This window comes from Archangium lansingense (assembly GCF_026626635.1).
GTDB classification, from domain to species: domain Bacteria; phylum Myxococcota; class Myxococcia; order Myxococcales; family Myxococcaceae; genus Archangium; species Archangium lansingense.
In genome coordinates this window covers 11,202,218-11,314,960 of record NZ_JAPNKA010000001.1, presented here as the reverse complement: position 1 = coordinate 11,314,960, position 112,743 = coordinate 11,202,218, and the positions used below count along the sequence as shown (strand labels likewise).

The following is a 112,743-nucleotide window of genomic DNA, read 5'->3' as shown; positions in this document are numbered from 1 at the left end:
GCGCAGCATGCGCCAGCACACCTCACCCAACTCCCTGGGCACCCGAGGGTTGAGCTCGTGCGGCACCGGCGGCTCCTCGTGGAGGATGGCGTGCACCAGCTCGCCCTCGCCGCCCAGGAAGGGCAGCCGGCCCGTGAGCTGCGCGTACAGCTCCACCCCGAGTGCCCAGAGGTCATCCGCCGGGCAGGGGCGGGAGGACTCCTCACCGCGCCAGGCGCGCCACACGCGAGGGCTGAGGTAGGGCCAGGCGCCCGGGGGAAAGGCTCCCGTCACCGGAGGAGCGCCCTCATAGGTGGCCACCCCGAAGTCCACCAGCACCAGCCGCTCCTCGCCATACACCAGCAGATTGGCCCCCTTCACGTCGCGGTGGATGATTCCGGCCGCGTGTACCGCCGAGAGCTGGCGCGCGCCCTGGCGGAAGAGAAGCGCCGTCTGGAGCGAGTCGGGGTTGTGCACGCGAGTCCACACGTCCAGCGGCAGTCCTCGCACGTAGGGCATGACGAGGAAGAGGTAGAGGGGCTGGTGCTCGGGCCACAGGCCATGGGCCTCCAGGGGCAGGCCGCCCGCCTCGCTCAGCTTCCGCATGACGTCGCGCTCGCGCAGGGCCCAGTGCCGGCCGCGTGGCAGGGAGAGGAACTTCACCGCATAGGTGCGGCCCTGGCGCACGGCGCGGAACACGGTGCCCTGGCCGCCGCTGCCCAGCTTCGCCTGTAACTCGTAGCCGGCCACCTCCAGGCCTGGCCGGGGCTGGTAGTGCTCCGGCGAGTCCCGCTGAAGGTGCGGCGGTGCTTCCAACCCTTGCGGCCCGTCTCCAGCGCTGTGCGTCCCGGCCTCGCTCATGAGCGCCTCACCTCCGAGGTGGGTCAGCCTAACATGACCGCTGAAAGCCGGTGCGCGCGGACGGACGCGGGCAGACGCCTCCGTCCCGCCTCTACCCCAGGGGGCGACCGGGCCGAGGCAGGGAGGTGCTCGTCGGGAAGGTCAGCCAGGGCGGGTACGGGTGGGGCTACGCTCTGCCCGAGAGGCCCTCATGTCCCTGCGTGCTGCTGACAGCCACCCCAACGGGTGGGGGAGCTGTACCTCGGTGTTGCTCACCCTGGCCTTGCTGGTGCTGGGCGGGTGCGCCTCGGGCGTGCCGCGGGCCGGGTACTTCGCCAGTCCACGCTCCCACCGCCATACCGAAACGCACCAGCAACGGTCGCTCGACTCCGCGCAGGCCTTCGCACCACCCGCCTCCTCTCCCGCGCTCGACGAGGATGACGACGCGGAGGACGACTTCGACGAGGAGCACGGTGCCGCGCTCGCCCTGACGGACGGGCTGCCAGAGAACGGGGGCGGGGCCGGTGACGCGCCAGGAGTTGCACGCGCGCATGGACCGCTTCCACCGGCTGAGGGTGGTGAGGCCAGACGGCTACCTGGTGCGGGTGGTGACGGGCGAGGCGGTGCAGCGCGCAGGCGAGGTGTGGCTGGGCAAGGATGGCACGCTGCGCGCAGGCGGCTACGAGGTGGGTCCCTTCTACGCGGTGGCGGAGGGGCAACTATGGCCGGTGGACACGGGGCTGGAGGTGCCCCGAGGCGCGAAGCCGCTGGGCCCCTACGTGCCGGATGATGGGGTAGTGCTGCCGGCGCTGGAGGGGGCGGGGCTGGCGCTGGGGGAGACGCTCGAGGGCCTTGCGCGGCTCGTCTTGCACCCCGTCGAATCGCTGGAGGGCCTGGCGCAACTGCCGGGAGCGGTGAGGGTGCTCTTCCAGAATGCCCCCGAGTACTGGGAGGACTTCCGCCAGAAGCCGAGAGGCGAGCGGGTGCGCACGATGTCGCGGCTGATGGCGCACGTGATGCTGACGGTGGGCACGGCTGGGGCGGGAGCGGTGAAGGCGGTGACGTGGGGGGAGAAGCTCGGCCGGCTGTCAGTGCCCCTGCTGACGCTAACGAAGAGGGGAGAGTTGGTGCTGCGGCTGGTGGCGGTGCCGGGGAGGGCCGTCGCCGTGGCGGGCCAGGGGCTGAGCGTTACCTGGGGCATGCACCTGGCGAAGGTGGGGGCGGGAGGAGGTGGCAACTGGGTGCCGCCGGTGGGAGGGCCCGGCCAGTGGGTACCCAAGAACGAGCGGATGTCGCCGCGCTCGCGAGCCTTCCAGCACAAGGTGACGAAGGCACCCGCAGGCTGGGTGTACCGCGTGTGGCGCGACGGCGAGAAGGCGGACTTCGACGGCTTCGACCTCGACAAAGGCCTCCTGCAGGAGACCAAGGGCCTGGGCTACGACAAGCACTTCGATGCGGACCTCGAGCCCAAGGAATACTTCAAAGGCGCGGAGAGACTCGTCAAGCAGGCTGCGCGGCAATGGCGAGTGGCCCATGGCATTCCCATTCGTTGGCACGTGGCAGAGCCCCGCATGGTGGCCATCCTCAAGAAGCTGTTCCGGGAGAGAGGCATCACGGGTATTGATGTGGTTTTCACTCCACCGTCGCCATGAGGCGAGGCCTGCATGAGAGAGACCTACTACGGGGGGATCTACTGGGCAGAACGCAAGGAGCCTGCCGAGGCGTGTGCCCAACGTGCGGAGACGTTCTTCCGCCTTCTGTCTCGGTGCGATCCCATCTACGCCCGTTGGTTCGAGCAGGCGGACTCGCGCAAGAAAGCGCTCCAGCTCCAGTTCGAGCCCACCGCCGAAACCTTCACACGCTTCTTCAAGAGGAGGGCGTACCAGGAGGGAAGGGATGGATTCATGATCGGAGTCTGGACGGGGCATGAGCAGGGACACGGTGGTCAGGTCTCGTTGCGCTGTGGTTCTGCGGCGGAATTTGTCCCGAACAGCGGCCTCCTCTACCTGCCGAAGGAGGAGCCGGAAATGGAGCGCGTGCTCACTGCGACCGTGCTCGCCGAGGTGTTGCGCACCATGGTGTTGGCCTGGGAACCGGACTGGGGGGTCATCACCTCCGGTGACTTCCGGGACAGCCTGTCGGAGCAAGGCCTTACCGGAACCTTCGTGGGTTGGTTGACGTACGTGTCTCGCAACCGGGGGGAGGTACCGCCCCTGCCGGAGCCGGTGCGAGTGCAACCGGTGGAGGACAAGGGGACTCTCATCATCCTCACTCCCGAGCGCCTCACCGCATCAAATTCCGAGCACGTTTCCCTGGGCCGGCGTGTCCAGGATGTGCTGCGTGCGAAGGGCCTGCTCGAGCCTGTTGTTTCCAGACGGCCGACAACCTGAGCCGGTTTCCAATCCCCTGGCGCCATCCGTCCATCAGGCAACGCTCTGGGACGCACAGGCGCCCTTCAGCCAGTTGCCAACCTTGACCCCGTGGCCATCTTGCGGGACTGCGGTCACATCATGCGACACCGGGGACCGCGGGCTCCATCCGTTCATGCTGTGCGGGTGGAAAGGGAGACGGGTGTGTCCGAGCAGTCAGGACTGGAGCGTGTCCTCGACTTCCTCGCTGTGCCTGTGCTGCGGGTGGAGGAGGAGACAGGACGGGTGTTGTCCGCCAACGCGGCGGCACGGGCGCTGCCTTTCTGCCTCGAGGACCCGGGCCAGGGTGTCATCCTGGACGAGGCCGGAGAGCCGCTGCCCCCTGAGCTGTACCCGGTGCGGCGGGCCGCGCGGGGCGAGCCCCTGGAGGGAGAGCTCTTCCGCTGGAAGTCACCCGACGGAGAGCGATCGTTCGTGGTGCATGCGCGCCTGGACCGTTCGTGCTCGCCGGGCGTGGTGACGGTGTCCTTCCAGGACGTGACGCAATGGCGGCAGACGGAGGCGGATCTGCTGCGGGCGCTCGGGGCGCGCGACACCTTCCTGTCCGTTGCCTCCCACGAGCTCAAAACCCCCATCACCGCGCTCCAGCTCGTGCTGGAGCGGCTGCAACGAAGCACCCGCCGCGAGGCGAATTTCTCCGGCGCCCAGGTGGCCGAGCGGCTGGAGCCTGCCTTGCGCCAGGTTCGCCGGCTGGGGGTGCTGGTGCAGAACCTGCTCGACGTGAGCCGGGCCCGCAACAACCACTTCGAGGGTGGAGAGCCTGGGGCTCGGCCTGCACATCGTTCGGGAGATTGCCCGTGCCCATGGGGGCTCGGTGGGGTTGACGGGGCGCGATGGCGGAGGCTCCTGCTTCACGCCGTGCCTGCCCCTGGAGGCGGCGGAGGAGGGGTATGAGTGAGTCCGAGGTAGGCGGCACGGAGAACAAGGCGAAGGATTTGCGCATCCAGAGCGGCATTCCGCGTCTGGACTTCATCCTCAAGGGAGGGCTCAAGCACGGCGGCATCTACGCCTTGACGGGTCCACCTGGCAGCGGAAAAACAATCCTCGCCAACCAGCTGTGCAGCAACCACATTCAGATGCAGGAGGGGCGCTGCGTCTACATGACGCTGCTCATCGAGTCGCACGCGAAGATGATCTCGCACCTCTCCACGCTGAGCTTCTTCAGGCCGGAGCTCATCCCCGAGCGGCTCTATTACATCAGCGGCTACCAGCAAGTGCGCGAGGGGGGCTTCTCCGGGTTGATGGAGCTCATCCGCCACACGCTGCGCGAGCGCCGAGCGACCTTCTTCGTCATCGATGGCATGGAGAGCGCCGAGCAGTTCTCCACCTCGCCCCAGTCCTATCGGGAGTTCGTGCACGGACTCCAGGCCTTCACCAACCTGCTGGGCTGCACCACGCTGCTGGTCTCCAACGTGCGTGAGCGCACGCACGTGGAGAACGCCGTGGTGGACGGTGTCATCGAGCTGTCCGACAAGCTCGTGGGCCCGCGGGCATTGCGAGAGCTGACGGTGCACAAGTTCCGCGGCAGCGACTACCTCCGGGGCCGCCACGAGGTGGAGATCACCGGAGACGGCCTGGTCATCCACCCGCGCACGGAGATCCAGTTCTCCAAACCGCCCGAGCAGGCGCGTGAGCAGCGCATCCGCATGGGGTTCGGCCTGAAGCGGCTGGACGAGATGCTCGACGGAGGGCTGCCCTCGGGCTCCACCACCGCGCTGATCGGCGCGCCGGGCACGGGCAAGACGTTGCTGGGGCTCTCCTTCCTGGTGGAGGGGGCCCGCCAGGGCCAGCATGGTATCTACTTCGGGTTCTACGAGCCGCCCCCTCGCCTCATCGAGAAGGCCGAGGACGTGGGCCTTCCCCTGGAGCGGTACGTGAAGGACGGCAGCATCCAGCTGGTCTGGCAGCCGCCGCTGGAGCACTTCATGGACTCGCTGGCCGAGCAGCTCCTGGAGAAGCTGTGGGCCGAGGAGAATGAGCAGAAGCGGGAGCGGCGGCGCCTGTTCATCGATGGGGCCGAGGGTTTCCGCGCGGCGGCCGTGTACCCGGACCGGGTTCCCCGCTTCCTCTCGGCCCTCACCAACCAGCTGCGCACGCAGGACGTGACCACCGTCATGACGGACGAGCTGGAGCTCTTCCAGTCCGAGCTGAACCTGCCCACCCCGGAGCTCGCCAACGTGGTGGAGTCGGTCCTGCTGCTGCGCTACGTGGAGCTGCGTTCTCAAATCTACAGGCTGCTCTCCATCATGAAGATGCGCGAGAGCCGCTACGACACCTCGCTGCGCGAGTTCCGCATCTCCCGCGACGGCATCGACGTGTCCGACTCCTTCGAGAGCGCAGAGGCCATCCTCAGCGGGCACGGGCGCATCCGGAACGGGAACAACGGGAAGAAGAAGTCGGAGCGGCCCAAGAAGAAGAGGGGAGTGCTCAAGAAGGTGCTCGGGCGCGGCGGTCGGGGCGGCGGGAGGGGACGATGAGGACCATCCTGGTCGTCGAGGACGAGTTCGACGTGCAGCAGGTCGTGGCGGACGTGCTGCGGGACGAGGGCTATGAGGTGTCCGTTTGTGGCAATGGTCGGGAGGCCCTGCAGAGCCTGCGCGCTCACCGCCCGGACGTTGTCGTGATGGACGTGATGATGCCCATCCTCTCCGGTACGCAGGCGCTCGAGGAGATGCGAAAGACGCCCGGCCTGGACGGGGTGCCTGTCATCCTCATGAGCGAGACCGCGCTGCGTGCCGGGGCACCGCGCCACTGGCAGGCCTTCCTGAAGAAGCCCTTCCGGCTGGAGCAGCTCCTGGAGGCGGTGGCCCAGGTCTCCGGTGTGGCGGGTCAGGCTTGAGCGTCAGCCCCGGCGGCGCATGCGCCGCGAGCCGATGAAGGTGGCGACGCGCTCGGCGAAGCGCGCCACCGCCAGCCCCACCACGTCCAGCAGCCAGCGCTGTAGGCCCGAGCGCGCGCAGTCCTCCAGGACCACGGGCTTCGCGCCGCCCAGGTGCCGCCGCACCCAGCGGGTGGCTTGTCCGGCCACTTCCGCGTCCTCCACCTCCACCAGCGTCTCCAGGTTCACCAGCGAGAGGGGATCCAGGTTGAAGCTGCCCACCAGCAACCGCTGGCCGTCCACCACCGCCGCCTTGGCATGCAGGGTGGTGGCCGTCCACTCGTGGATGCGCACCCCCCCGCGCAGCAGGGTGCGGTACAGGCGCATGGTGGCCGCGCGGGCGAAGGGCACGTCGCTGCGGCCGGCCAGCAGCAGGTGCACTTCCACGCCTCGTCGTGCTGCGCGGGTGAGGGCTCGCACGAAGCCCCGGTCCGGCAGAAAGTACGCATGGGCCAGCACCACCTCGCGCCGGGCCTGCTTCAGCGCCGCCAGGTAGCGCGCCCTCAATCGCCACCCACCGCCGAAGCCCGACAGGAGGATGCGCACCGGACCTGCCGTCAGCGCGGACGCTCCCGCGTTGAGCCTCGCGCCCAGCTGCGCGCAGATGTCGCCCCGCAACTCCAGCGCCAGGTCCGCCCACCCCGGCCTGCCTTCCTCCGCCGCGTAGTGGTCTCCGATGTTGATGCCGCCGAGGAAGGCCACCGAGTCGTCCACGAGCAGGATCTTCCGGTGGTTGCGCCAGAAGCGGCCCATCAGGAGGACGGAGGTGAGGGGATTGTGGATGCGGAGCTCGATGCCGGCCATGCGCAGGGTGTCCGCCAGCGCGCGGCTCTCGCCGATGGAGCCCCAGCCGTCGACGATGACCTTCACCTTCACGCCCCGCTGGGCCGCGTCGGTGAGGGCCTTGAGGAAGTGCGTCCCTACGCCCTCGCGCTCGAAGGCATATACCTCCAGGTGCACGTGCCGGGTGGCCGAGGCGATGGCCGCGAGCATGCGGGGGTAGGCCTCCGCGCCCCCGTCGAGCAGCGTGATGTGCTGAACCCCCTCCCTCTCCCGCCGGGAGAGGGTCGGGGTGCGGGTAACTCGGGCCTGTGAGCTCATCCGTTCAGCCGCGCGTCAGTCGTCGTGCTTGCGCGCGCCCTTGCCCTTGCCCTTGTGACGGCACTGCTCTCCATCCCAGTACTGGCTGGGGTGGCAGTCGGGGCGGGACTTCATCTCGCTCTTCTTGGTCTTGGGCACGTACCGGGTGTCGCGGAGGACGAGGCAGCCCGGCAGGACGAGGAGGACAGCGGGAAGGAGGAAGAGGGTCTTCTTCATGGCTCGCGCAGCGTAGCGGGAGCACGAGGTGGGAGGCTCTGCTTTCTCGTGAACGATGATTTCTACCGTCTGGCTGTCTGCACTCCGGGCGGGTCGACGCCTCGTGGGCAAATCGGTAGCCTCCCGTTCGTGCCGCCCAGTGAGAAGCCCGTTGTCAGACATCGGAAGATAGGCGCCTACCGCGTGCTCGGAGAGCTGGGGCGCGGAGGCATGGCCCAGGTGTACCGGGGGCTGCACGAGATGTTGCAGCGCGAGGTCGCCATCAAGGAGATGCTCGCCGACCCCATCCGCGACAAGGAGGCCGTGTCTCGCTTCCGCCGTGAGGCGCTCGCGCTCGCCGCCTTCCGCCACCAGAACATCGTCACCCTGTACGACCTGGTGGAGAAGAACGACGTCCTTTTCATGGTGATGGAGTTCGTGGACGGGCCCACCCTGCACGAGCTCATCAAGGAAGGGCCGCTGCCCCCCGAGGTGGGTGCCGCCATCGGGGCGCGCATCGCCGGCGCGCTCGAGCACGCTCACTTCCGTCACATCATCCACCGTGACCTCAAGCCGGCCAACGTGATGCTCTCCAAGGCCGGCGATGTGAAGCTGATGGACTTCGGCGTGGCCAAGGACGCGGGCCTGGAGGCCCTCACCGCGCAGGGCATGGCGGTGGGCACCCCCTCGTACATGTCTCCCGAGCAGGTGACGGGTGCTCCGGTGGACGGGCGCACGGACCTGTTCGCGCTCGGGGTGCTCCTCTACGAGGCACTCTCCGGAGCCCGCCCCTTCCTGGGCCGCAACACCGGCGAGGTCTTCGCCCGCATTCGCGATGGCGACTACACCCCGCTGCAGAAGGTGGCTCCCCACATCCCCAAGCCGCTGGCGGACATCGTCAAGCGCGCCCTCGAGGTGCGACCCGCTGATCGCTTCGCCAACGCCGCCGCCATGCGCCGCGAGCTGGAGATCTTCCTCTCCCAGCGCGTGGGCATGTCCTACGAGGCCCTCCACGTCGGCTTCCTCCGCCACCGCAACAAGCTCACCGAGACCGAGGCGCTCGCCCATCTCACGCAGAAGGAGCTGGACGTCGTCGACGTCTTCGACGCGCAGGCGAAGAAGCTCCTGGCCCGGCCGTGGACCCGGTGGCTCCTCGCCTTTGTCGCCGTCGCTGGAGCCCTCGGCACCGGCCTGGCTCTTACCCACTCGTATTGGATGGGACTGGTGCGCCAGCTCACCATCCGCTGACGCACACAGCCCCGGGAGCACTCGTCATGGGCAAGCTGATCACCGTCGTCCTCGCCATCGCCGCCATCTCGGGCGCCGCTTATTACGCGCTCAACCACGCCTCGAGCCGCTCTTCCGACAGTGGTGCCAGCGCTCCGAAGCGGCAGCTCGACAACGTTCGCGGCGCCGCTGATCGCATCGAGTCCGATGCCGAGCAGCGCGCGCGTGACCTGGAGTCGAAGATGGGGGACGGACAGTAGCCCGTCCCACGGGGGCAACCCGGGGCGCGGGTACCCTCACCCCGTCCCTCTCCCGGGGGGAGAGGGGAGATTGGGCCTACTTGCGGCGGGCGGGGGCGCTCTTCTTCGCCTTCGCTCCCCGGCCCTTCTTCTCGTGCGTCACCGTGACCAGCGTCCCGATGCCTCCTCGCACGAAGAAGTCGCCTTCCACCGTCAGCTTCCTCGGCTGGATGGCTTTCACGATGTCGTCGGCGATGGTGTTGGTCACCTTCTCGTGGAAGGCCCCCTCGTCCCGGTACGACCACATGTAGAGCTTCAGACTCTTCAGCTCCACGCACAGCTCGTCCGGCACGTAGCGAATCTTGAACTTCGCGAAGTCCGGCTGCCCCGTCAGCGGGCAGAGGCAGGTGAACTCCGGCACGTCGAAGGCGATCTCGTAGTCGCGATCCTGCGCGGGGTTGGGAAAGGTCTTCAGTTCCTTGGTCGGCTGGGAAGGCATGGCGGGGTGTCGTCTAACACACAGACGGCGGATTGCAGCCTCTCTGTGTTGAACGCTCCCCCCCCGGCCGGGCGGCCCTCCTGTCCTCCCCCCAACGCCCCCTCTGTCCAGGCGGGTGCAGGCGGGCCGGGGTCACCTTGTGTCTCCAGTATCATGGGCGTAACTCAGATCCTCGCCCCGCATGCTGCCCTCTGATTTCCAGGACATCCTCGCGTGCGTCCCCCAGGCCGCGGTTCGGCTTGGACCGGACCTGCGCGTGGAGTGGCTGGAGCCGGACTTCAGTGCCAAGACGGGCATGGTCCTCCAGGTGGGAGACCCCGTGCTCTCGGCCCTCGAGGGCGGTTGGGGCCGGGATGCCCTGGAGCGCGCCCTGCGCGAGGGCCGCGGCCACTCGGGCCATGCCATCACCTCGGGCCTCAAGCAGGTTCGTATCCGGGTACGTCCCTCGGGTCCCGACGCGGCCCCCGGCTTCTGGCTCCTCTTCGAGCCCTCCGGCGCCGACGATGACGTCGCCTTCGCCCAGGCCCTTCAGGAGATTGCTCGCGAGGTGGGGGAGACACTGGACGTGGACAGCGTGTGCAAGGCCGCGGTGCTGGCCGTGGTGCGCTGCGCGCAGGTGCGCCGCGCCGAGGTGTACCTGGCCGAGGAGGGCCAGTCCCTGCGCCGCGTGGCAGTGTCCGACCTGGCCAGCGCCGACTCGCCCGAGGACGCGCTCGAGGACCATGCCGACTCCTTCGAGGCGGCGCTCGCCACCCGCCAGCCCCAGATTGGCGTCCAGCGCGGCTACGGAGACTCGGTGGGCTCCATCTTCGCCGCGGTGCCGCTGCTGTCCCAGAAGCGCGCCCTGGGGCTGCTCGTCCTCTACAAGGAGCAGGGCACCTCCTTCTCCCTGCGCGAGCTGGACCTGTGGAGCGCGGCGGCCGGGCAGGTGGCGGTGACGGTGGAGAACGCGCGCTTGTTGCGCGAGACCCAGGCGGCCCTTCGTGTGCGCGAGGAGTTCATGTCCATCGCCTCGCACGAGCTGAAGACGCCCCTGACTCCGCTCAAGCTCACGTTGCGCGCCATGGAGCGCAGCCTCGCCCAGGGACAGCGGGTGGAGCTCTCCAGCGTCATCAAGTCCAAGCGGCAGGTGGATCGACTGGAGCGGCTGGTGAACGAGTTGTTGGATGTGTCGCGGCTGGAGGAGCGCCAGCTCTCCTTGCAGCTTGCACCGTTGGAGCTGGGCCACCTGGTGGCGGAGGTGGTGGACCAGTTCCGCCACACCCTCGAGCGCCCCTTCAGCCTGACGGTGCCGCGCGAGCACCTCTGGTTGCAGGCGGACCGGGAGCGGCTGGAGCAGGTGCTCGTCAACCTGCTGGAGAACGCGGACAAGTACAGCCCCAAGGGCGAGCCCATCTCCGTGGAGGTGGAGGCGCTGCCCAGCGAGGCGCGCTTGCACGTGAGGGACCGGGGCATCGGCATTCCGACGCAGGATCAATCGCGCCTCTTCCAGCGCTTCTACCGGGCGGGCAACTCCCCGTACCGCCACTTTGGTGGGCTGGGGCTGGGACTTTTCATCAGCCACTCCATCGCCCAGCTGCACCAGGGCGAGCTGTCCATGTCGAGCGCCGAGGGCCAGGGCTCCACCTTCACCCTGGGCCTGCCGCGCATGTCCCCGAGCGAGGTGCGCCGCCTGCCGCGCCGGGTGCTGCTGCTGGATGAGGACCCGGTGCAGGAGCTGACCGCCGAGCGCGTGTTGCGTGCCGAGGGCTTCGAGGTGCTCACCGCACATGGGGGCGTGGACTCGCTGCGCCGCGCCTCGGCCCTGCCGGTGGACCTGGTGCTGTTGTCGGAAGGCGCCCCGCCCACGCAATTGGGCCTCTTCCTGTCCGCCTTCGCCGAGCTGCCGCGCGCCCGGCCCATCCCCATCGTCCTGGCCGGGGCCTCTCGGCCTGCCTGGGCCCACCCGGACCACTCGATGTGTTCCCGGCCCTACCGGGAGCAGGAGCTGCTCGCCGCCGTGCGCGCCACGCTGGGCCTGATCGGCGAGCGCGGACGCGCCGGGGAGCCCACCTCCTGTCCGGAGCGCGTTCCCCTGGAAGCCCTCATGCTGCCGTGAGGCCCTCACCGGGCCCCCGCTCCCCCGGGCGCCCCAGGCGCTTACGGGCGCTCATTTCTTCTTGCCTGCTTACACGGGTTGACGCGGTGCAATAGACTCTCCGCGTCAATCGGGATTCTTCCGCCAAGAGGGAGCGCTGATGCCGCAGCACCAAGGCCCGGGCCGCTATGGACTGTACGAACCGGACACCGAGCACGACGCCTGTGGCGTGGGGTTCGTGGCCCACATCCAGGGTGAAAAGTCGCGCGGCATCGTCGAGGACGCGCTGGAGCTGCTCAACCGGCTGAGCCACCGGGCCGCGGCAGGGAGGGACCCCGAGACGGGGGATGGTGCCGGCATCCTGATGCAGCTCCCCCATCGCCTCTTCGAGCGCGAGCGGCTGGGCTTCGCGCTGCCGCCTCGCCGCCAGTACGGCGTGGCCATGGTGTTCCTCCCCTCGGACGCGGAGGCTCGCATTGCCTGCGAGGCCGCCCTGGAGCAGGTGGCCGCCGACGAGGGCCAGCGCGTGCTCGGCTGGAGGGACGTGCCGGTGGAGCCCTCGCACCTGGGCCGGCTGGCCCGCGAGGGGGCCCCCGTCATCCGCCAGCTCTTCGTCGCTCGGCGCCGGGTGGTGCCCAGCGCCTTCGAGCGCAAGCTGTTCCGCATCCGCAAGCTGGCCGAGCGCCGTATCCGCGAGCGCGCGTTGGACCCGGACGGCCAGTTCCACGTGGCCAGCTTCTCGGCGGAGACGCTCATCTACAAGGGCCTGCTCCTGCCCCGGCAGCTCCCGCGCTTCTACGTGGACCTGCAACACCCCGAGTGCGTGAGCGCGCTGGGCCTGGTGCACTCGCGCTTCTCCACCAACACCTTCCCCACCTGGGAGCTGGCGCAGCCGTTCCGCTACATCGCGCACAACGGTGAAATCAACACGCTGCACGGCAACCGCAACTGGATGAACGCTCGGCGCGGGCTGCTGCAGTCGGCCAAGTTCGGCGGCAGCCTGGAGCCCCTCTTCCCCATCATCGTCCCCGGGAAGAGCGACTCGGCGCAGTTCGACAACATGGTGGAGCTGCTGTGCCTGGGCGGGCGCCCGCTGCCCCACGCCATGATGATGATGATTCCCGAGGCGTGGGAGGGCCACGCGCTCATGAGCGACGAGCGGCGCGCCTTCTACGAGTACTCCAGCGCCCTGCTGGAGCCGTGGGACGGGCCGGCCGCCATCGCCTTCACCGACGGGCAGCTCATCGGCGCCACGCTGGACCGCAACGGCCTGCGCCCCGCGCGCTACCTCGTCACGGAGGACAACCGCATCATCCTCGCCTCGGAGACGGGCGTCATCGACGTGCCCGCCTCGCAGGTGCGCCGCAAGGGCCGCCTCACCCCGGGCCGCATGCTGCTGGTGGACACGCTCGAGGGCCGCATCCTCGAGGACGAGGAGGTCAAGCGCGACATCACCACGCGCTGGCCCTACCGGCGCTGGCTGCAGAACAACGTCTTCACCTTCGATGACCTGCCTACGGTGCCCGCGCCGCAGCGGCTGAGCGGCGAGGAGCTGTGGCGGCTCCAGCGCGCCTTCGGCTACACGGACGAGGACGTGCGGCTGCTGCTGCGGCCCATGGCCGAGGGCGGCAAGGAGCCGGTGGGCTCCATGGGCACCGACACACCTTTGGCGGTGCTCAGCGAGCAGTCGCCCTCGCTCTTCAACTACTTCCATCAGCTCTTCGCGCAGGTGACCAACCCGCCCATCGACCCCATTCGCGAGTCGCTGGTGATGACGCTGGCCACCGGGCTGGGGCCGGAGGGCAACACCTTCGAGGAGACGCCGGAGCAGTGCCACCGCCTGTCTCTGCCGGGCCCCATCCTCACCAACGGGCAGCTGGCGAAGCTGGCGGCCATCCGCAACGAGGGCATCTTCGAGACGCAGCCGCTGAGCCTCCTGTACCCGGTGGATGGGGGCGAGGGCGCGCTGGAGGCGGCGGTGGAGCGGCTGTGCAACGCGGCCGTGGAGGCGGTGGACGCGGGCTCCAACATCCTCGTGCTGAGCGACCGGGACGTGGACGCGGCCCGGGCCGCCATTCCCGCGCTGCTGGCCGTGTCCGCCGTGCACCAGCGGCTCGTGCGCGATGGCATCCGCATGTACACGGGCCTCGTGCTGGAGACGGCCGAGGCGCGCGAGGTGCACCACTTCGCGTGTCTCTTCGCCTATGGCGTCTCCGCGGTGAATCCCTACCTCGCGTTGGACACGCTGCGCGCTCTGGCGGACGCGGGCGAGCTGCCGGTGGACCAGGAGAAGGCGCAGGAGAACTTCATCCACGCCATCGAGGAGGGGCTGCTCAAGGTGATGTCCAAGATGGGCATCTCCACGCTCCAGTCCTACCGCGGCTCGCAGCTCTTCGAGGCCGTGGGCCTGGAGAGGCGGCTGGTGGAGCGGCACTTCACCGGGACGCCCTCGCGGGTGGAGGGCGTGGGCCTGCCAGAGCTGGGGCGCGAGGTGAGCGAGCGGCACGCGCTCGGCTTCGGCCCGGCGGCGGAGCATGAGGCGGAGCTGCTCCCCGTGGGTGGTCAGTACCAGTGGCGTCGCCGGGGCGAGACGCACAAGTGGAACCCCGCCACCATCGCGAAGCTGCAGCAGGCGGCGCGCACGAATGACGCCGCGCTCTTCGCCGAGTACTCGAAGCTGGCGGACGACGAGTCACGTGCGTTCTGCAACCTGCGCGGGCTCCTGGAGGTGGCGGCCGAGGGCCGTACCCCCGTGCCCCTGGAGGAGGTGGAGCCGGCGTCGGAGATCGTCAAGCGCTTCGTCACCGGTGCCATGTCCTTCGGCTCCATCAGTGCCGAGGCCCACGAGACGCTGGCCATCGCGATGAACCGGCTGGGCGGACGCTCCAACAGCGGCGAGGGTGGCGAGGAGTCGCGCCGCTACACACGCGATGAGAACGGGGACCTGCGGCGCAGCGCCATCAAGCAGGTGGCCAGCGCGCGCTTCGGTGTCACCACCGAGTACCTGGTCAACGCGGCCGAGCTTCAAATCAAGATGGCTCAGGGTGCCAAGCCCGGCGAGGGCGGACAGCTCCCGGGCCACAAGGTGGACGAGCGGATTGCCCGGGTGCGCTGGTCCACGCCGGGCGTGACGCTCATTTCTCCGCCGCCGCACCACGACATCTACTCCATCGAGGACCTGGCGCAGCTCATCTATGACCTGCAGTCGGTGAACCCGGCGGCACGGGTGAGCGTGAAGCTGGTCAGCGAGGTGGGCGTAGGCACCATCGCCGCGGGCGTAGCCAAGGCCGGAGCGGGAGGCGTGGTCATCTCTGGCTACGAGGGCGGCACGGGCGCCTCGCCGCTCTCCAGCATCAAGCACGCGGGCCTGCCGTGGGAGCTGGGGCTGGCCGAGACGCAGCAGGTGCTGGTGCACAACGGCCTGCGCGGGCGCATCCGCGTCCAGGTGGACGGCGGCCTGCGCACCGCTCGGGATGTGCTCGTCGCCACGCTGCTGGGCGCCGAGGAGTTCGGCATGGCCACCGCGAGCCTCATCGCGCTCGGGTGCATCATGCTGCGCAAGTGCCACCTCAACACCTGCTCGGTGGGCATCGCCACCCAGGACGCGGGCCTGCGCGAGCGCTTCCACGGCAAGCCTGAGCATGTGGTGAACTTCTTCCATCTGGTTGCCGAGGACCTGCGGCAGCAGATGGCTGCCCTCGGCGTGCGCCGTCTGGACGAGCTGGTGGGCCGGGTGGACCTGCTGCGGCAGCGGCCTGCCTCGGACCACTGGAAGGTGAAGCGGGTGGACCTCTCTGGGTTGCTCGCGCTTCCCAGTGCTCCCGCCGACGAGCCCCGACGCTGCGACTCGCCGTGGAGCAAGGACGTGTCGGACCACCTGGACCATGAGCTGCTCCGGGACGCCAAGGCGACACTGGAGGGTGGAGCACCCACGCTGCTGGTTCGGCCGGTGAGCAACACGCACCGCGCGGTGGGGGCGATGCTCTCGGGCGAGATCGCCAAGCGCTACGGCTCGCGCGGGCTTCCGGATGGGCAGCTGCGCATTCGCCTGCAGGGCTCGGCGGGGCAGAGCTTCGGGGCCTTCCTCGCCAGCGGCGTGACGCTGGAGCTGGAGGGCGATGCCAACGACTACCTCGGCAAGGGGCTCTCCGGCGGACGCGTCATCGTCTACCCGCCCGGAGGCAGTCGCTTCGTCCCCGAGGACAACGTGCTCGTGGGCAACACCGTCCTCTACGGCGCCACGGCCGGCGAGGTGTACCTGCGCGGGCTCGCGGGCGAGCGCTTCGCGGTGCGCAACAGCGGCGCCCAGGCCGTCGTCGAAGGCGTGGGCGACCACGGTTGTGAGTACATGACGGGTGGCGTGGTGGTGGTGCTCGGGCACACCGGGCGCAACTTCGCCGCCGGCATGAGCGGAGGCATGGCCTTCGTGCTCGACCGCGAGCGCTCCTTCCGCGACCGGTGCAACCTGGAGATGGTGGAGCTGGAGTCGCTCGTGGACGAGTCGGAAATCTGGCTCGTGCACGGGATGATCGAACGGCACCTGCACCATACGAACAGCAAGCTGGCGCAACGAGTGCTCGACAACTGGGAGCGGATGGTCCCGCAGTTCGTGAAGGTGATGCCCACCGACTACAAGCGCGTGCTCCAGGCTCGCCGGGCGGCCCGTAAGCCGCCTCCGGCCTCCCCGCCGCGTCTCCAGGTCGTGGGAGGGGAGGGCTGAGCCATGGGAAAGACGACTGGCTTCATGGAGTGGCAGCGCGTGCACGCCCCCAAGCGGGAGAAGTCCGAGCGGGTAGGGGACTCGCGCGAGTTCGTCCTGCCGCTGTCCGCCGAGGAGGCGAAGCGGCAGGCGGGGCGCTGTATGGACTGTGGTGTGCCCTTCTGTCAGCAGGGCTGTCCGCTGGGCAATCCCATCCCGGACTTCAACGACGCGGTGTTCCGGGGGAAGTGGAAGGAGGCCTTCCTCGCGCTGAGCGGCACCAACAACTTCCCCGAGTTCACCGGACGGCTGTGCCCGGCCCCGTGCGAGGCCGCCTGCGTCCTCGGTATCAACCAGGACCCGGTCACCATCGAGCAGATGGAGAAGGAGATCATCGAGCGGGCCTTCGCTGAGGGCTGGGTGCGTGCCCGGCCTCCGGTGAGCCGCACGGGCAAGCGCGTGGCGGTGGTGGGCTCGGGGCCCGCGGGACTGGCGGCGGCGGCCCAGCTCAATCAGGCGGGGCACAGCGTCACCGTGTACGAGCGGGACGACCGGCCCGGAGGTCTGCTTCGCTACGGCATTCCCGACTTCAAGATGGAGAAGTCCGTGCTGGACCGGCGGCTGAAGCTGCTGGAAGCCGAGGGCGTGGAGTTCCGCTGTGGCGTGGACGTGGGCCGCGAGCCGGGCTTCCAGGCGCTGCGTGCGCAGTACGACGCCGTGGTGCTGGCCATGGGCGCGACGAAGGCGAGGGAGCTCGAGGTGCCCGGGCGCGAGCTGTCCGGTGTGGTGCAGGCCATGGAGTACCTGAAGCACCAGAACCGGGTGGTGGCGGGGCTGGCCACGCGCGAGCCTCGGCTGGACGCGGCGGGCAGGCGGGTGCTCATCCTGGGCGGAGGCGACACGGGCTCGGACTGTCTGGGCACGGCGTTGCGCCAGGGCGCGGCGAGCGTGACGCAGGTGGAGCTGATGCCGGCTCCTCCCAAGGTGCGTGCCGACGGCAATCCGTGGCCGCGCTGGCCGCTCATCTTCCGCACCTCGTCGAGTCAGGAGGAGGGCGGGGCGCGCGAGTTCGGGCTGATGACGAAGCAGCTCGTTGGCGTGGACGGGCGGCTCCAGGCGCTGCACGCCGTGCGGGTGGAGCTCCAGCGCGAGGCCAGTGGAGCACCTCGGTTGGTGGAGGTGCCCGGCTCCGAGACGGTCTACGAGGTGGACCTGCTGGTGCTGGCCATGGGCTTCACGGGGCCGGATACCGGGCTGCTCGCGGAGCAGCTGGGTGTGAAGCTCTCGCCGCGAGGCAACGTGCAGGTGGACGCGCACTTCGCCACGTCGGTGGACGGCGTGTATTGCGCGGGTGATGCGAGCCGCGGGGCGAGCCTCATCGTCTGGGCTCTCGCGGACGGGCGCGAGGCGGCAAAGGCCGTCGACACGTACCTGACCCGGGAGTCCTCGGCGCTGCCGACGAAGGGCAAGGACTGCGCCTTCGGCTGAGCCCCGGGGGCTTGAAGGCAGGAGGCCCTCCGGGCCCGGTCGCGAGCAACTGGTCCGACCATCGGACCAGTTCGTGAAGAGCGCGGCCGGACTCGGAGGTTGTGCGTTACTCCATTTCTTCCGGCAGGGGCGTGCGAAGGAACATCAAGCCCGTTCCCTTCCGCGCAGTAGTGATGACGCGAAATCCCTGGCCAGCAATTCGGACGAGCTCCTCTTCGCTGGCTTTTCCACTGGCCAGCCATGTGTCGGCTTCTTCTCTTGTGGCGAAGGTCTGGGAGACGACGACTGACTCGATGGCTGGGATGTAGAACTTGCGAAAGTACTCGCGGTACTCGTCCAGCTTTTGGATGTCGCGCACGTAGAGCAGCGCCACTGCGGCGATCCGGAGCGCTTCGTCTTCTGGGGAGCCCTCCTGGTACTTCTCGTTCACAGTCCCCAGTGCTTGCAGGACGGGATCCACATCGAAGTTGAGTTGTTTCACGGTTGTGCCTTGCTCCCTCTACCGGCGGATGCGGCGCCGCGTCACGGTGATGTCCACTGCGGGGGCGGGGCTCTCGCCCGTGCCTGGCGCCGACGCTTTGCGCACCCCGAGCACCAGTCGGCTGCCCTCGGGGCCTCGGATGCTCTGGACGGCTTCCGTGAAGCCGAGCTCCACCACTGGACGTCCGTTGATTCGCACGATGCCGTCCCCCGTGACGAGCCCCGCCTCGGCTGCACCTCCGCCCGGCATCACCTCGCCCAGCACCAGTGCGTCCTCCCTCGGCGCCAGCACCGCGCCGATTCCCACCAGCTCCACCTGCGGTTCTTCTCCTTCCTCTGTTTTCCGCAGCTCGATGACCTGGGGCGGCGTGGCGTCAGGGCGCACGCTGACTCCCGAGAGGAGCCGGCTGTGGTGCTTCTCGGCGGAGACGTACAAGGTCACCTCGCCCACCGGCAGCCCGTCGAGAGTGAACTGGCCCTGGGCATCCGTGAGTGCGTCGTAGCGCACGGACAGGGCTCCCCCCGTGCCAAAGCCCTCGATAGCGATGCGCGCGCGCTCCAGCGGGAGGCCCGAGCCCTCCTCCAGCACTCGTCCCGTCAGCTTCGCCCCGCGCGCGAGCGAGAAGTTCGCCGTCACCGCTCCCGAGGTCCCCTTGGGGACCTCCACGCCTGTCTCGGATGGGGCGTAGCCGTGTGCGGCCACCTGTACCCGGTAGCTGCCGGGCGGCACTCCGGCCAGCTCGTAGTGCCCCTGCGCGTCGATGAACGAGAGCTGCGCGAAGCCTTCGCTCTGGATGGGGCCCCGCTTCGTGAGTACGTCCAGGGTAAAGGAGGGCAGGGGCTTGCCGGTGGTCGCATCACGCACCGTGCCCACCAGCTTCGCCCCCTGCGCGAGCGTCAGCACCAAATCCTTCCGGCCCGCAGCCACATCCCGGAGCTCCCCGGGCGCCAACCCCATCAGTCTCGCGGTGACGTCGTAGCTCCCCGGCTCCAGGCCCTCGACCTTGAAGCGCCCCTCCTGGTCCGTCACCGTCTCGTAGCCGAGCTCATCTCCATACCTTCGCGGCCAGGCGCTCGCGGACACCACCGACACCAGCGCCCCGGTCACCGCTGTTCCGCCTCCGGTCACCACGCGCCCCGCCAGCGACTCGCCCAGCGGCGCGGCCGTGGTGCCCTCGCGCTTGCCCAGCTTCACCACCAGCCGGCGTGACAGCACCGCCGACGGCGTCACCTCGGCTCGAGCGGAGGCATGGGCCGGATGGCGAGCCTCCACGATGGCTCCCTCGGGGGCTCGGAAGCGGAACTCCCCGCGCTCATCCGACGTGTAGCGGTCCGCCGTGGGAAAGAGCACCGACTCTTCGCCCCGGCCGGTGAGCATCCGCACCTGCGCTCCGGCCACGGGCTGTCCATCCGCTCCCTCCACCCGCCCCAGCAGCTCCACCTCGGGCGTCAGGGCGAGCACGAGGTCCGAGATGCGCTGGCCCGGCACGGCCGTGAATCGGATGGGGCTCTGTCCCCACTCGGGACCGAAGGGCAGATAGCCTCGCGCCATCACCACCGCGAGCTGCCACGTGCCCGCCGTGGAGGGGACGAAGCGGAACCGGCCACTCGCATTGCTGCGCGCGGACGTGGCGCCTCCCGGCCCCGCGAACGTCAGCTCGGCGCCTTCCACCCCTTCTCCCGTGGTGGCCGAGATGACGCGGCCCTCGAAAGCTCCATGTGGCTCGGTGGAGTCCTCGGCGCGCGTGGCCGGCACCAGGCGCGTGGGCATCGCTTTGGCGGCTTGGGCGGACTCCCGCTCCGGCTTCGGTGGCGGAGGTGTCACGGCAGGGGCGGCCGCCGGCTTGGGGTCTACGGTTCCTCCCGTCCGCGTGGCCTGAGGCTCCTGTTCTCCGCCGCGCTCCCGAAGGACGAGCAGCAGACCCCCCACCAGCACCAGCACGATGACGAGCAACCCAAGTGTGCGCTTCCGGTCCATGGCGCGGAAGGCTAGCGCAACCCCAGAGTCCTTCTTGTAGCTTCGCGCTCCTCCAACCCCAGGGAGGAACGTACATGAAGGTCCATGGTCATCCGATGAGCACCTGTACCCGCAAGGTGCTGACGACTCTCGCTGAGAAGGGCCGTGAGGCTCAGTTCGTGCTGGTGGATTTGTCGAAGGGCCAGCAGAAGTCCCCCGAGTACGTGGCGAAGCACCCCTTCGGCGTCATCCCCTACCTCGAGGATGACGGCTTCTCCATGTACGAGTCGCGCGCCATCATCCGCTACCTCGACGCGAAGCTGCCGGGGCCCAAGCTCACCCCGAGCGATGCGCCCTCGTTCGGTCGCATGGAGCAGTGGATGAGCATCGAGCAGTCCTATTTCACCTCGTCCGCCATGGCCATCGTCATGGAGCTCATGTTCAAGGCCATGCGCGGTGGCGGTGCGCCCGACATGGACAAGGTGAACAAGGGTCGTGACGGAAGCGCCCGGGCGCTCGACGTCGCGGACCGGGCCCTCATGTCGCAGGCCTACCTCGCGGGCGACACGTTCTCCCTCGCGGACATCTGCTGGATGCCCTACCTGCAGTACCTCTCGGCCACCCCCCACGGCACCCTCATCACCGAGCGCCCGCACGTGAAGTCCTGGTGGCAGCGCATCAGCACCCGTCCCTCGTGGAAGAAGGTGAACGGCTAGTCTGAAGCACCCTGGAGTGCCCGTCCGTGCGGGTCCGGAGGAACGCCTCGCGGTGTCCCGGACCCGCTCGGTCCTGGCCGATGGCCGGGATGTAGCGCATCCCCTTCACACCTCGCGCTTGGAGCAGACCGCTCTCCTGGTCGCATGCCCGGCGGCCGCGAATCCGTCCACATGGATGCGGACAAGTTCGCCTTCCGACGTTATCTTGGAAGTCATGCCGAAGGCATTACCGCAAAAGTTGGTTTCCCTGCCCGGCAGGTGGTTGCGTCACTGGCTCACCCGGGAACAGCTCCATCTGCTCGCGGGCGACGACGTCTACTCCCGGGGCAAGTCGTTGGCCGCCAAGGGGCGGGTGCTGTCCTGGCTCGCGGCGGAGGACGTGCTGCACGGAGCGATCCGGAGTCGGGGCGGAGGTCACCTCCCGGTGTCGGTGTCCGCGAACGAGCAGGGCCTGCTCGGCAACTGCCCGTGCTCCAGCTTCCAGGCAGCCCGCATCTGCGAGCACGTGGTGGCGCTCGGGTTGGCTGTCCTCGAGGCCATCACGCCAGAAGAGGGAGGCACCTCGTCCGCAGGGAAGGAGGAGCCACTGCCGCGTACTCCTGAGGAGGTGTCAGCCTGGTTGGAGGCGCATCACGTCTCCCACCTGCGCTCCATCACCGTCTCGGAGCTGGAGTCTCTCCTGCCGCGGGGATTCTCCATCATCCGCCGGCTCTACCTCGTAGAGGGGTACTCGGTCGTCTCCATCCTGGATGGGTCCAGGCCGCTGCCCGATAGCTGGTCCGAGAAGGAGCAGGAGGTCTTCAGGCGGGCCGCGTGGCTTCGGGCTCGCGTCGAGGCCCAGCGCGTGAGCCTGGGGCTGGAGCAGGAGCGCAACCGTCGTGCACCGCCGCGGCCTACGGATGCGCGGCTCGTGCCCCTCGAGCAGCTGCTCCAACAGGAGCGGGCCCGGGTGCGTGAGCACGCTGTCCCCCGCCTCCTGCCCGACAACGAGCGCCTGCTCTACTTCCCGGAGAATCGCCCAGTCGCTCACGTGCACGAGTCCGGGTATGGCCTCTCCAGGACGAGCACCTTCTCGGAGCACTTCCACCACCGGTGTGTGCGGGTGGATCTGCCCCAGCTTCTCGACGGCGAGGAGGGGGCCTGCTCGTGCTCGATATGTCCTTCGCGGGGGCCGGCGCGCTGCCGTCATGCCCTCACTGCGCTCGATCTCTTGCTCGCCGCGCTCGGGGACTCGAGGCGGGCGGCGGAGAACGCGCGGCTCGCCGATCGGCTCTTCGTGGCTCCCGCTCGGGAGCTGCTGGCTGCCATGGACAGGGTGGGCCTCGAGTTCCGCGTCCGCCGGGAGTCCAGCTCCACCACCGCTCAGGTCAGCTTCCACCTGGAGGGCTTCGATGATGGGGAGCCTCGCTTGCGGCCCTACCTCCACCGGTCGCTGAAGCGGGGAGGCTTGTCCAAGGGAACGCAGGTGGCTCCGCGCGATGAGGCCGAGGCCCGCGCCGCCCTCGTCTCCTCTGAAGAGGTGGAGGCCTTCGAGCTGTGCCGCCTCGTGTCGCGGATGCATGACCCGGGAGATCGCCGGCGGGTGCTCGTCCAGGCGCTGAAGTTGTTGGAGCACCACCCCCGGCTGGTGCTCGAGTCGAAGCCGGAGGTGCCGTTGCGGGTGCGCTCCGTACTGCTCGGCTTCGCCATCGAGGAGGACGAGGAGGCGCAGGAGGGACTCCGGGTACGCCCCACCTTCGGAGGCGAGTCAGTCCCCATGCGCGTCCTGCAAGGGCTGATGGTGTCGCGGGCTCCCCAGCCGTGGCTGTACGTGGAGCACGAGCCACCGCGAGTGTCGCTGGTGTCCGCCTCGCCCGAGGCCCTGGTGGTGCTCGGCCCCGTGGTGGAGTACGGAGGGCGGCTGCCCGCCTCGGCGCGCGGGGAGCTGTTGCGCCGGCTCGGCGGGGTGGAGTCGGCCTTTCCCCTGTCTCTTTCCGCGTCCCTGGAGGCGCGCGAGGTCCCCGCCGAACCCGGGCTGTTGCTGCGCCTGCGGCCCACGGGAGGGGAGTCGCTGGAGGGGGAGCTGCTCGTTCGGCCACTGTCCGAGGGTCCTCCGTTGGTGCCGGGTGAGGGCGCTGACGTCGTCCGAGGCCTGCGGGGCCGTGAGCGGGTGATGGCGCGGAGGAACCTGGAGGCTGAGCGCAACGAGGCCGCCGCGCTGCTGGAGCGGCTGGGGCTGCCGGTGGAGTCTCGCGGGTACTTCACCCTGGAGGGGCCGGAGGCGGCGCTCGGCTTCCTCGAGCGGCTGGAGCCCCTGACGGGCCCCTCTCTGCGCGTGGAGTGGGAGGAGCGGCCGTGGAGCGTGGTGCGCTCGCCGGATGCGCGGGGACTGAAGGTGGAGGTGCACCGGGAGCGCGACTGGTTCGGCGTGCAGGGCGGCGTGGAACTGGAGGGAGAGCGCGTGGAACTGGCCGTGCTGCTGGACGCGCTGCGGCGCGGGCACCGCTACGTGCCGCTGGCGCCGGGGCGCTGGATGAAACTCACCGAGGCGCTGCGCGAGCAGCTCTCGCCCCTGGCGGACGTGGCGCACCCCTCGCGGGGCAAGTGGGAGGTGAGTGCGGCGGCGGCCTCCGCGCTGGACGGGCTGGCCGAAGTGGGCGCTCAGGTGGAGGCTCCTCCAGATTGGCGTCGCCTGGCCGGGCGCATCCGCGAGGCCCAGACGATGAAGGTGTCAGTGCCCGCGAACCTGAAGGCCAGGCTGCGCGACTACCAGCGCGAGGGCTTCGTCTGGATGGCGCGGTTAGCAGCGTGGGGCGGGGGTGGGTGCCTGGCGGATGACATGGGGCTGGGCAAGACGCTGCAGGCGCTCGCACTGCTGCTGCACCGCGCGGAGGCTGGTCCTGCGCTGGTGGTGGCGCCCACCTCGGTGTGCTTCAACTGGGTGCGCGAGGCGGCGCGCTTCGCTCCCTCGCTGAAGGTGCATGCCTACCGCGAGGCGGAGCGCGAGGAGTTGCTCTCTGGCCTGGGTGCAGGGGACGTGGTGGTGGTGAGCTACTCGCTGCTGATGCGCGAGGCCAGGCGCTTCTCCGAGGTGTCCTTCGCCACACTGGTGCTGGACGAGGCCCAGGCGGTGAAGAATCCGGACACGGCACGGGCCAAGGCGGTGCGAGCGTTGAATGCAGAGGCCCGCATGGCCCTCTCGGGCACGCCGGTGGAGAACCGGCTGTCGGAGCTGTGGAGCCTCTACCGGCTCATCTTCCCGGGGCTGCTGGGCAGTCGCGAGTCCTTCCGGGAGCGCTTCGCCGGGCCCATCGAGCGGACGAAGGATCCGCAGGCGCGCGCGGCCCTGGCTCGGGTGGTGCGGCCCTTCCTGTTGCGGCGCACCAAGGTGGAGGTGGCGCGCGAGCTGCCGCCCCGCTTGGAGACGGTGGTTCCTATCACCCTCTCCGAGGGCGAGCGCCGGCTGTACGAGGACACGCGGTTGGCGGCGTTGGCTCGGCTGGCGGACGCGCGCGGCCCGAAGAAGCGCTTCGAGGTGCTGGCAGCACTCACCCGGCTGAGGCTCGCGGCCTGTCACCCGAGGCTGGTGGATGCGGACTCGCCGCTGCCCTCCTCGAAGCTGGAGCGCCTCCTGGAGGTGGTGGAGTCGGTGCGCGCCGAGGGAGGTCGGGCGCTCGTCTTCAGCCAGTTCGTCAAACACCTGGCGCTGGTGCGTGAGGCCCTGGAAGCGCGCGGCGTGCCGCTGCAGTACCTGGACGGCCAGACGCCCGCGGCCGATCGGGAGACGCGGGTGACGGCCTTCCAGCAGGGCGAGGGGGACGTCTTCCTCATCTCGCTCAAGGCGGGGGGCACGGGCCTCAACCTCACGGCGGCGGACCATGTGCTGCACTTGGATCCATGGTGGAACCCGGCGGTGGAGGACCAGGCCACGGACCGGGCACACCGCATTGGCCAGACGAAGCCCGTCACCGTGACGCGCCTCATCTCCGAGGGCACCATCGAGGAGGCCATCCTCGCGCTGCACGAGGAGAAGCGCGACCTGGCCAACAGCCTGCTGTCCGAGGCGGACGGGGCGGCAGCGCTCTCCACCGAGCAGCTCCTCGGGCTGTTGCGCTACGGGCCCGAGGGAGAGGGCTCCGCCGGAGAGAGCCTCGCTACGCCTCCGGTCCGGGCGTCACGGCGCGCGGCGGAGCGCGGCTCGTCACCGGGATGAGGCCCGCGTGAGGACGCGGAAGTCGGTGGGCTTCACCCCGAGCCGCGTGAGTGCCATGTGGGCCCTCGGGTGGAGGAAGGTGGCCAGCTCCACCTCGCGCTGCTGGGCATAGCTGCTCCTCACGGCCTCGGGCGTGTAGCCCGGGTGGCACATCAGCTCGGTGACACCTTGCTCGGGCAGCGTGGCGAGATGCTCCTCCAGGCGCTCCAGCGTCCACCAGGCCTCCGCCCCTGTGTCACCGAGGAAATGGTCATTGGTGCGTACACCGTGGGCTTGCAGCGCGCGGCGCATGTCCGGGCTGGTGGAGCGCACCGGCAGCCGAAGCACGCGGGCGGCACGCACCAGCCCCTCGAAGACGCCGGGGTGCAGGTACAGGTGTTTGTGCACATCTACGTGCGTGGCTGGCTGGCCGAGCAGCATGTCCAGCCGCTCCAGTTGGGCGAGCACCTCCGCCTCCACCACGTCCGGCGTCAGGTGCGCGGCGAGCGGCTCCGAGAAGGCCCCACCTTGGAGGGACTCGCCGGGGAAGGCGGACCACACGGGGAGGCCGCGCGAGAGGTTGAGGTGAAGGCCGATGGGCAGGCCCTGGGCCTCGTGGGCAGCGGCCTCGGAGTAGGGCGTGTTCACCATCAGCGTCGCCGAGGAGACGATGCCCTCCTGCATGGCGCGGAGGATGCCTCGGGTGACGGCCGGGTCGTACCCCAGGTCGTCCGCGTTGATGATGAGGGCTCGCTCCGGACGGCTCATACTGGAGCCCCGGTGGGCTCGCGGCCCCTCACCACGGTGAGCAGCAGGGCCCCCAGGCCGAAGAGGATGGTGGCCAGGGCGACGAGCGCTCCCAGCACGGGCACGCGCCCCACCAGCGTCAGCAGCACCAGCCCCACCAGCAGCGCCAGGACGAGGTGGGTCCCCGTCTTGTGGAAGCGCTCCAGCAGCCACTGGCCGAGGAACAGGCCCACCACCGGGAAGGACAGGGCGATGGCGAGGGCGTAGAGGCCCAGGATGAAGAGGGCGATCCACCAGCCTCCGAGCAGCAGGCCCACGAGGAAGACGAAGCTGGCGAGCAGCGGGATGCTCACGAAGAGCGCGGCTCCCCAGCCCAGGCTCGGCAAGGGACGCTGGCGCAGCATGGTGCTCACCCGGCGCGCGAAGCGGGGCGCGAGCAGGGCGAACAGCAGCCCCAGCGCGAACAGCCCCACGAGCGAGCGCAGCCAGAAGTAGAAGCCCTGAACGAGGCCTCGCTCCTTCTCGTGCTCGGGGGCGAGATGCTCCAGGGAGCCCGCCACTACGGCACCGGGTGCCAACTGTGCATCCCGGTCACTGCGGTAGCTCAGGTCCCCATTGATGCGTGCCCCGTCGGTGAGCCGCAGCGTGCCCACCTCCGCGCTCGCGTCCTGTCCCACGGGGGCCGACAGGGTGAGCGTCCCCGCCGCCGCTCGGAGCTCACCCAGTACAGGGGCTTCGACCCGGGCCTCACCTGAGGCGAGGTAGAGGTCCCTTCCCACCTGGGCGTTTGGCATGAGCCGCAGGTTGCCCGCGGCCAGCATGGCATCCTCGCCCACGGGCCCGAGCACGGAGAGCTCGTTACTCGCGGCCCGGAGGCTGCCTCTTATCTGGCTGGAGATCTGGCTGCGCGCCGCGGCGGACATCACATCGCCCTCGACGGTGCCGGAGATGTCCACCTGCTGCCCCGCGACGATGAGGTCTCCCCGGACGGTGCCTTCGATGTTCACGACGCGGCCAAAGGCGTAGAGGTCCTCTTCGATGACCTCCTGGGGGCCCACCTGCACCACGTCCCCGCGACGCAGCTCGGCGGCCGAGGCCAGGCCGGGCACCAGGGCCCAGAGCACCAGCAGGGGGGGGAGCCAGGGGAGCCGGAGACTCCTGTGCCGCTCGACCTTCGTGGACATGGCGTGTCCCTCCCGCGCGTAAGGGTCCATCTTTCACGCTGGAGGTCTCTCGTCACCCGGGCAAGGCACCCGGAGCGGCCGGGCCTTCCGCCGCAGGCACCATTGCCCGGAGCCCGGTGGGCCGCGCTCAGGGACGCGGGTGGGCCTGGAAGAAGAGCCACATCTGCCCGGTCGCGTCGAGGTCCTGCGTGGTGAAGCCGAGGCCGGCCTCCGGGGGAATGAGGCCCCCGGGCCAGGTGTGGCCCCCGCCCTGCACGGTGCAGAGCGTGACGGCGGTGCCCTGGCCGCAGTTGGTGACCGTGTCGCAGGTGCTGTCGCCCTGGTCGTACGTCGGGATGGCGTCGCCGAGACAGACGTCGATGGTGGCCCAGCGCGCCACCGAGGCCTCCGCGGACGGATAGGCTCCGCCGAGGAAGGGGACGCTGCCGCCCCCGTAGAGGATGACCTGGTCATCCGTGCCGTGGAAGTGCATCACCGAGACCGGACGCACGGGCGAGCAGGGCTCGAAGCCCGCCATGCCAGCCACGGGGGCGATGGCGGCGATCTGCCCCGCGCGCTCACAGGCGAGCCGGTAGGAGAGGAAGCCGCCGTTGGACAGGCCGGTGGCGTAGATGCGTTTGGTGTCCAGGCACAGGCGCGTGTCCAGGTCCGCGAGCATCGCGTCCACGAAGGCCACGTCGTCCACGCGGGGGTTGGCGAACACCGCCGGCCGCAGCACACGCCCGCGTTCCAGCTCCGCGTGTTCTCGGCGTTGGGGTCCGTTGTGCCGGCAACCTCGTTCTGGTTCAGCCCGCGGGGATACACCGCGATGAAGCCCCGGGCCTCCGCCTGCAGGGACATCTGGCTCAGCTGCTCCTGCTGCAGCTCGTTGGAGCCGTAGCCATGGAAGGAGAGCACGACGGGCGTGGGAGCCGCCGCGTCGTAGTTCTGGGGGACGTGGACGCGGTAGAGCCGGGGGCGCCCCTCATGCGTGAGGGTCCAGTTGTAGGTGCCGGGGCCCACGGTGAGCCCGCTGCAGGAGGCGCGCTCTGGAAGCGGCGCTGGGGCAGGGGCCGAGGGGGGGCCATAGTCCGGGGCCTGGGGAGGGGGCTCGGGCTCAGGCCCGGCGGTGCGGCCGGGACAGGCCGCCGTGAACAGCAGCGCGGTGGCGCCGAGGGCGTTCAGCAGGGAGTGGCGAGCGATCATGGCGCCCACTGCTCTAAGGAGCCGGTGCACACCCGGCAGCAGGTGACTTCACCTTCTTCGGGGAATCGCGCCGCCAGTGAACGCTTGCGCTCGTCCCCATCGTTCACCCGGCCAGAGATGTTGTCCCTCCGGAAGAGGTCAGCCCCGAGGTCGGTAGCGGCTTCCCCCCACCCGGGGTGAAGCCCCTGGTGCCCCGGGTGGGCCTGTACAAATGTTGCGCACCGCGTTGCGGCCCATTCTCGTGGGGTGAGAACCTTTTCGTGCTGTGGCGCGCCATGACGGTGATGGAGTGCTAACCTACCGCCCGGTCGGCGTCCGGGGGCGGGGCGCGCTGACGTCATGGTCTCGGACAACTGGAGGGACGGGTGGGCACGCTCCTGAAAGGTGGCATCGTCGTCGAGCTCGAACCCGCGTGTGTCGAGCGGGTGGACCTGCGCATCGAGGGTGAGCGCATCGTGGCCCGTGGCCCCGATCTGCAAGCCGCCTCGGATGACGAGGTCATCACGCTCTCGGGCAAGCTCGTCTTCCCGGGCCTGGTGAGCGCACACCAACGCCTCTCCGCCAGCCTCGGGCGCGGCATGCCTCGGCCCAAGCTGCAGGGCTACGAGGAGCTGCTGGAGAAGGTTCGCTGGCGCTACGAGGACGCGCTGGACCTGGACGCGGTGCAGGTGGCCGCGACTGCCGGTGGCCTCGAGGCGCTCCAGTGCGGCACCACCACGCTCTTCGACCTGCACTCCTCGCCCAAGGCCATCCAGGGCTCGCTGCTGCGGGTGGGGCGTGGGCTGCACGAGGTGGGCATGCGCGGGGTGCTCGCCTACGCGGTGACGGACCGGCGCGGTGCGCTGGGGCGCGAGGAGGGCCTGGAGGAGACGGTGGCCTTCACGCGTAAGGCACGCGGGCGGCTGCGCGGGCAGGTGGGCGCGGCTCCGCTCTTCACCGTCAGCAAGGAGGCCCTGGAGGGCCTCGCCGAGGCAGTGAAGAGCACCAGCGCGGGGCTGCACGTGCCGCTGGCGGAAGATCCCTTGGACGAGAAGCTCTCGGTGGAGCGCTATGGCTCCTCGCCGGTGATGCGGCTGGTGGACGGCGGGATGCTGTCGCCGCAGGCGCTCCTGGCGCACGTGGGACACCTGTCGTGGCCCGAGCTGGCGCAGCTGCTGCCCACGGGCGCGTGGCTGGCGCACACGCCGCGCTCGAACATGGAGGCCGAGGTGGGCTACGCGCCGGCGCTGAAGTTCGGCCACCGGGCCACGCTGGGCGCGGACAGTGTGAGCGCGGACATGTTCGCCGAGGCTCAAGCGGCCTGGTTGCGCTCGCGCGACGCGGGACAGCCCATCGATGTGCTGCGCTACCTGGCCAACGGGCAGCGCCTGGCCTCGCAGACGTTCGGCACGCAGGTGGGGCTGATGCGCGAGGGGGCGGTGGCGGATCTGCTCCTCATGGACTACCAGCCGGCCACCCCGCTGACGGCGGAGAACCTGGCCTGGCACGTGGTGTTCGGCTTGGGCTCGCGCCACGTCGAGTCGGTGATGGTGGACGGCGTGTGGCGGATCTGGGCGCGCCGGCCCCTGTCGGTGAATCCCTCGGTGGTAGCGGAGCAGGCGCGCGAGGCCGCCGCGGCGGTGTGGGCCCGCATGGGCGAGAAGTAGGGCCCGGGTTGCACCGGAAACGGCGAAGCCGTTAACTCGGTGCATGCTCATTCCCACGCTCGTAGCGGGCTTTCTCGCGGCAGCCACCCCCCAGGTGGGGGACGTCGCGCCGGACTTCACGGTGGAGGACTCCGCCGGCAAGTCGTACACGCTGTCGGAGATGGTGAAGCAGGGCCCGGTCATCCTGGCCTTCTTCCCCAAGGCCTTCACAGGTGGTTGTACCCGCGAGCTCTCGGCGTACCGCGACCGTTACGCGGAAGTCGAGAAGCTCCACGGCCAGGTCCTGGCCGTCAGTACCGATGACAAAGAGGCGCTGGCGAAGTTCAAGGAGTCGTTGAAGGCGCAGTTCCCGTTCATTCCGGATCCGGACGCGAAGCTGACAAACCTCTATGACGTGAAGACGCCGGTGTTGAAGCTGGCGAACCGCTACACGTTCGTGATTGGCGAGGACCGCAAGGTGCTCAAGGTGGAGTCCGGCAAGGACGCCATCGATCCGAACGGGGCGATCGTGTCCTGTCCCATCCGCAAGCCGAAGGCAGACGCAGGCGCGGACGCCGCGGTGAAGGACGCAGGCAAAGGCGCGGAAGCGGGCAAAGGCGCGGAAGCGGGTAAGAGCCCGGACGCGAAGAAGTAGCGCTCGGGAAGTGACAGATGCTCCTATCCCCTCTCCCTTCGGGAGAGGGACGGGGTGAGGGTGCCGGAGCTCTCGGGTTCCGGCCCCTCCGTGTCCCAGCGAGGAGTGACGTCATGCCCATGCGCAAACCTGCGAGGCTGCAGCCCGGTGACACGGTGGCCATCCTCTCGCCCTCGGCGGGGCTGCCGAGTCTCTTCCCTCACACCTTTGATGCCGGGCTCGCGGTGCTGCGCGAGCGCCTCGGGCTGCGAATTCGCGAGTACCCGACGACTCGCGCGAGCCCAGAGGCTCTGGCGCGCGACCCCCAGGCCAGGGCGAGAGACCTCCACCAGGCCTTCCGGGACGAAGAGGTGAAGGCTGTCATCGCGTCCATTGGCGGGGACGACTCGGTCCGGCTGCTGCCGCACCTGGATGCGGAGGTCTTCGCACGCAACCCCAAGGTGCTGATGGGGTACTCGGACACGACGACGCTGCTCACGTACGTGAATCGGCTCGGGGTGGTGACGTTCCACGGGCCCTCGGTGATGGCGGGCTTCGCGCAGGCGTCGAGCTTGCCCGCGTCCTTCCTTGAGCACGCGCGGGCGATGCTCTTCGAGCCGAGGGCGGAGCTGGAGTACCGCCCGTATGGCAGTTGGTCGGACGGCTATCCGGACTGGAGGGACTCGGCGAACGCGACGCGGATCCATGCGCCCCAGCCGGACTCCGAGGGCTTCCGATTCATCCAGGGGCGAGGCGTCGCGAGGGGCGAGTTGTTCGGCGGCTGTATCGAGGTGCTGGAGTTCATGAAGGGGACGCGGTTCTGGCCCGAGCCGGAGTTCTGGTCGGGGAAGTTGCTCTTCCTGGAGACATCGGAGGAGAAGCCGTCGCCGGAGCAGGTGCGGCGGTGGCTGCGCAACTACGGGCTGCAGGGCGTCTTCGAGCGCATCTCGGGCCTGCTGTTCGGCCGGCCGAGGAGCTACTCCCGCGAGGAGAAGGCCGCGCTGGAACAGGTTCTCCTGGACGTGGTGGCGGGCGAGTTCGGGCGCGGGGAACTGCCCCTGGTGACGAACCTGGACTTCGGGCACACGGACCCGCAGCGCATCGTGCCGCTGGGCGTGAGGGCCGAGGTGGACTGCGAGGCCCGACGCCTGCGCCTGTTGGAGCCCGCGGTGCTGTGACAATGGGTGGAGCACCTGCCGCAGCGGCGGTGCAGTGCGAAGAGGCCATGAACCCGCTTTCAACCTCGCATTGCTACTCGGACCTCGTGCTCGGTAGACACACCCACGGCTGGCCGGGTTGGTTGCGCCCACAAGCGAAGCCCGGCTCACAGACCGACGGTCCCTCTGGCGAGCACGCCTTGCGGCACTGGAACAAGAAGCAGACCGAGTCTTCGGGGCAGGGCGGCGTATTCCGGCCACACCGGCGCAGACACTGCATCCAGATGCGTCCCGGGGTCGTCGGATAGGTACTCCGGGTGCAGTGCAGCCCCTGGGGGCAGGGATTCAGCTCGCAGTCCTGGCCGTGGACCGTCATGCAGACGGAGCCGTGCCCTCCCATCAGGGAGACGCACCGTTGGCCCGCGGGGCAGGAGCGGCCCTCGCAGGTGGGCACGCAGGAGGGGGCGTTGTCCCCCTCCTTGCAGACGTACCCCTCGGGACAACTGGAGGGCTCCTCCAGACGGCAGGGCCGGCCACAGAAGCCCGAGCAGACGAGGCCCTTCTCACAACCGTCCACGAGAAGGGCGGGAAGCTCCACGCAGAGCTCGCCCTCCTTGCGGCTGCCTTGCAGCGAACAGGCGCGGATGAAGTCCTCCTTGTTGCGGGCTCTCAGGGTCCGGCAGGCGAAGTCCTCCGGACAATCCTCGTCGGTCCCGCACGTGCTGTCCGCGCAGTACTGGCGTCCCGTCCGCAGGTTGTAGAAGCAGCGGAGCTGCGGCTCGCAATCCGCATCCGTGCGGCAGTCCTGCTCGTAGGTGCGAAGGCCCTGACGCACCTGCGGCGCGAGCATGGGCACGAGGTGGTGCCCCGCGGGCGGGGAGGGCCGTGCGCCATGGTGGGACATGGCAAGGTAGGCAAGTCCCAGCAAGGGCAGCGGCAGCAGGAGGCTGAGCAGGCCCGGGAGAATTGTGCGCCATTTCATCCGCCCACCCTCATGGCTTCTGCCTGGGGGGCCAGCACTCCAGCGGACATGAGCGTTGCGCGACGCCCGGTCTGCTCCAGAAATCCTCGCCGCATTGCTCCTGCCACTCCTCATCCTCGAGCGTGCAGTTCTGATTCGACAGGTACTCCCGCATGTCCTTGGCCAGGGCCTCGTCGATGGTTCCCCCTCGCCCCCAGGCATGAGGGCAACCCGTCCCCAGCGCGAGCAGCGGAACCAGCATCAGCATTCTTCGTGGCATCATCCCCTCACGGACATCCGGGTGGCAGAGGGACAGGCGGGATACCATGAAAGCCACGGCGGCAATGCGGTCCCCGCTTCCATCGTAGGAGGGGCCCGCGGTGCTGTGACTCCGGAAGTCATGGCGGCCGGGCTACCTCCTGAGTCATCGTCTGTGGTAGACGTCGACGCATGTTTCCTCTGCTCTGGTTGCTACTCGCGGGCCCCGTTTCTCCCCCTGGTATGTCCTCCTCCGTCGATCCGGCCTTCCTGTCGTTGGCCCGGGAGGTGGAGGCCGCACTTCGTGACGGAAACCCGGCCGCCCTGGATGCGCGGCTCGATGGAGACGAGTTGCTCCAGCGCGTGACGCGGGGCCTGCCGGTCTCGAGCGCCTTCATCGAGGAGCTGACGGCGGATGTGCACAAGCGCGGATGGCCCCTGGGCCGACGGTTGCTGGGCTCGGGAGGGCAGGGCCTCCAGGTCCGGCTGCTCCACGTCCGGATGCGGGGGCGCACGCCGTTCGCTCTCTTCCGCGTCCTGTCCGACTCCGGGTTGAACTATTTGGAGTTCGAGCTGGGCCGCAACGCACGGAACGAGGCCGTCATCTTCGACCTCCACCCCTACCTGGAGGGAGAGCGCCTCAGCGAGTCGAGTTGGCGGGTGTACCTCCTGGCCGCCGCCGAACGCGGGCAGTGTCTCACCCAGAGGCTGCGCGGCCCGGATCGGGAATGGGTGGAGCACCTGCCGCAGCTGCGGCGCATCGAGCGCCTGCTCGCGGAGGACCGTGACCGGGAAGCGCTGGAGGAGATGGACCGGCTTCCGCCGCGGGTGCGCGAGGCGAGGTTCACGCAGCTCAGGCGGCTGGCGGTGCTCGCGTCGTTGGACGAGGCGGAGTACGCGCTGGGGTTGCTGACCTTCGAGAAGGCCTTCCCCGGAGACCCGTTGCTGGACCTGTTCGCGCTGGACAACCCGCTGCTGCGCGGAGAGGGCGCGGTGATGATGCAGGCGATCGACCGGCTCGACAGGAGGGTGGGAGACCCCTACCTGCATTACCTGCGGGGCATGGTGATGCTGAGGCAGGAGGACCTGGCGGGGGCGAAGCGCTCCTTCCAGAAGGCCCTCGAGGGGGACCCGGCGTTGCTCGCGCCCTATGTGGAATTGCTGAGCCTGGCCATCGAGGAGGCGGACCACGCGGGCGCAGTGCGCCTGCTCGAGGCGATGGAGCGCGAGATAAAAGGCGGTGAGATGCGGGTGCGTATCGAGGACGGTCCGCATGCCAGCGCCTTCCTCGAGTCGGCGGAGTACAAGGCCTGGCTCGGGCGGCAGGTCGCGCGGGAGCGCCGGGACGGCGGGTCCGAGCTCTCGGGTCCCACCGTCCCCTAGCGGATGGTGGGGGCTAATCCTCGAAGACGAAGCGTTTGACGGCCACCAGGGGGACCCGGCGCGGCAACCGGGCGTACTCGGGTGGCCCCACCTCGAGCTCATAGGCGCCGTCCGGGTTGGCGAGGTTGAAGCACACGGGCAGCTCCCGTCCATCCGGTAGCTTCGCCTTGTCCCAGCGGCCGAAGATCTGCTTGCGCCCCTCCTCGTTCGTCCCGTTGCCGGTCACCCACAGCCAGCCGTACAGCACCGAGCCCTCCGGCAGGTCACCAAATGAGTTGGCCAGGCTGCTGATGACGGGGCCGTCCTTGTAGTTGTCCCGGCCGCGCGCCCAGGGTTTGGTGACATCGAGCCATGCTTCCCGCCCATCGTAGAGTTCGATGCCCAGGGACTTCATGGCGGCGAGCGCCTCGGGCGGGCAGTCGCCCCGCTGGGGCTTGAGCTGGGCGCCCGCGCAGGCGGTTCCGCCCTGGAGCAGGCACAGCAGCAGGGCTTGCTTCCAGGCCTCGGAGGAGACCCCCTTGGACGGAGCGGTCCGTTGCTCGGGCGTGTTGGCGCTTCCAGGTCCGTTCTTCTTCATCGACGCATCATCCTTCTGTCGCACCGGAGGTGTGGCCGCGGGAGCGACTCCCGCCGGGGAAGGCGGGGCCGCGGTGGGGGCAGTGTCCGGTGCCTTGGTCCCGGGTTCCACTTCCTGGACCGCTGTGGGAGGGTGGCTCCTGACTACCTCGGTGGTGGGGTGCTCCGGTGGGTAAGCGGGGCGCTCCCGGGTTTCCCACCTTCCCGCGTGCGGCGTGAGGATAAGCGCCGCCAAGAGGGCCACCAGCGCGGCCAGTCCCAGGACCAGGGCCTTCCTCCAGCGCCGGGACCACCCCGGTGACGGTGGGGGCGCGGGCGGCGTGGGCTGCTCCGGCACGGGCGGCGGGGGCTGTTCCTGCACGGGCGGCGGGGGAGGCCGGCGGATGGACTGTTTGGACGTGGCCGCTCCTTCTGGCACCTCCGCCGCCGGTGTCTCGTCCCACTCGAAGACGGTGGCTTCCCAGGGCTCGCGCCCTCCGAAGGTGACGGCCGCCAGCAGGGCCGCGTGCGTCTCCTCCCCATCGCGGTAGCGTGCCTCGGGGTGCTTGGCCAGTAGCCGCATGACGGCGTCGCTGAAGGCGCGTGGCACCCGGGGATTGACGTCCACGGGGGCCACCGGCTCCCGGTATGCGACGTCCAGGTACAGCATGAACTTCAACTCCACGGGCGGGAAGGGATAGTGCCCCGTGAGCGCCCGGTACAGGCACACCCCCAGCGCGTACAGCTCGTCCGCCGGGCCGTAGTGGTAGCGCGCCCGGGGATTGTTCTCCCTGGCCAGCCAGAAGCACGCCGCCTCGGGGCTGCGCAGGTGGGCGGTGCCTGGGGGCAGCGGCGTCTCGGTGAGCGTGCCCGCGCCCTCGTAGTCGCCCGAGCCGAAGTCCACCAGCATGGGGCGGGTGTCCGTCTCCCGGATGAGCAGGTGCTCGGGCTTGAGGTCGCGGTGCAGCACGCCCCGCTTGTGCAGCGTGCCCAACGCCAGGGCGGTGTCAGCGCCCACGTACGCCAGGCGGGCGAAGTCGGGGTTGTGCTCCTCCACCCAGAGGTGCAGGGGCAGGCCGGGCACCAGCTCCAGCGCCAGGAAGGTGTGCCCCCGGGTTGGATGGGGCCAGCGGCCGGTGCCCAGGCAGCGCACCACGTTGGGGTGTACCGCCTTGTCCATCAGCAGGGCTGCTTCGCGTCCGGCCCGTACGTCCGAGGGGTTGAGGAACAGCTTGAGGGCACAGAAGGTGCCCGGGTGCTCCACCGATTCCGCACGGTAGACGGCGCCGTAGCCTCCAACCCCCAGCTTCTCCCCGATGCGCCAGCTCGCCACCACCGTGCCGGGCTCGAGCCATGCCACGTTCAGGAGCAGCCCGCTCCTGTCCAATCGCTCTCCGTTCACGGTTTCAGGTCTCCGGCATGCACGGTGCGCCCGCCGTCCTGCTCCCGCAGCTCCAGCCGGAGCGTTCCCGGCTCCACGCGGGGGACGAGCTCCACCTCGATGGCCACGGTGCGCGTCTCCCCTGGGCCGAGCCGTGTCCCCTCCATCCACACCGGGAAGCGGCCCACCACGCCGCCTTGCGCATCTAGCAGCCACGCTTCGCCGGGTGCCCAGGGCCTCGTGGCCGCTGGGGATAGCCTCAGCGCCAGGGTCACCACGGCCAGCGTCCTGGCACGGTAGAGGGTTTTCCTCTCGGCGAAGACCTCGCCCTGCTGGGAGGGCGCGCTGTCTTCCAGCAACCACGTGACGGTGACGCCGCTCCAGTCCAACCGTCCCGAGAGCACCAGCCGGGCGAGCAGTCCCGGCTCGAACCGGGCCCGGGAGTCCTCGGGCCGGGCGCCCCCGGGCTCGGGTGTCACGATGGGCGTGCCCGTCTCGCCGCTCCGCTGTCCTAAGGCCGCCGGATCGAGCGGGGGGATGAAGCGGAAGTGTGGGGCGGAACCGGTGGTGGCGGGCTCCTGATGGGATGGTGCGGAGGTGACTTCTGGAATCGCCTCTTGCGTCGGGTGGGGCTGCGGAGAGGTGACCTGGGGAGGCGGGAGGTCCGGCGGCTCCCCGGACAGGGCGGCAAGGAGGGCGAGGTGACCGCAGAGGGTGGGCAGCATGGGCTGGGACCTTCCTGCCGCCGAACCTGGAAGGTCAAGCCGGATTACGCGGAGCTGTTCGCCTCGAAGGCGGGCGGGAGGCGTGGGACCGCGCCCCTACGTCTCGTTGGGCTCTTCCTCCTCTTCGTCCTCTATCTCGTAACCATTGGACATGGAGAGCGGGTAGAGGGCGCGGTGTTGGATGTTGGGGTGATACACCGCGAGGTAGGGCTCACCGGCGATGGATACCCAGGCCCATCTGGCGGGCTCGGGCAGGGCCTTCAGCCAGGCCTCTGCTTCCTCGAGAGTGGCGAAGGATGCGACGGCGACGGGTGGGTTCCTCTGCTTGAGATCAGCGAGGTGGTATTCGAGGATGCGCGTACGCGGCAGGCGAGTAACTCCTCTTCTCTCGTCATGGATGACGTAGTGATAGGTGTCCGCGATCAGCACGTCGGCGGAATCGGGAGGAATGGGCTGATTCTTCAGCCAGGCTTCTGCTGCTTCCTTCGTATCGAAGGATGCAATGGCATACGGAGGCGCATCCGCCTCGAGATGCTCCAGATACGCACTGAACGCTCCATGCTGTGCGGTCACTGAGATGAAATGGAGCGTGTCCACGATGACTTGGAGCACCTCCTTGTCTCTGGCTGATTCGGCCCCGTCGCGGAGCTTCGTGAGGAAAGCCCTTGTGCTGCTCAATTCTTCCTCGAGACTCGCGAAGTCATTTCGAGACTGTTTGACGGTGCCGGGTGGCGGGCGCGCGCCAGACTCGAGTCCCAGGCGGAACTCCTCGAAGCGATACGGTTGGCCAGTCGCGTAGACGAAGCGGAGCGCATCTCTTGCCAAACCCAGGAGCCGTCTCTGTTCCGGCGATGGATGCTCGACCCATTGTTTCCCAATCGCTTCTTGTGTGTCGTACAGATCGTACGTGCTGGGATATTTCATGGCTTCACCTTCGCGAGCTGGAGACCGGCAGGCTCATCAGAGGACACCATCAGGACGGTAGGTACGAGGACCAGAGCGGTGCCCCCGCTGCCCACGACTGTCGCGACGAAAGCCACTCCCGCGATGACGACCACGGTCCCCACCAGCAGTTCTTGATGGTGCTGCTTCAACCACGCGACTGCCTTGTCAGCAGGGGAGAGCGCGTCGCACTGCAAGAGGCAAGGAGGAGGCCGAGGCTCGCCGCCATGAGCCGCCGAGGGAGTGAGTCCGTTCTCATTCGTGGGGGACTATCTGCGTCGTACAGGGGGCCGTCCAACCGTTTCCTCTTCCGCTCGCTGGTAGAGCGAGTGATGCCCGGCCCGATCCGACTGGAGGGCTGCTCACGAATCCGCCGGTCGCTCTCCATCGTGGTGTGGCGTCTTCACGCAGAGGTTTCCGATGCCCTCCATCGACATCTCGTCTCTTCAATCGTCCACCACGCCTCGGGAACTGCGCCTGGAGTCGCGCGGCCCAGAGGTCGCCGCTCTGCAACGCAAGCTCTTGGAAGCAGGCTTCGACCCTGGCGTGGCCGATGGTGTCTTCGGCCGGAGGACGGAGACCGCTGTGAAGCTCTTCCAGCAGTCCAGGGGCCTGACGGCGGATGGCATTGTCGGGACGCGGACGTGGACCGCGCTCGGCGTCCATGTCGAGGGCGAGCCGCCCGAGGTCCCCATCAGCACGGGACTCAACGAGAAGCAGCTCCGGGAGATCATGCCCAGGCTGTCGGCCGACCGTGCCAGTGAGTGCCTGCCTCATCTCGATGGGGCGATGGTCGAGGCAGACATGCTCACTCCCCAGCGCCAGGCGGCCTTCCTTGCCCAGCTCGCCCATGAGAGCGGGGAGCTGCGTTACTTCGAGGAGCTCGCCTCCGGTGAGGCGTACGAGGGCCGTCAGGACCTGGGCAACACCAAGCTCGGGGACGGCAAGCGCTACAAGGGCCGTGGCCCCATCCAGCTCACGGGCCGCAACAACTACCGGGCCGCTGGCCGGGCGTTGGGTCTCGATCTGGAGGCCAACCCCGAGCGCGCCGCCGACACCGACGTGGGCTTCCGCGTCGCGGCCTGGTTCTGGACCAGCCGGGGCCTCAACGCGCTCGCGGACGTGGGGGACTTCCGCGAAATCACCCGCCGCATCAACGGCGGCTACAACGGGCTCGCTCAGCGCGAGGCCTACTACCGGCGTGCCCTGGAGGTCCTCACCCACTGAGCGAGGGGTTTGCTTGGGGCTCCCTGGCGCCTGCTGTACGCTCCGCGCCCCTCGCGATGAGCTCGACCCCGCAGTCACCGCCGGCCCTGGAGGGCGGCTCCAGGAATTGGCAGTGGTGGTGGGCGCTGGCCGCGATGGCGGTGGGCGCGTGGGTGCTCCGCGTGCTGCCCTTCTTCAACCGGCATGGCGCCTTCGGCTACCCGGTGGATTATGACGAGGGCGTCTACTTCACCGCCTCGGCCCTGCTCTTCCAAGGGCTGCTGCCGTACCGAGACTTCATCTTCGTCCACCCTCCGGGCTCGCTGTTGATGTGGAGCCCGGCGGCCGCGCTGTCCTCTGGCTTGGACGCGGCCACCTGCTTCGTCCTCGCCAGGTGGTTGGCCGCCTGCGTCGGTGCCATCAACGTCTTCCTGGTGGGACGGCTCGCCCTGCGCGCCTGGGGGCCCGTGGCCGGCGTCGTGGCGGCGCTCGTCTACGCCACCTACCCGGAGTTGGTTGGCGTCGAGCGCGGCCCCTTCCTGGAGCCGGTGCTCAACCTCGCGTGCCTGGCCATGGCCAATGTCTGGCTCGATGCTCCCGAGGACGGCCGTGCGTCCCGCCGGTGGCTCTGGGCTGGAGTGCTCTGCGGTCTCGCCATCTCCGTGAAGGTGCCAGGCGGCATCTGGCTCGTCGCCGCGCTGCTGTCCCGTTCGCCTCGCTCCGCGTGGCGCTCTCAGCTCGGACTCGCGCTCGCGGCCGGTGCCACCGTGCTGCTGCTGGTGGGCCCCTTCGTCGCGGCCTCGCCCTCGCGCTTCCTCGAGGACGTGTTGCTCTTCCAGTCCCAGCGCCCCGGAGACGGTGCGGCGAACCGGCTCGACCGGCTGCGCGACATCCTCAACGAGCGGCGGCTGGTGGGCCTGGGGCTCGCGCTCCTGGGGCTGCTGGTGGCCACCGTGCGCTCCTTCCGTGCTTCCGGGCCCTCTCGCCCCGCCGAGCGGCTCTTCGCCCTGGTCTACGTCGTCACCGTGGCCATGTTCCTCGTCTCGCCGAGCTACTGGAACCAGTACAACGCCCACCTCGCCGCCTCGGAGGCGGTGCTGGCGGGGCTCGGCGCCGCGGCGCTTCAGGGCTGGCTCTCATCCCGCGGCTGGCAGTGGGCTCGGGCCGTGCCTGTCCTGCTCGTCGTGGCCGTGCCGCTCGCCCCGGCCAGGCACCTGCGCGAGAGCGCCCGGCATCGCGCGCCAGACCTGCCGGCGCTCGGCAAGTACCTGCGTCAGTCAGTGCCTGCCGACGCGTCCGTCTGCGCCTTCGAGCCAGCCTGGGGACTCACCGGGGGACGGCTGCCTCCGCGCATTCCCGGCGCGCCCCTGGTGGTGGACTCCTATGCGCTGATGCTCCAGGACGCGCTCGACTCGGGCGAGCACTTCGCGAGCACGCAGGCGGCCTTCCTCGCGAGCACGTCCCAGCACGACATCCTCTCGCTGCTGCAGCGCTGCCGCTACGTGGTGCTGGGATGGCGGGGCGCCTGGCAGCTCACCGCAGAGAGCCAGCAGTGGTTCCGGGAGCATTTCGTCCGGCGCTTTCCGGCGGAGGGACTGGGCGGTCCGGACCTCTGGGAGCGGCTCGACGCGGGTGCCCGGACGAGCCCCTGAGTCGCCTCAGGGGGTGACAAGGACGTTTTCATGTCACTGGATCGCCTGTTCGGTTTCGCACGGCGAATGCGTTGACCTGTCTGCATTGGAGGCCCTGATCCGTTCAGCAGCCGCGCCTCGTGGGGGGGCCCCCGTCTGGATTGGGGACTCGGGTGTGTTACCGCCTATAGCCATGCGCGACTTTTCCTCGCTCCCTGTTCCGGTGTCCGCGCGCCCGAGCGCATCCGGAGAGGTGCGTCGCGTGCTGATGACCACCCGCACCACGGGCCACGTGTGGACGTATGCGCTGGAGTTGAGCCGAGCGCTGGGCCGCCGTGGGGTGGAGGTGACGCTGGCCGTGCAGGGGCCGCCGCTCACCGCGGTCCAGTGGGCCCAGGTGCATCGCGTGCCGGGGCTCACCGTCGAGCAGAGCACCTGGAGAGTCGAGGGGCCCGAGGACGCGTGGGAGGACGTGGCGGCCGCGGGGGAGTGGCTGCTGGAGCTGGAGTCTCGTGTCCAGCCAGATGCGGTGCACCTCAACGGCTACTGCCACGGCGCGCTGCCCTGGCGACACAGGCCGCTGGTGGTGGCCCACTCGTGTCCCCTCTCGTGGTGGGAGGCAGTGAAGGGCGAGCCGGCGCTGGCGCGCGACCTGCGCTACCGCTGGGAGGTGACGCGGGGGCTGCGCGCCGCGGGTCATGTGGTGGCACCCACCTCCGAGCTGTTGGCGTCCCTGGTGCGGCACTACGGGCCGCTGCGCTCCTCTGGGGTCATCCCCCATGCGCGCCACCACCAGGACTTCCCACCCGGCCCGGTGCGCGAGCCCATCATCCTCGCCACTGGCCGGCTGTGGGACGAGGCCCGAAACCTGGAGGTGTTGGAGACGGTGGCGCCCCGGCTGGACTGGCCCGTGTTCGTGGCCGGCGAGTCCCAGCATCCCAATGGGGGTGAGGTGCGCGCGCGTTATGTACGCACGCTGGGGTGGCTGTCTCACGCGGAGCTCGCCAGGCACATGGGCCGCGCCTCCATTTATGTGCTGCCCGCGCGTTATGAGCCCTTCGGCATGGCGGCGCTGGAGGCCGCGCTCGCCGGTTGTGCGCTGGTGTTGGGAGACATCCCCTCCCTGCGCGAGGTGTGGGAGGACGCAGCCGTTTTTGTTCCACCGGACGACACGGACATGCTCACGCGTGCACTGCGCCGGCTGGTATCGGAGCCCGTGCTGTGCAGCCGGATGTCCACCCTTGCACGGACACGTGCATTGGAGTTCTCCCCGGAGCGCATGGCGGATGCCTACCTTGCGGTCTACGCCGACCTGGACCGTGCGTCCGGGGTGGTGCCTCCCGTCCAGCCCCAGCTGGCGCGAGCGACCTGACCGGCGACTGTTGGGCGGGCGTCGAGACCGGACTGGGGGACCGGTCGAGTGGGAAAGGATTTCGGATGAGCAGCCACGGACTTCGGATCGCCTTCTTCGGTGCGAGCCTTGTCTCCGCCTGGTGGAACGGGGCCGCCTTGTACTACCGCGGCCTGCTGCGGGCCCTCCATGCGCGTGGTCACCAGATAACGTTCTATGAGCCGGTGCACCCCGAGCGTCAGCGCCATCGCGACCTGCCGGTGGCTCCAGATTGGGCGACGGTGGTGCTGTACGCGGTGGAGGGCACGGATGGGCTCGAGCGGTGTCTGGAGGAGGCCCGGGGCGCGGACGTGGTGGTGAAGGCCAGCAACGTGGGCCCCTTTGACGACTGGCTGAACAGCCGCGTGCTGGAGCTCAAGTCCGGTAGCACCCAGGTGGTTTATTGGGACATGGACGCTCCCGTCACCCTGGAGCGCATGGCCGGCAATCCGGAGGACCCGTTCCGGGCACTCGTGCCGTGCTACGACCGTGTCTTCACGCAGGGCGGGGGGGACCCCGTGGTGCTGGCCTACCGCGACCTGGGCGCTCGGGAGTGTGTTCCCGTTTACAGCGCGGTGGACCCGGACGTGCACCAGCCGGTGAGGGCGGAGCGGCGCTTCGACTGTGACCTGGCGCTCCTGGATGACCGGATGCCGGACCTGGAGCGGCGCGTGGAGTCCTTCTTCCTGCGTGCCGCGGACCTGCTGCCCGACAAGCGTTTCCTGCTGGGCGGCGAGGGCTGGGGAGACCGGCAGCGGCCCGCCAACGTGCGGTACATGGGCTCCGTGCCGCCGAGGGACCACAATGCGCTGCGCTGCTCGGCCCGCTCGGTGCTCGACGTCAGCCGCGATGGCATGGCGCGCTTCGGCTTTTCGCCGGCCCCACGTCTCTTCCAGGCCGCGGGCGCGGGCGCCTGTCTGATAACGGACGCGTGGGAGGGCATCGAGCTCTTCCTGGAGCCGGGGCGCGAGTGTCTGGTGGCGCAGGACGGCCTGGAGGTGGCCGAGGCGGTGCTGTGCCTCACGGACGCGGGCGTGCGCGAGCTGGGACAAGCGGCGCGCCGCCGGGTGTTGGCCGAGCACACGTACGCGCATCGGGCAGTGCAGGTGGAGCAGGCGCTGGGCTACTCGCCCAGGCTGGGGTGAAGCCCTGTCCGCCCGGACGGACGCCGCTCCGCTGGAATGTCCGTAAGTGGCGTGCCCGGGCGAATTCCTCTCTCCCTCCGGGGGTTGCGCCTAGCATGCGCCCCCCTCGGTGGACCCACGTGGCGGGGCGATCCGGAAACCCATGTCCAAGGCACCCAGGAAGACCCCCGAGGGGCGTCGGGGCTCTCGCCCCGGAGACGAGCGGGCGGCCTTGGTGCGTCGGCTCGCCGAGCTGGAGGAACGCGAGGCCCACACCCGTCACATCATTCAGACGGTGGGTGTCTCCATCTGGGAGGAGGACTTCTCGCGGGTGCAGGAGCTGCTGCTCGAGCTGCGGCGCCAGGGGATCCTGGACGTGCGCGCCTGGTGCGCCGCGCACCCGGAGTTCGTGCGCGAGGCGGTGAAGCGGGTGCGCGTGGTGAGCGTCAACGAGGCCTCGCTGCGCATGTTGGGCGCTTCCAGTCAGCAGGAGCTGCTCGGTTCGCTGGAGCGCATCTTCCTGCCAGAATCGCTGGGGGTGTTCGTCGAGCAGCTGGTCGCGCTGTCCGAGGGCCGCCCCTACCTCCAGTCCGAGTCGGTCGTGCAGGCGCTGGATGGCCGGCGCATCGAGGTGCTCTTCTCCTTCGTCTGGGACGCGATGGTGGGGCGGGCGGACCGGGTGATGGTGACGCTCATGGACATTGGCGAGCGCAAGGCCGCCGAGCGCGCCCTCCAGGAGAGCGAGGCGCGCTTCCGCAACATGGCGGACCATGCGCCGGTGATGATGTGGGTGACGGACCCGGGGGGCTCGTGCACCTACCTCAACCGGAAGTGGTACGAGTTCACCGGCCAGACGGAGGAGTCGGGGCTGGGCTTCGGGTGGCTGAGCGCCGTTCATCCCGAGGACGCCGCGTCGTCGAAGGCGGTCTTCGTGGACGCCAACGCACGGCACGCGCCCTTCCGGCTGGAATACCGGCTGCGGCGTGTGGACGGCGAGTACCGCTGGGCCATCGACGCGGCGGCTCCGCGCTTCGGCCCGGGCGGGGAGTTCCTCGGCTACATCGGCTCGGTCATCGACATCACCGAGCGGCGCCAGCGCGAGCAGCTGCAGCGCTTCCTGGCGGAGACGGGCGTCGCGCTGGCGGCCTCGCTGGACTACGCCACGACACTCTCCTCCCTGGCGCGGCTCGCCGTTCCCACGCTGGCGGACTGGTGCATCGTGGACCTGGTGGACGAGGACGGCTCGGTGCGCCGGGTGGAGGTGGTGGTGGCGGATCCAGCGGATGCGCCCCTGGCCGAGGATGCCCGCCACTTCCCGGCCCGGCTGGACGGCAATCCCGCCAACCCTCCGACGAAAGCGCTGCGCGAGGGACGGCCCGTGCTGGTGATGGACCCGGGGACGGATGTCGAGCGACTCCTGCTGCAGGCGCACAACGAGGCGCATGCCCGGGTGATGGCGGCCATCAGCCCCATCTCCCTGCTGGCGGTCCCCCTGGTGGCCCGTGGGCGGACCCTGGGCGTCCTCACCTTCCTCACCACCGCGCGCTCCGGGCGGCGTTATGCCGCGGTGGAGCTCGAGGCCGCGGAGGACCTCGCCCGGCGCGCCGCGCTCTCGGTGGACAACGCGCGGCTCTACCGGGATGCGCAGCGGGCGGTGCGGCTGCGCGACGAGTTCCTCTCCATCGCCAGCCACGAGCTGAAGACGCCTCTGACGCCCCTGGTGCTCAAGCTGCAGGTGCTCACGCGCGAGATTGAGGCACGGTGCGAGCCGGCGCTGACCCAACGCCTGCTCGGGATGTTGGAGGTGAGCCGCCGTCAGGTGAGACGGCTGGCGGAGCTGGTGGATGGTCTGCTGGATGTGTCGCACCTGAGCGCGGGCCGGCTGCGCATCGAGCGCGAGGCGGTGGACCTGACTTCGCTGGTACGGGAGGTGACCGCGCGCTTCCAGCTCCAGGCGGAGCGCAGTGGGAGCCCCTTCCGGTTGGAGTCGGTCGGCGCGGTGGTGGGGCAGTGGGACCGGTTGCGGCTCGAGCAGGTGATTTCCCACCTGCTCTCCAATGCCATCAAGTACGGGGCCGGTCATCCCGTGACCATCCGTGTCCAGGGCACCGAAACGCGGGCTCGGCTGATGGTGAGGGATCAGGGCATCGGCATCGAGCCGGACGTGCTACCCCGCATCTTCCACAAGTTCGAGCGGGGCGTGTCGGAGCGGCACTACGGCGGACTGGGCCTGGGGCTCTACGTGACGCAGCAGGTGCTCCACGCCATGGGGGGCACCATCTCCGCGGAGAGCACTCCCGGCCAGGGAGCCACCTTCACGGTGGAGCTGCCCCTGGTGGAGGCCACCGCCGCGTCTTGAGGCGGGGTGGCCCTTCTCTCCTACTGGCCGGGACAGCTCGCGGAGGAGTCGTGGCGCGAGCCCCAGCCGTCCCTGAGCTGGCGCAGCTCGCGGGCCCGGGTGGCGCCCAGCTTGTCGGCCAGGGCACGCTCGTAGGCGTCTCCCAGGCCCGTGTTGAAGCGCACCAGCCGCTCGGCCGGCGTCAGGCTGGTGGTGTTCGCCGGCGGCGTCGCGAGCCCTGCCCGCTCCTGGGCGACGCGATGGAAGGCTTGCTTGATGGCTAGCTCGGGCGACTTGTCGAGGATCTCCTGCTTGAGCGCATCCGGGGCCAGCACGCGCGCGTTGTCCTCGTCCCCCGTGGCCGCCACGTAGATGGCGCGCAGCTGCTCCAGTGACTGGGCGACAAAGGTCCGGTAGACCTCGGCGATCTCCTCCGCCTCGTCCTCCGTCATGCCCAGCTTCGCCCTGTCCTCAGGACCGGGGAGGGGAGGCTTCTGCCGCAGGCCCGGCTCGTCCCAGCGCAGCCGGCACTCCTTCGCCATCTCCAGCAGCTCCTCGCGGCTGGGGTCGAGCCACTTGACGATCTTCCTCGTACCCTCGGGCAGCTCCTGGGTGGGCCGCACTCCGCCCGGGACGGACCGCTCCAGCTCCTTCACCCGGGCGCGCAGCGTGTTCAGCTCGGCCACGTAGGCCGTCTCCCGGACCCGCCAGGAGGGCTCGGCTCCCGGGGCGGCGTTCGTGGCCGTGGGGGAGCCATCCACGGTGGATGTGGCGAGGACGCGCGGCGCGGCGCCTGTTCTCAGCTCCACGCGCTCGCCGGGGCCTACCTCGCTGGTGCTGGCTTCGGCTGGGCTCGTGACGGCGACGCGGCCTTCGTGGACGGTGAGGAACACGGCGGCAGTGAGCGCCGCGCCCACGGCGGCACCAGTGAGGGACTGCTTGGACGGAAGCATGGGTTGCACCTCGAGGGTGAAGCAGGTGCCCCGGACGGCCACCTGGCCTGCGGGGGTGTCCACCTGGAAGTCGGAGCCGGAGTCCACGCGGTAGAAGACGCGGCCCGCCGGCTGACGCACGCGCACGGCTCCGCGTCGGCCCACGGCCCAGCGCAGCTCCGTGCCCGGCTCGGCCACGGCGAGTGCGGACGAGCCCAGCGAGACGGTCTCCCGCTGCGTGAAGGTGCGCTCGCCCGAGCCGGCCCGTCCGAGGCTCCGGCTCACCCACCAGGCGCTCGGGAGTGCGACGAGCAGCACGGCGGCTGCCGCGGCCAAGGCCATCCTCCGGGAGGGACGCGGGGAGGGTGCGGATGCGGTGGCAGGGAGCCGGGCGAGGACGCGGTCCGCGAGGCCAGGCGGTGGAGGCGGTACCTCGAAGGCGGAGAGGTCCAGCCGCTCGGGGTCGAGCTCGGGGTGGTCAGCCATGGTGGTGCTCCAGGGCGGCGCGCATGGCCGCGCGGGCGCGGGACAGGCGGCTCTTGAGGGTGCCCAGGTCGAGGTCGAGGGCCTCGGCCATCTCCGCGTACTCCAGGCCGTGCATCTCGCGCAGGACGAGCACGGCGCGCTGGTCCGGCGGAAGCTGTCCGAGGGCGTCGCGGATGGCCTGGCCCAGGGCGCGGCGCTCGGCGAGTGCATCGGCGCGGTGGGGACTGGCCACGGGCAGCGAGGCCAGCTCGGCCACGGGGACGACGAGGGAGGGGCGCCGCAGCTCGTTGAGGGCGAGCCGGGTGGCGATGGTGAGAATCCAGGTGGAGAGCTTCGCGGCGCCCTGGGGATTGAAGCCGGGCAGGGCGCGGTAGACGCGCAGGAAGGTCTCCTGGGTGCAGTCCTCCACCTGTCCCTCCCGGCCGCTGGGGGCGAGCAGCCGGTACAGCAGGGCGTGGACGGCCTCCTGGTGGTGGAGGACGAGGGCGCGGAAGGCCTCGGCATCCCCGGTGCGGGCGCGCTCCACCAGGGCGGGCGCGAGCTCGCCGGGTGCCGTCCGAGGTGTGGGGCCACGTGGGCCGAGGGCTGCCAGGATTGCCATGTCGACTGTTTCCACCCGCGAGGGCCGGAAAGGTTCCCGGGGCCGCTCATTTTTCCCCAGGGAGCCCCCTGACGCACGGCTCCGGCGCCCCGTCTCAGGCTACGGCGCGAAGGAGAACGCCTGCTCGCGCACCAGCGCCACCGTCACCCACGCGTCGATGTCCTCCGGATCGGCGCGGGCCTCCACCCGGGCGATGGCCTCGCCCTCCGCGCCCGTGGTGTCGAAGGTGTGCGAGCGCGCGCTCCCCTCGACCTGGATGCTCTCGCCCGCGGTGCTGGAGGAGTAGCCCACGTAGTAGGAGGTGGCGCCAGCCGAGGCCGTCCACTTCAACTCCAGGGGCTCACTCGCGCTCACCTGCTCGTCCGAGGTGGGCGTGGTGAGGTCGAAGCCACCGGGCACCTGGAAGGTGCGGCCCATGGCCTGGTCTCCCGTGCTCGTGCTCACCACCAGCTCGAAGCGGCCACCAGCCGTCAGCAGCGCCGTGTTCTCCTCCTCGAGGACATAGGCCTCACGTGCCACGTCGTAGGGGAGGATGCGGCCCGCGAGCTTCACCGTCGCGTCCGCGAGCGGCGTGTTGTCGGAGGCGACCGTCAGCTCGATCACCGCCTTCTTGCCCTCGAGCGCCACCCGGCCCTGCATGGAGAGCTGGCTCGGCTCGAAGACATCGCCCCCGTCCAGGCCGCACACCTCGGTGAACAGGAAGGTGAGCCAGCCGGCCTCGCAGACGAAGCCGTCGAAGATGGGGCCGCCCTGGGTGAGGGAGAGCGGCAGGCGGGTGTTCAGTGGCACCACCGCACCAGCCTCGCTGTTCACCGCCTGGATGAGGTTGAAGCCGGGCTTCAGGCCCGTGTTCGCGGGCTGCTCCGTGGTGACGTAGACGAGCGCGAAGGTGGAGCGCTCGTCAGGACCCAGGAGCGACGAGCCGATGACCCGGTCCGCCGGAGTGCCCGTCGTGGCAATGGTGTCGAGCTTCGCGTTGCCGTTGCCGTCCTGGTACGCCAGGAGGATGCCGAAGGCGCCCTTGCCATGGAGGCCATTGCCGAGTGGCGCGAGTGCTTCCGCCGGCGGCGGGCGGTAGATGTGGAAGCGGTAGTTGGCCGGGAAGCTGCCTTGGTAGATGACGTCCTCGGTGACCACCTCCTGGGGGCCATCCTGCGTGCCGCCCGTGTCCTCCGAGGCCATCCACTGCGGGTACCACACCAGCGCCAGCCGCACCTGTCCCTCGATGCGAGCGTCCGGCGTGGGGTTCATCTGTCCCTCGAGCGTGACGAGGGGCTGGCCCTCGTGGTCGGGGCCCACCACCCCGCCGCAGCCAGCGAGGGTGAAGAGCAGGGAGAGCAGGAGGAATGGAAGGCTGAGAAGTTGCCGAAGCATGTGTCCCCTCCGGGGAAGTCAGGAGAGCGGCCCGTGATGAGCGCTCTTGGAAGGGAGACCGGACTGACGCCGGAAAATGGGAACTGCCTTTTTCGAGGCTCAGCTCAGCAGCCGTCGGAACCAGGCTTCGCCACTCACCAGGGTAATCCCCAACAGCACCAGCACCGCGCCCCCGACGAAGTTCAAGGACAAGGGCTCGTGGAGGATGAGCACCCCGAGGGTCACGCCGAACAGCGGGGTCATGAAGGAGAACACCGCCAGGTTCGAGGCCAGGTAGCGGCGCAACAGCCAGAACCAGACGAGGTAGCTGATGAAGGACACCACCACTCCCTGGAACAGCACGCTGCCCACGGCCAGCGGGGTGAGCTCGACGCGATAGACCTGTCCGTTGGCGATGGCGAGCAGCAGCAGCAGCACGAAGGCGGTCGCGAGCTGGTAGAACAAGGTCAGACTCGCGGGGGCCTCCGACAGCTTCGAGACCCGAATCACCACGGTGGTAGCGCCCCAGGCCAGGCCGGCCAGGAGCCCCAGGGCATCGCCCAGGAGCATCCGGGAATCCATCTCGGCCAGGGAGACGCTACCTCCAAACGCCACCGCGATGCCGATGAAGCACAGGCCGATTCCCAGCCATTGCATGCGGCGCAGGCGCTCGCTGGGCAACAGCAGGTGCAACCCCAGGGCGGAGAAGATGGGCGAGGTGTAGAGAAACACCGCGATATGCCCGGCGGTGGTCCGCTCCAGCCCCAAGGCGATCAGCAGGAACTCCAGGGCGAACAGCACTCCGGACAACAGGCCCGCGGGCAAGGTGCCCTGACGCAGCCCCTCCCAGCCTCCGCGCCAGCACATCAGCAGGCCGACCAGCAGCGCGGCGATGCCCGAGCGCGCCGAGGCCTGCATGATGGGCGCGATGTCCGCTGCGGCCAGTTTGATCGCCACCTGCTGCAGACCCCAGAGTCCGCAGAGGACGATCATCAGTTGAAAGCAAAAGGCATCGGCACCACGCCGCTCGCTCATGTCTCGACTCCAGCGGCCAGGAAGGTCCCGCGGGCGGCTCTACTAACCGAGGACGATCAGAAGCGCCAGCCCGCTCCCGCGGAGACGAGCCCTGCTGGGAGCAGGGCAGGCTGTTCCTTGCTCGGCAGGTAACGAAGGAGCAGCTGGCCCTGGAGGAGCGCGAAGGCTTGACCGGGCAGCGGCACCTCCACGCCCGCGATCGGGCCCAGTCCCACGCCGAGCGTCCGGTGAGGCGGCAGCGGCGGGACGTCGAAGGTGTCTTCGATCTCCTCTTCTCGCTCGCGGCGCAGTTGCTGCTCCATTCCGGTGAGCTCGACTCCGAGCCCCACGTACGGCACCAGCGTCCACTCCAGCCAGCGGTAGCCGGCGGCCACTCCAGCGCCGAGCGAGCGCTCGCGAATCTCGAGCCCCACGCCCGGGTAGCCCGTCTGGCTGAAGCTGACGGTGCCCAGCGCCCACCAAGGGCCCCAGCTATGGCGATAGCCGAGACTGCCAGCGAGACGTGCCCCCGTGCCGAGCACCGGTGCGCTCTCCATCCGGACCAGCCCCAGCAGCGCCGAGCCGCGCAGCTCCACGTGGCCACCCTTGAGGGCCACCTCGGTGTAGCGGCGCCATGTCAGCTCCTCCTCGCGTACCTGTCGCTCGCCTCCATAGGGCAGCTCCAACTCGAGCAGGCCGGTGCTCGCGCCCGCGCGCTTACGCAGGAGATATCGGCCCGGGGGCACCGCGAGACGCAACGGGCGTCCGGCTGTCTTCTCCACCTCGGCCACCACGTCCGGCCGGGGCTGGCTCGCCACCACGTAGCGGCCGGCGAGCGCCGCGGGGAAGACGAGCGCGCTGCGGGCAGCCCGTGGCTCGGTGAGGATGAGCTCTCCGGTGCCCGCCAGCTCCCACGAATAGGCTGGGTGCTGGCCCGCGCCAGCAGCGCCCGCCACCGTGCGCCGGTAGGCATAGGCGTACGCCTCGGCGAGCGACACCCGCCCGTCATCCTCCACGTCCGCGTCCCCGCGCAGGCCCGTGAGCAGGTGGTGGGTGAAGAGCGAGCCCTTGAGCGAGTCCCACTCCTCGGAACTCTCCCCCGGGCCGCTGGAGGAGATGACCACCTGGCCGTGCAGGGGAATCTGCTCGAGTGACACCGCGAACTCCGGGCCGGCACGGCCGCCCTTGCGCCGCGCCAGGGTGCCGCTCTCGCACGCGTCCACCAGGAGTACGCTGAGCCGAGCGCCGGCCTGGCGCGCACTGTCTCGCAGCTCGGCGAGGGGCAGGTGGGTGCCGCCCAGGTGCAGCACGCCGCCCTTCGCATGGGCCGACACGTACACGATGAGCACCGCATCATCCCCCGCAGCGCGCAGCTCGGCGATGCGGCCCGTCACCTCGGCCAGCCGCTGGCGCACCACGGAGGCGGGTTGATCCACCACCAGATAGGAGCGATCGGCGCGCACCTCGCCCAGCTCGACGAAGAGCTGCCGCACGCGCCCGGCGTCATCGTCCGCGAAGCTGAGCACCGCGTCGTCGGGGTCGCCCACGTTGGCGCCGATGGACACGAGCAGGCGGACGGTGGCCGCCGCGGCCCGAGGAGGGCAGAGGAGCAGCAGGAGGGCGGCGAGGAGGAGCCAGAGCGGGCGGGGCGGAGTCATGGGCGCTTCTGGAGGCGGAGCGTACTCACCTGGCAGTCGGAGCAGGAGAGGGTGAGCTCGGGGCGTCCCGCCTGGGAGCGCAGGGCCTCGAGCAGGGGGGCGGCCTCGAGCGGACGGGGAGAGAAGACGGCGACGAGCCACTCCGGGCCGGGCGCGTCGTCGAGCACCACACTCCCGGGGAGGAAGTCGCGCTGTCCGGCCGGCAGGGGCGCGGAGGTGGCCGAGCCGTGGGGGTGGAAGACGCTCGCGGTGCCCCGTCCGTCCAGCTCGAGCACGAGCAGGTGTCCGGCCTCTATATCCTCATAGGAGAAGCGCAGCGCGTCTCCCGGCTGTACCTGTGCGTCGGGGCCGAGCAGCTCCGGGGGGCCGCCCGCGCGCGAGACCACCACGCGGAATGCCCCGCCCTTGAGGTGCACGCCATTCTCCTGTCCCAGCTTCGGCACGAGCACGAGCAGGGCCAGCAGCGGCACGCAGGCGCTGAACACGGGCAGCAGCCAGCGGGGGGCGGTCCGCGGCCGGGAGGTGGCACGTCGCTCGAGTTGGCGCAGGAAGAGCTCAGGGGACCTTGCGCGGACGAAGGCCTCGCGAGCGGTGGTGAGCGCTTCGAGCTGGCCGTGGCAGTCGGGGCAGTCCTGCACGTGGGTGCGCGTGGCCTCGGGTGCGGCTTCACCGGCGCTCATCGCCTCGAGCATGGCGGCCGGAGGACAGTGCGGCCCGCGAGGGGAGGGGGGCAGGGGAGTGGGGCTCATCGTGTCTCCTCGAGGCTGGCGCGCGACTGCCAGAGCTGACGGATGCGTTGCTCGAACTGCTGGAGCTTCTTGCCGATGGTGCGGCGCGAGTAGCCGGTCTGCTCGGCAACCTCCTCCTGGGTGTAGCCGTCCAGGAAGTGCAGCACGCCGATGGTGCGTGTCTTGCCGTCGAGCTGGCGCAGCGCCAGGCCGAGCATCGCCCGGCGGTCCGCGTCCTCGGGGGACCCTTCGCCGCGCTGCTCCAGGGCCGCCAGTTGCGACTCCTCGGCGGGTGGCTCGCGGCCGCCGCGCTCCATCAAGTCGAAGCAGCAGCGCTGGGCGATGGTGTAGAGCCAGGCCAGGGTGGCTCCACCATCGCGGGGCGCGCCGTAGCGCTTCACCCTCAGGAAGGTCTCCTGGAGCGCGTCCTCCGCGTCCTCGGGGCGGCGCAGCAGCTGCTGGCAGCGCCGGTGTACGAGGAAACCGTATTGCGCGTACAGCTGGGCCAGCCCGGCGTCATCCATGTCGGGGCCCTCGGGATGCTCGGCGCTGGGGGTCTGTCGGGCTCAGGGCGCTCTCCTCACGGAAAAGAGACCGGCCAGGGGACGGAAAATGGGAACTGGGAAATGCGATCGTGCTTCCGGGGTACCCCAGGCGGCGGCGCACTGTACCTGCTTCCCCGGTCGGACTCCGGGCGCCCGCTTGCCCACCCGCCCTCCCAGACCCCTGCCTCGCACGCTCGGGGCGGAGTGATGACGTTTCACGGGAGGACAACCAGCCCGCGCGGGCCATTCGGGCTCCGCGCACAGGAGCGAGTCATGAGCATCCGTGACGACCTTAAGAAGAAGCTGGGCATGACCGGACGCGATCAAGAGAAGCGCGTGGCGGAGGCGGAGGACCAGGACGAGAAGAAGGCGGGCAGGAGGCTCTCGGACGAGCCAGGGTCGGATTACCCTCGCGAGGGCGACGAGGGGCGCGGGATGAGCGACTCACCCTCGGGGACCGGCATCAACCCGAGCAAGTGAACGGATTCAACTTGGGAGCCTCGATACCCTCACCCCGCCCCTTTCCCGAGGGGTGAGGGAGGGTGCTTCAGGTCGTGGCCTCGGTGGGGGCCACGAGGTGCTCACCGCGGGCATGCTGGTGGGCGTGGTGCGAGGAGAGGAAGCGGCGCACGAGTGAGCGGGTCAGCAGTCCGCACTTCGGACACTCCGCTGTCGCCTGGACGGGCAGCGCGTCCACGTCCTCCTGGTCCATCAACTGGAGCGCCTGGGCCAGGCTCGTTTCCGGGGTGAGCAGGGGCACCTTCCGCGCCAGGTCGCTGGCGACGAGCATGGGGTGCAGCTCCTCGTCGCGCCAGATGTCGCGGAACTGGTCCACCTGGACGATACCGTACAGCCTTCCGTGCTCATCGAGCACGGGCAGGGTGCCGCTCTCGGTGGTGATGACCTGGTCCATGAGGGGGCGCAGGTGCATGCCAGCGGGCACGGGGGCCAGCTCGCGCATCAGCGTGCGCACGGGGGTGTTGGACAGCAGCTCCGCGTCCGTCTGAGGCTTGGGCGCCTTGCGCTCGGTGAGGTAGTGGCAGAGCGCGGAGGCGATGGTGCACGTCACCATCAGCGGCAGGATGATGGCGTGGTTTCCGCTCAGCTCGTAGAGCATCATCATCCCCGTGAGGGGCCCGCGGGTGAGCGCGGCCACGGCGCCGCCCATGCCCACGATGGCGTAGGCGCCACTGGGCCCGGTGCTGGCCGGGAAGAAGTAGTGCACCAGGGTGCCGAAGGCGCCGCCGGCCATGGCTCCCATCACCGCCGAGGGGAAGAACGTCCCACCCGAGCCTCCCGAGCCCAGGGTGATGGCCGTTGCCACCAGCTTCACCACGCACGCGGTGACGAGGAAGAAGAAGCTGAGCTTTCCGATGGCCGCGAGGTTGATGTAGTCGTGCCCGCTGCCCCACACGGTGGGGTTGAGCAGGGCGAGCACGCCCACGCACAGCCCGCCGAGGCCCGCGCGCACCGGCAGGGCCCGCTGGCCGAGCCATGCTGACAGCCGCTCCCCCTTCACCCGTCCGGCGAAGAAGTCCTCCGAGTGGTGCAGCAGCCGCACGAAGGCGTACGCGAGCAGCCCGCAGATGAGCCCCAGTCCCCCGTAGAAGACGACCTCGAAGCTGCTCACCAGCTGGTAGCCGACCCGGTGGATCATCGGCGCCGCATCCATGGTGCCAGTGCTCACCAGCGAGCCGGCCACGCTGGCCAGGATGATGGGGGAGAAGACGCGCAGCTCGAACTCGCGCAGGATGATCTCCATCGCGAAGACGGCGCCGGCGATGGGGGCATTAAAGGAGGCGGAGATGCCAGCACCGGCGCCGCAGGCCAGCAGGATGGCCAGCTCGCGGCGGGAGAAGCCCAGGGTGCGGCCCACGGTGGAGGCGAAGGCGGCGCCTCCGTAGACGATGGGGCCCTCGCGCCCGGCCGAGCCTCCGCTACCGATGGTGATGGCGCTGGCCACCAGCTTGAGCAGGCCGCGCTGTCCGGGCAGCTCCTGATTGCCCTTCACCGCGCGCACCACCTCGGGCACGCCATGGCCATGGGTGTCCGGGTAGTCGCGCAGCAGCCGCCCCACCGCCATTCCGCCCAGCGGCGGCGCCAGCAGGAACACCCACCAGGGCATGTGCGGGAGGATCTCCGTCACCTCGTGCGCCTGGCCGAGGACGCGGTTGAGCGCGGTGAGGGCCACCAGCGGGTAGTAGAGGGCGAGCGCACCCAGCACCAGCAGGGCCAGCAGGCGCAGCCGGCGCTTCACCTCGTCGCGAGGGCCTCCGGGCTCGATGACCCGCGCCAGCACCAGGGCGCCGAAGGCCAGGGGCGCGCCGATGATGGCGTGCTCGAGGTGCCAGTTCGTGGTGCGCAGCGTCTGCCACACCGACACGAGGGCTTGCGAGCCGGGGCGGCGCAGGGCCTCGAAGAGCCACGCGCTGTTGAAGGTGAGCCCGCTCACCAGGCCAATCAGGTTGACGAAGATGCCCGCGGCCAGCCCGCTGTAGAGGCCCACGATGGCCCCCGCCACCGGCAGCACCGACGGACCCGGGAGGTGGATCCGATTGGAGGCTTGCAGGCAGGCATGGATGAATCGTCGCGCGGACTCGCGAAGCGAGGCGCGGGTATGCGGCGGAGGCTCGGCCTTCATTTGCAGCTCATACTACCCGTCGGCGCCTGGGGAAATTCAAGGTACTTGAAGATTCAACAATCGGGTTGGAGGCGAGGGAGGGAGCGGGCGTCTGCGTGCTAATCCAGGGGGCCTCGGAGGGACGCATCATCACAGGCCCGGCGGGGTTCCGAGCCCGCTGGCTGGCACAGGAGGCTCCATGCTGAAGGCAGGGGACGTGGCACCGGACTTCATGGTGCGCGATCACACCGGCAGGACGCACCGGCTGTCCGACTACAAGGGGAAGACGGTGGTGCTCTGGTTCTACCCCAAGGCGGACACCCCGGGTTGAACGGCCGAGGGTTGCGGGTTCCGCGACCAGAGCAGTCAGTACAAGGAGAAGAACGCGGTCATCTTGGGAGTCAGCTTCGACACGCTGGAGGAGAACAAGGCCTTTGCGGAGAAGTTCAGCTTCAACTTCCCCCTGCTGTGCGACACGGACAGGAGGATGGGGCTCGACTATGGGGCCTGTGACGACGCGAGCGCGGCCAACGCGCGGCGAGTGGGCGTCATCATTGGACCCGATGGGCGAGTGATGGCCTGGTATCCGAAGGTGGATGCCCGGGCCTTCCCGACGCAGGCGCTGCAGCAGCTCTAGCCGGGAGTGGATTCGGAGGACCGCGGGGCGTGCTCGGGCGGTCAACCCGGGCGCGCCCTTCGTTCTTCAAGGCGCGTGGTTGGACGTGGGGAGGCGGGAGCGAACCAGCAGGGCCAGTCCACCCAGCAGCAGCCACGGCCCCACGTGCGAGGCCGCCAGGTGTGCGGCGCTCCCGTCGGCACAGTGCACGTTCAGCAGCAGCAGGCCCACGGCTCCCGCGGAGAGCCCCGCGGCCACCGCCCGCACCGGGTGGTAGGCCGAGCGCCGCAGCATCACCAGCGCCGCCAGCAGGGGCAGCGCCGACAGCAGCATGTGCACCCGCGTGCAGCCGATGACTCCGGCGAGGAAGCTCTTCGCCGCCAGCCCCGAGCCTCCCAGCAGCACCGACAGCGCCACCACTGCTGTGCACGTCCCCACCAGGCCCCAGGCCACCCGTCTCACGGGCGCCAGCGCCACGATGGCTCCGCCCAGCATGACCAGCAGCACGAGCACGGCCAGCCCGACCACGATGCCCGGCGGCGCCGCGTTCCGCATCAGCCCCAGGGGCGTGAACGCCAGTGCCCCCAGCACCGTCATCCCCACGTACACGCCCACCAGGACGAGCACCTCGCGCCACCAGGGCGTCGGCTTCGGGTGGGCGGCCAGCTCCTCCTGGGTCAGGGTCCGCACCCGCTCCAGCGCCGGCATCGCCGCCTGTGCGGTGGGGGCCCCCACGTTCTCCAGTGCGCCGAAGCCCTCCAGCAGCGCGCCGCACTCGGCACACTCGGCCACGTGCGAGACCAGCTCCGGCGGGAGGGGTTGCTCCAGGCTGTCCAGCACACGCGAGCACTCGGGAGTCATTTGTTCGCCTCCTCACGCAGGGCGGCCAGCAGCTCGCGCAGCCGCGCGTAGCCCCGGTGCGCCCGCACCTTCACCGCCGACTCCGTCAGTCCCATCGACTCGGCTATCTCCGCGAAGCCCATCCCCTCGAAGCGGTGCAGGACGATGGGGATGCGCTGTCCCTCGGGGAGCTGCGCCAGGGCCCGCTGGACGGCGCGTTCGAGCCCCGCATCCCGGGGGCCCGGCTCCTCCGCGGGGACGCTGGTGGGCAGCTCGCCCTCGTCCGTCAGATCCTCGGGGCGCTTGCGCCGCTGCCAGTCTCGCGCCGTGTTGGTCGCGATGGCGTACAGCCAAGGCTTCACCCGCGCGCCCTCCTGGAAGCGGCCACGTCCTCGCACCAGGGACAGGAAGGTCTGCTGGGTCAGGTCCTCCGCCGAGGCGGGGTTGCCCGTCAACCGCGCCAGGTAGCCGTGAATGGGCCTCGCATAGCGCTGGAAGAGGGCATCGAAGGCCCGGGCATCGCCCTGACAGAAGCGCGTCATCAATACCTCGTCCGACTCACCGGCTGGGGAGGGCGCCGGGTCATCAGCGGTACGCGCGGGGGCGATTCCGGGTTTCAACGAAGGAGGCGTCACGGGCGGGGTAGAGTGGAAACCCTACCCCAGCCCGGAGCCTTCCGGTGCTTCCTTGCTCGCTCTACTGGCGCTTGAGCAGCGCCTGGGGCGAGGGAGCGGAGGTGGGCAGGCGGTCAGCCGCGGTGGCCAGGGCCTCGCGCACCTTCTCCTCGGCGGCCTTCATCTTCTCCTCGGCGGCCTTGCGGTGGGCGGCCAGGGGGGCGAACCAGCGGCCGGGCGGGTTGAGGGCTGCCTGGTCCTCCGCCGAGTACTTCAGGTACGAGTACTTCGTCTGCTCGGACGGGGTGCGCAGGTCACTCACCAGGCCCACCCAGGAGAGCGCCTTGAGCGAGTAGTAGCTGAGGTCCACCTCCCACCAGAACCAGCCCTGGTTGGCGGTGTTCTGGTGGAAGTGGTGGTTGTTGTGCCAGCCCTCGCCCAGGGTGACGAGCGCCAGCAGCCAGTTGTTCTTGCTGGTGTCCGTCGTCTTGTAGCGGCGCTTGCCGAACACGTGGCTGAGCGAGTTGATGGTGAAGGTGCCGTGGTAGAGCAGGGTGGTGCTCACGAAGAAGCCCCACACCAGCATCGAGAAGCCGCCGATGAAGTAGAGGGCCACGGCCAGCAGGACGGGCGGCACCACGAAGAGCCGGTTGAGCCACACCAGCTCCGGGAAGCGCGCGAAGTCCTTGATGCTGTCGTAGCGCGTCTCATTGTACTTGTCGCAGAGGATCCACCCGGCGTGGCTCCACCAGAAGCCCTTCTGCAGCGGCGAGTGGATGTCCTGCTCCTGGTCCGAGTACCGGTGGTGGTGCCGGTGATGGGCCGCCCACCAGAGCACGCCCTTCTGCGTCGCGAGGGTACCCGCCAGGGCCAGGAAGAACTGGAAGCCACGGCCCGCCTTGTAGGCGCGGTGGCTGAAGTAGCGGTGGTAGCCGGCGGTGATGCCCCACATACGGAAGATGTAGAGGCCCACGCACACCGCGACATCCACCGGCTTGGCTCCCGTGTAGAACACGAAGAGGCACATCAAGTGCACGCCAACGAAGGGGATGGACGACAGCCAGTTGATCTTCTCTTCCTGGGCTGGCGTGGCGGTTCGAGCAGTCAAGGGAGCCTCGGCTGGAATCAGACCGAGCGGGAAGGTGCTCAGTCTCACCCCGCATCAACACCCCCCCGTGTCATGGCTCTGTCAGGCGGTCGCAGATTTCTGGAGCACCGCCAGCCACTGCTCGAAGTCCGGGTGACCATGCAGAGGCGCGAGGTCGTCGTCGGAGGCCGCGTAGGGGATGTCTTGGAACCCCAGCTCCGTGGCGCGTCGCAGCATGCGCATTGCGTCATTCAGGTGACGCGCGCGGGCATGAGCGCATGCGGCGTCATAGGCCAGGCGCGCGGAGGTGGTATGGACGAGGCCCAGCTCGCAGAGCGCCGCCGCCTCCGAATAGGCGCCGCGGATGAAGAGGGGGCGTTGGGCGCACAGAAAGGCGGCCTCCGGCTCCACTCCGGGCAGCCGCAGCGCCTTCTGTACTCGTTCTGAGCGGATGAGAGAGCCCGCGTACTCGTGCAGGACGGTGCGGTTGTGCGTCTCCTGCCAGGCCATCTCCCACAGGGCGAGCGCTCGGAGCTCATCACCCAGCAGGGAGAAGGCCGCGGCCAGGGCGTGGGTCTCCACCGGCCGGCGCCGCACCTGGGAGAAGTGGTCGAGCGACGCGCGTCCCTGGCCATTCTTCAGGGCGGCCCAGCCGAGCAGGTGGTGGGCGCGTGAGGCGAGGTCCGGGGTGCACTCCTCCGAGTCGAGCACGGCGAGGCCCCGCTGGCGTGCCTCCTCCAGCCTTCCAGCGGCGAGGGCGGCCTCGGCCTGCTGCATCTCCTGCACGAGGGGTGGGGGCGCCACGCCCGAGGACACCTTCATGTCCCCCCGCAGCACGGCCAACAACAGCCGCAGCGCGTGCAGCCCCATCATTCCGAAGAGGATGCCGAGCAGGGGGTTGGGAGGGTCCCCCGCGAAGGCGTAGGCCATCACGAGGAGGCACACCACGAGGGCCAGCCATTGCGCTCCCATGAAGCCGGTCTGCCCGAAGAAGCGCGTCGCCAGGGCGCTCACGATGTTGCCCCCATCCAAGGTCGGGACGGGCAGGAGGTTGAAGAGGGCCCAGAGGAGGTTGCTGACGCAGAGCCAGGAGAGCAGGACGCGCAGCCCCTCGGCGTTCCGAGACACCCCGGAGTGGAGGAGCACCAGGGCCGTCAGGCTCAGCGACAGCCCGGACAGGGGCCCCGCGGCGGCGATCATCACCTGCTGATGCCAGGGGATGGGGGCGAGAGAGTTGTGCCGGGTGATGCCCCCCAGCCAGGCGAGCGAGATGCTCGGCCGGTAGCCGAGCGCCCGGAGCATCAGCGCATGGCCCGACTCGTGGGCGAGCACCGTCGACGAGAGGACGAACAACCCCGCCAGGAAGACGAGCAGCGCCGTCCGGCCATACCCGGGGCCTCCCTCGAGGAGCTGCCGAGCGGGCCAGAGACCGAGATCTCTCGTCCAGGTGTGCGGGTCCAGCGTCCAGGTGGTCAGGTCCATCGCCAGCATGTCGCTCACGCCGAGCGCCCCCAGCAGGGCGCAGCAGAGCAGGTGCGAGAGGTGGACCTCGACGGGGATGGTCCCGAGCCGGAAGCGCAGCATGGGGCCGACCTTAACCAAAGGAAGGCGGCCGCGCAGGCCATCGCCTGGACCCTGGAACAATCTCTCTAATCCGCTAGGTTCCCCCGCCGCCATGCTGCGCATTGGTTCCTACACGTTGCCCAACCCCTTCATCCTCGCGCCCATGGCGGGGGTGAGCGAGATGCCCTTCCGCGTCATCGCCTTCGGCCTGGGGGCCGCCCTCTGCCCCACCGAGCTGGTGAGCTCCCAAGGGCTCATGCGCACCAACCAGCGCACCCTCAAGTACCTCCGGTTCGACGCGGAGGTGGAGCGGCCCTACAGCCTGCAGATTTTCGGGGGAGACCCGGAGGCCATGGCCCGCGCCGCCGTCATCGGCAAGCAGTACGGGGCGCAGATGATCGACATCAACATGGGCTGCCCGGTGAAGAAGGTGACGAAGAACGGCGCCGGCAGCGCCCTGCTGTGCGAGCCGGACCGGGGCGCCACCCTGGTGCGCGAAATCCACGCGGCCACCGGACTGCCCGTCACCTGCAAAATCCGCTCGGGCTGGGACGAGCACAACCGCAACTACCTCCAGGTGGCCGGCAAGCTCTTCGAGGCGGGCTGCGCCGCGCTCGCCATCCACCCGCGCACCCGCGCCCAGGGCTACTCGGGCCAGGCGGACTGGAGCGTCATCGCGGACCTCAAGCGTCACTTCCCGGACAGGCCCATCATCGGCAATGGGGACGTGAAGACTCCGGCCGACGCCCGCCGGATGCTGGAGACGACCGGCTGTGACTTCGTGATGATTGGCCGCGGCGCGCTGGGCAACCCGTGGATCTTCCGCGAGCTGCTCGGAGGCCCTCCGCCCACGCCCCAGGAGCGCTGCGAGCTGGTGCTGCGGCACCTGGCCGCTCACATGGAGTTCGTGGGCGAGGAGCTCGCCGCGGTGCGCTCCTTCCGCAAGCACCTGGCCTGGTACGCCCACGGTCTGTACGGCGCCGCGCTCTTCCGCTCCGAGGTCAACCAGCTCGACACGGCCGAGGCGGTGCGGGACGCGGTGAGGCGCTTCTTCGGCTCCGCCCACTCGGACCCTCATGCCTCCGAGGGTGAGCAGGACGTCGATTACCGGGCCGCGCTCGGCTGAGCTCCACCTCTCAATCACCCCAGCGACACGTCTGTAGCGCGCCGTTTTCGGTGCGCACGGGCCATTTCCGAGGGGGAACTCCTCGAAGAAGGTCATCTCGTGAGCACTCCGCGCGGATGCGCGCGGTGGTGGCCGTGCAGGTGCTCGCGAGACCCGCCGAGCTCGTGCCGACGCGGTGCCGAGTGCGCTCGAGGCGACAGTCGTGGCCCCTCGGAGCAGCGTGAAACGCGCCGGAGGCCGAGAAATCGGCTCGCGCGAGGTCGGTGCAGGTGTGTGTGGAGGCCCGTTTTGGGGTTTCGAACGCGCGCGATGCCGAAAAATCGGCGCGCCACGCGTTGCACTACATCACCATGCGTTGACACACTGGCAAGGCATCTCTACCATTCACCACAAGCACTCCTCATTCATGCGAGTGCAGGCCCCACTCTCAACGAGTGGTGGTGAAGTTGAACCAACGGAGGGTTTAGATGGCCGCGAAGAAGAAGACCGCGAAGAAGGCCGCGACGAAGAAGACCGCCGCGAAGAAGACCACCCGCAAGACCGCTGCTCCGCGCACCGCCAAGAAGGCGACGGCGAAGAAGGCCGCGGGCAAGAAGACTGCCGCTCGCAAGAGCACCCGCCGCAAGAGCTCGGCGAAGGCCCCTGAGGCCGCCCCCACCGAGGGCTAGACGTAAGGCAGTCTCTTCGCGCAGTTTGAACGGCCCGGCGGATCTCCGCCGGGCCGTTTTTGTTTTTTCCGTCCAGGAGGACTGAGGTGTCTCTGCGTTCCTCGGAGTTGGAGCAGGTGGTGGCGGAGGTCTCCGCGCAGCTGTCTGGCGCGGTGGTGCAGAAGGCGTGGTGCCCGCTGCCGCGCCTGGCCTACCTGGAGCTGCGAGTGCCCGGCAGATCCATCCTCTTGTGCCTGTGCGCGGAAGGAGAGCTGTCGCGGCTCGCGGTGGCGCAGGAGCGCTTCCCCACGCCGGGAGAGCCCGCGCCCTTCCAGCGTTGGCTGAGGCAGGAGCTGGTGGGCTTCAAGCTGGCCAAGGCCTCATGGTCGGAGGCGGAGCGGGTGGTGATGCTCGACTTCCAGAGCGAGGACACCCGGCGCCGGCTGGTGCTGGAGCTGGGCTCGCCGGGAGGGCTCATGCTGCTGACGGACTCCGGCCGGGTGCTGATGCTCTCCGGCGAGGGCCTGGCGCAGCGGCGCTCCCTGCATCCGGGCGCGCAGTGGGCGCCTCCGGAGCCGTTGCCCGCAGAGGCCCTCACGCGCGCCCGGGCCGCCACGTCGCGCCTGCTGCCCTTCCCCGGTGACTTCCTCGTGTATGCGGAGGCGGCGGAGCGGCTGCTCGGGCCGAAGGACAAGACGAGCCGTGCGGAGGCCATCCGCCGGCGCCTGGCGCTGCCCTACCGAGCGCGGCTCAAGCGCTCCGGACGCACGCTGGAGAAGGTGCGCACGGAGGCGGCCCGAGGCCCGGAAGCCGAGCGGCACCGGCAACTGGGCGAGCTACTCACCCAGAACCTCTACCGCCTGAAGCGGGGCGCCACCGAGGCGACGCTCACGGCGTACACCGAGTCGGGGATGGAGGAGGTGACGGTGCAGTTGGACCCGAAGCGGACGCCGAAGGAGGAGGCGGACTGGCACTTCCACCAGTACCGGCGGCTGCTGAGGGGCGTGGAGCATGCCCGGCAGCGAGAGGCGGAGCTGGCGCGCGAGGTGGCGCACGCGGAGGCGGCGCTGAAGCAGCTCGAGGGGCTGGATGAGGCCTCGCTGCTGGCGCAGGCGGAGGTGCTGCAACTGACGGCGGCCGAGGAGGGCCCTCCGGAGGCGAGGCCCTTCAAGGAGTACGTGGGGCACGGCGGCCAGCGCATTTTGGTGGGCAAGGGGGGCGAGGACAACGACACGCTCACCTTCAAGGTGGCGCGCCCCTATCACCTGTGGCTGCACGCGAGGGGGCTGCCAGGCAGCCACGTGGTGGTGCCACTGGAGAAGGGGGTGGAGGTGTCGCAGGAGGTGCTATTGGATGCGGCGCACTTGGCGCTGCACCACTCGGGGGCCAAGGGTGAGCCGCGCGGCGAGGTGAGCTGGGTGCCGGTGAAGTTCGTGAAGAAGGTGAAGGGTGGGGCACCGGGCCGAGTGCAGTACACCCGGGAGAAGACGCTGGTGGTGCGCCTGGAGCAGGAGCGGTTGGAGCGGTTGTTGAAGACGCGCGGAGGCGAGGTGCCGCCCGTCCCATGAGCGTGAAGGTGCCCATGGGCCCGGTGTGCGCCCGCTGTCCGGTGGTGCTGGGCGCCTCGTGCTGCGAGGTGAAGGAGGGCGAGCACCTGGCCACCCTCACGCGGGCGGACGTGGAGCGCATCACCGGGCACACGCGGTGGGCGTCCCGGCGCTTCGTCGTCGAGGAGTACCTCACCGAGGAAGAGGCGGCGGCGTACGAGGCGCGCCGTCCGCTCTACCGGGGCTACTTCCGTCGGGGGCCGGTGCGGCTGACGCTGGCCACGCGCGCGGGCGCCTGCGTCTTCCACGAGAAGGGGCGAGGCTGTGGCCTGCCCTCTGACGTGCGGCCGGTGGCCTGCCGGCTCTACCCTTTCGAGCGCTGGCCGGATGGGAGCTGGAGCGTGCAGATGAGCCGCTACGGTGACCTGGCCGAGGCACGAGCAGGCGGCGGCGCGTGCCTGGGCGTGGAGGAGGCCGAGGGCATGGAGGACGTGCTGGTGGCCTTTGGCACGACGCGGGAGTCGGTGGAGTTGCTTGGAGCGCAACTGGGGGAGGAAACGGACTCACACGGGCGGGGTTGACGGGCAGACGGTGAGCAGGCGGGCAGTTTGCACCGGCCTTGAGTCCGGAAGGCCGCCGGGTACGATGCCGTCCGCGTGTCGTCGCTTCCGCCCCACCATCAGATGCATCTCTTCCCGCGCTCTCCTGTTCGTGAGGGGGGCTCGTCCTTGTCCGCGCGCAATCGTGCGTTGGAGTCCTCCAACCGTCTGGCTACCGCCCTCCACGAGGAGGAAGTGCCGGTTGCGGAGAACTTCCACCAAGGGACCGCTGCGCGGAACCAGCACCCCCACGCCACGGCAGCCACCCGGGAGGAGCTGTGGGCCCGGGCCGAGGCGCTGGCCTTCCGGCTCTCGGCGGAGCTGAGGATGCCGGTGCGGCTGGCGGTGACGGATAACCGCTCCACCATGGTGTCCTTCCGGCGCAGCGCTACTGCGCTGCAGCTGCGGTTGCACCACATGTTCCTCGACGCGCCGGAGCCGGTGGTGCGCGCGGTGGCGGACTACGCGGGCCGGGGTAACCGCCTGGCGGGCGGATTGCTGGACGACTACATCCGGGGCCAGCAGCCGCGCATCCGCCAGGAGCGTCACGCGGCCGAGGCGGACCTGGAGCCCCGGGGCCGCTGCTTCGATCTCCAGGTCATGTTCGATCAGCTCAACCGCGTCTTTTTCCACGAGAGCATCCAGGCGCGCATTGGCTGGGGCCGCATGCCTCCTCGGCGGCGGCGCAAGTCCATCCGCCTGGGCGTCTACGATCATCAGACGCGGGAGATCCGCATCCATCCTGGGTTGGATCGCCCTGAGGTGCCCTCGTACTTCGTGGAGTTCATCATCTTCCACGAGATGCTCCACCAGCTCTTCCCGAGCTCGAACGGGACGGGCCGCCGGGTGCACCATCCGCGGGCCTTCCGAGACCGGGAGAAGGCCTTTCCGCTCTATGCCGCCGCACTGCGTTGGGAGCGGGAGAACCTGAACCTGCTGTTGCGGGGCTGAGACGCGGTCCCTTGCTCGCTGCTTTACCAATTTACCAATCGAAGGCCGTGTGCGGACGCTGCTTGACCCTGCACGTGGCCCGACCCAATCCTCTTTTGCCCATGCGACGCGCGAAGATTGTTTGCACCCTTGGTCCGGCCTCCCAGAGTCAGGAAATGCTCGAGGCCCTGATTGAAGCCGGAATGGACGTGGCCCGGCTCAACTTCTCTCACGGCAGCCACGAGAACCACGCCGAGAACATCGAAAAGCTGCGGAAGGCCTCGCTGAAGGTCCGCAAGGCGGTGGGTATCCTGGGAGATCTCCAGGGCCCCAAAATCCGCACCGGCCGCTTCATCACCGGCAGCACCGAGCTGAAGGAAGGCGGCGAGTTCCACATCACCACGGACGAGAGCGTGAAGGGCACGGATGAGATCGTGTCCACCACGTACCCGTTCCTGGCGGCGGACGTGAACCCGGGAGACCGCATTCTGCTGGATGACGGTCTGCTGGAGCTGCGAGTCCTGGAGACGGACAAGAAGCAGCTCATCCGCACGAAGGTCATTCACGGCGGCATCCTGAAGAACAACAAGGGCATCAACCTGCCGGGAGTGGCGGTGCGCGCGGACGCGCTGACGCCGAAGGACCGGGAGGATCTGGTGTTCGGCATCAAGGCGGGGGTGGACTTCCTCGCGCTGTCCTTCGTGCGTCAGCCGGCGGACATCGACATGGCGCGCTCGGCGATGGCGGAGGTGGGCCGCACGGTGCCCATCATCGCCAAGCTGGAGAAGCCGGAGGCGATTGCCCGGTTGGACGCCATCCTGGACAAGACGGACGGCGTGATGGTGGCGCGCGGCGACCTGGGCGTGGAGATCCCGCCCGAGGAAGTGCCCTCGGTGCAGAAGGATATTGTCCGCCGGTGCAACATGAGGGGCCTGCCGGTCATCGTGGCCACGCAGATGTTGAACTCGATGATCGACAATCCGCGGCCCACGCGAGCGGAGGCCAGCGACGTGGCCAACGCGGTGTTCGACGGGGCGGACGCGGTGATGCTGTCGGGCGAGACGGCGAGCGGCAAGTTCCCGCGCGAGTCGGTGGAGATGATGGATCGCATCGTGCTGGCGGCCGAGTCCACGATGAGGGTGCAGGGCCTGTCGTCGATGCCGCAGCAGGCGCCGGTGGGGTTGCCGACGCACTTCCCGGACGTGATTGCGGCGAGCGCGTGTTACGCGGCGAAGCAGGCGGGGGCGTCGTTGATCGCGGCCTTCACGCTGTCGGGTGTGACGGCGCGGCTGTTGGCGCACTACCGGCCGCCGGTGCCGATCGTGGCCTTCAGCCCGAACCAGGAAGTGCGCCGCCGGTTGGCGCTGCTGTGGGGCGTGGTGCCGCGAGTGCTGGAGCCCATCCAGGAGACCGAGGCGATGGTGCGCCGCGTGGAGGAGGAGCTGGTGGCGCGGGGCCTGGCGCAGAAGGGTGACCGCGTGGTCATCGTGTACGGCGCGCCGGTGGGACAGCCGGGCAAGATCAACAGCATGCGGCTGCACATCATCGGGAGCTGAGGCCCGCTGAGCGGATTGCCTCTCTCGCATCCCTCCCTCACATCCCCTCCCTCACATCCCCTCCCTCTCCCTTCGGGAGAGGGTCGGGGTGAGGGTGCACGGGTCGGTTCTCCAACCCGTGAACCAGAGAGGGCACACGGGTTCCCAACCCAGGTTCACCCGATACCCTCACCCTGTCCCTCTCCCGAGGGGCGAGGGGAAATCAGCCGCGGAAGTCCTTCAGGGCGCGCTTGGGGACCTCGGCCTCGATGAAGATGCGGAACAGCTCCATGTCGAGCTGGCCGCCCTGGGCCTCGCGCTTGAGGATGTCGAGCGCGAGCTGATGGGGCACGGCCTTCTTGTAGGGCCGATCGCTGGCGGTGAGGGCGTCATAGATGTCCGCGATGGACATCATCCGCGACTGCACGGGGATGGTGGGCTCGGGGATGGCACGCGGGTAGCCGGTGCCGTCGAGCTTCTCGTGGTGCGCGTAGGCAATCTCCGGGACGCGGCGCAGGGTGCGCGTCCACGGAATCTGCGACAGGAAGCGGTAGGTGTGCTCGACGTGGCTCTCGATCTCCCGGCGCTCCTCCTCGGAGAGGGTGCCCTTGGCGATGGAGAGCGAGTGGATCTCCCGGTCGAGCAGCAGTGGGCGCTCCTGGTCGAACGAGTCCTGGAAGCGCAGGTGGCGCAGCTCGTGGAGCCGCTCGAAGTTGCCCTGGGCGAGCACCGTAGGCCGGTTGCAGGTGAGGACGAACTCGAGCACCTCGTCCAGGTGCTTCTGTTCCTTGACGAGCCGCTCGTCCTCCTCGGCATCGATCTCCGGCAGGTTTTGCACGCCGCGCAGCTTCACGGCGGCGAGCCGGCGGCGGTAGCTCTGGAGCTGCAGGTCCTTGCGGGCGAGCTGGAAGCGGGCGCGCAGCCCCTCCATCTCATGGGGGTAGAGCTTCTCGGCTTTGACGAGCACGGGCTCGCGCACGCCCACCTTGCCGAAGTCGTGCAGCAGCGAGGCGTAGCGCACCTCCTGCAGCTCGGTGGCGGTGAAGCGCGTGCGGGCATAGGGCCCGGTGTTCACGTGCTCGAGGGCGCGGGCCATGGCCACGGTGAGGTCGGCCACGCGGCCTGAATGACCCGCGGTGGTGGGATCTCTGGACTCGATGGCCACCACCGAGGCGGAGACGAAACCCTCGAAGAGGCGGTTGATCTCCTCGTGCAGGAGGGCGTTCTCGATGGCGCCGGCGGCCTGGGCGCCCAGGGCGAGCAGCAGCTCCTCGTCCTCGGAGTCGAAGGGGCGCCCGCTCAGCTTGTTGAGCGATTGGATGACGCCGGTGACCTCGCCGTTGGCGTCGCGCATGGGCACGCAGAGCACGCTCTGGGTGCGGTAGCCGCTCTGGATGTCGAAGGTGCGGTTGAAGCGCTCGTCGGCGTAGGCGTCCGGGAGGTTGATGATCTCCCCGGTCTGGGCCACCTGGCCGGCGATGCCGCTGCCCACCGGCAGACGGATTTCATTCTTGGAGCCCTGGGCCACCTTGCTCCACAGCTCGTTGCGCTCGCGGTCCAGCACGAAGAGCGAGCACCGGTCCGCCTCTACCACCTTGCTGGCCTCATAGAGGATGAGGGGCAGCAGCAGGTCCAGGTCGCGCTCGGCGCTCATGGCCTTGGTGACGTCCAGGATGGACGTGAGCTTCTTGAGGCGCCGGGTGAGGTCTGGAGGATCGGGCGGGGTCTCTGGAAGCACCGGGAATGGCTCCGAATGGCGACGGCGCACGGCCTGGGAGGAATCTTCTTAGCACGGGAAAAGCGCCGCCCGCCCCCCGGGGGGGTCCCCAAACGTCCGTTGCCCTCCCGCTCCCCCTTCAAGCGGGTACCCGTCGGGGGCGGAAATGGCTATGTAGCGCCCATGACCCGCCGCGTCCTCGTGTCCCCCTCGCTCCTGTCCTCCAACTTCGGCCGCCTGGCCGAGGAGGTGCGCGCGGTGGAGGCCGCCGGGGCGGACTGGGTCCACGTGGACGTCATGGATGGGCGGTTCGTCCCCAACATCACCATCGGCCCGGTCGTGGTGGAGGCCATCAAGAAGGCGGCCACCCGGCCGCTCGATGTCCACCTGATGATCGTCGAGCCCGAGAAGTACATCGACGCCTTCGCGAAGGCGGGGGCGGACATCCTCACGGTGCACGTGGAAGCGTGCACGCACCTGCACCGGGTGATTCAGCAGATCCGCCACGCAGGGGTGAAGCCGGCGGTGGTGCTCAACCCGGCCACGCCGCTGTCGGCGGTGGAGGAGGTGTTGGGGGACGTGGAGATGGTGCTGCTGATGAGTGTGAATCCCGGCTTCGGGGGACAGAGCTTCATCGAGCCCACGGTGGACAGGGTGCGCCGGCTGCGCGCGATGCTGGATGCACGGGGGCTGTCCACGGACATCGAGGTGGACGGGGGCATCAACGCCGAGACGGCTCGGCGGGTGGTGGAGGCCGGGGCCACGGTGCTGGTGGCGGGCTCATACGTGTTCGGCTCGAAGGACTACGCCGCGGCCATCCGCTCGCTGCGGCCCTGAACGCGCACCTCAGGCTCCGGCAGCCCCCTTCACTCCGGCCATTCGCGCCACCCGCGTCATGAAGGTGTGGTCGAAGGGCTTCACCTCATAGGCCTCGGCGCCGAGCTCGAAGCACACGTGGCGGGTGAACTGGTCCTCCACGCCACTGAGGATGATGACCTTGCAGTCGCGCGTCTCGGGGTCCTGCTTGAGCTGGGCGAGCAGGTCGCGGCCGTCCTGGTGCTGGTGGATGTCCAGGATGATGACGGCTGGCCGATGCTTCCGGGCCAGCTCCAGGACATGGTGGGAGGTGGTATCCGCCACCGAGGCGAGGCCCGAACGGCGGGCCTCCCGCGAGAGAGCGGACACAACGAGCGGCTCATCATCGGAGATGAGGACAACCGGAGAGAGCATGGGACCCCGGGGTGGCTTCGCTGTACGGGGTGTGTCCAAGCAAGCGGTGTTCCCGGCGGTTTCCCCCGCAAAATGCGCAGGTTAGGGGCGAAGGACACGGGTCATTGGAGCCCCACGGGTCCTGGAGAACCCCCGGAGGGCCGCAGGAATGAAAAGCTGATCCAAGGACGTTGACTAGGCCGGGCGGGTCTTGTACATCCCCGCCCACTTCGACGGCCCGAGAGCAGTTCCGGCGGAGGGCATATCGGTATCGGGGAGTGGCTCAGCCTGGTAGAGCACTTGGTTCGGGACCAAGGGGTCGCAGGTTCAAATCCTGTCTCCCCGACCATTAAAAGCCCTGGAGTTTCGCGGACTTCCGCTGAAACTCCAGGGCTTTTGTTTTTCCCCGTCTCCCCCGTCAGCAAGCCCTTCGTGGTTCGGGCCCACGGTGAGGTCACCGCCTTCTTGATCCAGTCCATTGCATCCTCCCACCTGCGCCGCCAGCCGGAGCTGGGGACTCCGGGGAGGGGCAGGCACGTTGCCTGGTGGGCTGGAATGGGAGCCGGGGCGCCCGGCCCTATGGGCCCTGCGCCGCTGTGGTGGTTGAATGGCGCCTGGGGGGCACATGTGGGCGCTGAACAACCGCACGGCGTATGCAGCTGAGCGCAACTGGACGCGAGACAGGGATGGACTCCACTGGTGGCTCGTCGCCGTCAAGGCGACGTTCGACATCGGACCTGACGGGCGGCTGAAGCTCGCGGACGAGCAGCTTCCGCCGGTATTGATGCCGGAGTACTTCGGCGAGCCGGGCCGCTCCAGCCTGCGATACGACTCCGACCTGCTGGCGCCGAAGCCGGGCACGGACATCCTCGTGAGCGCGCATGCGCACGCGCCTCGTGGAAGACCGGCGCCCACGGTGCCGGTCTCGCTCCGGGTCGGGCGGCTCCACAAGGTGCTCGTCGTGCACGGGGAGCGGACCTACGAGCAAGGTTGGTTCGGCGTGATGCCGGGTCGGCCCCAGCCCTTCACCACGCGGCCCATTCAATATGAGCTCGCCTTTGGTGGCAGCGACCTGTCAGGCCCCGACCCGGCGAAGCACCGCATCGACGAGCGGAATCCCATCGGGCGCGGCTTCGCGACGCGCGGCGCCCACCTCGCCGGAAAGCCGGCCCACGCCATCGAGTATCCCAGCGGAGAGCCCGCGACCATGGGCCCGGCGGGGTTCGGTCCCGTCGATTCCTCGTGGATGCCCCGGCGCAAGCTCGCGGGGACGTACGACGCGCGGTGGGAGCGCACGAAGAAGCCGCTGCTCCCGGATGACTTCGACCCCGCGTTCGCGCTGAGCGCCCCGGTGGATCAGCGGCCCGAGAATCCCCTGGCGGGCGGAGAACCCGTCGAGCTGGTGAACATGACTCACGAGGGGGCCCTGCGCTTCGAGCTCCCTCGCATCTCGCTCGGCTTCAAGACGCGCATTGGTACGCGCCGCGAGGAGCACGGCCCGCGGCTGACGACGGTCCTGGTGGAGCCCGAGGCGCGGCGCCTGTGCCTGGTGTGGCAGAGCGCGCTGCGCGTGCGCGCCCCGGAGGCGGACTATCTCGATGAGACGGAGATCTTCGAGTTGAAGGGTGAGGCATGAGCGCCGAAATCGAGGTGGTGGCTGTCGGCGCTCGGACCCCGCTCGGGTACTCCGCGGAGAGCAGCGCGGCGGCCATGCGCGCCGGCATCTCCCGGTACGCCGAGTTTCCCTTCATTGATGCGCGGGGCGAGCCGGTCGTGGTGGCCTCGGATGGGGAACTCGACTCGAAGCTGGAGGGGAGGGATCGGCTCGTACCCCTGCTCGAGAGCGTCCTCGACGAAGTCAAGGGGAAGCTCGGTTCAGCGGTCCTGGAGGGGAACCGGTGCCGGCTGCTGCTGTCGCTTCCCGAGGCGCGTCCGGGGTTCTCCGATGACGACGCGGCTTGGCTCGTGAGCGCCATGGAGGCACGCCCGCAGGCGAAGGCCGCGCGCACGCGCGTCGAGATTGCCGGACGCGGCCACGCGGGAGCCCTGCGAGCGGTGGAGCAGGCCCTGCGGGAGTCCTCCGAAGGCAGGGAGTTCTTTTTCCTGGTGGCGGGCGTGGACAGCTACCACCACGCGGAGACGTTCCTCTGGCTGGAGCGCGACGGCCGGTTCGCGCAGCCGGGGATTCGCAGTGGATTCATTCCTGGTGAGGGGGCCGGGTGCCTGGCGCTGATGAGCACGGGGCTGCGTCGCCGCTTGCGGCTGCCCCGGCTCGCGGTGGTGCGAGGGGCACGGACCGCGCAGGAGCGCCTCCTGCGCGACAGCGACACGGGCTCGTTTGGCGTCGGAATGACCCAGGCGGTCGAAGGTGCGGTAGCGGGGCTCGACCTGTCCCGCGAGAAGGTGGATGAGCTATACACCGACATCAATGGCGAGCGGTACCGCAGCGAGGAGTGGGGGTTCGTCGCGCTGAGGACGCCATCGGTTTGGCACTCCACGGCGTATCGCTCCCTGAGCGACTGCTGGGGCGACGTGGGCGCTGCGGCGGGTGCCCTCGGAGGCGTCCTGGTGGTCCGGGCGTTCGCACGGGGTTATGCGCGAGGCCCCCGGGCCATGGTGACAGCGGGTTCTGATGGGGGACTGCGAGGGGCGATGCTCCTGCAGGACCCACGGGTGTCGTAAGGAGCGGGGGACGCAATGAGCAACGTCTCAGTGAATGCACCGAAGACGCCGGTGACCGAGGGCTCCAGTGGGGTCGCTGCGGCAACGCTGCCCAACGTGTGCAAGATGCCCGGGCCGCCAGCGCCGTTCGTGCCGACGCCGCTGCCCAACATCGGGAAGAGCGGAACAGACCCGAAGAAGTACTCCAAGACGGTCACCATCGAGGGGAAGAAGGTCGCCATAAAGGGCGCCACCTTCGGCTCCATGGGCGACGTGGCCAGCAAGGGGACGGGCGGTGGCATCGTCTCCGCCAACGTGGAAGGCCCCACCAGCTTTCTCGGCCCCGGGTCCATGGACGTGAAGTTCGAGGGGAAGAACGTCCAGCTGCTCGGTGACCCCATGCTCAACAATTGTGGGCCGAGCGGGAGCCCAGCCAACGCGGCGACGATGCTCGGGGTGGTCCAGAAGACCGGAGCCCTCCTGGTCGTCAGCGGGAAGGATGTGTGCCCCCTGTGCAGGAAGGTGCATGGCAGAGAGGGCTCGCTGAAGGAAACCCCCGCGACCCAGGCCGACGCCGCGCAGCTGGAGGTCAAGCTCACCAAGAAGATTTTCGCTGGCGAGTTCCCCGAAGAGGAGCTTCCGTGGGGAAGGATGCTCGGCGTCGCTCAGTGCAAGTGCGGGCAGAAATACGCGGACCACTCGAGCAACACCATCGAAGTCTTCTGCAAGAGTGTCAGCGAGCTTGGCTGGAACGCCCCCAAGCCCGGCACCACCCGCAAGGAGGTCCGTGCGTTCGTTGACAATCGCTTCAAGAAAAACAGCAAGAACGTGGAGAAGGCCTGGGCGCGGGCCCAGAGGTTCCATGAGCAGTTCGTGAACAAGAAGACCACCGCAGCGGCCTACCCACCGGGAGGCTGTGCCGGCCCCAAGGCACTCGTGCTGGCGATGGACCATGGCGCGCGCGTCACGGGGCTGACGGAGCGGTGGTTCCGCAGCGATGGGCAGCCGGTGAGCGCGAAGATCCGGTTCATCGACAAGAATGGAAGGGAAGTCGAGAGGCACTTCGCCCACGGCAAGAGCGTCCCGCCGTGCATGGCCTGCACCGTCATCCTTCCCCTGCTCATCTGCCCCGAGGAGGAAATGAAGTGTCAGCACAAGAAGAAATAGACCTTGAGTTCCTCGAGGTGGAGGACCTTCTCCTGAGGACCGTGCCCGGGCTCGCGGAGCAGTGGCGGGGTGCCACGCCCGATGAAGTCGAGCAGCTCGAGCGCATCGCCGGGCGCCCCCTGCCACGGTTTTATCGCTGGTTCCTGAGCCGCATGGGGCAGAGCATGGGGCCGCTGGCCTATCCCAGCCAGGACTTCTCCGCGCGGCGCGTGCTGGACTGCTACGCCAGGAAGATCGTCGCGCCCAATCCCCGGTTCCTGCTCATTGGATACGAGTCCGACGAGATGATGCCCCTGCACGCGTTCTATGACCTCGACGCGCCCGCGCGGGGGGATGCGACGGTGACGGCACGGTACGCGCGTGGGGGCGACGATCCCATCGACCGGTTCGAAACCTTCCACGAGATGCTGTCGTGGAGCTCGCTGTTCCGGTTCCAGTTCGAGCAGATGTCCCAGAAGTGTGAGGGGACGCTCTATCGCGAAGATGCGGACCTGCTTTCCCTCCTCGCCCCGGTGCTGAGCAGCCTGGGATTCACGCAGCCGCTCACTACCGGCCGCTACTGCGGACTGTATGAGCGAGCCGACGCGGTCATGATCTGCGGCGGCACGCCCAGAGAGAACCTCGAGAACGTGCGCACGTTCTTGCTCGGGGGGAGCAACGCCGGAGTCCTCCGGAGAATCCTCGGGGAGGTCGCTAAGGAGTCCTCGCTGGAAGTCGAGGTCAACACCTGGACTCCGGCGCTTCGTTGAGGCGCCAGCGCCCTTCGCCGAAGGGCCATCTTCGCTCTCCACGTTCGAGCCGGCATGGCCCTCATCCATCGCCCGCAGGGGCGGTCGTGCCGCCGGCTCAGCCCCCCTTCACCCCGGGGCGCGGCACCGGGCCTCTGTGGCGCGTGCCCTCGCGGCCTTGTCGCATCGAGGAAGGCCGCGGCGCGCGCGTAGTGGGACTGTCCCACAAAATCGGGGCAGGCTCACCGCCTGCCTCCACACCTCACGCAGACGAACACGTCGAAGTCGAACGTCCTTCTGCGCAGTTCGTAGGAGACGAGGTGTCGAAACGAGTCCTTTGACACCTTCCCCGCCTTCCCCGGTGGTGGGCTCCAAGCGCGAGGAGTTGATGGGGCTGGTGGTGCCCCTGGAGCCCATTCCGCCGGGCAAGTCTCAACGCATCACCGTGGAACTGGACGCGGCGGAGAACGAGGCCCGGGGAACCTACACGCTCAAGCTGTGGGCGGGAGAAGCCGGGGCTCAGGGCGTGACTCTCGATGGCGTGACGTTCCCATAGGCGGTGGAACGAGACGGCTCCTCACACCGTGAAATACGCCAGCACCCCCGCCCAATCCAATCGCGGCGTGCGCTACTTCGTCGACTCCACCGTCGCAGCCAGGGTCGGGCTCTCCTCCTCCAGCCCCGGCTCCTCCTCCGCTTGAGGGAGCCGGATTCACGGGCACCTCGCGCGGGGCTCTCATGACGCGAGAAGAATCACGTGACGAGAAGCCCCGCGCATCCCACTCCCGGCGCGTGCGCGCCTCAGCCACACAGGAAGTACAGATAGTTCGAGCGTCGCGCGGTGCTGAGCCCCTCCCCACCGGGATTCGTGTTCACGACCAGAGTGAGGAAGTTGGACTCCCTCGCATGCGCGATCAGCGCCTGCTCCATGCCCCGGGCGATCTCTGGCGAGAACGCCTCGTAGACAACCACCATCTTCCGCCACCCATCGAGCATATGCTGCTCGTATCGCATCTCCGGGTGGGCCGTCGCCCCGATGTAGATACGCTCCCACTGGCTCATGTACCCATTGAGCATGTTCTTCAGGAGCGGCATGGCCTCGCGGGGGACGACATCCGTCACAACCTTGTTCACGAACATTCGTGTATCCTCCACGTGCCTGGGCCCTTGACCCAGGCACGCACCTTCCCATCTGCCCCGGGATGTCCCGGGAACACATACAAACAATCGTTGGAAGCAATCATCGGACGAGCCGGAACGGCGCCCGTCTACCTTCGGCGCTGGTCGGACTCAGCCCCGGCATGGGCACCGAGGGCGGCCCCCACGGCCGCGAAGACGGCCGCACCGACGGGGCCCCCCAGCGCGGCGCCGATGACGGCCCCCACCATTCCTCCGAAACCACCGCCCCGCGCGGCCCCCTCGTGCTTCCTGGGCACCAGGCCGTACCCCTCCTGGCGGCGCAGTTGATTATTGTTTCGCTTCATCTCGCTCTTCTCCTTTCACTGCATCGTCGTGTTGAACCCCGGTGGGCGCCTGCCGCCCCTTCCGAGGAGCTCTGCTCGGCTGCGTGCGCTTGCTGCGCTCGGCACGACTCGCCTGAACCAATTCCTCACACACCGTCTCCAGGTCGTGCGCACGAATGACTTTGGCCACGTAGCTCGCCGAGTTGAGCTTGAGGAGCTTGCCTGCCCTGTTCTTCACGCCACCGGTCGCGCGCACGGCCTTCTCGACGACGGGGCGATTGCGCGGGTCCAACCAATCCTTCGTACCTGGAACCCGAGCAAAGGGCGTGGGCCGCGTCGGCGGTACAGAGATCGCCGTGACCGTCGTGGGCTTGGGTTCCTCCGTGTGCTGACGGAGGGCCTGGGCCAGGTGAACGATCATCGGGACGACCTTCTGGAACTTCAGCGCCCACTCGAGCAGATGGGAGCGGTCATCGGGATTCTCCGAACCGAGCAACTGCATGAGAACCTGTATGGCCAGGCCCAACAGCGGCGGTCCCTTGACGTCCTCCAACTCGGCTCCGAGCCGGGCATTCAGGGTGGAGATGATGTCGTTCGGGAAATGGCTCGCGGAGAGTTGCTGACGCAGCTCGGAGAGCAGGCTGACCGTGCGCAGTTGGGCGAGCGCCTTCTCCAGCGCCGCCTGCGTCAGGGGAACGGGATTGCCCGGCCACATGAAGGCCAGTTGGACGAACGCCATCACCAGCTCGTCCACCTCCCCGTTGTTGGCGATGGGCGGAGGCTCCTTGAGGTGCTCCTCGAGCACGGCATCGAGGGACTCCGGAAGGGTGTCGTAGTCCTTCGAGGCGTCACTGCTGTCGAGCACCTGCGCCGTCAGGAGGATCTGCGAGGCGGTTCCCGCCGGGGGATAGGCCTCCTCCACCAGAGCATCCGGCAGATGGGAGATCCGGATGGGCGCTCCCCGCGAGGCAACGGCGGCGTAGCGCATGGCATCGGACAGTTCGGCCACGTTGCCGTGCCATTCGTACCGGTTCATCAAGGTGCGCACGGGCTCCGTCAGCTGCCCCGAATGGCGCGCGGTCCTCAGGACCTGCTCGGCGATGAGGAAGATGTCGTCCTGCCGCTCGCGCAGCGGGGGAAGCTCGATGTGACAGGCACTCAAACGCTGGAGCAGGTCCTCCCGGAAGCGGCCATCGGCCACGGACTCGAAGAGGTTGGCGTTCGTCGCGGCGATGAATCGAGCCTGGGTGCGCAGGACTTCTGTCTCGCCCACGCGCCGGTACTCCCGCTCGCGCAGCACGCGCAGCAACTTTGGCTGGACCTCGGTGGCGAGGTCCCCCACTTCATCCAGGAAGAGGGTTCCATTCTCGGCCGCGGCGATCAGTCCTTCCTTGTCCTGGGTGGCCCCCGTGAAGGACCCCTTCTTGTGGCCGAACAGCTCACTCTCAAGCAGGCTGGCGGTGATGGCGGTGCAATTGATGGGGCTGAAGCCCTCGCGGCCACTCATCACATGGATGGCCTCCGCGAGCGCTCCCTTGCCCGTCCCCGTCTCGCCCGTGATGAGGACGGACTCATGACTCCGGGCATGGTCGATGGCGACCTGGAGCTGACACAGCAGCTGGATGTCCTCGGTGATGAAGCGGTCGAGGGCGGATTCCCTCCGCTTGTAGCGCAGCAGCCACTGGCGCAGCCCCTCCTCGTCCACGGGAATCTCGACCCCGACGACACCACCCGGAATCCGGCTGATGCGGCATCGGTCATCCCCATCCTGGGCCCGGCGCTCCCAATCCGGCGCCAGCTCCTTCAACAGTTCCTCCAGGCCGCGAGCCGAGGCGCGTGCTTGCTCCACGGCGTCGAGCGGCGTTCCCGTCAGGAGCGCGAGGGTGGAGAGACCCTCCGCCAGGGAGGGCGTGTGGAAGAGCTCGTGGAGTGCCTGGGCCCAGGCCCGCGACCACGCGCGGTACTGATAGACGGGCAGGCGCGCCAGGAGCACCTCTTCGGGTAGGACTCGAATGTTCACGGACTGGCGTTTAGCGCGAATCGTGCCAAGAGCCCGAATCCAGTGAATCCAAGCACTTGGCCGTTGCGCCATCGCCTAGGAAATGCCCAGCTCCCACCAGAGCACGCTCCAGAGATACCTCCAGGAGCAGTGGGCCTCCGCACCTCCAGGCCAGCCGCTCCGCGACTTCCCGGACTGTCAGCAGCCGCCCAAGCTCGTTGGCTGACGGCGCCTGGGTGGAGCCCAGCAGCAAGGTAGCAGCAAAATCCTTGGTGCCCGCGCGTACTGGATGGGACGTCTGGACAGACCCGGCTTCAGAAACCCGAGTATTTACGCAGGGTTGTGAACCGCTGGTAACACCTGGACGCTCCCTCGCCTTGGTTCGGGACCAAGGGGTCGCAGGTTCAAATCCTGTCTCCCCGACCATTAAAAGCCCTGGAGTTTCGCGGACTTCCGCTGAAACTCCAGGGCTTTTGTTTTTTCCCCGAAGCCCTCCAGCGGCAAACCCGTAGGAAGCGGCGAGGGTTCACCTCCGGCGGCCTGCGCGGAGGACGTGGCTCTGACGCTTCACTCGCCTTGGCGCTCTGGACGCCGAGCGGGTTGAGGCCCTGGCGCATGTCGTCCAGCTCGAGGTGGCCGTACACCTCCGAGTCAGAGTCGCACTGGACCCGATAGAGAGTAGAGCTGTTGATGCGCTTTCCCAGCGGCGTCGTGGTGAGCTTCTACGCCCGAGCTGGCGCATTGAAGGCGTGGGGAGTGCTTACTTCCCGGCCGGGAGGCCAGGGCCGCTCCCAACCCATTGCGGACGTGGGTCGCGAGCCTGAAGGTACCGGGTGAAAGCCTCCGCTCTGACAACCCTGAGTCGGTGAGGCTTGAGGCGCAGTCGGAGGGACAGGGGGAGCGGCATGGCTCTCGCTGGGCTCGCGGACGGCGCCGAAAAGGCGAGAAGTGGCCCAACGAAGAAGGAGAAGCATCATGAGTTACATTGATGGATTCGTTACCCCGGTGCCTGTCGCCAACAAGGACGCCTACCGGGCGATGGTCGCCAAGGCCTTGCCGCTGTTCAAGGAATATGGCGCGACCCGCGTCGTCGAGTGCTGGGGTGACGATGTACCCGACGGAAAGGTCACCGATTTCAAGGGGGCGGTGAAGGCAGAAACCGGTGAGACGGTGGTTTTCTCGTGGATCGAGTGGCCGTCAAAGGCCGCTCGTGACGAGGGGAACAAGAAGATGATGGAAGATCCGCGCATGAAGGCGCTCGAGGGCATGCCTTTCGACGGCAAGCGCATGATCTACGGCGGTTTCTCGGTCCTGCTCGACTCCTGAGCCGAACACGCATCGACAGCGTTGCCACCATGCCGGCTGACTCGCTCAGCGGGCCGGCCGGTTCAGTAACGGTCGTCGATTTCATCCTGGTGGGGCAGTCATTTCAGGCACTTGCCGGTGGGTGGCTGATCTTTTTTTGGTGTGACCGATGAGTTTCTCCGGTCGCGACGGTCCAAGCCTCGAAACCACACGATGGAGGCTCCATGACCGCGACCTACGCCCAGACACATCACTCCAACCCCGGTACCAGCACTGAGACTCGCGGCGCGCCGAACGCCGCTGGGCTCAGCTCGAGGCCCTCGAATAAGGCGCTGTGGACCGGACGCATCCTGAGCGGCCTTGCCGTCCTCTTCCTGCTGTTCGATGCCACCATCAAGGTGCTCGCGCACCCCGAGGCGGTTCAAACGACGGCCCAACTCGGTTACCCCTCGACCGTGGTCTTCGGCCTTGGCCTCGTCCAGCTGGTGTGCCTGGCCGTGTATCTCATTCCTCGGACCTCGGTGCTGGGAGCCGTCCTGTGGACCGGCTACCTCGGTGGCGCGATCGCGACCCATGTCCGTGTCGGGAACCCGCTCTTCAGCCACGTGCTCTTTCCCACCTACGTCGCGGCGTTCCTCTGGCTCGGGCTTTGGTTGCGTGATGAACGACTCCGCGCCGTCCTTCCGTTCCGCGCCACGAAGTGAAGCGACGCAGCACGCAGTACGACCGATGATTTCAAGCCGCTCGCGCAGTCAATGCAGTAGCGAACCCTTACAAGGAGATAGACATGGCAACCAAGTCCCGGAAGCTCTTCGTCAACCTGGCCGTGCGTGACCTGAAGAAGTCGATGGAGTTCTTCTCGAAGCTCGGCTTCGAGTTCAATCCCAAGTTCACGGACGAGAAGGCGGCCTGCATGGTTATCAGTGAGGAGGCCTTCGTGATGCTGCTCGCCGAGCCCTTCTTCAAGACGTTCACCAGGCGTGAGCTGTGCGATACGTCCCGGCAGACGGAGGGTCTGTTCGCGCTGTCGTGCAGCAGCAGGGCCGAGGTGGATGAGCTGGTCAAGAAGGCCATCGAAGCCGGCGGCAAGCATGCCGTGGACAAGCAGGATCACGGCTTCATGTATGGCTGGAGCTTCTACGACCTCGACGGCCACCACTGGGAAGTCATGTGGATGGACCCTGCTGCGGTCCAGTAGCCGCGGCGGAGTCCGTGCGCCTCGAGCCTGCTACGCGGCCGCGGCGCTCACCCTGTCGCCCGTGCTGCGAGACGGGCGATGGGCCACGCGTGGCAGGTGCAGGGTGAAGCATGCGCCCTTGCCGGGTGTGCTCTCCACCTCGATGTGGCCCCCTTGTCCGGTGACGATGCTGTGTGCCACCGCCAGGCCCAGCCCCGTCCCCATGCCCGGGGGCTTGGTGGTGAAGAACGGCTGGAACAGGTTGCGGAGCGTCTCCGGCGTCATCCCCATCCCGGTGTCGCGGACCTCCACCCGAATTCCATCCGTCTCCTCCCGCGTGGACAGCCGCACCACGCCTCCTGGTGCTGTGGCCTGCCCTGCGTTCGCGAGCATGTTCACCAGCACCTGGACGAGCTGCTGCGGCCGGCCCACCACATTTCCCACCTCGCCCAGCTCCAGCTCTGCCCGCACGTGATGGAGCTGTCCCTGAACGATGCGCAGCGCCGCCTTCGCCTCCTCGTTCGGGTCGTACTCGGAATACACCTCCGGGTCTCCACGGGCGAAGCGCCTCAGGTCCGACACGATCGCATTCACCCGCTTGATGCCGTCCAACGTCGCCGGCAGGACCTCGTCCACATACTCCTTCAGTGGCTCGGCCAGCGGCTGCTGTTGCTTGAGGTCCTTGTACAGCGAGTTGACGTTGCTGGTGACGAAGGCCATCGGGTTGTTGATCTCATGCGCCACGCCCGCGGCCATCAGGCCCAGACTCGAGAACTTCTCCTGCTCGAAGGCACGCTCGTGCAACAGCCGCAGCTCGCCCTGGGCCCACGCCAGTTGCTCGCGCTGCTCGATGATGTGCTCCAGGCTTCGTTGCAGCAGCTCGGCTCGCTTCTCCGTCATCAGGAAGCTCAACACCGCGAGGAGGCTGAAGGCCAGGGGCTCGAACGGGTCGCATCCGCTCAGCAGCGCGGCCCCGTCCATGACCCCGATGTAGACCAGCGCTCGGCCACGCCCCGAGCCATTCATCCCGTAGAGCCAGAACATGGAGAAGGGGACATAGCTCCACAGCAGCAGGCTCCACCCCGCCAATACCCCTATTGCCGCGAGGATCGACACGTTGACGGCCAGCCGGGCCCACTCCACCACGCTCGGTGCGAGCCGGCGCGCGAACACCTTCGAGAGCAGCACATTGAGGAAGATGCGCAGGGCATTCGCCCCGAAGACCCAGGCCATCACCCGCCACTGTCCCAGGTACTGCAGGCCGACCGCCGCCGAGATCAGGAGGCTGCCACTCAGCATGAGCGGATGCAGCCCCTGGAGAACCTGCTCGGGGTCCAACACCTGAGGACTCTTCGAGGGTGAAGCACGCATGGGCTTCTCCTGGATGAGGTGTGAGCGGTTTTTGGGATCTCCAGCTCGACTCGCCCCCAGCTGGGATGCCTGGAATTTTACCGCGAGACAGAGGCCTTCCCAGCCAGGCGGCTCACGTCTGTCCAGGGACGGACACGAGGCCTTCACGAGGCCCGTGCCCCGGCCATCTCACCGGGGTGGGCGTGTCGCGGGGATTGCACTTGAGGAGGCGGCTGAGCACCACGCCCCCCTCAACACGGTGGAGCGAGCACCCCGCAGCGTCTCGCGTCGAGGTGGTAGCCGCAGTCAGCCGGCTGCGGCAGCCTGAGGTTTGCGCGGCTCAGCGAGAGGGCCGCTCGATGCGGCCGTCCGCGTGACGGGCGAAGCGCCCCTCTTCACGCGGGTGGACTGGATCTCCGGACCGCCATGGCCAGCCGCCGAAGCTCGTGCGCTGGTAGTCGTTGAACGCCTGCTGGATCTCCGCGCGGCTGTTCATCACGAACGGTCCGTACTGCACCACCGGCTCGCCAATGGGGCGCCCCTGCAGCATCAGCACCTCGCAGGCGCCGCCCACGGCCTCCAGGCGCACCGCCACGTCGCTCCGGACCACGAGGGCCTGGTGCGAGCGGATGAGCTGGTCCGCCACCTTCAGCCCGTCACCCTCGAAGAAGTAGAGCGTGCGGTTGGCACGAGGGTTCGCCGCCGGCGGCAGCGTCCACGCCGCACCCGCCTCGAAGCGGAGGGTCCAGATGGCCACGTCCGTGTCGGGGCGCGCGGCCCACGAGCGGGGCGGAGGCGGCGGCGCACGGCGTCCCTCGAGCTCTCCCGCGGCCACGGTCACCTCGGTGCGGCGGCCGGCGTCATCCGTGAACGCCACGCGCGGGATGTCCTGGCCCCAGAGCATCGAGAAGTGCGGCGGCGCGAGCTTGTCCTCGGCGGGCAGGTTGAGCCAGATCTGAAACAGCTCGGTGGGGTTGGGGCGGCTCGCGTCCACGAGCGGGAACATCTCCGAGTGCACCACGCCGGCCCCCGCGGTCAGCCACTGCACGTCGCCGTGGCCGAAGCGCGCCGCGGCGCCCAGCGAGTCCGAGTGGTCGATGAGGCCCTTGCGCACCATCGTCACCGTCTCGAAGCCACGGTGCGGGTGCCCGGGAAAGCCGGGGACGACCTCGCCGTGGTACATGTTCCAGCCGTCCTTGCCCTCGAAGTCCTGACCGAGGTTGCGGCCCGCGAGCGAGGCCGCGGGCCCGAGATGCTCGTTGCCGGCGGGGTACGCGTCGTTGTGGTGCACGCAGAACAGGAACGGGTCGGCAGTCACCCAAGGGAAGCCGAGAGGAAGGGTCTCGAGGAGGGGGCTCTTCATGATGGCTCCAGAGGTAACGGGCACGACTCGATTCCGCACGGAGGCGGGGCGGCTCATGCCGCGCGCAGGGTGAGCACCGTCACCTCAGCGGGAATGCCCATGCGGAAAGGGAACCAGTGCTCTGTTCCGCCGGAGACGTACAGGTGCGAGTCCCCACGGCGGTAGCGGCCGAGCATGTGCTCGAAGGCGAAGCTGAAGAGGGGGAGGCGCCAGAAGACCCCTGCCCCGCGGCGGGTGCGCAAGGTGGACCACAGGCCTCGCAGCACGAGGAACGCGAGCCCCGTGAGCAGCCCGGAGAAGAACACCAGCCCCAGGACCCTGCTCATCCTTCGTTTCCTTCAGGCCCCGACTGTAGGCCTCGAGTGAGTCGCCGGAGTGCGTCCCGCAGCTCCGTTGCCTCCTCGAACTGAATCGGGAGCTTGCACATCAGCTCCTTGGGAATGGACACCGCGCGGGCGCGCAGCTTCTGTCCGGCGGACGTGAGCTCGACCAACACGCGGCGCTCGTCCTCCGGAGCGCGCTTGCGGGCCACGAGCCCGTTCGCCTCCAGCCGCTTGAGCAGCGGGGTGAGCGTGCCGGAGTCGAGCCCCAGCGCCTCGCCCAATTCACCGACCGTGCGCGGCGAGTGCTCCCAGAGCGCCATCATCGCCAGGTACTGCGAGTAGGTGATTCCCAGCGGGTCCAGCAGCGGCCGATAGAGGCGGGTGATGAGATTGCTCGCCGTGTAGACGGCGAAGCAGAGCTGGACATCCAGCCGGAGGAGATCCTCCGACTCGCCAGCCCGCGCGCCTTTCTTCTTTTCAGCCATGCTGCCTCTTGGACCTGATGCACTTCACGTAGCGCACCATTATATGGGGTGCAATGGAATCGCACACCATCCCCTTCTCCGTGCTTGACCTCTCGCCTATCACCGAAGGGAGTAACGCCGGCCAGGCTCTTCGCAACACGCTCGACCTCGCCCGCCATGTCGAGAAGTTGGGCTATCGCCGCTACTGGCTTGCCGAGCACCACAACATGGCCGGCGTGGCGAGCGCCGCGACCTCGGTCGTCATCGGGTACGTGGCCGGTGGCACCTCGACGATTCGCGTCGGCGCCGGGGGTATCATGTTGCCGAACCATGCTCCGCTGGTGATTGCCGAGCAGTTCGGCACGCTGGAGTCGCTCTATCCGGGGCGCATCGAGCTGGGCTTGGGGCGCGCTCCAGGCACCGACCAGGTTACCTCCCATGCGCTCCGGCGCACCCTGGCCAGCGACGCCGACACCTTCCCTCAGGATGTCGTCGAGCTCATGAACTACTTCCGTCCCGCCGAGCCCGGTCAGCGGGTGCGGGCCGTGCCTGGTGCTGGCTTGAACGTGCCGCTCTGGATTCTCGGCTCCAGCCTCTTCGGCGCGCAGCTCGCCGCGGCGTTGGGCCTTCCCTATGCCTTCGCCTCTCACTTCGCGCCGGGCCACATGATGCAGGCCATCGAGGTCTACCGCAGCCGGTTCCGTCCCTCGGAGCAGCTCGAGCGGCCTCACGTCATGCTGGGCCTCAATGTCTTCGCGGCCGATACCGATGAGGAGGGCCGCCGGCTGATGACCTCCATCCAGCAGGCCTTCCTCAATCTGCGCCGCGGCCAGCCGGGTCCCCTGCAGCCCCCGGTCGAGGGCTTCGAGCAGCGGCTGTCGCCGATGGAGCAGGCGGGGCTCGAGCAGGCGCTGTCTTGTTCGGTTGTCGGCTCGCCCGAGTCCGTCCGGCGTGGGCTGGCGTCCTTCATCGCCCGCACCGGCGCTGACGAGCTCATGGTGACGTCGCAGATCTTCGACCACGCCGCGCGCCTGCGCTCGTACGAGATCACCGCAGAGGCTCGTGACGCGCTCGCCCGGGCGAGCTGAAGCGTTTCCTCAGGGAATGAGAGGCGGTTGAGGGGCCCTTGGGCTCACCGTCTCTCGGGCAGAATATATTGCGCACAATCTAATTGTGTCCTATCTAAAACCCGCGACCACTGATGTCGGCACAAGGAGATTCAAATGAGCACCACCCCTACGATTCTCGAGAAGCGCCTCTACACCGCGACGGCCACCGCTACGGCGGGGCGCGAGGGCCGCGTGAAGAGTGACGATGGCAACCTCGACGTCGCCCTCGTTCCGCCTCGTGCGCTCGGTGGCAACGGCGCCCCCGGAACCAACCCCGAGCAGCTCTTCGCGGGTGGTTACGCCGCGTGCTTCGGGAGTGCACTGGCGCATGTGGCCCGCGCCCAGAAGATCGTCACGGGGCCGGTCAGCATCACGGCGAATGCCACCATTGGGCCCGTAGGCAAGGGGTTCGGCCTCGCTGTCGAGCTCATCGCCTCCATCCCCGAGCTGCCGCGTGAGCAGGCCGAGGCGTTGCTGCGCGCCGCCCACGAGGTCTGCCCCTATTCGAACGCTACCCGCGGCAACATCGTCGTGGACCTGCGCCTCGCCTGAGGCGGGTGGACGGGAGCCCCGCGTCGAGGGTCAGGCGGTGGGCAGCCGCACCCGGAAGCAGGTGCCCTTGCCCACGGTGCTCTCCACCGACATCTCTCCCCGCATCGCGATGACGATGCTGTGGCAGATGGCCAGCCCCAGGCCCGTCCCCACACCCGCGGGCCGGGTGGTGAAGAACGGCTCGAAGATGCGCTTCAGGTTCTCGGGAGGGATGCCCTGGCCGGTGTCCCGGATCTCGATCACCACGTTGTGCTCTTCGGCTCGCACGTGGGCCTCCACGGTGTTCTTCCCGGGGGCGCCCTCGGGGATGGACTGGGCGGCGTTGAGCAGCAGATTGAGGAACACCTGCCCCAGGCGCGACTCGCTGCCTCGCACCGGGGGCACCTCCTCCGCCTGCAGGACCATGCGGGCCCGGTGCCGGAGCTCCGGCATTGCCATGTTGATCGACATCTCCAGCGCCCGCCGGACATCCGCCCGCTCCTCCCCCGAGCAGATGTCTTCTCCCCGTGCGAACGTCTTCAGGTCGCCCACCACGTTGTGGATGCGCGTGGTGCCCTGCCGCACCTCGGCGAGCGCCTCCGAACACTCCTCCAGTGTGAGCGCCAGCCCTTCGGTACCAGGCGTGCCAGCCAGCGCCTGCTGCACCTCGGCCATCTCCTCCTCGATGAAGTTGAGGTTGGAGGCGATGTAGCCCAGGGGGTTGTTCACCTCGTGCGCCACTCCCGCGGCCAACGTCCCCAGGGCCGCCAGCCGGTCCGCCTGGAGCAGGCTCAACTCGAGCGTCTTCTGCCGGGTGATGTCCCGGACCATGAAGGCCACGCCCGGACGCTGGGGCACCAGCATCGCATCGGCGCTGAACCAACGGCGCCCGCCCTCCAGCTCCAACGAGTACTCGAAGCGGTCGGGCTGCCCCCGGGTCAGCACGCGCTGGATGCTCTCCAGGGTCAGCGCCGCGGTCGCGGGGTCCATCACCTCGGAGATGCGGCGTCCCAGGAACGCCTCTCGTGGCGCGGCCAGCAGCGAGTCGGAGCTGGTCCACGCCGCGAGGTAGCGGCCCTCGGCGTCGAACTCGAAGACGAGGCAGTCGGTGAGGCCGAGCACCACCCGCAGCAACTCTTCGACCGGGTCCAGTGGACGGGTCACCGCATCACCAGGAAGCGGAAGGGGAACGGGGTGCTCCGGGGGGGAGGATCTTCACTCGCGCACATCTCGTGGAGTCTCCAGTCAAGTCAACATCGCCCCCCGTGTGCAGATGATAACAGGACCAGGCCCTTCATGGCCATGAGGCCCGAGGCTCCCACCCACCCACTCCACGGCTCAGTCCTCGCGATTTCCCCCTCGGGCGGGGGCACCTGGCCCGCCGGCGAGTGCGCCTCCGGCCGCCAGGACCGCCGTAGGCTCCTCGCTCCCGGCACTGAGCGGGGTGGGCTCCAGCCGCGTCTCCTGCTCCGTGCTTCGTGCCGGCGCGAGGCCTCCCTTGAACGCGAGGGCTTCCTGGACGAGCCGGGCCAGTTCCCTCTGCCCGTGGGGGTAGGGGGCGAGCGCTCCCGTCAGCGCGCAGAGCTGCTCGCGCAGCCGATGGCCTCGGGGCGTGCGGTCCGCCACCTGCCACTGGAGCAGGTCCATGATGGCGGCATCCAGCTCGTGAGGGACTTCCGGGCAGTGGACCGAGGGCGGCACGAGGAAGGGGGGCGGGACGCTACGCACCGTGTCAGAGGCATCCTCCCGCTGGAAGACGCGGCGTCCCGTGAGCGCCTCGTGCAACGTGAGGCCGAGCGCGAAGAGGTCCGCGCGCCCATCGAAGGGCTGACCCCGGGCCTGCTCTGGGGCCATGTACCCCAGCTTGCCGCGCACGCGGTCCGCCTGGGTGAGCCGGACGTGGATGGCGGCCCGCGCCACCCCGAAGTCCCCCAGCTTCACCTCGCCGATGCGAGACAGCAGGATGTTGGGTGGATTCACGTCCCGGTGGACGAGGTTCAGCGGGAGGCCCTCGCTCGAGGTGCGCCGGTGCACGTAGTCGAGCGCCTCGCCCAGTTCGGCCCCGATGAACGCCACCACCGCTGGCGGCAGCGGGCCATGGCTCTTGAGCAGCTCGCGCAGGGACACGCCCTCGATGTGCTCCATGGCCATGAAGTAGGTGTCCCCGAACCGGCCCACGTCGAGCACCTGGACGATGTTGGAGTGGTTGAGGAGCGAGCCCAGCTCCGCCTCCCGGCGGAAGAGCGTCACGAAGTCCTCGTCCTCGGCGTAGGCCGGGAGGATGCGCTTGATGGCCACCACCTTCTCGAAGCCACCCTCTGGGCTGTACGTGGCGCGGAACACCTCCGCCATGCCTCCCACTCCCAGCCTCTCGTGGAGGAAGTATTTGCCCAGCAGGTCCTTCGCGCGGATGGCGTGCAGCGCCTCCTCGGCCTTGTGCGTGAGGTGGCTGGCCACGAGTGCGGCCATCCACCCGGTGACGAAGTAGTAGACGGCCCGCAGTACCACCAGCGGTGGCGTGAACATCATGGGAACGGGCTCTTGCAGCCGGGGCCAGGCGAGCAGGAAGTAGAGCAGCACCGTCTCGGCGGCCACGAGCCCGCCGGCGAAGAGGGCCAGGTTGCGCCTGCCCCGCAGCGCCGCGAGCAGGATGAGCGCGCTCCAGAGGACGGCCATGGGGTTGCCCAGCGCCTGCTCGGCATTCCCGAAGAGGACGTCGCAGACGAAGAGGAACGCTCCGATGGAGGCCTCCAGGCCGACGTTGGCCCAGTGGATGGCGGGGTGGAACCAGCCGCGCCGCAGCACTCGGGAGAGCCACCCGTAATAGACGGCGAGGAAGGCACACAGGCCCGCGACGGCCAGTGCGCGGGGCCGGCCAATGAGGGGCCCCAGCCCGAGCGTGGAGAAGATGAAGAGGAAGGACACCCGGCTGATGAACCGGGTCACGGTGGCCTCGCGGGCGGCTGCGTCCGCCCGGAGGTGCTCGGCGAGAAGCTGGGTGCCGAGCGGTGCCGCGCTACCTGGTGGGTCGGAGTGAGGCATGGGAAGCCTCATTCTCTTGCAGCCGGGGCGGCAAGGCGAATCCGGCTCCTCCGCCCGGGGCTGCGCGTGCGCCTCAGGGCTCGCGAGGGAGCTGACGCACCTGGAAGCCCTTTTGGGCTAGCAGGGCGAGGATGCCTTCCTCGCCCACCAGGTGACCGGCGCCCACCACCGCGAAGTGGGTCTCCGGCTGCTCGAACATCGCGGCCAGCTTGTCCGTCATCTGCCGGTTGCGGGTGAAGAAGAGGGCCTCGTAGAAGGGCCGGAAGGTGGGGTCATCCACCCGCTCGAAGAGGATATGCGCGAGGGCGTCGGGGTTGCCGCCCTCCCAGGCGGTGGCCACGGCCGCCATGCTGACCGCCGTCTGCGAGGCCTGCTGGAGCTGTTCTCGCAGCATGAGGTCCTGCACCGGCTCGGGCAGGCCCGCGAGCATGTTCATCTGCGCCTCGAGCGACTCCAGCTCCACGATGCGCTGGGTGCCGCGCGCCTTCGTCAGCAGCATCCGATCGATGCCGCCCGTCTCCGAATAGCCGGCCTTCTGCATCTCCATAAGGGAGAGCGTGAGCGACAGCAGCCAGGGACGCATGCGCTCGGCGGCGAGCATGGGGATTCCCACCTGCTGGAGCGCCTCGGGCAGGAGGGCCTTCGTCTCGGCGCTCAGGTGTGTGCTCAGCCCATCAGGAGGCGTGAAGGTACCCAAGCGCAGCATGAGCTGCTGGGTCTGCTGCGGGCTGGCCTTGTCCGGGTCCAGCTCCACGACCAAGGCCTGGGAGCGCGCGAGCGCGGCCTCCATGGAGGGCGGGAAGACGAACTGGCCAGGCCTGCCCAGGTGGACCGAGCCGGTGAGGTAGAGCCGCTTGTCCGGAGTGCCCGGGCGTGTCACCTCCCAGAGGAAGGCGCGCCGTTCCGCCACGGCGGCGGAGCGTGGCGTGGACGCGGGGACCTCCGCCGAGGTCGTGGCACAGGCGGTGCCGAGGAGTGCGAGAAAGGCCAGGAACAGTCGGGTCGGGCGCATGTTCGGTCCGTTGAGGGTTGCGCGCATCATGGCCGGTCCGGAACGGTCGCGCACGCGGCGTCCCGAGCCGGTTCCTTCAGGTGTCTTGTCCGGCTCGGTGCTCGTCCTCCACCAGCGTGGTGGAGTGCTCGAGGTGCTCTCGCGCTGCCTCCATCATGCTGGTGACGAGCTGGCTGGCGGGGAGGATGTCCTGGATGAGCTCCATGCTCGCGCCACCCGCTGGCATGTCCATCTCCTCGAGGTCGCCATCGGTATCGGGCGTGGGCGCGAAGGCACTGAACTTCGGCATCACGTAGGGCACGTTGACCACGCCGGGGAACAGCACCGTGGTGCCGATGGCGGCTGGAGGCGGGGGCGGGTTGGGAATCCGCTCCTCGCGCCCGGCCCACTCGTGAACGACGCGGTTGCGCAGCACGCGCTGGCGCTGTCCGGGCCACTCCGGACCAAAGAGCGTGGTGAAGCGCGAGTCGTCCTCTCCACCCTCGACCAGCCGCTGCTTGTAGCCGGGATGGGCGTAGGCCTCGACGGACGCGACCATGCGCGTTCCCACCCAGACACCGTCCGCGCCATGGCGCAAGGCGTGCGCGGCGGTCGCTCCATCGGCGATGCCTCCGGCCGCGAGGATCAGCGTGGACCCGGCTTCGCGGCGGAGCTGCTTCACGAGCAGTGAGGTGGGGGTGGTGCTCCGGTTGTGACCCGCGGCCTGTTTGCCCTGGGCAATGAGGCCGTCCGCGCCCGCGGCCAGTGCCTCGCGGGCGAAGTCGAGCGAGCCCGCTTGGAGCCACACCCGAGCGCCCGCTGCATGCAGGTCGTGGATCCACTCGCGCGGCGGCAGGTTCCAGTGGAAGACGACCAGCCGTACACCTTCCGCGATGCACACGTCGATGTGCGCGCGCGTGGTGAAGTCCTGGCCCCCCGCGCTGTCGATGATGAAGTTGACGCCGAAGAGATGCGGGGTGCCCGCCTTGATGGCCTGGATGCGAGCCTCGGTGGCGGGAGGCGGCTCCGGGGCGGCCCCGAGTACCCCGATGCCGCCCGCGTTGCAGACGGCGGTGACGAGCGGCGGCAGTGCGACGAAGGCCATGCCCGCGCTCACGAAGGGGTAGCGCACGCCGTATTCGCGCGTCAGGCGCGTGTCGAGCAGGTTGAGGGTCATCGCGGGCTCCTGGGGAGGCAGGGCATATCCGATGTGTCGGACCGCGAGTATCCGGGGAACCCGCACCCGAAGTCCCGCCGATATGTCCTCCTAGGCGGGGCGTTTACCTCCCGGGAACGCGGTTGTTCCAAGGAGGGATTCCGGATGCACTCGGCGAGGTTTATTGCAATGGGGCTGGTGTTCCTGCTGGCCGGCTGCGCCGCGGGAGTGAATGGGTTGGGAATTCCGAACGAGGAGGCCATCTACGAGGCCCCTCTGGAAGAGATCTGGCCTTCGGTCCGGCAATTCTTCACGGACAACCAGCTGCCTTTCCGCGAGGACAAGGGCAGCCTGGTGCTGCAGACGGAGTGGCGCGAGGAGTTTGGTGGCTCGAGGGTGGCAGGCTTCTGGCACCGCTACCTCGTGCTGGGCAAGCGCGAGACGCCTACGCGCAGCAAGCTGTGGATCATCCGCATCACCCGGAGCGCGAACAGGACGTTGGCGCCCTCGGGTGACGAGCTCTCCTGGGGCGTAGACCCGACGCTGGGGAGCGGCAAAGCGGCGGGAGGAGAGGATGAGGGGGAGAGTGGGGGCACGCCGTCCTTCAACATAGAGGACATGGCGGACTTCCAGGACCGTCCGCGAGGGGACAACGCCATCGTGGCTGGCTCGGCGCAGGGCTCGCGCGACCTGGTGATGGAGTGGAATGTGTACCAGTCGGTGGCGCCCAGGCTGGCCAAGAAGGAGTCCGCCGGGAAGGAGGAGGAAGTGGCGAAGGGGGGGGCGTCGGAGGCGAAGGCGTCCGTCCTGGCGATGACGGTGGAGTGCGGGCTGCCCATCATCGGTCTGCCCGCCCAGGTGAAGCCCGGGGGCGTGATGCTGTTGGGCGAGCTGCACGGCACGCAGGAGGTGCCGCGCTTCATCGCGCAGGGCGCCTGCCAGACGGCCTCCAACGGGATGCCCGTGACGGTGGGGTTGGAGTTGCCGTTGGAGAACCAGCAGCGCGTGGCCACCTTCATCCGCAGCGCGGGTGCGGAGGATGACTGGTTGAAGCTGATGGAGGCGCCCTTCTGGCGCAATCCGTATCAGGATGGGCGGAGCAGCGAGGCCATGGCGAACCTGCTGGAGCAGCTGCGCCAGCTGCGCGCGCGGGGGCTGGATGTGGACGTCTTCGCGTTCGACCACCCGGGGCTGACGGGCCAGAAGCACGAGGACGCCATGGCCTCCACGGTGCTCTCGCAGGTGCGCCAGGCGCCGGGACGCTTCTTCCTGGTGGTGACTGGCAACATTCACCCGCGCACCATCCAGGGCCTGCCGTGGGATGCCAGCTACCGGCCCATGGGCCTGCTGCTGTCCAAGGAGCTGAAGAACGTGGTGGCGCTGGACATGGCCTACAACAGCGGCTCGGCGTGGATCTGCGCAGTGGAGGGCGCGAAGCAGCAGCTGGACTGCGGAGTGCGGCCCACGCGCGGCAAGGACAACGGGGACCGCTTCTTCGTGCACCGGTTCGACAAGCCGAACGAGGCGGGCTTCCACGGCATCTTCTACGTGGGCCCCGTCACCGCGTCGCTGCCCGCGGTGCGTCGGGGACTGGGCCGCCCTGGAGCTCGGGACAACTCGCTCCAGCCGCTGGTGGAGCAGGGGGACACACTGGCCTCGCGCTGGTGACGGGAAGGCGCCACCGCGGGCGCTGTGATATTTCCTTGCGGGACTTCAACCCGGAGGAGTCCAGATGGCAGGCAAGAAGCTGCTGATGTTGGTGGGCGATTACGTCGAGGACTATGAGGTGATGGTGCCGTTCCAGGCCCTTCAGGCGGTGGGGCACACAGTCCACGCCGTCTGCCCGGACAAGAAGGCAGGGGACACGGTACGCACCGCCGTGCACGACTTCGATGGGGCGCAGACCTACAGCGAGAAGCCGGGCCACAACTTCGCCGTCAACGCGACCTTCGCGGAGATCGATGCCACCCACTACGACGGCCTGGTGATTCCGGGCGGTCGGGCGCCGGAGTACCTGCGGCTCAACCCGAAGGTGATCCAGGTGGTCCGTCACTTCGTCGAGAAGAACAAGCCCATCGCCGCTGTCTGCCACGGGCTGCAGGTGCTCGCGGCGGCGGGCGCGCTCGAGGGCAAGCGCTGCACGGCCTACCCGGCTTGCGGTCCCGAGGTGACGCTCGCCAGGGGCACCTACGTGCAGGTGCCGGTGGATGACGCGGTGGTGGACGGCAACCTCGTCACCGCGCCCGCCTGGCCCGCGCACCCGAAGTGGATCGCCGGCTTCCTCCAGGTCCTGGGCACGCGCATCCAGCACTGAGCCGCTGCACTGACCCCCTCCGACGAGTGCCCTCCCAGAGGAGAGCACCCGTCCGGAGGGACTGAGCCCGTTCAGCTCAGCGGATTACTTGCACTCCTCGACGCGCACGGAGTGCCTGGACAAGCAGCCGAGGAACGGCTGACACCGCGCCGGATCCGACTCGCCGCAGAAGAGCAGCTCGTTGCGGCACGCGAAGCAGGCGTCGCGCGCCTGCGACTGGTTCCTCTGCACCCACTCCAGCTCTTGGATTTCAAAGGACTCCCCCCTCTGGCGGCACGGTAGCGCCGCTCTACGCGGGGTGCTGTCGCCAGAGGCTGAGCGCCGTCAACAGTCTCCCTGCGTCCCCCACGTCCCGGATGCCGTGGTGCCTGGCGCGCGAGCGGTGCTCCTCCCGAACCCCGGCGCTCATGACATGGACGGGCAGCGGCGCTCTACCTTTCCCTGGAGCATGAGGAGTCGTTCATGGGGGAAGGTTCGGCGGAGGAACTCGAGGACTTCAGTGATTCCTTCCTGAAGGAGATCGCCCGGGCCCAGTTACCCGCCCGGATGCCGGCTCCTGGCGCACGGCTGGGAGGCCGGGACGAGCGCCGGTTCGAGGTCCTCGACTCACTGGGTGGTGGTGCCATGGGGCAGGTCTTCCGGGCTCGCGATGCGGAGCTGCAGCGCATCGTTGCCCTCAAGTTCCTTCTGCCTCGAGCCTTGGGAACGAAGGAGGAAGCGCTTGCTGCGCTGCTGCGTCAGGAAGCACGGGCCGTCGCCCAGCTCGATCACGAGAACATCGTTCGCATCTTCGATGTGGACGAGTGGAGCGGCGCGCCGTGGGAGCCCAGCGTCCCCTTCCTGGTCATGGAGTGCCTGGAGGGAGAGTCGCTGGGCTCGTTGCTGAAACGGGAGCGCCCGGGGCTGCGGCGCGTGCTGGGCATCATGTACAGCGTGGCCAGGGGCCTGGCGCATGCCCACGAGCGCCACATCATTCATAGGGACCTCAAGCCGAGCAATGTCTTCCTCACCCGGCAGGGCGCGGTGAAGCTGCTCGATTTCGGACTGGCGCACCTCATGAGCTCAGGAGTCTCGGGCGTGCCTCATCTGCCCACGGCCGGGACACCTCCGTACATGGCTCCAGAGCAGTGGCGGGGTGAGCCGCAGGATGCGCGCACCGACCTCTGGGCCGCGGGGGTGATGCTCTACGAGCTGCTCACCGGCGAGCTGCCCTATCCGAGTGTCAGCCTGGAGGAGCTTCGTGTCTGGGTGCTCTCCCCCGAGCCGGTGCCCTCGGTCCGCGAGCGGGCCCCGGAGGTTCCAGATGAGGTGGCGCGGGTGGTGGCCCTGGCATTGGAGAAGGAGCCCGGCCGGCGGCTGCCCAGCGCGGCCGTGTTGGCCGAGCGGCTGCGCCAGTTGGAGACGCAGCTCGGGCCATGGCGTGAGGAACCCCTCGCCCTGGGGCCTCAGCGCCGGCAGGTGACGCTCGTGTCCTGCAAGCTGGTGGGGCTGGCTTCCCTTCCCGAGCAGCCCGATCCCGAGGACGCCCTCGAGATGGAGGAGGACTTCCATCGCAGGTGCTCACGCGTCATCCAGCGGCATGAGGGCTTCGTCATCCAACTGCTCGGACAGGAAGTGCTCGCCTGCTTTGGCTACCCGATGGCGCGCGAGGATGACTCGGAACGCGCGGTGCGCGCGGGACTCGAGCTGCTCAGGAGCTTCCAGGAGGAGCCGCTCCGGTTACCGCGCCACCCGCTCTGCGTGGGGGTGGGTATCCACACCGACTCGGTGGTGTTCGCCATCCCCTCTCAGCCGTCTCCCGGGAGTGGGCCCGCCCTCCAGGGCGAGGCACCACGAGTCTCCTCGCGGCTGGCGGAGCTGGCGGGGTCCGGAGGCGTGGTCCTTGGTGGCACCACCTGGCAGTTGGTGCGCGGTGCCTTCGAGGCCGAGCCTCTCCAGGACGTGGAGGCCTGGCGCGTGCTGCGCGAGCGGAAGGCGGTGACGCGCTTCGAGCGGGTGCTCGCCACCCGCAGCATCACCCGCATGGTGGGGCGGGAGCGGGAGCTTCGGATTCTCCTCGAGCTCTGGGCGGAGGCCCGGGAGGGGCGAGGCTCCTTCGTGCTCGTCAGCGGCGAAGCCGGTATCGGCAAGTCCCGCCTCATCCAGGAGTTGCTCGGCCGGGTCTCCTCGGAGTCGGCCTATCTCATCCAGGGCCAGTGCTGGCCACAGCTCGAGAGCAGCGCCTTCGCTCCCATCATCGATGTGCTGTGGCGGCGCTTCATGCCTTTCGAACCGCGAGTGCTCCCGCGGCGGGAGCTGCGCAGCCTGCTCGAGGCGCGGCTGGGTGCATTGGGCCTGCTCCGCGAGCCCGCCCTGGATGCACGGTACCTGGACGGTCTCGCCGCCCTGCTCTCGCCAGCCAGCGCGGAGGAGGCACCGGCCCTGGCGCTTCCGTTGGAGCGGCAGCGCGAGCGCAAGCAGTGGGTTCTCGATGCGCTGCGGGCCATTCTCTCGCGGATGGCGGAACATCGGCCGGTGCTCGCAGTGATGGAGGACCTGCACTGGGCCGACCCGTCCACCCTGGAGCTCGGGGCCCTGTTGGAGCCTGCCGGAGGGGAGCGGGTCCTCGTCGTGTTCAGTGCTCGCACCGGGTTCGTTCCGCCCTGGCCACCGAGTCCCGGGTTCCACCGGATCGAGCTCGGCCGGTTATCGGCTGAGTCCACTTCGGTGCTGGTGCGGGAGGTGGCCCGGGGCCGGGAGCTGCCGGAAGAGAGGGTCGCGCAGCTCGTGGCGAAGACGGAGGGCATCCCGCTCTTCATCGAGGAGATGACGCGCCTGGTGCTCGAGCGGGCGCCTGCGTCGATACCTGTCACCCTCCAGGAATTGCTGGCGAGCCGGCTCGATGCGCTTCCGCCCCGGCAGCGGGCGTTGGTCTGGTTCGGTGCCGGAGTGGGCCGCCGCTTCACCGGGACCCTGCTGGCCGCGCTCACGCGACGGAGCGAGACCGAGCTGCGCGAGGACCTCGAGGCGCTGGTGACTGCCGGAGTCCTTCAGCGGGACGACTCCGCCGAGCCGGGCTACCAGTTCCACCATGCGCTCCTCCAGGAAGTGGCCTGGCAATCCCTTCCACGAGGCCGGCGGCGGGAGTTCCACCGGCATATCGCCCAGGTCCTGGAGGCCCGGTTCCCCGAGGTAGTGGACAACCAGCCCGAGGTGCTCGCTCACCATTACAGCGAGGCGGGGGATGCTGAGCGGGCCCTTCGCTACCGGACGCGGGCCGCGGAGCTCTCCCTCCAGCGTTGGGCCAACCTGGAGGCCATCGACCACCTGAAGCAGGCTCTGGCGCTGCTGCGCTCTCTTCCGGACGCCTCGCGGCGGAGCGGAGAGGAGATGCAGCTCCTCAATGCGCTCGGCTTCGCGCTGATGGACACCCTGGGCTACGCCGTACCCGAGATCGAGCAGACCTACGCTCGCGCACTCGAGTTGTTCGCGCGAGAGGGGGAGTCGCTCCCGCAGATCGACCTGTTGTGGATGTGGTTGTGCTCCTATTTCACCACCGGAGGCCGTTTCTCACTGGCGCAGGAGCTGGCGGACCGGATCCTGGCCCTGGGCCAGAACCGGAGGGACAGGGGGCTGAGTGCCTATGGCTACCGTTCCATGGCGCTCATCTCCCGCGAGCGGGGAGAGCTCGTCAGGAGTCTGGAGCTGTGCGAGCGGGCGAGGGCGGTCTCCGTGATGGATGCGTACTCGGACTCCTCCTTGCGCCTCCTCTGGGTCGACCAGGCGGTGCACGATCTGATTTTCATGTGCGTCGTCCGGATGATCCTGGGGGACGTGCGGCGGGCCTGGCAGGGTGGCTACGAGGCCTTGGCGCGGGCCAGGCGGCTGAACCATCCCGCGACCCTGGCCTACACGCTCATCTATCTGGCGGGTGCCGCGCATCTCCACCAGGATGCTCAGCGCACCCTGGTGTGGGCGGAGGAGGGAGTGCTCACCGCCTCCAGGGCCTGGCTCGGGCCCATGGAGGAGTCGTCGAGGGCGCTGCGGGGTTGGGCGCTGGCAAGACTGGGACGGCGCGAGGAGGGTCTCGAAGTCCTGCACGCGAGTCTCGAGCAGCTGCGGCGGATGGGAGCCTGGATTTACGTTCCCTACTTCCAGGGACTGCTCGCGGAGGTACAGGGAAGCCTGGGGCAGGTGCGAGAGGGACTGGTTTCGGTGGAGGAGGCCCTGGACTGCGCGGCAGGGATGGGTGACCGCTTCCTCGAGCCCGAACTGCACCGGATTCGGGGAGAGCTCCTGCGGTTGCGCGGAGAGAACAGGGAGGCGATGCATTGTTTCCTCCGGGCCCGCATCACGGCCCGCTGTGAACAGGCCGCTCTGCTCGAACTGCGCGCGACGGTGGCGCTGGCGCGGCTGCTGCGGGACCTGGGATTCGAGGAGCTGGCCCGCCAGAGGTTGGTGCGGGCGTGCCATGGGTCCAAGGTGGATTCGGAGGCCGTGGACTTCCAGGCTGCCCGGCTCCTGCTCGAACAGCTCTCGGGGGCGGTGGAGGGCCTCGAGGCCCGGTGACGGCACCAATCCCCTTCGGGTAGGGCAGTTAAGGGTGAGCCCTGCGTGGCGGAAGAAGCCTCGCAGGGCCACCTTGTCACGCCCCAGACGTCGAAAGCTGGCGCGGACGGCGCTGGAAAATCCGCGCCGGGCGCGTCGTGCCGGACGGACGCGGGGCGCCATTGCCTCCGGCCTCGTGGATGCCAACCGTGGTGTTGCCCGTAAGGAACTGACGTGGGACGTGAGGGAGAGAGGGCAACGCTCTTATCCGCTGGGCTCGCCAGAGCCCCTGTCTCGTCGGCCGTCGTTCTTACCTGGAGGAGCAGGGGAGGTTCAGACTTCCTCGTCGGGCAGGAGTAGGCGCAGTAGCTCGTCGTCGGGGCCGAGGGGGCGCCAGCCGGGCGGCGGTGGCGCAGCGCGGAGCGCTGCCCTAGCCTTCCTGACACGCTCCTCATGAGTTTCAGGGGTGTACGCGGACCAGCGGCCGAGTGCCTCGGCAACCTTGAAAAGGTTGTCGTCGTCCATCACTGTCGGCCAACCCTCTGGGACGCTCTGGGTCCACAGGCGCACGAATATGTCGCGCACAAACCGCGTGACCTGTTTGCGCCGCTCCGCTTCAGCGAGCAGCCCGCGCAGTACCTGCACCCCAGCGACGTCGTCCTTGCCCAGTTCCTTGGCAAGCAAGTGCAGCGGCATGGTGGGGCGCGCATCAGCGAAGGCAGTGAGCGAGTCGTAACCACGCTCGCGTACCCGCTCGTATAGGCGTGCCACCCAGTTGCCCTGAAAAGGATGTCCGTCACTCATGGCCCTCTCCACGGAATGAAACTAATCGGGATGTAGTAGTCCTCCATGGCTTTCGCGACGATGTTCAGGATCGCATTCCGCGTCAACATCCGGCCAGCGTCGGCCTCGGCCTCGTACAGCGTCTTCATGATCATCCGGTTCCATTCACCTGGCCATGTGCGCCCCAGCTTCCAGTCGCCACCACCGTGAATGGCCTCGTGATGCGCCTGCTCCAGCTTGACGCAGAACTCGTCAATATCCATCTCGCCGATGAAGCCGCGCTTTTCGAACCACTCGCGGAACTCTTTGGGCATGACGTGGTGCCGCGGCGGCTCAGCCATGCCAGCTCCCGCCTTGCCCGTCTCGTGCATGGCCCCCACCTCGGGCCCATCGCCCAGCGCTGCGCGTACGCCCTGTGGCAGCTCGCCGTGTGCATGGGCCAGCATCACCTGGCCCGCCTGAATCCGCACGGCGGCGCTGACGACGGGGAGCGAGAGGACGCCCGCGCGCACCAACTGGCGCACCAACTCCACCCACTCGGCGGACACGACAATCCGCGTGCCCATCATCACGCCGTCGCCGCCTACCGCCAGGCCGATGCCGACCAGGGCAGGAGCCGGCGGAGGCACCGAGGGCAGCGAGAACCTCATCGTCGAGAGCAGGGTTACAGTCTCGATGGCTTCCTTGAGCACCAGCACCTTCTGGAGGTTCTCCGCCGCCACGCGCATTCTCTCCACGGTGGCCGCGAATTCGTCCGTGAGGTGGCCAACCAGCGGGGGCACGTCTTGCGCCGCGGCCTCCACTTGCTCGTGCTCCCGGGAAGAGAGCGCCCTCATTGCGGGCTCGAGCATCTCCTGCCTGCGCCACATGTCCGCGAACAGAGTTTCTACGGGGTAGAGGTGCTGTCTGATCGCGACGTCCGCGAGGTTGAGGAAGTCGAGCCAGACGGCGAGTAGGCTCGAGCCCACCATGGCGGCTTCCAGCCGTGGGCCAGCCAGGCGCAGCAGGGCGAGCTGCATGTCCGGGTCCTCCACCTCCGAGGCGGCGTTGGCCAGCCGGGTGGCGGCGGCGAGCTGGGCGTCAATCCACCGCAGATGCTCGGCACCGTAATCGACGTAGCGGACGAAGACACCGTTTCCGCCGGCAATGCCCCACCCACTGGTCTTGAGTCTGGAGAGCTCGCCGGAGATGCGGCGGGTGGAGCCCGACACGTCGAGAACGGCGCTGCGAAATGCCAGCTGGGCCGCGAGGGCGCTCTTCCGCGCGGCCCTCTCGGCGCTGTCCGGGCCCAATACCGTCACCTCCTCCCGGGAGGCCCGGCGCCGGTGCCGCCGCTGTGGTGTCTCGGGCTCAGGCGGGGTGGGGAGGGCGTCCGGAGCTTCGACGCTGGGCCCCGCCGCCGACACGGGCGGGACAGGCTCGCGCGGCGTGTAATGCAGGCTCAGCCCCCGGTTGGGTGGTGGCGTCAGCGACACACAGCCGGTGGACAGCAGGGCCATGGCGAGCAGCAGGCCCGACCACCGGGCCCGGGGCAAGTCAGCGCGCATTGTCCACCCCCAGGCCCACGGAGGCGAAGGCCCCCGGCTCGTGTGGGCTCCACTTGCGCGAAGCCCTCCTCCGCCGCCCACACCTGCACGCGGCAGCAGCGCCAGCGTCGTCACCTCCGGGTGCGTCAGGTAAGGCCACAGTCCAGCCGAAGAAGCCGACAGCGGTGGCTCATTGCCCCATCGGGCGGGTTGTCGGGCCCTTCCGCCTGAGAGAGGAGCAGTTGCACCAGCAGCGTGGACGTCATCAGCGCCTCCGATGGGTGACTCCCATGCTAGTGGGCGGCCCTGACAAATCCGGACAGTCTGGACAGCGCGGGCAGAATGCGCCTCGCGGCGTAGGAACCGTGACCCAACCGCACGGGTCACCTGGGGCAGCTCGATGAACCCCCTGGTGCAGAAGGCGAGCGCATGCCCCTCGCGACCAATCCCCTCGGGATAATGGGTTGAGGCAGCCCTGCGAGGCTTCTTCCGCCAGGCGGGGCTCACCCTTAACTGACTTCTCCGAGGGGGATAATTAGCTCGTGCGGCCGGGTAATACCTCCCGCAGGCACCGCGAGATGTCGCCGCGCCAGGTCCACTGCTGGGGATAGCCGAGCGAGGCCTCCTCGAAGCGCACCCCGTCGCGCCACAGCGTGGCGGGCATGTGCAGGTGGCCGCTGACGACGACCTCGGCCCGGAAGCGCAGGTGCCAGTCCTCCGTCTTCTTCGTGCCGCACCAGATGGAGAAGCGGGGGATGCGCGGCAGGCGCACGTGCTCGTAGCGCAGCGGGAAGTGGTTGATGAGGATGGTGGAGCAGTCCGGCGGCAGGCTCTCCAGCCGGGCGAGCGTCTGCTCCACGCGCGCCGCGCACCACGCGGACCGGCTCGGATAGGGGTCCGGGTGCAGCACCGCCTCGTCGGTGCACAGGATGTGGTGCTCCATCGCCCAGGCGATGGCGTCCTTCTCGGCCACGTAGTCCGGGCGGAACGAGTAGTCGTAGAGCAGGAACATCGGCACCAGCACCCGGTGCGGTCCCTCGCCCGGCCAGCGAGGGTAGGGGTCCTCGGGCGTGAGCACGCCGTACGAGCGGCACTGCTCCACGAGCTGCTGGTAGCGGGCCTCGCCTTTCAGGGCGGGCTGCTCGCGCGTCAGCGTCCACAGCTCGTGGTTGCCGGGCACCCAGACCACCTTCTGGAAGCGCGCCGTCAGCGTGCGCCACGCGAAGTCCATGTGCTCCAGCGTCTCGCCCACGTCTCCGGCGACGATGAGCCAGTCTTCCGGGTGGGGGGCGAGCGACTCGAGCGCCTTGCGGTTGTGCTCGTAGCGCAGGTGGAGATCACTGAGGGCGTAGAGCTTCATGGTGGGGGGCGCTGACCGTCCACATTACTGGACTCCTGAGCCGTATCGGCGTTTCACGTGCGCTTTTCCTTCGCGCGTCCTCAGGGCAGCATGGGGCCACCGCTCCGGCCTTCCGAATGACGAACGAGTCCGCCCAGGCACGTCATGCCCGGAAGCCTGCTCCCCAGGCTCCCCAGTCCCCGGCTCCCACCGCCGAGCCCGCCGATCTCATCGTGCGCTCGGTGTTGCCGGAGGACCTGCTATCGGCGTTGGAGAGTGAGCGCTCCCTGTACCGGTGGGTGATGCTCAAAGGAGCCGAGGACGTGCGGCTGGAGGACGAGTCGATGCTCGGCCTCACCCCGCAGCCCGCGGCGGATCCGAGCTGGGGTGGGGGGCAGCTCATCGGCTTCCTCCCGGACGAGCGCAAGTTCGTGGGGGAGATCGTCCACGTGGACCCCACGAATGGGCGGGTCTTCCTCTCCACGCGCTCGCTGAGCCACATCCCTCCCGAGGTGGTCTCCGCGGAGCGGTGGGCCTTCCAGCCCTATGACTTCTCCGAGGCGCTCCTCTCGGCCTCGCGGGCCTATGACTCGCGCGGGCCCCGGGTTCGCGAGGCGCTGGACCGGGTCCGAGGCCTCATCTCCGACGATGGCGCGGGCCCCTCGCCAGGCCCGGAGGAGCTCTGGGAGAAGCCCTGGGCGCTCCTCTGGGGGCCTCCGGGCACGGGCAAGACGGAGACGGTGGCGAGGCTGCTCGCACAGGCCATTCAGCGCAACCCCAAGGAGCGCATCCTCGCGGTGGCGCCGACCAACCGCGCGGCCGACACGCTCGCGCTGCGCGTGGCCCGCATGCTGTCCAAGGCCGGGGCCCTCCATGCGCCGGACACCACGTGCCGCATCTTCCGCGGGGGCATCGGCGTAGGCCCTGAGCTGACCAACGCCTTTCCCGCTGTCCTCCAGGACGCGCGCTACCAGAAGCAGGCCGCGCGCATCGAGTACATGGAGGAGCGCGTGCGCCGCGAGTACCTCGAGGGGGCGTCTCCCTCGCGGTTGGCCACCGTGAAGGCGGAGCTGCGCAAGGTGCGCGATGGCGTCACGGACGAGACGCTCTTCGTCGCTCGGGAGGGGCACGCCACCCTCATGGTGCTCACCGTGCACCGGGCGCTGCGGCTCGTGTCCGAGCTGGAGGGTGCCGAGCGTTTCGACCGGTTGGTGGTGGACGAGGCGGGCATGGTGTCTCGCGCCGCGGTGGGGCTGTTGGCGCCGCTGGCGCGCAAGGTGCTGCTGGGTGGAGACCCGAAGCAGATTGGCCCGGTGAGCCGCGCGCTGGAGGGCGTGGAGCGGCCGGTGCAGACGTGGATGCGCAGCTCGCCGCTGTCGCACCTGGAGGACGCGAAGGCCGCGGTGGAGTCCTCGCACGTGCTGCTGTTGCGGACGCAGCACCGCATGCACCCTCAAATCGGCTCGGTGGTGAGCCGCTTCAGCTACGCGGGGATGCTGGCGGACGGCGAGGGCCCGCGCACCCGGCAGCCGAAGACAGTGGATATGTTCCCGGCGGCGCGTGCTTGCTGGGTGGTGTTGGACGAAGCCACCCGGGACGCGCGCCGCGTCTGCCATGAGCGAGGCGAGTCGGGCCGTGGCTACCGGCGGCCCTTCTCCGCGGAAATGGTGGTGGCCTTGGCCGCGCCCGCGCTGAAGGCGGGGCTCAAGGTGCTGGCGGTGACGCCGTACCGGGCGCAGGCGGCGCTGTTGCGCGCCCTGGCGCAAGAGAAGGGGTGGAGCGAGTCGCGTTTCCAGGCCTCCACCATCCACCGGCAGCAGGGCACCGAGTACGACGTCGTCGTGGTGGACACCGTGGCAGCCGGGCGTCCCTTCGCCCCGAGCGAGCTCACCCCCATGCTCAACGTGGCCGCCAGCCGTGCCCGCGAGTACCTCTTCGTCCTCTCCTCGCGCGCCGAGTCGGAGGCGGCCATTCCCTCGCAGCTCTTGGAGCTGCTGACGCCCGTGGCCCCCAGCCTGGAGCCTCGCTTCTCGCTGCAGCCGCTGCTGGTGATGCCGGGCGTGCGCGCGCAGGTGGCACGGCGGCCCGAGGCCCTGGGGCAGGAGATCGACTCCCTGCGCGGCATGGGGCCGCTCTTTACTCAGGAGCAGGTGGCCCTCTTCGAGCGCCGCTTCGACGAGGGGCACCACCTGGTGCGCGGAGTGGCCGGCAGCGGGAAGACGTATGTGCTGGCGCAATGGGTGGCGCGCTACCTCTCCGAGCATCCGGACTCGCGGGTGCTGGTGTCCTTCTTCAACAAGGCGCTGACGCCGCTGCTCTCGCGGCTGATCGTGGCGTCCCTGCGGCAGCGGCTCGGGAAGCGGGCGCCGCTGCTGACACAGCGGGTGACGCTCATGCACATCACGGGCACGGGCTCCTTCGCGCCAGAGAGCTTCGACGCCGTCTTCGTGGACGAGGCGCAGGACCTGAGCGCTCCAGAGCTCGCGCATCTGTACGCGCTGGCCCGTCCGCTCTCGCGTGGCGAGGGGCCCCCGCTCAAGGCGTTCCTGCTCTTCGCGGACGACTCGCAGAACGTGTACGGCAACAGCGCCGTGGAGGCTTTGCGCAAGGAGCTGCCGGACGGGCTCGACTTCACCGGCCGCGTGCGCGTGCTGCGCGAGGCGTTCCGCTCCACGCGCCAGGTGTCCGAGCTGGCCTTCAACGTGGTGTTGGATCCCCTCGGGCTGCACCGGGTGGCCAACCCTGGCATGCGCGAGTTCATGCGGGCCCACGAGCTGCGCGAGCAGGGCTTGTTGGAGGAGCCGGTGGCGGGGGTGGATGGGCTGTATCGGCTGCAGTGCACCGAGCGGGAGGGCGTGGTGCCGGTGGTGAGGGCCTTCGACTCGGCGCAGGCGGAGGAGGCGTGGCTGGTGCGCGAGGTGAAGCGGTTGCAGAAGGAGGAGGGGGTGCAGCTCTCGGACATGTTGGTGGTGGCGCCGGTGCGGCCGGCGAGGCTGGCCGAGGCGCTGGAGCGCGAGGGCCTGAAGGCGGTGGCCTTCGGAGGGCGGAATGGGCAGGACGTGGCGGGCTTCAGCGTGGGGCGGGTGGACTATCTCCGGGTGACGACGGCCTTCTCGTGCAAGGGGCACGAGAGCCCGGTGGTGTTCTTCTGCGGCGTGGACGCGCTGGACGACATGGCGTGGATGGAGGGGCGGCCGGGGCGCACGGAGCGCGAACTGGAGCGCACGCGGCGCGCTCTCTTCTACGTGGGAGCAACGCGGGCCATGGTGCGCCAGTACGTGAGTGGGCTCTCCGGGGCGCGCTTCACCCGGGTGGCGCTGGAGTACGCGCGTGCGCTCGTACGCGGCTCACGGTGAGCTGGAGCCAGACCTGCCAGGTGGAGTTCGGTTCTCCGGTCGATTCCAACCCGCCAGGTCCTGAGTTTTTGCCGCCCTCCGCGCCTCCAGGTCAACCTGCGAGGTTGGCAGGGTGTCTCCTCTCCCCACCGCTCAGACCCACATTGACCCCCCCCGGGCCGGCGGGGTGAAATAGGCGGCATGAGCGATACCGAGGACACGCAGAAGTACAAGGTCGTGGTCAACCACGAGGAGCAGTACTCCATCTGGCCGGCCGATCGTGAGAACGCCCTTGGCTGGAAGGATGCCGGCAAGTCGGGCACCAAGGCCGAGTGCCTCGAGTACATCAAGGAGGTGTGGACGGACATGCGTCCCCTGAGCCTGCGCAAGAAGATGGAGGAGGCGTCGAAGGGCTCGTGAGGCGTCCGCCCGCGCTCACTTCGGAGCGGCCGCGCCCGACATCAGGAAGGCGCGCAGCCGCTCCGGCGGGCAGGGCTTGAGCAGCACGGTGACATGGGGCGGGATGATGTCCCGCGCCGGCAGCTGGGTGGTATGCAGGCCGCACAATACGTGCGGGCAACGGGCCCTCAGGGCCGCCAGCAGGGACAGCCCGTCCATGCCCGGTAGAATGTAGGCGGCGATGACGACCGAGGGCGGTTCCTGCTCCGCCATCAGCAGGGCCTCTTCACCGCTGGTCGCCACGCGCTTGGTGCCGGGCACGTCCCGCAGGAGCCTGCGCAGCGCGGAGAGCTGCAGCGGATCCTCGTCGACGAAGAGGTAGGAGGGCAGGGCGTCTACGGTCATCCGAGACCTCCAGGACCCGGTATGTAACGTGACGGGTCCTCGGACGGAGATACTACCCCAGTCGTCCTGGGAAACCAACCTCCCGAGTCATATTGCCACCGGTGAACCACTCGGGTCCCGGGACAATGGCAAAAAAGCTCGCAACCAGGTTGGGAGAGAGCGCGCGCGCAGCCCGGCAGCGCCTCAACCTCACACAGGAAGACGTGGCGGAGCGGATAGGCATCGCCACGGAGGTGTACGGGCGGCTGGAGCGAGGAAACATGCTTCCGAGCGTTCCCACCTTCCGCAAGCTGTGCGCCGTGCTCGCCCTGTCCGCGGACGAGGCCCTGGGCCTCACCACCGAGAGTCCCATTCCTTGGACGCCTCCGCCTCCCTCCCCCGAGGCCAGTGAGCCCGCGGAGCTGCGCCGCCTGCTGCGGCGCGCCCGCGGGTTGGACCGCAACTCGCTCCGGGTGCTGAGCCTCGTGGCTGCGCATCTGGGTCAGAAGAACGGGTAGGGAGGGTGCCTGTCTCACGGTGAGAGCCTCGCGCGCAGCCGCTTCGCCGATGGGAATCCATGGAAGAGCACCACCTGTGGGTGTGCCTCCAACAACGCGCGTGCCTGGGCATCCTTCGCCAGCGCCCGATCCACCCCCAGCAGCAGCCCCCCGTCCGGCCGCGATCGCAGCTCCTCCATTCTCCTCGACAGAGGGCCCGCATGCCATGCGTGGAACAACTCCAGGGCCACTTCACGCCCTGTCTCTCTGTGACGGAAAGTGAGATCCGGAACACACAACCCGGCAGCGCCCGTGTGGCGGGGCAGTGGAAGCAGGTCCAGTTCCCAGTCCGCGTCCTCGAAATCCTCTGCCAGTGTGGCCACCTCGGGCGGGATGTGGCCCAGCGCCGTCCCATGCGGTGACACCAGTGGATCTTTCTCGCTCAGCACCAGCGTCACCCGGCGCCGCGGGCTCTCCAGGGCCGCCGTGAGCTCCCAGCGCTCCAGCACCGGCACCACCGATAGGAAGTTCGCCAGCTGCAGCCCGTACTTCTTCTGCAGCGCCAGCATGGCCCCCGGGCCTTCCACTTCTAGCACCCAGTCCTCGCCCTCACGCCGCACCTCGGCCACCAGCCGGCAGAACTTCAACCAGCGCAGCACCTTGCGCACCCGCAGCAGCTCCGGCGCCCGCGCTCGCAGCGTCAGCCGTCGCGCGTCGAAGAGGGGACCCTGTGCCAGCGCCAGGTTGTAGCGATCCAACAACTCCGAGGCCGTCAGCGCCTCCCAGCCGTTCAGCCGCCGATGACCTGGGAGGTCGGCGTACAGGGCCTCGCGCAGCTCGGGCAGCGGGCGCGGGAAGGCCTCCGCCAGCCGTAACTCGTAGGTCTCCACCGTCGCGTCCGCGGGCAGCGAGCGCAGCACCCGGGCCGCCTCGCGGAAGGTCGTGGCGCGTGCCTCGGAGATGCCCTCCGCGGGCTCGTCGAAGAGCATCCGGTCCACCAGCAGCTTCACCAGCCCCCGCGCCACCTTGGGCCGTGTGTGCGCGCCGGCCCGCAGGGCGAGCGTCTCCTCCACTTCGTCGCGCGAGCGCCCGAGCCCCGCCTCCACCTCGGCGATGAGCTCCGTGGCCAGGGCGCGCAGTCCCGCGTCCTCCCTCTTCACGAAGGTGGGGCGCAGCTTCCCGTCGCGCACGCGGAAGAGGAGCAGCTCACGCGTCAGCACGCCTCACCTTCCTCTTCCTGATAGGCCCGGTGCTGGCGCCGCCGCTCGCTGATGGAGGCCTCGGCCGTCTGCGCCGAGCACACCTCGTACAGCAGCGCGCGCTTGCCCGGGCGCTGACGGAGAATTCTTCCCAACCGCTGTACGTGCTCGCGCACGCTGCCACTGCCGCTGAGCACCACGCCCACCCGCGCCTCCGGCACGTCCACTCCCTCATTGAGCACCCGCGAGGTGAGCAGCACCGGCAGCTCTCCGCTGGCGAAGGCGGCCAGCAGTGCCTTGCGCTCGGGCATGGGCGTGTGGTGCGTGAGCGCCGGCAGGAGCAGCCGTCGCGCCAGCGTGTACACCGTCTCGTTGTCGTCGGTGAAGACGATGACCCGGTCCTCGCGGTGCTCCAGCAGAATCCGCCACAGCACGTCCTGCTTGGCGCTCGAGGTGAGGGCGATGCGCCGCTGCTCCCGGTAGCCCCGGTACGCCGCGCGCCCCTCCTCCGTGCGCTGACTCTCCGCGAGGAAGCGCGCCCAGCCCTCCGGCACATCGAAGCGGATGCCCCGCTGGCGGATGAAGGCGAGGTAGCGCCCGCGTGCTTCATCATGCTGGGCCTGCTCCTCGGGCGTGAGCGGCACCTCCACGCGGCGCACCTCATAGGGGGCCAGGTAGCGCCCTTGCAGCTCGCGGATGTCCGTGCGGTGCACCAGGGGCCCCAGCAGCTCCTCGCATACGCGCTCGCCACCGTCGGTGCGCTCCAGCGTGGCGGTGAGGCCCAGGCGGTACGGCGCCAGCGAGCCCTCGGCGATGAAGCGGTAGCTGGGCGCTGGCAGGTGGTGGCACTCGTCGCAGATGAGGAAGCCGAAGCGGTTGCCGTGGAACTCCGTCTGCATCGCCGCCGAGTCGTACGTCGTCACCGTCAGCGGCTGCCGGTCACTCACCCCGCCCCCCAGCATCCCCACCGGCATGCCCAGGTGCTTGGACAGCACGCCTTGCCACTGAGTCATCAGGTCCAACGTGGGGACGACCACCAGGGTCGGTCGCTTCACTCGGGCGATGGCCAGCACTGCCAGCAGCGTCTTGCCCGCGCCCGTCGGCAGCTCCACCAGCCCCCGGCCACCCGCGCTGTTCCAAGCCTCCAGCGCCGCCTTCTGGTGCGGGAAGGGCTCGATGGGCGTGGCCAGCTCCACCTCCAGCGGCTCGAAGCGCTTCGCCCGGTCCTCGTAGGGCTCGCCCAGCTCGCGCAGCCTCAGCACCACCTCCCGGTAGCGCCGCGCCGCCGCCCGGTACACCCCGGTGCGCGTGTCCCGCTGGAAGACGGCACGCAGGGGGTCGTCGTCCGGCAGCGTGGGGGCCACCAGGGTGCCGCAGTCGAAGTGGAGCTCGGTGGCCATCAGGTCAGGGGAGGGGAATGGCCGGGAGTAACCTGATCTCCGGACCAACGCCAGAGTGTGACTTTCAAGGTTGGTTCTCCCTCGGTCCGCAGGATGGTGAGGGGGGAAACTTACAGGGGCTTCACAGGTTGGATGTCAGAACAACTCTCGAAACCGGACATTCCCCCCAGCCTCTCGGGGCCTTCCTGTATTTCACGTGCGCCCCACCGGCTGAAGTGGGGTGCGGGCGGCGTGGCGAGGGCCTGGTCCTTCCCCCACCGGCGCATGGAGTTGCCGGGCCATGAGCGCATGGCGGGCCTCGCGCGAAGCGCCTACCCTTGCTCCATCCCCATGCGCCGCATCGTCATCCTCAGCCCGCATCGTCCCTCCCGAGAGCTGCTCTCGCGTCTCCTGTCGGAGTCGGAGCCGGGCCTGTCCGTCGTGGCCATGGCGGATGCGGACGAGGCCTTGGAGTCCATCGACGAGGATGAGCCGGCGCTGGTGGTGGTGGACGCTCGCCGGCCGGACGAGGACCAGCCGTTGATGTTGGGGCTGCTCAAGCGGCGCCACCCTCGCCAGCCGCTCATCACCCTGGTGCCCGGGCGCCTGCGCGTCTTCGATGGCAGCGAGGAGCGCGTGTGCGACGTGCGCGACGGCTCGGCCGAGGGCCTCCACCTGATGCTCAGCGAGCTGCTGCGGGCCACGAGAAATCTGCTCGCCCAGCACCTGCTGCGGGTGCTCCGCCCGCCCACCGGCGAGGCCTGAGCCGCGAGGGCGGGGGTTGCTCCGGATTCGAGAGCCCGGGAGCGCGGAGGACCCAAGCGTGTGGCCTGGGCCCTCCGGCGTCCCGTGGGCTCGGAGGTGGGCTTAGAGGTGCAGCCGGTAGCCCACGCCCGCGGCGAGGAAGCCGCCGAGGTTGACGTCACCGGTGGTCAGGAAGTCCACGCGGGTGAAGTGGTAGTGGACCTCGGCGAAGATGCCGCCGGGGCCGAGCTTGTACTCGGCGCCGCCGAGGAGCTGGAAGCCCACGGTGGTCTCGGACTCGATGTGCGTGCTGCCGAAGGCCTCGGTCTCCGCGCGGTGCAGGTAGAGGCCGGGGCCGGCGCCCACGTAGGGGGTGAGGGTGCCCTCGAGGAGGGTGCCCTCGAAGCGGTAGACGGCGGACAGCAGGATGGCCATCTCGCGCTCGGTGAGCGTGTACGGGGCGTCCGCCGGGAGCTGCGGGTCGCTGAGCGTGCCGCTGACCTGCGGCTGGTGGAAGTTGAACTCGGCGACGATGGCCAGGCGGTTGCCCAGCAGCGGGGTGAGGTAGCCCGCCTCGGCGCCGAGGAAGAAGGCGCCGCTGAGCGGGGTGGTCGTCTTGAAGAAGCCCAGCTTGGGGGCCAGGAGGATGCGGCCTCCGGGCTCCTGGGCGGCCGCGGCGGCCGTCTCCTTATTGGGCGTGGGGGTCGTCTTCGCGGGCGCGGGCGTCTGGGCGAGCGCCAGGAGGGTGAGAAGGGGAAGGGCGTTCATGGTGGTGCGCTCCCAGGTGCCTAGTAGACGAGGCGCTCGACGGTGTCGGTGGGCGTGCCGCCCGCGTCATTGGGGAAGCCGCCCGCGGCGTAGACGAAGGCGCGGAAGAGGACGTTGCCGGAGAGGTAGCGCGGGCCGCCGCTCAGGTAGGACACCGAGGTGGCGTTGAGGGTGCCGTCGAAGCTGGTGTCACTCGTGCACTTCGCGGGTTCTGTTCCTGTCTTGCCGCAGACGAGGTTGGAGCGGAAGGCGAAGCCCGTGCCGCCCGTGGCGCCCGCATGGAAGAGGTAGTTGGCCATGACCTCGGTCCAGCCTCCGTGCGTGCTGGCGGTGCCGTTGTAGGTAGCCTGGGTGAAGAGGATGGGAGCGGGGCTGGGCCACCCCGCGCTCTTCACCTGGGCCGTCTCGATGATGCCGGTACCCGTGAGCGGAGCGCCGCCCGCGTCGCCTCCCACCACGAGGAGCCAGGCGTCCTGGCTGTTGTCCGGCGCGGTGGGGGTGAAGGCATTGGGGGCGGTGACCGAGCTGGCGACGGCGAGCGAGTGCCGCTGGCGCGCGCGGGAGAGGTTGCCCACGAGCCCGAAGGGGCTCAGGTCCGCGGTGTTGGCGGCGAAGGTGGCAATCTCGATGCCCGACAGGTTCGCGCCGGTGCTGGGGCAGCGGGTGCCCACCGGGGAGCAGAAGCCGCCGACCACGTACACGGTGTCGTCCACGAGCCGGGCGGCGGTGTTGCCGCGCCCCTGGTACAGGGGGCCCGCGCTGACCCACTTGCCGAGGGCTCCGGGCGGCAGCGGCGCATCGCCCGCGGGCGTCTTCGAGCCATTGTCGGTGTAGCTCACCTCGGGCAGGGGCGAGCCCGTGCAGGCCGCGGCGGGCACCTCGTCGAGCAGCAGCTCGCTGCCCGAGACCGCGTTGGCGCCCACGGTGCGGTAGACACGGTAGCTCGCGGCGCCGGGGATGCAGGGCCAGGCGAGCGTGGTGGAGCCTCCGCCCGCGGCATCGATCGTCGCCGGGTACTCGTCCGAGGGCAGCGTCTCTCCGCCCGGGTTCTTGGGGTCATCGGCGGCGCGGAGGGCCGACACGCGGTAGTAGAATGTGCCCGCGGACAGGGAGCCGCCCGTGCCCGGAGTGGGCGGCAGGAGCGCGGGGGCATCCGCCACCTTGAGGACCTGGGCGCGCTCCACGGTGTTCATCGTCGTGCCATCGGCCCGGATGCCGCCGAGGACGACGAGGTAGGAGGTATCTCCGGGGACGGTGCGCACGACAGCGGTGTGGCCGTGCCGGGGCTCCGGGGCCGCGCCCGCGCCCAGCGGTGAGCGCTCGAGCGTGCGGAAGGTGCAGGTGCTCCCGGTGCACTGGCCGCCGAGCTCACCGAAGAGCGTGACGGGGGCCGCCTCGACGGAGGCGAGGGGGGTGGTGCCGTTGGTGCCGCCCAGCGCGTACAGGTACGGCTGGCCGAGGTCATCCGTGGCGACCACGAGGGGGAAGCTGGCGCGCGGTCCGGTCAGCTTCGTCGTGAGGGGCGCGACCTTGCTCGCCTCGTTCGTCGGGTTGGCGGAGGGGTTGGTGACGATGAGACCCGAGTAGTTGACGTAGGCCGGGTTGGCGGTGTTCTGCACGCGCACCACGTAGAGGCCCTCGGAGAGGCTGAAGCCTCCGGTGGCCGCCACCTGGGTGCCGATGGGGGTGTACTCGACGCACTTGTCCGCGGCCACGTTGGTGACGAGCGCGCGCAGCTCGGTGCCACTCGGCGTGCCGGTGGCGGTGAGGTCGCACGCGCGGACGTTCTGGCTGCCGATGGGCTTGATGAGGAGCTGCACCTTGGCGTTGGCGCCGAAGTTGCTGCCCGTCACCACCAGCGGGTTGGCAGCGTCGGTCAGGCCGTTGGTGGTGATGGCGCTCGGCGCGATGGAGGCGATGGCGGGCACCGGGTCCTCCAGCACGGTGAAGCCGTTCTCCGCGGACACGGAACCGGTGGCGCTGCTCGGGTCCTTCACGCGCACGGCGTAGGGGCCGCCGGGGACGATACCGTTGGGGCACTCGGGGTCGGTGAGGGGCAGCGCCGCGTTGCCCGAGCAGGTGGGCACCACTGCGGTGACGGTGTTGCCGTTGACGAAGGCCGCGCGCCGCAGGGGAATTTCCACGGACTTCGTGGGGTCCGCCTTCAGCGGCGCGAAGAGGACGATCTCCGGCAGGCCTCCGGAGAAGGTCTGCTCCTCACTGTTGGAGGGCGTGTTGAAGATGGTGATGGACTGGTTCTGCCGCCGCCAGCCGAAGCGCGGGTCGATGCTGAGCGTGCCCAGGCGCGCGAAGCTGATGACGAGCCCCTGGGGCAGGGTGAAGGCACAGCCCTCGGGGTTGGTGAGCACCATGTCGTAGGTGCCCGCGGGGGTGTTGGGGGGAACGTTCGCCGTCACCCGCGTCGCGGACACCACCGCCACGTCGGTGAGCGTCACCTCGGGGAGGCCGGTGCCGCGGATGACCGCGGTGGGCACTTCGCCCGTGCGGAAGCCCGTGCCCACGAGCTCCACGGGGGAGGGGGCCGTCTGGGTGAATCCCTCTGGCGCGGTGGCGCTGGTGAGCGTGGGCGGAGGCACCACGAGCAGGGCGTCGGCGAGCTGTCCGGTGGTGCCGCTCGGGTTCTTCACCTCCACCGTGTAGTTGCCGGGCGCCAGCTCCTGGGCGGGCGAGGTGTCGCGCGTGGGCACGTCCAGGTCGAGCTGGTTGGCGCTGACGAAGAAGACGCGCTCGCGGGGGAGCGTGGCGGTGGAAGGGCCCCGCAGCGTCACCTCGGGCAGGCCCACCCGGGGCGAGTCCGTGAGGACGTCCTGGGGCACGGGGGCGAAGCCGCTGCCGGCCAGCGACACACGCCAGCCGGTGGTGCCTCCCTGCGCGTTGCAGACGCGGGCGGGCTGGAGGCCGGGCTGTCGGGGGTTGGTGGCTCCGGAAACGGTCGGGGTCGGCCCCTCGATGGTGCGGGAGCACGCCACGAGGGTGAGCAGCGCTGCTGCGACGGGAAAGCGCAAAGGGTTTTCTCCTCGAATGGGAAGGACCCCGCCTCGCGGCCAGTGGTCACTTCCAGTCACAAGGAGGTACCACAGGGGGTTCTGGAGTCAGTGCAGAAGTCCGTCACCTGCGGCCGGGGCGGACTCATTCCGGGCGACCTTCAGGAGGGCGAGCCGCTCCAGGTGCTCGCGCTCCACGCGGGTGCCGGTGGTGGGCACACTGAGGCCCTGCTCGGTCCACTCGGGAAGGAAGAGGAGGGGCTGGGCGTCGCCGGTGTAGCCGAGCTGAACGAGCTGGTCCGACTCGAAGGTGCGGCAGCGCCGGGCGCAGCAGGGAAAGGGCGCGA

At 69.2% G+C, this 112,743-nt stretch carries 98 protein-coding genes, 1 tRNA gene and 1 pseudogene (2 of these 100 only partly in view); 49 read left to right on the top strand and 51 right to left on the bottom strand.

Going from position 1 to position 112,743, the window contains the following annotated elements; genetic code table 11:
• Window positions 1-840 carry the 5' portion of a serine/threonine protein kinase gene (locus tag OV287_RS45320; RefSeq protein WP_267540284.1) on the bottom strand. It extends 1,338 nt beyond the left edge of the window, so 840 of the gene's 2,178 nt are visible here — the first part of the coding sequence; its start codon is at window positions 838-840; the stop codon falls past the left edge of the window.
• A 166-nt stretch (window positions 841-1,006) separates the two neighbouring features.
• Window positions 1,007-1,372 carry a hypothetical protein gene (locus tag OV287_RS45315; RefSeq protein ID WP_267540283.1) on the bottom strand — a complete coding sequence of 122 codons (366 nt, stop codon included), beginning with the start codon at window positions 1,370-1,372 and terminating at the stop codon, window positions 1,007-1,009.
• Here OV287_RS45315 and OV287_RS45310 point away from each other — a divergent pair.
• The 6 genes and pseudogenes from OV287_RS45310 to OV287_RS45290 all read left to right on the top strand — a co-directional run bounded on the left by OV287_RS45310 (window position 1,371) and on the right by OV287_RS45290 (window position 6,087).
• Window positions 1,371-2,471 carry a Tox-REase-5 domain-containing protein gene (locus tag OV287_RS45310; RefSeq protein ID WP_267540282.1) on the top strand — a complete coding sequence of 367 codons (1,101 nt, stop codon included), beginning with the start codon at window positions 1,371-1,373 and terminating at the stop codon, window positions 2,469-2,471. The two genes, OV287_RS45315 and OV287_RS45310, sit on opposite strands and share 2 nt — an antisense overlap.
• 12 nt (window positions 2,472-2,483) lie before the next feature.
• Window positions 2,484-3,209 (top strand): immunity 52 family protein, encoded by a 726-nt coding sequence (locus OV287_RS45305; protein WP_267540281.1) that lies wholly within the window; start codon window positions 2,484-2,486, stop codon window positions 3,207-3,209.
• A 120-nt stretch (window positions 3,210-3,329) separates the two neighbouring features.
• A pseudogene (locus OV287_RS45300) lies at window positions 3,330-3,974 on the top strand (histidine kinase dimerization/phospho-acceptor domain-containing protein); the annotation flags it as partial.
• Between the two features lie 25 nt (window positions 3,975-3,999).
• Window positions 4,000-4,146 carry an ATP-binding protein gene (locus tag OV287_RS56615; RefSeq protein WP_373371876.1) on the top strand — a complete coding sequence of 49 codons (147 nt, stop codon included), beginning with the start codon at window positions 4,000-4,002 and terminating at the stop codon, window positions 4,144-4,146.
• The gene (locus OV287_RS45295; RefSeq protein ID WP_267540279.1) at window positions 4,139-5,725 is read left to right on the top strand and encodes a DUF7125 family protein; all 1,587 of its coding nucleotides are present in this window, start codon (window positions 4,139-4,141) and stop codon (window positions 5,723-5,725) included. The genes OV287_RS56615 and OV287_RS45295 overlap by 8 nt, the downstream gene beginning before the upstream one ends.
• Window positions 5,722-6,087 (top strand): response regulator, encoded by a 366-nt coding sequence (locus OV287_RS45290; protein WP_267540278.1) that lies wholly within the window; start codon window positions 5,722-5,724, stop codon window positions 6,085-6,087. Before OV287_RS45295 ends, OV287_RS45290 begins: the two co-directional genes overlap by 4 nt.
• A gap of 3 nt (window positions 6,088-6,090) precedes the next feature.
• Here OV287_RS45290 and OV287_RS45285 read toward each other — a convergent pair whose 3' ends face one another.
• Both OV287_RS45285 and OV287_RS45280 read right to left on the bottom strand, forming a co-directional pair.
• Window positions 6,091-7,119: a phospholipase D-like domain-containing protein gene (locus OV287_RS45285; protein WP_267540277.1), complete on the bottom strand. Its 1,029-nt coding sequence runs from the start codon at window positions 7,117-7,119 to the stop codon at window positions 6,091-6,093.
• A 123-nt stretch (window positions 7,120-7,242) separates the two neighbouring features.
• Window positions 7,243-7,443 carry a hypothetical protein gene (locus OV287_RS45280; protein WP_267540276.1) on the bottom strand — a complete coding sequence of 67 codons (201 nt, stop codon included), beginning with the start codon at window positions 7,441-7,443 and terminating at the stop codon, window positions 7,243-7,245.
• A 210-nt stretch (window positions 7,444-7,653) separates the two neighbouring features.
• On the opposite strand from OV287_RS45280, the gene OV287_RS45275 reads away from it, so the two are divergent.
• Window positions 7,654-8,670 carry a serine/threonine-protein kinase gene (locus OV287_RS45275; protein ID WP_373371937.1) on the top strand — a complete coding sequence of 339 codons (1,017 nt, stop codon included), beginning with the start codon at window positions 7,654-7,656 and terminating at the stop codon, window positions 8,668-8,670.
• Window positions 8,671-8,696: 26 nt separating this feature from the next.
• Window positions 8,697-8,909: a hypothetical protein gene (locus OV287_RS45270; protein ID WP_267540274.1), complete on the top strand. Its 213-nt coding sequence runs from the start codon at window positions 8,697-8,699 to the stop codon at window positions 8,907-8,909.
• A gap of 76 nt (window positions 8,910-8,985) precedes the next feature.
• On the opposite strand, the gene queF is transcribed toward OV287_RS45270, so the two are convergent.
• On the bottom strand, window positions 8,986-9,387 hold the full coding sequence (queF, locus tag OV287_RS45265) for a preQ(1) synthase (RefSeq protein ID WP_267540273.1): 402 nt from the start codon (window positions 9,385-9,387) through the stop codon (window positions 8,986-8,988).
• A gap of 181 nt (window positions 9,388-9,568) precedes the next feature.
• Here queF and OV287_RS45260 point away from each other — a divergent pair, with 181 nt between their 5' ends.
• The 3 genes from OV287_RS45260 to OV287_RS45250 all read left to right on the top strand — a co-directional run bounded on the left by OV287_RS45260 (window position 9,569) and on the right by OV287_RS45250 (window position 17,651).
• Window positions 9,569-11,485, top strand: a complete 1,917-nt coding sequence (locus tag OV287_RS45260; protein WP_267540272.1) for an ATP-binding response regulator — start codon at window positions 9,569-9,571, stop codon at window positions 11,483-11,485.
• A 139-nt stretch (window positions 11,486-11,624) separates the two neighbouring features.
• On the top strand, window positions 11,625-16,184 hold the full coding sequence (gene gltB, locus OV287_RS45255; protein WP_267540271.1) for a glutamate synthase large subunit: 4,560 nt from the start codon (window positions 11,625-11,627) through the stop codon (window positions 16,182-16,184).
• 3 nt (window positions 16,185-16,187) lie between these two features.
• Window positions 16,188-17,651, top strand: coding sequence for a glutamate synthase subunit beta (locus OV287_RS45250; protein WP_267540270.1), 1,464 nt, complete (start codon window positions 16,188-16,190; stop codon window positions 17,649-17,651).
• A gap of 106 nt (window positions 17,652-17,757) precedes the next feature.
• Here the strand turns inward: OV287_RS45250 and OV287_RS45245 are convergent, their stop codons facing one another.
• Together OV287_RS45245 and OV287_RS45240 are read right to left on the bottom strand one after the other, a co-directional pair.
• Complete coding sequence (locus OV287_RS45245; RefSeq protein ID WP_267540269.1) at window positions 17,758-18,132, bottom strand: hypothetical protein; 375 nt, start codon at window positions 18,130-18,132, stop codon at window positions 17,758-17,760.
• An 18-nt stretch (window positions 18,133-18,150) separates the two neighbouring features.
• The gene (locus OV287_RS45240; protein WP_267540268.1) at window positions 18,151-20,109 is read right to left on the bottom strand and encodes a carboxypeptidase regulatory-like domain-containing protein; all 1,959 of its coding nucleotides are present in this window, start codon (window positions 20,107-20,109) and stop codon (window positions 18,151-18,153) included.
• Between the two features lie 74 nt (window positions 20,110-20,183).
• Here OV287_RS45240 and OV287_RS45235 point away from each other — a divergent pair, with 74 nt between their 5' ends.
• Together OV287_RS45235 and OV287_RS45230 are read left to right on the top strand one after the other, a co-directional pair.
• Window positions 20,184-20,804 carry a glutathione S-transferase family protein gene (locus OV287_RS45235; RefSeq protein ID WP_267540267.1) on the top strand — a complete coding sequence of 207 codons (621 nt, stop codon included), beginning with the start codon at window positions 20,184-20,186 and terminating at the stop codon, window positions 20,802-20,804.
• 214 nt (window positions 20,805-21,018) lie between these two features.
• Window positions 21,019-24,996, top strand: a complete 3,978-nt coding sequence (locus OV287_RS45230; RefSeq protein WP_267540266.1) for a DEAD/DEAH box helicase — start codon at window positions 21,019-21,021, stop codon at window positions 24,994-24,996.
• On the opposite strand, the gene OV287_RS45225 is transcribed toward OV287_RS45230, so the two are convergent.
• The 3 genes from OV287_RS45225 to OV287_RS45215 form a co-directional block, all read right to left on the bottom strand.
• The gene (locus tag OV287_RS45225; protein WP_267540265.1) at window positions 24,985-25,743 is read right to left on the bottom strand and encodes a carbohydrate deacetylase; all 759 of its coding nucleotides are present in this window, start codon (window positions 25,741-25,743) and stop codon (window positions 24,985-24,987) included. The two genes, OV287_RS45230 and OV287_RS45225, sit on opposite strands and share 12 nt — an antisense overlap.
• The gene (locus OV287_RS45220; RefSeq protein ID WP_267540264.1) at window positions 25,740-26,906 is read right to left on the bottom strand and encodes a DUF8173 domain-containing protein; all 1,167 of its coding nucleotides are present in this window, start codon (window positions 26,904-26,906) and stop codon (window positions 25,740-25,742) included. Before OV287_RS45220 ends, OV287_RS45225 begins: the two co-directional genes overlap by 4 nt.
• 127 nt (window positions 26,907-27,033) lie before the next feature.
• Window positions 27,034-27,624, bottom strand: a complete 591-nt coding sequence (locus tag OV287_RS45215) for a CE1 family esterase (RefSeq protein WP_267540263.1) — start codon at window positions 27,622-27,624, stop codon at window positions 27,034-27,036.
• 832 nt (window positions 27,625-28,456) lie between these two features.
• On the opposite strand from OV287_RS45215, the gene OV287_RS45210 reads away from it, so the two are divergent.
• From OV287_RS45210 to OV287_RS45200, 3 genes are all read left to right on the top strand, one after another.
• Complete coding sequence (locus OV287_RS45210) at window positions 28,457-29,737, top strand: amidohydrolase family protein (protein WP_267540262.1); 1,281 nt, start codon at window positions 28,457-28,459, stop codon at window positions 29,735-29,737.
• Between the two features lie 43 nt (window positions 29,738-29,780).
• Complete coding sequence (locus OV287_RS45205) at window positions 29,781-30,371, top strand: peroxiredoxin (protein ID WP_267540261.1); 591 nt, start codon at window positions 29,781-29,783, stop codon at window positions 30,369-30,371.
• Window positions 30,372-30,484: 113 nt separating this feature from the next.
• Window positions 30,485-31,528 (top strand): S66 family peptidase, encoded by a 1,044-nt coding sequence (locus OV287_RS45200; RefSeq protein WP_267540260.1) that lies wholly within the window; start codon window positions 30,485-30,487, stop codon window positions 31,526-31,528.
• A gap of 73 nt (window positions 31,529-31,601) precedes the next feature.
• On the opposite strand, the gene OV287_RS45195 is transcribed toward OV287_RS45200, so the two are convergent.
• A complete protein-coding gene (locus tag OV287_RS45195) occupies window positions 31,602-32,489 on the bottom strand; it encodes a hypothetical protein (protein ID WP_267540259.1) in 888 nt (295 codons plus the stop codon).
• A 10-nt stretch (window positions 32,490-32,499) separates the two neighbouring features.
• Window positions 32,500-32,736 carry a hypothetical protein gene (locus OV287_RS45190; RefSeq protein WP_267540258.1) on the bottom strand — a complete coding sequence of 79 codons (237 nt, stop codon included), beginning with the start codon at window positions 32,734-32,736 and terminating at the stop codon, window positions 32,500-32,502.
• Window positions 32,737-32,918: 182 nt separating this feature from the next.
• On the opposite strand from OV287_RS45190, the gene OV287_RS45185 reads away from it, so the two are divergent.
• On the top strand, window positions 32,919-34,109 hold the full coding sequence (locus tag OV287_RS45185) for a tetratricopeptide repeat protein (protein ID WP_267540257.1): 1,191 nt from the start codon (window positions 32,919-32,921) through the stop codon (window positions 34,107-34,109).
• Between the two features lie 13 nt (window positions 34,110-34,122).
• Here the strand turns inward: OV287_RS45185 and OV287_RS45180 are convergent, their stop codons facing one another.
• From OV287_RS45180 to OV287_RS45165, 4 genes are all read right to left on the bottom strand, one after another.
• On the bottom strand, window positions 34,123-36,066 hold the full coding sequence (locus tag OV287_RS45180) for a serine/threonine protein kinase (RefSeq protein WP_267540256.1): 1,944 nt from the start codon (window positions 36,064-36,066) through the stop codon (window positions 34,123-34,125).
• A complete protein-coding gene (locus OV287_RS45175; protein WP_267540255.1) occupies window positions 36,063-36,770 on the bottom strand; it encodes a DUF2381 family protein in 708 nt (235 codons plus the stop codon). Before OV287_RS45175 ends, OV287_RS45180 begins: the two co-directional genes overlap by 4 nt.
• A 96-nt stretch (window positions 36,771-36,866) precedes the next feature.
• Window positions 36,867-37,694, bottom strand: coding sequence for a protein disulfide isomerase family protein (locus tag OV287_RS45170; RefSeq protein ID WP_267540254.1), 828 nt, complete (start codon window positions 37,692-37,694; stop codon window positions 36,867-36,869).
• Window positions 37,691-37,864 carry a hypothetical protein gene (locus OV287_RS45165; protein ID WP_267540253.1) on the bottom strand — a complete coding sequence of 58 codons (174 nt, stop codon included), beginning with the start codon at window positions 37,862-37,864 and terminating at the stop codon, window positions 37,691-37,693. The genes OV287_RS45170 and OV287_RS45165 overlap by 4 nt, the downstream gene beginning before the upstream one ends.
• 268 nt (window positions 37,865-38,132) lie before the next feature.
• Here OV287_RS45165 and OV287_RS56285 point away from each other — a divergent pair, with 268 nt between their 5' ends.
• The 5 genes from OV287_RS56285 (at window position 38,133) to OV287_RS45135 (ending at window position 45,422) form a co-directional block, all read left to right on the top strand.
• The gene (locus OV287_RS56285) at window positions 38,133-38,939 is read left to right on the top strand and encodes a peptidoglycan-binding protein (protein ID WP_308809792.1); all 807 of its coding nucleotides are present in this window, start codon (window positions 38,133-38,135) and stop codon (window positions 38,937-38,939) included.
• Between the two features lie 56 nt (window positions 38,940-38,995).
• The gene (locus tag OV287_RS45150; protein ID WP_267540252.1) at window positions 38,996-40,570 is read left to right on the top strand and encodes an ArnT family glycosyltransferase; all 1,575 of its coding nucleotides are present in this window, start codon (window positions 38,996-38,998) and stop codon (window positions 40,568-40,570) included.
• A 247-nt stretch (window positions 40,571-40,817) separates the two neighbouring features.
• Window positions 40,818-41,921: a glycosyltransferase family 4 protein gene (locus OV287_RS45145; protein WP_267542551.1), complete on the top strand. Its 1,104-nt coding sequence runs from the start codon at window positions 40,818-40,820 to the stop codon at window positions 41,919-41,921.
• 65 nt (window positions 41,922-41,986) lie between these two features.
• Entirely contained in the window at window positions 41,987-43,084 is a 1,098-nt protein-coding gene (locus OV287_RS45140; RefSeq protein WP_267540251.1) for a CgeB family protein, read from the top strand.
• A gap of 142 nt (window positions 43,085-43,226) precedes the next feature.
• Window positions 43,227-45,422 (top strand): sensor histidine kinase, encoded by a 2,196-nt coding sequence (locus OV287_RS45135; protein WP_267540250.1) that lies wholly within the window; start codon window positions 43,227-43,229, stop codon window positions 45,420-45,422.
• A 20-nt stretch (window positions 45,423-45,442) separates the two neighbouring features.
• Here OV287_RS45135 and OV287_RS45130 read toward each other — a convergent pair whose 3' ends face one another.
• From OV287_RS45130 to OV287_RS45100, 7 genes are all read right to left on the bottom strand, one after another.
• On the bottom strand, window positions 45,443-46,819 hold the full coding sequence (locus OV287_RS45130; RefSeq protein ID WP_267540249.1) for a hypothetical protein: 1,377 nt from the start codon (window positions 46,817-46,819) through the stop codon (window positions 45,443-45,445).
• Window positions 46,812-47,420, bottom strand: a complete 609-nt coding sequence (locus OV287_RS45125; protein ID WP_267540248.1) for a sigma-70 family RNA polymerase sigma factor — start codon at window positions 47,418-47,420, stop codon at window positions 46,812-46,814. Before OV287_RS45125 ends, OV287_RS45130 begins: the two co-directional genes overlap by 8 nt.
• Window positions 47,421-47,519: 99 nt before the next feature.
• Window positions 47,520-48,794, bottom strand: a complete 1,275-nt coding sequence (locus OV287_RS45120; protein ID WP_267540247.1) for a hypothetical protein — start codon at window positions 48,792-48,794, stop codon at window positions 47,520-47,522.
• A gap of 99 nt (window positions 48,795-48,893) precedes the next feature.
• Window positions 48,894-49,808, bottom strand: coding sequence for a DMT family transporter (locus OV287_RS45115; RefSeq protein WP_267540246.1), 915 nt, complete (start codon window positions 49,806-49,808; stop codon window positions 48,894-48,896).
• 56 nt (window positions 49,809-49,864) lie between these two features.
• Window positions 49,865-51,445 carry a caspase family protein gene (locus tag OV287_RS45110; RefSeq protein WP_267540245.1) on the bottom strand — a complete coding sequence of 527 codons (1,581 nt, stop codon included), beginning with the start codon at window positions 51,443-51,445 and terminating at the stop codon, window positions 49,865-49,867.
• Window positions 51,442-52,194, bottom strand: coding sequence for a hypothetical protein (locus OV287_RS45105; RefSeq protein WP_267540244.1), 753 nt, complete (start codon window positions 52,192-52,194; stop codon window positions 51,442-51,444). Before OV287_RS45105 ends, OV287_RS45110 begins: the two co-directional genes overlap by 4 nt.
• Window positions 52,191-52,697 (bottom strand): RNA polymerase sigma factor, encoded by a 507-nt coding sequence (locus OV287_RS45100; RefSeq protein WP_267540243.1) that lies wholly within the window; start codon window positions 52,695-52,697, stop codon window positions 52,191-52,193. The genes OV287_RS45105 and OV287_RS45100 overlap by 4 nt, the downstream gene beginning before the upstream one ends.
• A gap of 294 nt (window positions 52,698-52,991) precedes the next feature.
• Here OV287_RS45100 and OV287_RS45095 point away from each other — a divergent pair, with 294 nt between their 5' ends.
• Window positions 52,992-53,198, top strand: coding sequence for a hypothetical protein (locus OV287_RS45095; protein WP_267540242.1), 207 nt, complete (start codon window positions 52,992-52,994; stop codon window positions 53,196-53,198).
• A gap of 67 nt (window positions 53,199-53,265) precedes the next feature.
• Here the strand turns inward: OV287_RS45095 and OV287_RS45090 are convergent, their stop codons facing one another.
• Window positions 53,266-55,359 (bottom strand): chloride channel protein, encoded by a 2,094-nt coding sequence (locus OV287_RS45090; protein WP_267540241.1) that lies wholly within the window; start codon window positions 55,357-55,359, stop codon window positions 53,266-53,268.
• A gap of 178 nt (window positions 55,360-55,537) precedes the next feature.
• Between OV287_RS45090 and OV287_RS45085 the strand changes: the two genes are divergently transcribed.
• Window positions 55,538-55,975 (top strand): peroxiredoxin, encoded by a 438-nt coding sequence (locus OV287_RS45085; RefSeq protein ID WP_267540240.1) that lies wholly within the window; start codon window positions 55,538-55,540, stop codon window positions 55,973-55,975.
• A 66-nt stretch (window positions 55,976-56,041) separates the two neighbouring features.
• On the opposite strand, the gene OV287_RS45080 is transcribed toward OV287_RS45085, so the two are convergent.
• The 4 genes from OV287_RS45080 to OV287_RS45065 form a co-directional block, all read right to left on the bottom strand.
• Window positions 56,042-56,815 (bottom strand): NrsF family protein, encoded by a 774-nt coding sequence (locus tag OV287_RS45080; RefSeq protein ID WP_267540239.1) that lies wholly within the window; start codon window positions 56,813-56,815, stop codon window positions 56,042-56,044.
• A complete protein-coding gene (locus tag OV287_RS45075) occupies window positions 56,812-57,336 on the bottom strand; it encodes an RNA polymerase sigma factor (RefSeq protein WP_267540238.1) in 525 nt (174 codons plus the stop codon). The genes OV287_RS45080 and OV287_RS45075 overlap by 4 nt, the downstream gene beginning before the upstream one ends.
• Window positions 57,337-57,490: 154 nt before the next feature.
• Entirely contained in the window at window positions 57,491-58,516 is a 1,026-nt protein-coding gene (locus OV287_RS45070; RefSeq protein WP_267540237.1) for an acyl-CoA desaturase, read from the bottom strand.
• A gap of 81 nt (window positions 58,517-58,597) precedes the next feature.
• Window positions 58,598-60,079: a site-2 protease family protein gene (locus tag OV287_RS45065; RefSeq protein WP_267540236.1), complete on the bottom strand. Its 1,482-nt coding sequence runs from the start codon at window positions 60,077-60,079 to the stop codon at window positions 58,598-58,600.
• 91 nt (window positions 60,080-60,170) lie between these two features.
• Between OV287_RS45065 and dusB the strand changes: the two genes are divergently transcribed.
• The 6 genes from dusB to pyk all read left to right on the top strand — a co-directional run bounded on the left by dusB (window position 60,171) and on the right by pyk (window position 66,463).
• Window positions 60,171-61,184, top strand: a complete 1,014-nt coding sequence (gene dusB, locus OV287_RS45060) for a tRNA dihydrouridine synthase DusB (RefSeq protein WP_267540235.1) — start codon at window positions 60,171-60,173, stop codon at window positions 61,182-61,184.
• A gap of 467 nt (window positions 61,185-61,651) precedes the next feature.
• Window positions 61,652-61,852 carry a hypothetical protein gene (locus OV287_RS45055; protein WP_267540234.1) on the top strand — a complete coding sequence of 67 codons (201 nt, stop codon included), beginning with the start codon at window positions 61,652-61,654 and terminating at the stop codon, window positions 61,850-61,852.
• Between the two features lie 86 nt (window positions 61,853-61,938).
• Complete coding sequence (locus tag OV287_RS45050) at window positions 61,939-63,399, top strand: NFACT RNA binding domain-containing protein (RefSeq protein ID WP_267540233.1); 1,461 nt, start codon at window positions 61,939-61,941, stop codon at window positions 63,397-63,399.
• Window positions 63,396-63,959, top strand: a complete 564-nt coding sequence (locus OV287_RS45045; RefSeq protein ID WP_267540232.1) for a hypothetical protein — start codon at window positions 63,396-63,398, stop codon at window positions 63,957-63,959. The genes OV287_RS45050 and OV287_RS45045 overlap by 4 nt, the downstream gene beginning before the upstream one ends.
• A gap of 147 nt (window positions 63,960-64,106) precedes the next feature.
• On the top strand, window positions 64,107-64,928 hold the full coding sequence (locus tag OV287_RS45040) for a hypothetical protein (RefSeq protein ID WP_267540231.1): 822 nt from the start codon (window positions 64,107-64,109) through the stop codon (window positions 64,926-64,928).
• A gap of 101 nt (window positions 64,929-65,029) precedes the next feature.
• Window positions 65,030-66,463 carry a pyruvate kinase gene (gene pyk, locus OV287_RS45035; protein WP_267540230.1) on the top strand — a complete coding sequence of 478 codons (1,434 nt, stop codon included), beginning with the start codon at window positions 65,030-65,032 and terminating at the stop codon, window positions 66,461-66,463.
• Window positions 66,464-66,665: 202 nt separating this feature from the next.
• Here pyk and OV287_RS45030 read toward each other — a convergent pair whose 3' ends face one another.
• Window positions 66,666-68,180, bottom strand: a complete 1,515-nt coding sequence (locus OV287_RS45030; RefSeq protein WP_267540229.1) for a GAF and HD-GYP domain-containing protein — start codon at window positions 68,178-68,180, stop codon at window positions 66,666-66,668.
• Between the two features lie 162 nt (window positions 68,181-68,342).
• Here OV287_RS45030 and rpe point away from each other — a divergent pair, with 162 nt between their 5' ends.
• Window positions 68,343-68,996 carry a ribulose-phosphate 3-epimerase gene (rpe, locus tag OV287_RS45025; RefSeq protein WP_267540228.1) on the top strand — a complete coding sequence of 218 codons (654 nt, stop codon included), beginning with the start codon at window positions 68,343-68,345 and terminating at the stop codon, window positions 68,994-68,996.
• A gap of 9 nt (window positions 68,997-69,005) precedes the next feature.
• Here the strand turns inward: rpe and OV287_RS45020 are convergent, their stop codons facing one another.
• A complete protein-coding gene (locus OV287_RS45020; RefSeq protein WP_267540227.1) occupies window positions 69,006-69,389 on the bottom strand; it encodes a response regulator in 384 nt (127 codons plus the stop codon).
• Window positions 69,390-69,640: 251 nt separating this feature from the next.
• Here OV287_RS45020 and OV287_RS45015 point away from each other — a divergent pair.
• From OV287_RS45015 to OV287_RS44990, 6 genes are all read left to right on the top strand, one after another.
• Window positions 69,641-69,717: transfer RNA gene (locus OV287_RS45015), tRNA-Pro, on the top strand.
• Between the two features lie 276 nt (window positions 69,718-69,993).
• Window positions 69,994-71,004 carry a DUF2169 family type VI secretion system accessory protein gene (locus tag OV287_RS45010; RefSeq protein ID WP_267540226.1) on the top strand — a complete coding sequence of 337 codons (1,011 nt, stop codon included), beginning with the start codon at window positions 69,994-69,996 and terminating at the stop codon, window positions 71,002-71,004.
• Window positions 71,001-72,050, top strand: a complete 1,050-nt coding sequence (locus OV287_RS45005) for a hypothetical protein (RefSeq protein ID WP_267540225.1) — start codon at window positions 71,001-71,003, stop codon at window positions 72,048-72,050. Before OV287_RS45010 ends, OV287_RS45005 begins: the two co-directional genes overlap by 4 nt.
• A gap of 15 nt (window positions 72,051-72,065) precedes the next feature.
• Entirely contained in the window at window positions 72,066-73,196 is a 1,131-nt protein-coding gene (locus tag OV287_RS45000) for a DUF4150 domain-containing protein (RefSeq protein ID WP_267540224.1), read from the top strand.
• On the top strand, window positions 73,175-73,945 hold the full coding sequence (locus OV287_RS44995; RefSeq protein WP_267540223.1) for an SMI1/KNR4 family protein: 771 nt from the start codon (window positions 73,175-73,177) through the stop codon (window positions 73,943-73,945). The genes OV287_RS45000 and OV287_RS44995 overlap by 22 nt, the downstream gene beginning before the upstream one ends.
• Window positions 73,946-74,261: 316 nt before the next feature.
• Window positions 74,262-74,480, top strand: a complete 219-nt coding sequence (locus OV287_RS44990; protein ID WP_267540222.1) for a hypothetical protein — start codon at window positions 74,262-74,264, stop codon at window positions 74,478-74,480.
• Between the two features lie 245 nt (window positions 74,481-74,725).
• On the opposite strand, the gene OV287_RS44985 is transcribed toward OV287_RS44990, so the two are convergent.
• The 3 genes from OV287_RS44985 to OV287_RS44975 form a co-directional block, all read right to left on the bottom strand.
• Window positions 74,726-75,064: a hypothetical protein gene (locus OV287_RS44985; protein ID WP_267540221.1), complete on the bottom strand. Its 339-nt coding sequence runs from the start codon at window positions 75,062-75,064 to the stop codon at window positions 74,726-74,728.
• A 128-nt stretch (window positions 75,065-75,192) separates the two neighbouring features.
• Window positions 75,193-75,408 carry a YMGG-like glycine zipper-containing protein gene (locus tag OV287_RS44980; RefSeq protein WP_267540220.1) on the bottom strand — a complete coding sequence of 72 codons (216 nt, stop codon included), beginning with the start codon at window positions 75,406-75,408 and terminating at the stop codon, window positions 75,193-75,195.
• Window positions 75,392-77,407 (bottom strand): sigma 54-interacting transcriptional regulator, encoded by a 2,016-nt coding sequence (locus tag OV287_RS44975; RefSeq protein ID WP_267540219.1) that lies wholly within the window; start codon window positions 77,405-77,407, stop codon window positions 75,392-75,394. The genes OV287_RS44980 and OV287_RS44975 overlap by 17 nt, the downstream gene beginning before the upstream one ends.
• Window positions 77,408-78,361: 954 nt before the next feature.
• Here OV287_RS44975 and OV287_RS44970 point away from each other — a divergent pair.
• The 3 genes from OV287_RS44970 to OV287_RS44960 all read left to right on the top strand — a co-directional run bounded on the left by OV287_RS44970 (window position 78,362) and on the right by OV287_RS44960 (window position 79,889).
• Window positions 78,362-78,712: a DUF1428 domain-containing protein gene (locus tag OV287_RS44970; RefSeq protein ID WP_267540218.1), complete on the top strand. Its 351-nt coding sequence runs from the start codon at window positions 78,362-78,364 to the stop codon at window positions 78,710-78,712.
• Window positions 78,713-78,915: 203 nt separating this feature from the next.
• A complete protein-coding gene (locus OV287_RS44965; protein WP_267540217.1) occupies window positions 78,916-79,395 on the top strand; it encodes a DoxX family protein in 480 nt (159 codons plus the stop codon).
• Between the two features lie 83 nt (window positions 79,396-79,478).
• A complete protein-coding gene (locus OV287_RS44960) occupies window positions 79,479-79,889 on the top strand; it encodes a VOC family protein (RefSeq protein WP_267540216.1) in 411 nt (136 codons plus the stop codon).
• Window positions 79,890-79,919: 30 nt separating this feature from the next.
• Here the strand turns inward: OV287_RS44960 and OV287_RS44955 are convergent, their stop codons facing one another.
• The 4 genes from OV287_RS44955 to OV287_RS44940 form a co-directional block, all read right to left on the bottom strand.
• The gene (locus tag OV287_RS44955; protein WP_267540215.1) at window positions 79,920-81,239 is read right to left on the bottom strand and encodes a sensor histidine kinase; all 1,320 of its coding nucleotides are present in this window, start codon (window positions 81,237-81,239) and stop codon (window positions 79,920-79,922) included.
• Between the two features lie 319 nt (window positions 81,240-81,558).
• Window positions 81,559-82,581: a pirin family protein gene (locus OV287_RS44950; RefSeq protein ID WP_267540214.1), complete on the bottom strand. Its 1,023-nt coding sequence runs from the start codon at window positions 82,579-82,581 to the stop codon at window positions 81,559-81,561.
• Window positions 82,582-82,634: 53 nt separating this feature from the next.
• A complete protein-coding gene (locus OV287_RS56610; RefSeq protein WP_373371875.1) occupies window positions 82,635-82,907 on the bottom strand; it encodes a hypothetical protein in 273 nt (90 codons plus the stop codon).
• Entirely contained in the window at window positions 82,904-83,389 is a 486-nt protein-coding gene (locus OV287_RS44940; RefSeq protein ID WP_267540213.1) for a MarR family winged helix-turn-helix transcriptional regulator, read from the bottom strand. The genes OV287_RS56610 and OV287_RS44940 overlap by 4 nt, the downstream gene beginning before the upstream one ends.
• Window positions 83,390-83,442: 53 nt before the next feature.
• Between OV287_RS44940 and OV287_RS44935 the strand changes: the two genes are divergently transcribed.
• Both OV287_RS44935 and OV287_RS44930 read left to right on the top strand, forming a co-directional pair.
• Window positions 83,443-84,456, top strand: coding sequence for an LLM class flavin-dependent oxidoreductase (locus OV287_RS44935; RefSeq protein WP_267540212.1), 1,014 nt, complete (start codon window positions 83,443-83,445; stop codon window positions 84,454-84,456).
• A gap of 135 nt (window positions 84,457-84,591) precedes the next feature.
• On the top strand, window positions 84,592-85,029 hold the full coding sequence (locus OV287_RS44930; RefSeq protein ID WP_267540211.1) for an organic hydroperoxide resistance protein: 438 nt from the start codon (window positions 84,592-84,594) through the stop codon (window positions 85,027-85,029).
• A gap of 30 nt (window positions 85,030-85,059) precedes the next feature.
• Here OV287_RS44930 and OV287_RS44925 read toward each other — a convergent pair whose 3' ends face one another.
• From OV287_RS44925 to OV287_RS44910, 4 genes are all read right to left on the bottom strand, one after another.
• Window positions 85,060-86,172 carry a sensor histidine kinase gene (locus OV287_RS44925; protein WP_267540210.1) on the bottom strand — a complete coding sequence of 371 codons (1,113 nt, stop codon included), beginning with the start codon at window positions 86,170-86,172 and terminating at the stop codon, window positions 85,060-85,062.
• A gap of 174 nt (window positions 86,173-86,346) precedes the next feature.
• Window positions 86,347-88,050 carry a serine/threonine-protein kinase gene (locus OV287_RS44920; protein WP_267540209.1) on the bottom strand — a complete coding sequence of 568 codons (1,704 nt, stop codon included), beginning with the start codon at window positions 88,048-88,050 and terminating at the stop codon, window positions 86,347-86,349.
• A gap of 73 nt (window positions 88,051-88,123) precedes the next feature.
• Entirely contained in the window at window positions 88,124-89,062 is a 939-nt protein-coding gene (locus OV287_RS44915; protein WP_267540208.1) for a TraB/GumN family protein, read from the bottom strand.
• A gap of 76 nt (window positions 89,063-89,138) precedes the next feature.
• Window positions 89,139-90,218, bottom strand: coding sequence for an NAD(P)H-dependent flavin oxidoreductase (locus OV287_RS44910; RefSeq protein ID WP_267540207.1), 1,080 nt, complete (start codon window positions 90,216-90,218; stop codon window positions 89,139-89,141).
• Between the two features lie 144 nt (window positions 90,219-90,362).
• Between OV287_RS44910 and OV287_RS44905 the strand changes: the two genes are divergently transcribed.
• A complete protein-coding gene (locus OV287_RS44905) occupies window positions 90,363-91,865 on the top strand; it encodes a hypothetical protein (RefSeq protein ID WP_267540206.1) in 1,503 nt (500 codons plus the stop codon).
• A 64-nt stretch (window positions 91,866-91,929) separates the two neighbouring features.
• Entirely contained in the window at window positions 91,930-92,511 is a 582-nt protein-coding gene (locus OV287_RS44900; protein ID WP_267540205.1) for a DJ-1/PfpI family protein, read from the top strand.
• A gap of 84 nt (window positions 92,512-92,595) precedes the next feature.
• Here OV287_RS44900 and OV287_RS44895 read toward each other — a convergent pair whose 3' ends face one another.
• Complete coding sequence (locus tag OV287_RS44895) at window positions 92,596-92,742, bottom strand: hypothetical protein (protein ID WP_267540204.1); 147 nt, start codon at window positions 92,740-92,742, stop codon at window positions 92,596-92,598.
• Between the two features lie 231 nt (window positions 92,743-92,973).
• On the opposite strand from OV287_RS44895, the gene OV287_RS44890 reads away from it, so the two are divergent.
• Window positions 92,974-97,059, top strand: a complete 4,086-nt coding sequence (locus OV287_RS44890; protein ID WP_267540203.1) for a protein kinase domain-containing protein — start codon at window positions 92,974-92,976, stop codon at window positions 97,057-97,059.
• A 312-nt stretch (window positions 97,060-97,371) separates the two neighbouring features.
• Here the strand turns inward: OV287_RS44890 and OV287_RS44885 are convergent, their stop codons facing one another.
• The 3 genes from OV287_RS44885 to OV287_RS44875 all read right to left on the bottom strand — a co-directional run bounded on the left by OV287_RS44885 (window position 97,372) and on the right by OV287_RS44875 (window position 100,707).
• Window positions 97,372-97,842: an NUDIX hydrolase gene (locus tag OV287_RS44885; protein WP_267540202.1), complete on the bottom strand. Its 471-nt coding sequence runs from the start codon at window positions 97,840-97,842 to the stop codon at window positions 97,372-97,374.
• Window positions 97,839-99,368 (bottom strand): DUF2380 domain-containing protein, encoded by a 1,530-nt coding sequence (locus OV287_RS44880; RefSeq protein WP_267540201.1) that lies wholly within the window; start codon window positions 99,366-99,368, stop codon window positions 97,839-97,841. The genes OV287_RS44885 and OV287_RS44880 overlap by 4 nt, the downstream gene beginning before the upstream one ends.
• A gap of 514 nt (window positions 99,369-99,882) precedes the next feature.
• Window positions 99,883-100,707: a metallophosphoesterase family protein gene (locus OV287_RS44875; protein WP_267540200.1), complete on the bottom strand. Its 825-nt coding sequence runs from the start codon at window positions 100,705-100,707 to the stop codon at window positions 99,883-99,885.
• Window positions 100,708-100,823: 116 nt separating this feature from the next.
• Between OV287_RS44875 and OV287_RS44870 the strand changes: the two genes are divergently transcribed.
• Window positions 100,824-104,042: an AAA domain-containing protein gene (locus OV287_RS44870; RefSeq protein ID WP_267540199.1), complete on the top strand. Its 3,219-nt coding sequence runs from the start codon at window positions 100,824-100,826 to the stop codon at window positions 104,040-104,042.
• 180 nt (window positions 104,043-104,222) lie between these two features.
• Window positions 104,223-104,441, top strand: a complete 219-nt coding sequence (locus OV287_RS44865; RefSeq protein ID WP_267540198.1) for an MbtH family protein — start codon at window positions 104,223-104,225, stop codon at window positions 104,439-104,441.
• Window positions 104,442-104,456: 15 nt separating this feature from the next.
• Here the strand turns inward: OV287_RS44865 and OV287_RS44860 are convergent, their stop codons facing one another.
• The gene (locus OV287_RS44860) at window positions 104,457-104,825 is read right to left on the bottom strand and encodes a response regulator (RefSeq protein ID WP_267540197.1); all 369 of its coding nucleotides are present in this window, start codon (window positions 104,823-104,825) and stop codon (window positions 104,457-104,459) included.
• A 125-nt stretch (window positions 104,826-104,950) separates the two neighbouring features.
• Here OV287_RS44860 and OV287_RS44855 point away from each other — a divergent pair, with 125 nt between their 5' ends.
• Window positions 104,951-105,322: a helix-turn-helix transcriptional regulator gene (locus tag OV287_RS44855; RefSeq protein WP_267540196.1), complete on the top strand. Its 372-nt coding sequence runs from the start codon at window positions 104,951-104,953 to the stop codon at window positions 105,320-105,322.
• 14 nt (window positions 105,323-105,336) lie between these two features.
• On the opposite strand, the gene OV287_RS44850 is transcribed toward OV287_RS44855, so the two are convergent.
• Window positions 105,337-106,521, bottom strand: coding sequence for a DUF790 family protein (locus OV287_RS44850; RefSeq protein WP_267540195.1), 1,185 nt, complete (start codon window positions 106,519-106,521; stop codon window positions 105,337-105,339).
• Window positions 106,515-107,900 carry a DEAD/DEAH box helicase gene (locus OV287_RS44845; RefSeq protein ID WP_267540194.1) on the bottom strand — a complete coding sequence of 462 codons (1,386 nt, stop codon included), beginning with the start codon at window positions 107,898-107,900 and terminating at the stop codon, window positions 106,515-106,517. Before OV287_RS44845 ends, OV287_RS44850 begins: the two co-directional genes overlap by 7 nt.
• A 132-nt stretch (window positions 107,901-108,032) precedes the next feature.
• On the opposite strand from OV287_RS44845, the gene OV287_RS44840 reads away from it, so the two are divergent.
• Window positions 108,033-108,644, top strand: a complete 612-nt coding sequence (locus OV287_RS44840; protein WP_267540193.1) for a response regulator — start codon at window positions 108,033-108,035, stop codon at window positions 108,642-108,644.
• Between the two features lie 102 nt (window positions 108,645-108,746).
• Here the strand turns inward: OV287_RS44840 and OV287_RS44835 are convergent, their stop codons facing one another.
• From OV287_RS44835 to OV287_RS44825, 3 genes are all read right to left on the bottom strand, one after another.
• A complete protein-coding gene (locus OV287_RS44835; RefSeq protein ID WP_267540192.1) occupies window positions 108,747-109,391 on the bottom strand; it encodes an outer membrane protein in 645 nt (214 codons plus the stop codon).
• 20 nt (window positions 109,392-109,411) lie between these two features.
• Window positions 109,412-112,417 (bottom strand): hypothetical protein, encoded by a 3,006-nt coding sequence (locus OV287_RS44830; RefSeq protein WP_267540191.1) that lies wholly within the window; start codon window positions 112,415-112,417, stop codon window positions 109,412-109,414.
• Between the two features lie 87 nt (window positions 112,418-112,504).
• Window positions 112,505-112,743, bottom strand: partial view of a hypothetical protein gene (locus OV287_RS44825; protein WP_267540190.1) — the 3' portion only. Its footprint extends 235 nt past the window's final position; only the last 239 of its 474 coding nucleotides appear in the window; its start codon lies off the right edge, out of view — the gene reads right to left on this strand; its stop codon occupies window positions 112,505-112,507.

Bases quoted from the DNA above. Each gene is read 5' to 3' on its own strand.
- OV287_RS44980 (WP_267540220.1), bottom strand. From the start codon at position 75,408: ATGAAGCGAAACAATAATCAACTGCGCCGCCAGGAGGGGTACGGCCTG.
- pyk (WP_267540230.1), top strand. From the start codon at position 65,030: ATGCGACGCGCGAAGATTGTTTGCACCCTTGGTCCGGCCTCCCAGAGT.
- OV287_RS44835 (WP_267540192.1), bottom strand. From the start codon at position 109,391: ATGAACGCCCTTCCCCTTCTCACCCTCCTGGCGCTCGCCCAGACGCCC.
- OV287_RS44985 (WP_267540221.1), bottom strand. From the start codon at position 75,064: ATGTTCGTGAACAAGGTTGTGACGGATGTCGTCCCCCGCGAGGCCATG.
- OV287_RS45150 (WP_267540252.1), top strand. From the start codon at position 38,996: ATGAGCTCGACCCCGCAGTCACCGCCGGCCCTGGAGGGCGGCTCCAGG.
- OV287_RS44960 (WP_267540216.1), top strand. From the start codon at position 79,479: ATGGCAACCAAGTCCCGGAAGCTCTTCGTCAACCTGGCCGTGCGTGAC.
- OV287_RS44845 (WP_267540194.1), bottom strand. From the start codon at position 107,900: ATGGCCACCGAGCTCCACTTCGACTGCGGCACCCTGGTGGCCCCCACG.
- OV287_RS44955 (WP_267540215.1), bottom strand. From the start codon at position 81,239: ATGCGTGCTTCACCCTCGAAGAGTCCTCAGGTGTTGGACCCCGAGCAG.
- queF (WP_267540273.1), bottom strand. From the start codon at position 9,387: ATGCCTTCCCAGCCGACCAAGGAACTGAAGACCTTTCCCAACCCCGCG.
- OV287_RS45115 (WP_267540246.1), bottom strand. From the start codon at position 49,808: ATGAGCGAGCGGCGTGGTGCCGATGCCTTTTGCTTTCAACTGATGATC.
- OV287_RS45120 (WP_267540247.1), bottom strand. From the start codon at position 48,794: ATGCTTCGGCAACTTCTCAGCCTTCCATTCCTCCTGCTCTCCCTGCTC.
- OV287_RS45055 (WP_267540234.1), top strand. From the start codon at position 61,652: ATGGCCGCGAAGAAGAAGACCGCGAAGAAGGCCGCGACGAAGAAGACC.
- OV287_RS44940 (WP_267540213.1), bottom strand. From the start codon at position 83,389: ATGGCTGAAAAGAAGAAAGGCGCGCGGGCTGGCGAGTCGGAGGATCTC.
- OV287_RS45020 (WP_267540227.1), bottom strand. From the start codon at position 69,389: ATGCTCTCTCCGGTTGTCCTCATCTCCGATGATGAGCCGCTCGTTGTG.
- OV287_RS44870 (WP_267540199.1), top strand. From the start codon at position 100,824: ATGACGAACGAGTCCGCCCAGGCACGTCATGCCCGGAAGCCTGCTCCC.
- OV287_RS44865 (WP_267540198.1), top strand. From the start codon at position 104,223: ATGAGCGATACCGAGGACACGCAGAAGTACAAGGTCGTGGTCAACCAC.
- OV287_RS45250 (WP_267540270.1), top strand. From the start codon at position 16,188: ATGGGAAAGACGACTGGCTTCATGGAGTGGCAGCGCGTGCACGCCCCC.
- OV287_RS45305 (WP_267540281.1), top strand. From the start codon at position 2,484: ATGAGAGAGACCTACTACGGGGGGATCTACTGGGCAGAACGCAAGGAG.
- OV287_RS45010 (WP_267540226.1), top strand. From the start codon at position 69,994: ATGTGGGCGCTGAACAACCGCACGGCGTATGCAGCTGAGCGCAACTGG.
- OV287_RS45175 (WP_267540255.1), bottom strand. From the start codon at position 36,770: ATGCTGCCCACCCTCTGCGGTCACCTCGCCCTCCTTGCCGCCCTGTCC.
- OV287_RS45065 (WP_267540236.1), bottom strand. From the start codon at position 60,079: ATGCTGCGCTTCCGGCTCGGGACCATCCCCGTCGAGGTCCACCTCTCG.
- OV287_RS45190 (WP_267540258.1), bottom strand. From the start codon at position 32,736: ATGCTGATGCTGGTTCCGCTGCTCGCGCTGGGGACGGGTTGCCCTCAT.
- OV287_RS44885 (WP_267540202.1), bottom strand. From the start codon at position 97,842: ATGAGTGACGGACATCCTTTTCAGGGCAACTGGGTGGCACGCCTATAC.
- OV287_RS56285 (WP_308809792.1), top strand. From the start codon at position 38,133: ATGCCCTCCATCGACATCTCGTCTCTTCAATCGTCCACCACGCCTCGG.
- OV287_RS45145 (WP_267542551.1), top strand. From the start codon at position 40,818: ATGACCACCCGCACCACGGGCCACGTGTGGACGTATGCGCTGGAGTTG.
- OV287_RS45130 (WP_267540249.1), bottom strand. From the start codon at position 46,819: ATGGCTGACCACCCCGAGCTCGACCCCGAGCGGCTGGACCTCTCCGCC.
- OV287_RS45285 (WP_267540277.1), bottom strand. From the start codon at position 7,119: ATGCTCGCGGCCATCGCCTCGGCCACCCGGCACGTGCACCTGGAGGTA.
- OV287_RS44910 (WP_267540207.1), bottom strand. From the start codon at position 90,218: ATGACCCTCAACCTGCTCGACACGCGCCTGACGCGCGAATACGGCGTG.
- OV287_RS44900 (WP_267540205.1), top strand. From the start codon at position 91,930: ATGGCAGGCAAGAAGCTGCTGATGTTGGTGGGCGATTACGTCGAGGAC.
- OV287_RS45135 (WP_267540250.1), top strand. From the start codon at position 43,227: ATGTCCAAGGCACCCAGGAAGACCCCCGAGGGGCGTCGGGGCTCTCGC.
- OV287_RS45280 (WP_267540276.1), bottom strand. From the start codon at position 7,443: ATGAAGAAGACCCTCTTCCTCCTTCCCGCTGTCCTCCTCGTCCTGCCG.
- OV287_RS45205 (WP_267540261.1), top strand. From the start codon at position 29,781: ATGCTCATTCCCACGCTCGTAGCGGGCTTTCTCGCGGCAGCCACCCCC.
- OV287_RS45185 (WP_267540257.1), top strand. From the start codon at position 32,919: ATGTTTCCTCTGCTCTGGTTGCTACTCGCGGGCCCCGTTTCTCCCCCT.
- OV287_RS45140 (WP_267540251.1), top strand. From the start codon at position 41,987: ATGAGCAGCCACGGACTTCGGATCGCCTTCTTCGGTGCGAGCCTTGTC.
- OV287_RS44935 (WP_267540212.1), top strand. From the start codon at position 83,443: ATGGAATCGCACACCATCCCCTTCTCCGTGCTTGACCTCTCGCCTATC.
- rpe (WP_267540228.1), top strand. From the start codon at position 68,343: ATGACCCGCCGCGTCCTCGTGTCCCCCTCGCTCCTGTCCTCCAACTTC.
- OV287_RS45125 (WP_267540248.1), bottom strand. From the start codon at position 47,420: ATGGCAATCCTGGCAGCCCTCGGCCCACGTGGCCCCACACCTCGGACG.
- OV287_RS45295 (WP_267540279.1), top strand. From the start codon at position 4,139: ATGAGTGAGTCCGAGGTAGGCGGCACGGAGAACAAGGCGAAGGATTTG.
- OV287_RS44890 (WP_267540203.1), top strand. From the start codon at position 92,974: ATGGGGGAAGGTTCGGCGGAGGAACTCGAGGACTTCAGTGATTCCTTC.
- OV287_RS44880 (WP_267540201.1), bottom strand. From the start codon at position 99,368: ATGCGCGCTGACTTGCCCCGGGCCCGGTGGTCGGGCCTGCTGCTCGCC.
- OV287_RS45290 (WP_267540278.1), top strand. From the start codon at position 5,722: ATGAGGACCATCCTGGTCGTCGAGGACGAGTTCGACGTGCAGCAGGTC.
- OV287_RS45090 (WP_267540241.1), bottom strand. From the start codon at position 55,359: ATGAAGGCCGAGCCTCCGCCGCATACCCGCGCCTCGCTTCGCGAGTCC.
- OV287_RS44915 (WP_267540208.1), bottom strand. From the start codon at position 89,062: ATGCGCCCGACCCGACTGTTCCTGGCCTTTCTCGCACTCCTCGGCACC.
- OV287_RS44905 (WP_267540206.1), top strand. From the start codon at position 90,363: ATGCACTCGGCGAGGTTTATTGCAATGGGGCTGGTGTTCCTGCTGGCC.
- OV287_RS45005 (WP_267540225.1), top strand. From the start codon at position 71,001: ATGAGCGCCGAAATCGAGGTGGTGGCTGTCGGCGCTCGGACCCCGCTC.
- OV287_RS45195 (WP_267540259.1), bottom strand. From the start codon at position 32,489: ATGAAATGGCGCACAATTCTCCCGGGCCTGCTCAGCCTCCTGCTGCCG.
- OV287_RS44860 (WP_267540197.1), bottom strand. From the start codon at position 104,825: ATGACCGTAGACGCCCTGCCCTCCTACCTCTTCGTCGACGAGGATCCG.
- OV287_RS44930 (WP_267540211.1), top strand. From the start codon at position 84,592: ATGAGCACCACCCCTACGATTCTCGAGAAGCGCCTCTACACCGCGACG.
- gltB (WP_267540271.1), top strand. From the start codon at position 11,625: ATGCCGCAGCACCAAGGCCCGGGCCGCTATGGACTGTACGAACCGGAC.
- OV287_RS44920 (WP_267540209.1), bottom strand. From the start codon at position 88,050: ATGCCTCACTCCGACCCACCAGGTAGCGCGGCACCGCTCGGCACCCAG.
- OV287_RS44875 (WP_267540200.1), bottom strand. From the start codon at position 100,707: ATGAAGCTCTACGCCCTCAGTGATCTCCACCTGCGCTACGAGCACAAC.
- OV287_RS45315 (WP_267540283.1), bottom strand. From the start codon at position 1,372: ATGCGCGCGTGCAACTCCTGGCGCGTCACCGGCCCCGCCCCCGTTCTC.
- OV287_RS45000 (WP_267540224.1), top strand. From the start codon at position 72,066: ATGAGCAACGTCTCAGTGAATGCACCGAAGACGCCGGTGACCGAGGGC.
- OV287_RS45045 (WP_267540232.1), top strand. From the start codon at position 63,396: ATGAGCGTGAAGGTGCCCATGGGCCCGGTGTGCGCCCGCTGTCCGGTG.
- OV287_RS45230 (WP_267540266.1), top strand. From the start codon at position 21,019: ATGCCGAAGGCATTACCGCAAAAGTTGGTTTCCCTGCCCGGCAGGTGG.
- OV287_RS45310 (WP_267540282.1), top strand. From the start codon at position 1,371: ATGGACCGCTTCCACCGGCTGAGGGTGGTGAGGCCAGACGGCTACCTG.
- OV287_RS45260 (WP_267540272.1), top strand. From the start codon at position 9,569: ATGCTGCCCTCTGATTTCCAGGACATCCTCGCGTGCGTCCCCCAGGCC.
- OV287_RS44855 (WP_267540196.1), top strand. From the start codon at position 104,951: ATGGCAAAAAAGCTCGCAACCAGGTTGGGAGAGAGCGCGCGCGCAGCC.
- OV287_RS56610 (WP_373371875.1), bottom strand. From the start codon at position 82,907: ATGAGCAGGGTCCTGGGGCTGGTGTTCTTCTCCGGGCTGCTCACGGGG.
- OV287_RS45100 (WP_267540243.1), bottom strand. From the start codon at position 52,697: ATGGATGACGCCGGGCTGGCCCAGCTGTACGCGCAATACGGTTTCCTC.
- OV287_RS45275 (WP_373371937.1), top strand. From the start codon at position 7,654: ATGGCCCAGGTGTACCGGGGGCTGCACGAGATGTTGCAGCGCGAGGTC.
- OV287_RS45235 (WP_267540267.1), top strand. From the start codon at position 20,184: ATGAAGGTCCATGGTCATCCGATGAGCACCTGTACCCGCAAGGTGCTG.
- OV287_RS45200 (WP_267540260.1), top strand. From the start codon at position 30,485: ATGCCCATGCGCAAACCTGCGAGGCTGCAGCCCGGTGACACGGTGGCC.
- OV287_RS44970 (WP_267540218.1), top strand. From the start codon at position 78,362: ATGAGTTACATTGATGGATTCGTTACCCCGGTGCCTGTCGCCAACAAG.
- OV287_RS44950 (WP_267540214.1), bottom strand. From the start codon at position 82,581: ATGAAGAGCCCCCTCCTCGAGACCCTTCCTCTCGGCTTCCCTTGGGTG.
- OV287_RS45075 (WP_267540238.1), bottom strand. From the start codon at position 57,336: ATGACGCGCTTCTGTCAGGGCGATGCCCGGGCCTTCGATGCCCTCTTC.
- OV287_RS45225 (WP_267540265.1), bottom strand. From the start codon at position 25,743: ATGAGCCGTCCGGAGCGAGCCCTCATCATCAACGCGGACGACCTGGGG.
- OV287_RS44965 (WP_267540217.1), top strand. From the start codon at position 78,916: ATGACCGCGACCTACGCCCAGACACATCACTCCAACCCCGGTACCAGC.
- OV287_RS45110 (WP_267540245.1), bottom strand. From the start codon at position 51,445: ATGACTCCGCCCCGCCCGCTCTGGCTCCTCCTCGCCGCCCTCCTGCTG.
- dusB (WP_267540235.1), top strand. From the start codon at position 60,171: ATGCTGCGCATTGGTTCCTACACGTTGCCCAACCCCTTCATCCTCGCG.
- OV287_RS45240 (WP_267540268.1), bottom strand. From the start codon at position 20,109: ATGGACCGGAAGCGCACACTTGGGTTGCTCGTCATCGTGCTGGTGCTG.
- OV287_RS45220 (WP_267540264.1), bottom strand. From the start codon at position 26,906: ATGTCCACGAAGGTCGAGCGGCACAGGAGTCTCCGGCTCCCCTGGCTC.
- OV287_RS45095 (WP_267540242.1), top strand. From the start codon at position 52,992: ATGAGCATCCGTGACGACCTTAAGAAGAAGCTGGGCATGACCGGACGC.
- OV287_RS45270 (WP_267540274.1), top strand. From the start codon at position 8,697: ATGGGCAAGCTGATCACCGTCGTCCTCGCCATCGCCGCCATCTCGGGC.
- OV287_RS45170 (WP_267540254.1), bottom strand. From the start codon at position 37,694: ATGAAATATCCCAGCACGTACGATCTGTACGACACACAAGAAGCGATT.
- OV287_RS44840 (WP_267540193.1), top strand. From the start codon at position 108,033: ATGTCAGAACAACTCTCGAAACCGGACATTCCCCCCAGCCTCTCGGGG.
- OV287_RS45080 (WP_267540239.1), bottom strand. From the start codon at position 56,815: ATGACTCCCGAGTGCTCGCGTGTGCTGGACAGCCTGGAGCAACCCCTC.
- OV287_RS45105 (WP_267540244.1), bottom strand. From the start codon at position 52,194: ATGAGCCCCACTCCCCTGCCCCCCTCCCCTCGCGGGCCGCACTGTCCT.